Annotated in this window: 82 protein-coding genes and 3 pseudogenes (2 of these 85 only partly in view); 41 read left to right on the top strand and 44 right to left on the bottom strand. The window is 70.6% G+C overall.

Annotated features, from left to right (window positions below; all coding sequences use genetic code 11):
- From D892_RS0130430 to D892_RS0130405, 6 genes are all read right to left on the bottom strand, one after another.
- Nucleotides 1-6,091, bottom strand: the 5' end (the start) of a protein-coding gene (locus D892_RS0130430) for a non-ribosomal peptide synthetase (RefSeq protein WP_084161293.1). The gene continues 7,808 nt to the left of window position 1, outside the view; only the first 6,091 of its 13,899 coding nucleotides appear in the window; it begins with the start codon at nucleotides 6,089-6,091; its stop codon lies beyond the left edge, outside the window.
- Between the two features lie 445 nt (nucleotides 6,092-6,536).
- The gene (gene lnt, locus D892_RS0130425) at nucleotides 6,537-8,297 is read right to left on the bottom strand and encodes an apolipoprotein N-acyltransferase (protein ID WP_084161292.1); all 1,761 of its coding nucleotides are present in this window, start codon (nucleotides 8,295-8,297) and stop codon (nucleotides 6,537-6,539) included.
- Nucleotides 8,298-8,406: 109 nt separating this feature from the next.
- Complete coding sequence (locus tag D892_RS0130420; RefSeq protein WP_024804863.1) at nucleotides 8,407-10,002, bottom strand: amidohydrolase; 1,596 nt, start codon at nucleotides 10,000-10,002, stop codon at nucleotides 8,407-8,409.
- A gap of 184 nt (nucleotides 10,003-10,186) precedes the next feature.
- Nucleotides 10,187-10,669, bottom strand: coding sequence for an FxsA family protein (locus D892_RS0130415; protein WP_024804862.1), 483 nt, complete (start codon nucleotides 10,667-10,669; stop codon nucleotides 10,187-10,189).
- Nucleotides 10,670-10,849: 180 nt separating this feature from the next.
- Nucleotides 10,850-11,509: a response regulator transcription factor gene (locus D892_RS0130410; RefSeq protein WP_024804861.1), complete on the bottom strand. Its 660-nt coding sequence runs from the start codon at nucleotides 11,507-11,509 to the stop codon at nucleotides 10,850-10,852.
- A 68-nt stretch (nucleotides 11,510-11,577) separates the two neighbouring features.
- Complete coding sequence (locus D892_RS0130405; protein ID WP_024804860.1) at nucleotides 11,578-12,768, bottom strand: sensor histidine kinase; 1,191 nt, start codon at nucleotides 12,766-12,768, stop codon at nucleotides 11,578-11,580.
- A 116-nt stretch (nucleotides 12,769-12,884) separates the two neighbouring features.
- On the opposite strand from D892_RS0130405, the gene D892_RS0130400 reads away from it, so the two are divergent.
- Nucleotides 12,885-13,652: a TSUP family transporter gene (locus D892_RS0130400; RefSeq protein WP_024804859.1), complete on the top strand. Its 768-nt coding sequence runs from the start codon at nucleotides 12,885-12,887 to the stop codon at nucleotides 13,650-13,652.
- 8 nt (nucleotides 13,653-13,660) lie between these two features.
- Here D892_RS0130400 and D892_RS0130395 read toward each other — a convergent pair whose 3' ends face one another.
- Nucleotides 13,661-14,347 carry a TetR/AcrR family transcriptional regulator gene (locus D892_RS0130395; protein ID WP_084161787.1) on the bottom strand — a complete coding sequence of 229 codons (687 nt, stop codon included), beginning with the start codon at nucleotides 14,345-14,347 and terminating at the stop codon, nucleotides 13,661-13,663.
- A 224-nt stretch (nucleotides 14,348-14,571) separates the two neighbouring features.
- On the opposite strand from D892_RS0130395, the gene D892_RS0130390 reads away from it, so the two are divergent.
- The 6 genes from D892_RS0130390 (at nucleotide 14,572) to D892_RS0130355 (ending at nucleotide 23,353) form a co-directional block, all read left to right on the top strand.
- Nucleotides 14,572-16,098 carry a TldD/PmbA family protein gene (locus tag D892_RS0130390; protein ID WP_024804857.1) on the top strand — a complete coding sequence of 509 codons (1,527 nt, stop codon included), beginning with the start codon at nucleotides 14,572-14,574 and terminating at the stop codon, nucleotides 16,096-16,098.
- 5 nt (nucleotides 16,099-16,103) lie between these two features.
- On the top strand, nucleotides 16,104-17,501 hold the full coding sequence (locus tag D892_RS0130385) for a TldD/PmbA family protein (protein ID WP_024804856.1): 1,398 nt from the start codon (nucleotides 16,104-16,106) through the stop codon (nucleotides 17,499-17,501).
- A gap of 269 nt (nucleotides 17,502-17,770) precedes the next feature.
- The gene (locus D892_RS0130375; protein WP_024804855.1) at nucleotides 17,771-18,193 is read left to right on the top strand and encodes a hypothetical protein; all 423 of its coding nucleotides are present in this window, start codon (nucleotides 17,771-17,773) and stop codon (nucleotides 18,191-18,193) included.
- Entirely contained in the window at nucleotides 18,190-20,517 is a 2,328-nt protein-coding gene (locus D892_RS0130370; protein ID WP_024804854.1) for a hypothetical protein, read from the top strand. The genes D892_RS0130375 and D892_RS0130370 overlap by 4 nt, the downstream gene beginning before the upstream one ends.
- On the top strand, nucleotides 20,517-21,353 hold the full coding sequence (locus D892_RS0130365; protein WP_024804853.1) for an ESX secretion-associated protein EspG: 837 nt from the start codon (nucleotides 20,517-20,519) through the stop codon (nucleotides 21,351-21,353). Before D892_RS0130370 ends, D892_RS0130365 begins: the two co-directional genes overlap by 1 nt.
- Before the next feature lie 1,067 nt (nucleotides 21,354-22,420).
- Nucleotides 22,421-23,353 carry a S1C family serine protease gene (locus D892_RS0130355; protein ID WP_024804852.1) on the top strand — a complete coding sequence of 311 codons (933 nt, stop codon included), beginning with the start codon at nucleotides 22,421-22,423 and terminating at the stop codon, nucleotides 23,351-23,353.
- A gap of 30 nt (nucleotides 23,354-23,383) precedes the next feature.
- Here D892_RS0130355 and D892_RS0130350 read toward each other — a convergent pair whose 3' ends face one another.
- Complete coding sequence (locus D892_RS0130350; RefSeq protein WP_024804851.1) at nucleotides 23,384-23,659, bottom strand: helix-turn-helix transcriptional regulator; 276 nt, start codon at nucleotides 23,657-23,659, stop codon at nucleotides 23,384-23,386.
- Between the two features lie 74 nt (nucleotides 23,660-23,733).
- Here D892_RS0130350 and map point away from each other — a divergent pair, with 74 nt between their 5' ends.
- From map to D892_RS0130335, 3 genes are all read left to right on the top strand, one after another.
- Entirely contained in the window at nucleotides 23,734-24,501 is a 768-nt protein-coding gene (gene map / locus D892_RS0130345) for a type I methionyl aminopeptidase (RefSeq protein WP_024804850.1), read from the top strand.
- A gap of 135 nt (nucleotides 24,502-24,636) precedes the next feature.
- Nucleotides 24,637-24,825 (top strand): hypothetical protein, encoded by a 189-nt coding sequence (locus D892_RS0130340; RefSeq protein ID WP_198037014.1) that lies wholly within the window; start codon nucleotides 24,637-24,639, stop codon nucleotides 24,823-24,825.
- Nucleotides 24,826-24,885: 60 nt separating this feature from the next.
- Complete coding sequence (locus D892_RS0130335; protein ID WP_024804848.1) at nucleotides 24,886-25,269, top strand: PPOX class F420-dependent oxidoreductase; 384 nt, start codon at nucleotides 24,886-24,888, stop codon at nucleotides 25,267-25,269.
- A gap of 59 nt (nucleotides 25,270-25,328) precedes the next feature.
- On the opposite strand, the gene D892_RS0130330 is transcribed toward D892_RS0130335, so the two are convergent.
- From D892_RS0130330 to cobN, 3 genes are all read right to left on the bottom strand, one after another.
- The gene (locus D892_RS0130330) at nucleotides 25,329-25,718 is read right to left on the bottom strand and encodes a PPOX class F420-dependent oxidoreductase (protein WP_024804847.1); all 390 of its coding nucleotides are present in this window, start codon (nucleotides 25,716-25,718) and stop codon (nucleotides 25,329-25,331) included.
- A 142-nt stretch (nucleotides 25,719-25,860) separates the two neighbouring features.
- Nucleotides 25,861-26,406 (bottom strand): hypothetical protein, encoded by a 546-nt coding sequence (locus tag D892_RS0130325; protein ID WP_036570315.1) that lies wholly within the window; start codon nucleotides 26,404-26,406, stop codon nucleotides 25,861-25,863.
- 382 nt (nucleotides 26,407-26,788) lie between these two features.
- A complete protein-coding gene (cobN, locus tag D892_RS0130320; protein WP_024804845.1) occupies nucleotides 26,789-30,523 on the bottom strand; it encodes a cobaltochelatase subunit CobN in 3,735 nt (1,244 codons plus the stop codon).
- A 315-nt stretch (nucleotides 30,524-30,838) separates the two neighbouring features.
- On the opposite strand from cobN, the gene D892_RS0130310 reads away from it, so the two are divergent.
- From D892_RS0130310 to D892_RS0130285, 6 genes are all read left to right on the top strand, one after another.
- Complete coding sequence (locus D892_RS0130310; RefSeq protein WP_024804843.1) at nucleotides 30,839-31,084, top strand: hypothetical protein; 246 nt, start codon at nucleotides 30,839-30,841, stop codon at nucleotides 31,082-31,084.
- A gap of 5 nt (nucleotides 31,085-31,089) precedes the next feature.
- A complete protein-coding gene (locus tag D892_RS44085; RefSeq protein ID WP_051499209.1) occupies nucleotides 31,090-31,404 on the top strand; it encodes a hypothetical protein in 315 nt (104 codons plus the stop codon).
- A gap of 283 nt (nucleotides 31,405-31,687) precedes the next feature.
- Complete coding sequence (cobG, locus tag D892_RS0130300) at nucleotides 31,688-32,911, top strand: precorrin-3B synthase (protein WP_024804841.1); 1,224 nt, start codon at nucleotides 31,688-31,690, stop codon at nucleotides 32,909-32,911.
- A 195-nt stretch (nucleotides 32,912-33,106) separates the two neighbouring features.
- On the top strand, nucleotides 33,107-33,742 hold the full coding sequence (locus D892_RS0130295) for a precorrin-8X methylmutase (RefSeq protein WP_024804840.1): 636 nt from the start codon (nucleotides 33,107-33,109) through the stop codon (nucleotides 33,740-33,742).
- 219 nt (nucleotides 33,743-33,961) lie between these two features.
- On the top strand, nucleotides 33,962-35,701 hold the full coding sequence (gene cobJ, locus D892_RS0130290) for a precorrin-3B C(17)-methyltransferase (RefSeq protein ID WP_024804839.1): 1,740 nt from the start codon (nucleotides 33,962-33,964) through the stop codon (nucleotides 35,699-35,701).
- A 132-nt stretch (nucleotides 35,702-35,833) separates the two neighbouring features.
- Complete coding sequence (locus D892_RS0130285) at nucleotides 35,834-36,379, top strand: PadR family transcriptional regulator (RefSeq protein WP_024804838.1); 546 nt, start codon at nucleotides 35,834-35,836, stop codon at nucleotides 36,377-36,379.
- 8 nt (nucleotides 36,380-36,387) lie between these two features.
- Here the strand turns inward: D892_RS0130285 and D892_RS0130280 are convergent, their stop codons facing one another.
- The 4 genes from D892_RS0130280 to D892_RS0130265 form a co-directional block, all read right to left on the bottom strand.
- Nucleotides 36,388-37,125, bottom strand: a complete 738-nt coding sequence (locus D892_RS0130280; RefSeq protein ID WP_036570304.1) for a cobalt-precorrin-6A reductase — start codon at nucleotides 37,123-37,125, stop codon at nucleotides 36,388-36,390.
- Nucleotides 37,122-37,730, bottom strand: coding sequence for a hypothetical protein (locus tag D892_RS0130275; protein ID WP_024804836.1), 609 nt, complete (start codon nucleotides 37,728-37,730; stop codon nucleotides 37,122-37,124). The genes D892_RS0130280 and D892_RS0130275 overlap by 4 nt, the downstream gene beginning before the upstream one ends.
- 116 nt (nucleotides 37,731-37,846) lie before the next feature.
- Entirely contained in the window at nucleotides 37,847-39,106 is a 1,260-nt protein-coding gene (locus D892_RS0130270) for a bifunctional cobalt-precorrin-7 (C(5))-methyltransferase/cobalt-precorrin-6B (C(15))-methyltransferase (RefSeq protein WP_024804835.1), read from the bottom strand.
- Between the two features lie 86 nt (nucleotides 39,107-39,192).
- Nucleotides 39,193-39,954, bottom strand: coding sequence for an SDR family NAD(P)-dependent oxidoreductase (locus D892_RS0130265; RefSeq protein WP_024804834.1), 762 nt, complete (start codon nucleotides 39,952-39,954; stop codon nucleotides 39,193-39,195).
- Between the two features lie 61 nt (nucleotides 39,955-40,015).
- On the opposite strand from D892_RS0130265, the gene D892_RS0130260 reads away from it, so the two are divergent.
- Nucleotides 40,016-40,423 carry a PPOX class F420-dependent oxidoreductase gene (locus tag D892_RS0130260; RefSeq protein WP_024804833.1) on the top strand — a complete coding sequence of 136 codons (408 nt, stop codon included), beginning with the start codon at nucleotides 40,016-40,018 and terminating at the stop codon, nucleotides 40,421-40,423.
- A gap of 581 nt (nucleotides 40,424-41,004) precedes the next feature.
- On the opposite strand, the gene D892_RS0130255 is transcribed toward D892_RS0130260, so the two are convergent.
- Complete coding sequence (locus D892_RS0130255; protein ID WP_024804832.1) at nucleotides 41,005-42,132, bottom strand: Xaa-Pro peptidase family protein; 1,128 nt, start codon at nucleotides 42,130-42,132, stop codon at nucleotides 41,005-41,007.
- A 256-nt stretch (nucleotides 42,133-42,388) separates the two neighbouring features.
- On the opposite strand from D892_RS0130255, the gene D892_RS0130250 reads away from it, so the two are divergent.
- Nucleotides 42,389-43,381, top strand: a complete 993-nt coding sequence (locus tag D892_RS0130250) for a 5'-3' exonuclease (RefSeq protein ID WP_024804831.1) — start codon at nucleotides 42,389-42,391, stop codon at nucleotides 43,379-43,381.
- 489 nt (nucleotides 43,382-43,870) lie between these two features.
- On the opposite strand, the gene D892_RS0130240 is transcribed toward D892_RS0130250, so the two are convergent.
- From D892_RS0130240 to dop, 12 genes are all read right to left on the bottom strand, one after another.
- Nucleotides 43,871-44,434, bottom strand: coding sequence for a GNAT family N-acetyltransferase (locus D892_RS0130240; RefSeq protein WP_024804829.1), 564 nt, complete (start codon nucleotides 44,432-44,434; stop codon nucleotides 43,871-43,873).
- Nucleotides 44,435-44,448: 14 nt separating this feature from the next.
- Complete coding sequence (locus D892_RS45730; RefSeq protein WP_051499208.1) at nucleotides 44,449-45,255, bottom strand: DUF4333 domain-containing protein; 807 nt, start codon at nucleotides 45,253-45,255, stop codon at nucleotides 44,449-44,451.
- A gap of 181 nt (nucleotides 45,256-45,436) precedes the next feature.
- Nucleotides 45,437-48,133: an RNA helicase gene (locus tag D892_RS0130230; protein WP_024804827.1), complete on the bottom strand. Its 2,697-nt coding sequence runs from the start codon at nucleotides 48,131-48,133 to the stop codon at nucleotides 45,437-45,439.
- Nucleotides 48,134-48,136: 3 nt separating this feature from the next.
- Complete coding sequence (tatC, locus tag D892_RS0130225) at nucleotides 48,137-49,126, bottom strand: twin-arginine translocase subunit TatC (protein ID WP_024804826.1); 990 nt, start codon at nucleotides 49,124-49,126, stop codon at nucleotides 48,137-48,139.
- Nucleotides 49,127-49,264: 138 nt separating this feature from the next.
- Nucleotides 49,265-49,522: a Sec-independent protein translocase subunit TatA gene (gene tatA, locus D892_RS0130220; RefSeq protein ID WP_024804825.1), complete on the bottom strand. Its 258-nt coding sequence runs from the start codon at nucleotides 49,520-49,522 to the stop codon at nucleotides 49,265-49,267.
- 63 nt (nucleotides 49,523-49,585) lie between these two features.
- Nucleotides 49,586-50,626 (bottom strand): 2-dehydropantoate 2-reductase, encoded by a 1,041-nt coding sequence (locus tag D892_RS0130215; RefSeq protein WP_024804824.1) that lies wholly within the window; start codon nucleotides 50,624-50,626, stop codon nucleotides 49,586-49,588.
- The gene (locus D892_RS0130210; protein WP_024804823.1) at nucleotides 50,623-51,636 is read right to left on the bottom strand and encodes a YafY family protein; all 1,014 of its coding nucleotides are present in this window, start codon (nucleotides 51,634-51,636) and stop codon (nucleotides 50,623-50,625) included. Before D892_RS0130210 ends, D892_RS0130215 begins: the two co-directional genes overlap by 4 nt.
- A 37-nt stretch (nucleotides 51,637-51,673) precedes the next feature.
- Complete coding sequence (locus D892_RS0130205) at nucleotides 51,674-52,672, bottom strand: YafY family protein (RefSeq protein ID WP_024804822.1); 999 nt, start codon at nucleotides 52,670-52,672, stop codon at nucleotides 51,674-51,676.
- A 60-nt stretch (nucleotides 52,673-52,732) separates the two neighbouring features.
- The gene (gene pafA, locus D892_RS0130200; RefSeq protein WP_024804821.1) at nucleotides 52,733-54,091 is read right to left on the bottom strand and encodes a Pup--protein ligase; all 1,359 of its coding nucleotides are present in this window, start codon (nucleotides 54,089-54,091) and stop codon (nucleotides 52,733-52,735) included.
- Between the two features lie 195 nt (nucleotides 54,092-54,286).
- A complete protein-coding gene (prcA, locus tag D892_RS0130195) occupies nucleotides 54,287-55,090 on the bottom strand; it encodes a proteasome subunit alpha (RefSeq protein ID WP_024804820.1) in 804 nt (267 codons plus the stop codon).
- A 202-nt stretch (nucleotides 55,091-55,292) separates the two neighbouring features.
- On the bottom strand, nucleotides 55,293-55,487 hold the full coding sequence (locus tag D892_RS0130190; protein ID WP_024804819.1) for a ubiquitin-like protein Pup: 195 nt from the start codon (nucleotides 55,485-55,487) through the stop codon (nucleotides 55,293-55,295).
- 227 nt (nucleotides 55,488-55,714) lie between these two features.
- Complete coding sequence (gene dop, locus D892_RS0130185) at nucleotides 55,715-57,214, bottom strand: depupylase/deamidase Dop (protein ID WP_024804818.1); 1,500 nt, start codon at nucleotides 57,212-57,214, stop codon at nucleotides 55,715-55,717.
- Between the two features lie 799 nt (nucleotides 57,215-58,013).
- Between dop and D892_RS0130180 the strand changes: the two genes are divergently transcribed.
- Genes D892_RS0130180 through D892_RS0130160 form a run of 5 tightly spaced genes read left to right on the top strand, consistent with a single transcriptional unit; the run spans nucleotide 58,014 to nucleotide 82,470 of the window.
- Nucleotides 58,014-59,483: an FAD-binding oxidoreductase gene (locus D892_RS0130180; protein WP_024804817.1), complete on the top strand. Its 1,470-nt coding sequence runs from the start codon at nucleotides 58,014-58,016 to the stop codon at nucleotides 59,481-59,483.
- Between the two features lie 9 nt (nucleotides 59,484-59,492).
- Nucleotides 59,493-73,769 carry a non-ribosomal peptide synthetase gene (locus D892_RS0130175; protein WP_024804816.1) on the top strand — a complete coding sequence of 4,759 codons (14,277 nt, stop codon included), beginning with the start codon at nucleotides 59,493-59,495 and terminating at the stop codon, nucleotides 73,767-73,769.
- A 3-nt stretch (nucleotides 73,770-73,772) separates the two neighbouring features.
- On the top strand, nucleotides 73,773-79,538 hold the full coding sequence (locus tag D892_RS44075; RefSeq protein WP_024804815.1) for a type I polyketide synthase: 5,766 nt from the start codon (nucleotides 73,773-73,775) through the stop codon (nucleotides 79,536-79,538).
- A complete protein-coding gene (locus tag D892_RS0130165; protein ID WP_024804814.1) occupies nucleotides 79,535-81,262 on the top strand; it encodes an acyl-CoA dehydrogenase family protein in 1,728 nt (575 codons plus the stop codon). The genes D892_RS44075 and D892_RS0130165 overlap by 4 nt, the downstream gene beginning before the upstream one ends.
- Nucleotides 81,259-82,470, top strand: a complete 1,212-nt coding sequence (locus tag D892_RS0130160) for a cytochrome P450 (RefSeq protein WP_024804813.1) — start codon at nucleotides 81,259-81,261, stop codon at nucleotides 82,468-82,470. Before D892_RS0130165 ends, D892_RS0130160 begins: the two co-directional genes overlap by 4 nt.
- Here the strand turns inward: D892_RS0130160 and prcB are convergent.
- Nucleotides 82,460-83,305, bottom strand: coding sequence for a proteasome subunit beta (prcB, locus tag D892_RS0130155; RefSeq protein WP_084161290.1), 846 nt, complete (start codon nucleotides 83,303-83,305; stop codon nucleotides 82,460-82,462). The two genes, D892_RS0130160 and prcB, sit on opposite strands and share 11 nt — an antisense overlap.
- Nucleotides 83,306-83,537: 232 nt before the next feature.
- Here prcB and D892_RS0130150 point away from each other — a divergent pair, with 232 nt between their 5' ends.
- On the top strand, nucleotides 83,538-84,746 hold the full coding sequence (locus tag D892_RS0130150; protein WP_024804811.1) for a DUF418 domain-containing protein: 1,209 nt from the start codon (nucleotides 83,538-83,540) through the stop codon (nucleotides 84,744-84,746).
- A 79-nt stretch (nucleotides 84,747-84,825) separates the two neighbouring features.
- Here D892_RS0130150 and D892_RS0130145 read toward each other — a convergent pair whose 3' ends face one another.
- Nucleotides 84,826-85,194, bottom strand: coding sequence for an arsenate reductase family protein (locus D892_RS0130145; protein ID WP_024804810.1), 369 nt, complete (start codon nucleotides 85,192-85,194; stop codon nucleotides 84,826-84,828).
- Nucleotides 85,195-85,711: 517 nt separating this feature from the next.
- Here D892_RS0130145 and D892_RS0130140 point away from each other — a divergent pair.
- From D892_RS0130140 to D892_RS0130115, 6 genes are all read left to right on the top strand, one after another.
- A complete protein-coding gene (locus D892_RS0130140) occupies nucleotides 85,712-87,178 on the top strand; it encodes a condensation domain-containing protein (protein ID WP_024804809.1) in 1,467 nt (488 codons plus the stop codon).
- Nucleotides 87,169-88,620, top strand: a complete 1,452-nt coding sequence (locus D892_RS44070) for a condensation domain-containing protein (RefSeq protein ID WP_084161289.1) — start codon at nucleotides 87,169-87,171, stop codon at nucleotides 88,618-88,620. The genes D892_RS0130140 and D892_RS44070 overlap by 10 nt, the downstream gene beginning before the upstream one ends.
- 2 nt (nucleotides 88,621-88,622) lie before the next feature.
- A complete protein-coding gene (locus D892_RS0130130) occupies nucleotides 88,623-89,996 on the top strand; it encodes a condensation domain-containing protein (RefSeq protein ID WP_024804807.1) in 1,374 nt (457 codons plus the stop codon).
- A gap of 347 nt (nucleotides 89,997-90,343) precedes the next feature.
- Complete coding sequence (locus tag D892_RS0130125; protein ID WP_024804806.1) at nucleotides 90,344-90,958, top strand: TetR/AcrR family transcriptional regulator; 615 nt, start codon at nucleotides 90,344-90,346, stop codon at nucleotides 90,956-90,958.
- 49 nt (nucleotides 90,959-91,007) lie between these two features.
- Nucleotides 91,008-91,133 carry a hypothetical protein gene (locus D892_RS49260; protein WP_255360257.1) on the top strand — a complete coding sequence of 42 codons (126 nt, stop codon included), beginning with the start codon at nucleotides 91,008-91,010 and terminating at the stop codon, nucleotides 91,131-91,133.
- 443 nt (nucleotides 91,134-91,576) lie between these two features.
- Nucleotides 91,577-93,073 (top strand): alpha/beta fold hydrolase, encoded by a 1,497-nt coding sequence (locus D892_RS0130115; protein WP_232236204.1) that lies wholly within the window; start codon nucleotides 91,577-91,579, stop codon nucleotides 93,071-93,073.
- An 11-nt stretch (nucleotides 93,074-93,084) separates the two neighbouring features.
- Here the strand turns inward: D892_RS0130115 and D892_RS0130110 are convergent, their stop codons facing one another.
- From D892_RS0130110 to D892_RS0130100, 3 genes are all read right to left on the bottom strand, one after another.
- A complete protein-coding gene (locus D892_RS0130110) occupies nucleotides 93,085-93,462 on the bottom strand; it encodes a nitroreductase family deazaflavin-dependent oxidoreductase (protein ID WP_024804804.1) in 378 nt (125 codons plus the stop codon).
- A gap of 210 nt (nucleotides 93,463-93,672) precedes the next feature.
- Nucleotides 93,673-95,091: an amidase gene (locus tag D892_RS0130105; RefSeq protein ID WP_024804803.1), complete on the bottom strand. Its 1,419-nt coding sequence runs from the start codon at nucleotides 95,089-95,091 to the stop codon at nucleotides 93,673-93,675.
- Entirely contained in the window at nucleotides 95,088-96,428 is a 1,341-nt protein-coding gene (locus D892_RS0130100; RefSeq protein ID WP_024804802.1) for an MFS transporter, read from the bottom strand. Before D892_RS0130100 ends, D892_RS0130105 begins: the two co-directional genes overlap by 4 nt.
- Before the next feature lie 292 nt (nucleotides 96,429-96,720).
- On the opposite strand from D892_RS0130100, the gene D892_RS0130095 reads away from it, so the two are divergent.
- Nucleotides 96,721-97,728: a LysR family transcriptional regulator gene (locus D892_RS0130095; RefSeq protein WP_024804801.1), complete on the top strand. Its 1,008-nt coding sequence runs from the start codon at nucleotides 96,721-96,723 to the stop codon at nucleotides 97,726-97,728.
- Nucleotides 97,729-97,872: 144 nt separating this feature from the next.
- Nucleotides 97,873-99,231 (top strand): histidinol dehydrogenase, encoded by a 1,359-nt coding sequence (gene hisD, locus D892_RS0130090; protein ID WP_024804800.1) that lies wholly within the window; start codon nucleotides 97,873-97,875, stop codon nucleotides 99,229-99,231.
- A 104-nt stretch (nucleotides 99,232-99,335) separates the two neighbouring features.
- On the opposite strand, the gene D892_RS0130085 is transcribed toward hisD, so the two are convergent.
- The 3 genes from D892_RS0130085 to D892_RS0130075 form a co-directional block, all read right to left on the bottom strand.
- Complete coding sequence (locus D892_RS0130085) at nucleotides 99,336-100,196, bottom strand: biotin-dependent carboxyltransferase family protein (protein WP_024804799.1); 861 nt, start codon at nucleotides 100,194-100,196, stop codon at nucleotides 99,336-99,338.
- 26 nt (nucleotides 100,197-100,222) lie between these two features.
- Nucleotides 100,223-100,861 (bottom strand): allophanate hydrolase subunit 1, encoded by a 639-nt coding sequence (locus D892_RS0130080; RefSeq protein ID WP_024804798.1) that lies wholly within the window; start codon nucleotides 100,859-100,861, stop codon nucleotides 100,223-100,225.
- Nucleotides 100,862-101,088: 227 nt separating this feature from the next.
- A complete protein-coding gene (locus D892_RS0130075) occupies nucleotides 101,089-101,835 on the bottom strand; it encodes a LamB/YcsF family protein (protein ID WP_024804797.1) in 747 nt (248 codons plus the stop codon).
- Between the two features lie 370 nt (nucleotides 101,836-102,205).
- Here D892_RS0130075 and D892_RS0130070 point away from each other — a divergent pair, with 370 nt between their 5' ends.
- The 4 genes and pseudogenes from D892_RS0130070 to D892_RS48850 form a co-directional block, all read left to right on the top strand.
- Entirely contained in the window at nucleotides 102,206-102,949 is a 744-nt protein-coding gene (locus D892_RS0130070; RefSeq protein WP_024804796.1) for a GntR family transcriptional regulator, read from the top strand.
- Entirely contained in the window at nucleotides 102,942-103,460 is a 519-nt protein-coding gene (locus tag D892_RS0130065; protein ID WP_024804795.1) for an NUDIX domain-containing protein, read from the top strand. The genes D892_RS0130070 and D892_RS0130065 overlap by 8 nt, the downstream gene beginning before the upstream one ends.
- 256 nt (nucleotides 103,461-103,716) lie before the next feature.
- On the top strand, nucleotides 103,717-104,445 hold the full coding sequence (locus D892_RS0130060; protein ID WP_024804794.1) for a peptidylprolyl isomerase: 729 nt from the start codon (nucleotides 103,717-103,719) through the stop codon (nucleotides 104,443-104,445).
- 157 nt (nucleotides 104,446-104,602) lie between these two features.
- A pseudogene (locus tag D892_RS48850) lies at nucleotides 104,603-104,735 on the top strand (FAD-linked oxidoreductase); the annotation flags it as partial.
- Between the two features lie 14 nt (nucleotides 104,736-104,749).
- On the opposite strand, the gene D892_RS0130055 reads toward D892_RS48850, so the two are convergent.
- From D892_RS0130055 to arc, 3 genes are all read right to left on the bottom strand, one after another.
- The gene (locus D892_RS0130055; RefSeq protein ID WP_024804793.1) at nucleotides 104,750-106,276 is read right to left on the bottom strand and encodes a glycosyltransferase family 39 protein; all 1,527 of its coding nucleotides are present in this window, start codon (nucleotides 106,274-106,276) and stop codon (nucleotides 104,750-104,752) included.
- Nucleotides 106,273-106,899 (bottom strand): TetR/AcrR family transcriptional regulator, encoded by a 627-nt coding sequence (locus D892_RS0130050; RefSeq protein ID WP_024804792.1) that lies wholly within the window; start codon nucleotides 106,897-106,899, stop codon nucleotides 106,273-106,275. The genes D892_RS0130055 and D892_RS0130050 overlap by 4 nt, the downstream gene beginning before the upstream one ends.
- Nucleotides 106,900-107,038: 139 nt before the next feature.
- The gene (gene arc, locus D892_RS0130045) at nucleotides 107,039-108,799 is read right to left on the bottom strand and encodes a proteasome ATPase (protein WP_024804791.1); all 1,761 of its coding nucleotides are present in this window, start codon (nucleotides 108,797-108,799) and stop codon (nucleotides 107,039-107,041) included.
- A gap of 258 nt (nucleotides 108,800-109,057) precedes the next feature.
- Between arc and D892_RS0130040 the strand changes: the two genes are divergently transcribed.
- Nucleotides 109,058-109,534: a hypothetical protein gene (locus D892_RS0130040; protein WP_024804790.1), complete on the top strand. Its 477-nt coding sequence runs from the start codon at nucleotides 109,058-109,060 to the stop codon at nucleotides 109,532-109,534.
- A 119-nt stretch (nucleotides 109,535-109,653) separates the two neighbouring features.
- On the opposite strand, the gene D892_RS0130035 is transcribed toward D892_RS0130040, so the two are convergent.
- Entirely contained in the window at nucleotides 109,654-110,487 is an 834-nt protein-coding gene (locus tag D892_RS0130035; protein WP_024804789.1) for a tRNA (adenine-N1)-methyltransferase, read from the bottom strand.
- Between the two features lie 80 nt (nucleotides 110,488-110,567).
- Here D892_RS0130035 and D892_RS42465 point away from each other — a divergent pair.
- Nucleotides 110,568-111,410 (top strand): annotated as a pseudogene (locus tag D892_RS42465) (RecB family exonuclease).
- Between the two features lie 198 nt (nucleotides 111,411-111,608).
- Nucleotides 111,609-112,055: pseudogene (locus D892_RS0130025) on the top strand (Clp protease N-terminal domain-containing protein); the annotation flags it as partial.
- Nucleotides 112,056-112,236: 181 nt separating this feature from the next.
- Here D892_RS0130025 and hisG read toward each other — a convergent pair.
- The 3 genes from hisG to D892_RS0130010 all read right to left on the bottom strand — a co-directional run bounded on the left by hisG (nucleotide 112,237) and on the right by D892_RS0130010 (nucleotide 114,078).
- Nucleotides 112,237-113,085, bottom strand: coding sequence for an ATP phosphoribosyltransferase (gene hisG, locus D892_RS0130020; RefSeq protein WP_024804787.1), 849 nt, complete (start codon nucleotides 113,083-113,085; stop codon nucleotides 112,237-112,239).
- 67 nt (nucleotides 113,086-113,152) lie between these two features.
- Complete coding sequence (locus D892_RS0130015; protein ID WP_198037182.1) at nucleotides 113,153-113,434, bottom strand: phosphoribosyl-ATP diphosphatase; 282 nt, start codon at nucleotides 113,432-113,434, stop codon at nucleotides 113,153-113,155.
- A gap of 77 nt (nucleotides 113,435-113,511) precedes the next feature.
- The gene (locus tag D892_RS0130010) at nucleotides 113,512-114,078 is read right to left on the bottom strand and encodes a GNAT family N-acetyltransferase (RefSeq protein WP_024804785.1); all 567 of its coding nucleotides are present in this window, start codon (nucleotides 114,076-114,078) and stop codon (nucleotides 113,512-113,514) included.
- Nucleotides 114,079-114,292: 214 nt separating this feature from the next.
- On the opposite strand from D892_RS0130010, the gene D892_RS0130005 reads away from it, so the two are divergent.
- On the top strand, nucleotides 114,293-114,709 hold the full coding sequence (locus D892_RS0130005; RefSeq protein ID WP_024804784.1) for a hypothetical protein: 417 nt from the start codon (nucleotides 114,293-114,295) through the stop codon (nucleotides 114,707-114,709).
- Nucleotides 114,710-114,739: 30 nt separating this feature from the next.
- Entirely contained in the window at nucleotides 114,740-114,922 is a 183-nt protein-coding gene (locus D892_RS0130000; protein ID WP_024804783.1) for a hypothetical protein, read from the top strand.
- 80 nt (nucleotides 114,923-115,002) lie between these two features.
- Here D892_RS0130000 and D892_RS0129995 read toward each other — a convergent pair whose 3' ends face one another.
- Nucleotides 115,003-115,343, bottom strand: partial view of a choline/carnitine O-acyltransferase gene (locus tag D892_RS0129995; RefSeq protein WP_024804782.1) — the 3' portion only. 1,471 nt of this gene lie beyond the right edge of the window; only the last 341 of its 1,812 coding nucleotides appear in the window; the start codon falls outside the window, past its right edge; the stop codon is at nucleotides 115,003-115,005.

The following is a 115,343-nucleotide window of genomic DNA, read 5'->3' as shown; positions in this document are numbered from 1 at the left end:
TCTCGCGCAGCTCGATCCGGAAGCCGCGGATCTTCACCTGATCGTCGGCGCGGCCGAGGAAGCGCAGCCGCCCGCCCGCTTCCGCCACCACCAGATCGCCGGTGCGGTACATGCGCTCGCCGCGGCGGCCGTGCGGATTGGCGGGGAACCGCAGCGCGGTCAGTCCCCGGCGGCCCAGATAGCCGCGCGCCAGTCCGGGCCCGGACAGATACAGCTCGCCCGGAACGCCGGGCGGCACCGGGCGCAGCCGGCCATCGAGGACGAACAGCCGCATGCCGCGCACCGGCAGGCCGATCGGCACCGGCTCACCCGCGACCATCGGGCCGGTCGCCGTGGCGGCGACCGTCCCCTCCGACGGGCCGTACATGTTGTGCATGCGGCGCCCGGTCGCGGCGCGCGCGGCGGCCCCGGAGCCGGCGGCTCGCGCCGCCGCGGACGACCCGCGCGTGCCGTCATCGCCTCCGGCCCACGCCCGCACCAGTTCGTCGGGGCAGGCGTCGCCGCCGACGATGATCGCCTCCAGCTCGTCGAGCCCCTCCGGCGGCACGGTGGCCAGGGCGGCCGGCGTGACGAAGGCGTGTGTCACCCGTTCGGTGCGCAGCAGTTCCGCCAGTTCGGCGCCGCCGTAGAGGCCCGCGGGTGCGATCACGAGGGTGGCGCCGGCGGCGAATCCGAGTAGCAGCTCCAGCACCGAGGCGTCGAACGACGGCGACGAGAAATGCAGGGTGCGTGCCGCATCGGTGACGCCGAACAGATGCATCTGCTCGTGCGCGAGCGAGGCCAGCCCGGCGTGTGTGACCACTACCGCCTTCGGTGTGCCCGTCGATCCGGAGGTGTAGATCAGGTAGGCCGGGTGCGCGACGCGCAGCGGGTGGTGGCGGTCGGCGTCGGTGACGGCGGTGCCCGGGAAACGCGCGACCGCCGCTTCCAGCTCCGCCGAGCCGAGCAGCAGCCAGTCGACGTCCTGCTTGCGGTGCCGGCCGCGGCGGCCCGGCCAATCCGGCATGGCCGCACGGCATGTCGCGTCGGTCAATCCCAGCATCGCGCCGGAGTCGGCGAGCATGTGCGCGATCCGGTCGGCCGGATAGTCCGGGTCGACCGGCACGTAGGCCGCGCCCGTCTTGGCGACGGCCCAGATCGCGGTGATCGAGTCGAGCCCGCGCGGCAGCGCGATCGCCACCACCACCTCGGGTCCGGCGCCGTGCTCGATCAGCACGCGGGCCAGGCGATTCGACGCCTCGTCCAGTTCGCGATAGGTGGTGTCCCGGCCGAGGCTGCGGACCGCGACCGCGTCGGGCAGCCGCTCGGCGGTCTCGGTGAACAACCGGGCCAGGGTGATCGGCGGAACCCCCGGCGCGCCCTGGATCGGCACCAGCCTGCCGGTCTCGCGGGTGTCCAGCACGTTCAGATCGCCGATCGGCATGCCCGGGTCGGCTACCGCGGCGGTCAGCAGGCGGGTGAAGCGCCGTGCCATGGCGCTCACCGTCGCCTCGTCGAAAACATCGGTGGCGTAACCGAATTCGGCGGTCAGCGGGCCGTCCTCGCCGGTCGGCTCGTGCACCGTCAGCTGCAGGTCGAACTTGGCCACGCCGACGTCCATCGGCAGTACCCGGGCCGAGACGCCGGGCAGATCGATGCGCAGTTCGGGGGTGTTCTCGTAGGACAGCATCACCTGGAACAGCGGGTGCCGGCCGGCGTCGCGGGCCGGGTTGACCACCTCGACCAGCCGCTCGAACGGGACGTCGGAGTTGGCGAAAGCGTCCAGATCCGTCTCGCGCACCCGGTCCAGCACGCGGTCGAATCCCGCGCTCGGGTCGACCGCCGTGCGCAGCACCAGCGTGTTGACGAACATGCCGACCAGCTCGTCGAGTGCCGGGTCCGAGCGGCCGGCGATCGGGGTGCCGATCGGGATGTCGGTGGTGTTGCACAGCCGCGCCAGCAGCGTGGCCAGTGCCGCGTGCAGCACCATGAAGGTGCTCACGCCGCGGTCGGCGGCCAGTCCTGTGACCGCCCGCCGGGTGGCGGCGGGAATGGTGAACTCGACCCTCGCGCCCTCGGCGGTGCGCCGCTGCGGCCGTGGCCGGTCCATCGGCAGGTCCAGCTGGTCCGGCAGATCGGCCAGTGCGGCGCGCCAGTACGCCAGCTGGCGGGACAGCGGGCTGGCCGGATCGTTCTCGTCGCCCAGTACCTGGCGCTGCCACAGCGCGAAATCGGCGTACTGCACCGGCAACGGTGTCCACCGCGGCGCCGCCCCGGCGGCCCGGGCGGCGACCGCCGCCATCAGGTCGCGGGCCAGCGGCAGCACCGACCAGCCGTCGCCGCAGATGTGGTGCAGCACCACGAGGAACACATAGGTGTCCGGGCCGGTGGCGTACAGCGCCACCCGGATCGGGGCCTGGCTGCGCAGGTCGAAGCCGTACCGGGCGTACTCGGCGGCCAGGGCCATCGTGTCGGCGCCGTCGGCATCGATCGGGTCCAGGGCGAGCGGGATCTCCGCGGCGGGATGCACGACCTGGACCGGCCCCCGGACGAACTCGGGCCGAGGGACCGTGGGGGATGCGCCGGGCTCGGCTTCGGCGGAGGCCGGCGCGCTCGGCCGCGATGTCTCGCCCACCGCCGGCTCGCCGGGACCGGATACCGCCGGCCGGTGCGGGCCCCCCGCCGGCGCATCCGGGAATGTGGTGCGCAGGCTCTCGTGCCGTTCCAGCACGTCGACCAGCCCGGCGCGCAGGGCGGCGATATCCAGCGGGCCGGTGAGTTCGACGGCCAGCGGCATGTTGTACGCCGCGGCGTGTTCGCCGACCCGGTTCAGGATCCACAGCCGCTGCTGCGCCAGCGACAGCGGGATCCGCGCGGGGCGTTGCGCGGCAACGAGTTTCGGGGACGCGTCGTCCGGGTCGTGGCTGTCGAACCGGGCGGCCAGGGCGGCCACGGTCGCCGACTCGAACAGGTCCCGGATGGTCAGCGCGGCGCCGAGGGCGCCGTTCACCCGGGCCACCACCCGGGCCGCGGACAGGGAATTGCCGCCGAGGTCGAAGAAGCTGTCGCCGACGCCGATATCGGCGCGGCCGAGCACGTCGCCGAAGATGCCCGCCAGCCGCCGCTCCACCTCCGTGCGCGGCCCCGTGACGGACCGCGTGCCGCGGTCCGGCCCGGATTGCGGTGCGGGCAAGGCCTTTCGGTCCACCTTGCCGTTCGGGCTCAGCGGCAGCTCGTCCAGCGCGATCACGTGCGCGGGCGCCATATACCCGGGCAGCGTGCGGCGCAGGCCGTCGAGCAACTCGCCGGTGTCGATCGCGGCGCCGGGGGCCGCCACCGCGTACGCGGCCAACTCGTCACCGCCGGGTGCGGTGTGCGCCACGCAGACCGCACGCGCGACCCGCGCGTCGGCCAGCAGCGCCGCCTCGATCTCGCCGAGTTCGATGCGCAGGCCGCGGATCTTGACCTGGAAGTCGCTGCGGCCCAGATATTCCAGCACGCCGGTGTCGCCCTCGGCGCGCCAGCGCACCAGATCGCCGGTGCGGTACATCCGGCCCGGCGCGGCCGCATCGGCCGCGAACGGATCGGCCACGAATCGTTCGGCGCTCAGGCCCGGGCGATCCACGTACCCGCGCGCCAGCTGCACACCCGCCAGGTACAGCTCGCCGGCCACGCCGGGCGGTACGGGACGCAGCCGCTCGTCGAGCACATAGGTCCGGGTGTTCCACACCGGTGCGCCGATCGGCACGGTCGCCTCCGCCGGTGCGCACCGCCAGGCCGTCACGTCGACGGCCGCCTCGGTGGGCCCGTAGAGGTTGTGCAGCGCCGGCGCCCGATCGCCCAGCGCCGCATGGAAATCGCGCACCACGGCGGCGGGCAGCGCCTCACCGCTGCAGAACACCCGGCGCAGTCCGGTGCAGCCGCGCACCTCGGTCTCGGTGACGAACACCGACAGCATCGACGGCACGAAATGCGCCGTGGTGACGCCCTTCTCGGCGATCAGCGCGGCCAGGTAGGCCGGGTCGCGGTGGCCGTCGGGGGCGGCGATCAGCAGCCGCGCGCCGATCTGCAAGGGCCAGAAGAATTCCCAGACCGAGACGTCGAACGTCGCGGGCGTCTTCTGCAGGACGACGTCGGCGGGGTCGAGCGGGTACTCGTGCTGCATCCAGCGCAGCCGGTTGACGATCGCGGCATGCGAGATGCCGACGCCCTTGGGCCGGCCGGTGGAGCCGGAGGTGAACAGCACGTAGGCCAGGTGGCCGGGCCGCAGGGGCGCGCGCCGGTCGGCGTCGGTGAGCGGTTCGGCGGAGAATCCGGACAGGTCGGCCGCGTCGATGTCGAGCCGCTCCGCATCCGGCGGAAGATCCGATCCGTCGCGGGCGGTGGTGAGTACGCACAGCGGGCGCGCCTGTGCGAGAACATGCCCGATGCGATCGGCCGGATGTTCCGGATCGATCGGCAGGTACGCGGCGCCGGCCTGCACGATCGCGTACATGCCGATCAGCAGGTCGAGACTGCGCCGGATCGCCAGCCCGACCACCGTGTCCGGGCCGGCGCCGCGCGCGATCAGCAGGCGCGCCAGCCGCGCGGCGCGCTCGTGCAGTTCGGCGTAGGTCAGCGTCTCGCCGTCGAATTCCAGTGCGATCTCTCCCGGGCACCGCGCGGCCCGCGCCGCGAACATCCCGGCCAGCGTGCCACCCCCGTGCGGTACCGCCGTCGAATTCCACTGGCGCAGCACCAGATCGCGCTCGGCCTCGGTGATCACCGGCACCGCGGTGGCCGGGGTGTCCGGGCCGGCGGTCAGCAGCCGGGGCAGGAATTCGAGGAAGCGGGCGTGGTGGCGATCCAGCTCCGCCTCGGTGTACAGCTGGGGATTGGCCTCGAAGTCGATGTGGATGCGGTTGCCCGCGCCGTTGTAGAGGTTGATCGACAGATCTTCGACGGGGCCGGTGGACAGCACGTTCAGCGAGCCGGTGAGGCTGCCGAAGCGCAACTCGCTGTGGAACAGCATGATGTTGACCATCGGGCCGAAGAAGCCCCGGGAGTCGCGGGAGTAGCCGCAGTCGCGCCGGATGTCGTCGTGCCGGTACCGCTGGTGCCGCAGCGCGCCGGTGATCTGCAGCTCGGCCGCCTTCATCACGTCGCGCACCGTGGTCGCGGCGTCGAACCGGATCCGGATCGGCACCACGTTCGACACCACGCCCGCCGAGCGCCGCAGCGCCACGGTGGTGCGCGCGGACACCGGCAGGCTCAGCACCACATCGGAATTGCCCGTGGCCGCGCGCACGTAGCAGGCCAGCGCGGCGACGAACAGCGTGGAGTGCTGGGCGCCGAACGCCTCGGTGGCGCCGGCCAGCTCGGCCGTGGCCGCGGAGTCCAGTACCGCGGCCGCGGTGCGGCGCCCGCCGTCGGGCATCGCGGCGCCGATTCCGTTGCCGGCCAGGCTCACCGGCGCGCCGACGCCGGACAGCTGCTCTGCCCAGTACTCGCGGTCGGCACCGAAACGGCTGGTGTCACGGTAGGTCGATTCGCCCGCGTAGATCTCGGCCAGCGGGGTGGCGCGGGAGGTCACCGGCTCGGCGCGATTCTCCAGGGCCGTATAGATTTCCGCGGTGCGGGTCAGGGCGTTCATGGCGCCGTAGCCGTCGATCACGATGTGGTGGCCGCGCGAATACCAGATGTAGTCGTGATCACCCGTGCGCAGCACGGCATTGGTGGTCAGCGGGTCGTGTTCCAGGTCGAGCGGGGCGGCGGCGTGCTCGTCCATCCAGCGCTGCGCGGCCGCCCGCGGATCGGACTCATGGCGCAGATCTATGCGCGCCCAGCCGGGCCGTCCCGCCGGATCGACGATCTGCTGGGGCACGCCGTCGATCTCCGTCAGCCGGACCTGGCCGACCTCGGTCTCGGCACCGAACCGCTCGATCGCGTACAGCAGCCGTCCGACGTCCAGGTCGCCGCGGATCTCCACATACTGCGCGACGGTCAGCGGGATGTCCGGCCGGATGCGCTGGGCATACCAGATGGCGGTCTGCGCGGGTGACAGATCGAAGGGTTTCGCTGAGAATTCGCCGGAAGTGCATCGGTCGACCCTGTCGGTGGCCAATGACCTCATCAATCACTCCGTTCTGCCGCTGTTGACGCAACTCCCCGAGCTCTCGAGAACGAGTCAGCGGCGGGCGCGCGTACGCGTCCGCCGCAGGACGTGATCCACGCTCTATGATTCGGAGCATCGAGTCGGGCGGATCGGTAGCGATCTCGAGATGTTTCACTTCGAACGCTGTTGGCGGCGCGAGGTTTTAGCTGGCTACCGACTCGCAAATCGCACAGCAGTGCCCGATATCACACCGGAAATGCAGTTGAATGCCGCTACCGCAAGGAGGCTACAACAGGTTTCGCAGGGTTTCGGCGAACATCGCGCGGTGGCGTCGAACGGCCCTGTGCCGCGCGGACCGGCTACCCGCCCGCGATCGAGACGTCCGGTCCGCCGCCCGTGGCCGCACGCACGGGCACGGGACTCCTGCACACACGGACCGCCGCCGCGGCGGCGGATCGGACCCTCACCCGCCGGCGGCACCCGGATCGGCCGATGTCCCCGACCGACGGGTTCGCCGCCGGATAGCCACCGCGACGATGACGGCCGCGGCGAGAACACAGACGGCTCGCTCCGGCAGCGGGCCCAGCCGGGTCGCGAGCGTCGTCTCACCGCGCAGCGGCACCGTCGTCTCCAGCGCGGCCGGAACGAATTTCGGCGTCTGCTCGGCGACGGCGCCGTCGGCGGTGAGGATCGCGCTGACCCCGCTGGTCGCGGCCACCACCAGGGCGCGCCCGTGTTCCACGGCCCGCACCCGCGACATCGCCAGCTGCTGGTAGGTCATCTCGCTGTCGCCGAACGTGGCGTTGTTGGTCGGCACGGTCAGCAGCTGCGCACCGGCACGCAGCGAATCCTCGAAGGCACGATCGAACGCCACCTCCCAGCAGGTGGCGACGCCGATCCCGATCTCCGGGCCGCCGCCCGCCGGCCGCACGTGCACCACGCCGTCGCCCCGGCCGGGCACGAAGTAGCCTGCGCGGTCGGCGTATTGCGAGAAATGCCGGAAGAATCCGCGCATCGGCAGGTACTCGCCGAACGGCTGGATGATCTTCTTGTCGTGCCGCTCCCCCGGTCCGGCGGTGCCGTTCCAGACGATCACCGAGTTCGTGGTGGTGCGATCGGAGTTCACCAGCACCGCGCCGACCAGGATCGGCGCGTGCACCGCGGCCGACGCCGCGCCGATCTCCTCGGCGGCGTCGGCATTGCGCAGCGGATCGATATCGGACGAATTCTCCGGCCAGATCACGACATCCGGCTGGGCGGCCCGCCCGGCCGCGACCTCCCGGGCCAGTTCCTCGGTGCGGCGGACGTGATTGTCGAGGACGGCGCGGCGCTGGGCGTTGAAGTCCAGGCCCAGCCGCGGCACGCTGCCCTGGATCGCGGCAACCGTGATCGGCCGGTCACCGTCGTCCGGGGCGGGCAGCGTGGTCCGGAGGATCACTCCGGTACCCGGAATGATAGCCACAAGGCTTGCGACAGCGATAATCCCGGGTAGCCACCTGCGGGTTCGCCGGTCACCGAGGCGTAGCAGCAGGGCCGCCAGCGCGGTGCCGGTCAGCGCCACCGCGAAACTCACGCCGGGCGCGCCGGCGATCGCCGCGATCGGCAGATACCAGCCGTCGGCCTGCCCGAATGCCAGTCTCCCCCACGGGAACCCGCCGAACGGGAAGCTGGATCGGCCCCATTCGGTGAGCGTCCACATCGCCGCCACCCACAGCGGCCAGCCGGGCGCCCCGCCGACCAGCCGCGTCAGCAGCCCGAACAGGCCGACGTACACCGCGCACGCCGCCGAGAGCGCCAGCCACGGCACCGGGCCGACGTAGATTCCGGTCCACGGCAGCAGCGGCACGAACATCGCCAGCCCCGCGACGACTCCGTACCCGAAACCGCTGCGCAGCCTGCCGTTTCCGCGCGTTACCAGGGTCAGCACCGCGATTCCCAGCGGCGCGAGGTACCAGCAGGTGCGCGGCGGGAAACTCGCGTAGATCAGCAGGCCCGCGACGACGGCGCCGACGAACCGGCACCATCCGGGATATCGCTCCGCCAGACCGCGGATACGAGAGGCCACGCCACCCTCTGCGGCCGGACGGCCCGCACCGGTCGTGTCCCGTGGACCGGGTGCCGCGGCCGGATCCGCCGGCCGGATCCCGGCCGCATCATCGCGCCGGGCGTCCGCACCGGCCGCCGTGGCGTGGCCCGAACGCCGGGGCGAGGCTTCCTCATTCATCGTCGCCGGCCTCCCCCACGGGCATGCCGGACGACGATGGGCGGGCACACGGGGACCCCGGTCGAATCGAGGTCGCGGTACGGCGGCGGCGCGCACGGGTCATCGCGATTCACGCCTCGTAGAGGGTGGTGCCCCGGCGCACGGTGCGCAGGCAGCGGGGCGGAGCGGTGCCGGGGTCGAGCGGGGGCAGGCCGGGCACGCGCGAGCGCGGATCCGTGGACCAGCGCTGGACCGAATCCGAGGCCGCCGCGACCACCAGATCGGCGGCGTCCCATACCGCGTACGAGGCGGGCGCGCCGGGGACAAGGGTTCCGGCGATGCCGTCGCGGACGCCACCGGCACGCCAGGCGCCGCGGGTCGCCGCGGCGAACGCGGCCCGCGGCGAGATCCCGTGCCCGGGTGTCCGGTGGTGGGCGGCCGCGCGCACGGCCTCCCACGGGTTCAGGGCCGTGACCGGCGCGTCGGAGCCGATCGCCAGGGAGACGCCGGCCGCGGCCATCGCGGAGAACGGGTTCAGGGCGGCGGCACGGCCGGCGCCCAGGCGGGTCGCGTACATGCCGTCCGGCCCGCCCCATTCGGCGTCGAATCCCGGTTGCACGCTGGCGATCACGCCGCAGGCGGCCAGGACCGAGATCTGCTCGGCGTCGATCAGTTCGGCGTGCTCGACACGGTGCCCGCACGCCGCGACCGCCGGCCGGCCGAGGTCGGCGGCGACGCGGGAGAATCCGCCGGCCACGGCGTCGAGCGCGGCGTCGCCGATGGCGTGGAAACCCGCCTGGATCCCGGCCTCGGTGCAGGCGCGCACGTGGGCCGCGACGGTGTCGGCGTCGAGATAGCCGACGCCGGTGCCGGTGCCGTCGGTGTACGGGGCGCGCAGCGCGGCGGTGTGCGAACCGATCGACCCGTCCGCGAACAGGTCGCCCGCGAGGCCGTGCACGCCGAGTTCCTCGATCAGGCAGCGGGCTTCGTCCGCGCTGCGCACCGCCTCGCCCCAGTAGGCGCGCACCTCCACCCCGTGCGCGAATTCGAGCAGTTCGGTCACGTCGGCCCGGCCGGAGATCTGTGGCCCGGCGCATTCGTGCACGGCGACAACGCCTGTCGCCGCCGCATGGTCCAGCGCGGCGCGGCGGGCGCGGTCGCGCTGGGTGCGGTCCAATCCGTTCAGCGCGGCGGCGCGGACCAGATGGTGGGCTTCGGCGCGCAGCGGTTCGCCCGGGGTGAATCCGGCCGCCGCGCGCGCCTCCGGCACGGAGTCCAGCAGCGCCGAGGACGCCACCGCCGAATGCGCGTCCACCCGAACGAGATACACCGCACGTCCCGGGCCGGCCGCCGCATCGATCTCCTCGACGGTCGGCGGTCGGCCCTCCGGCCACCGGGTCTCGTCCCAGCCGTCGCCGAGGACCGCGCCGGGATGGGCCAGGGCGAAGTCGCGCACCAGCTCCAGGCAGTGCGCCAGCGAGGTGGACCGCGACAGGTCCAGTCCGGTCAGCTGCAGGCCCAGCGCGGTCACGTGCACATGCGGATCCACGAACGCCGGAGCCACGAACGCCCCGTCCAGCGCGATGATCTCGGCGTCGGGGTGCAGCGCCCGCCCCGGCCGATCGGCACCCAGCCACACCACGGTTCCGTCGGTCACCGCCATCGCCGTCGCGTCGGGGGAACTGGAACTGTAGATGCGACCGCCGACCAGCAACTGGGTACTCACGGCAGTCCAGTGTGCCGTATCCCCCGCCCGGCGCCCGACCGGGTTGCCCGCCGCTTCGCCGTCAGCGCCACGGCACCGCCCGCCGACGCCGCCCCGCGGTCGGCGCAGGCGCGTCCGTGATATCCGGCCGGGTTATCGGCCGGTGCGCCCGGTGCGGGCCCGGAGCCGACGGGCGGGCCCGGTGTCAGCGTCCGTCGAGCATCGGGCGGGAATTGCCCTGGCCGTCGTCGTAGTGCTCGTGCACCACGACTCCGTCGACGACGTCGCCGGTCGGCTCGACGACCACACCGTGGTAGCCGGTCGCCATCGACAACCGGTCGATGCGGCGGGTGGCGAAGGCCGACACCAGCGGCCGCAGCAGGGCGCGGGTGGGCAGCAGCAGGAGCAGGCCGGCCAGCGAGGTGACCAGGCCGGGAACGAACATCAGCACGGCGCCGAGCGCGACGAGCGCGCCGTCGGCCACCGCGGTGCCGGGCTCGATCTCGCCCCGGCCGGCGCGGCGGAACTGGTCGAACACCCGGCGCCCCTGCGACCGCACCAGGATCAGGCCCAGGCCGGATCCGGCGATGAGCAGCAGGATCGTCGGCACGGCACCGATCAGGTGACCGACCACGACCAGCGCGGCGATCTCGACGACCAGGTAGAGAGCGAACAACAGGGCGGGCATGGCGATCCTTTCGAAAACGATCTACCCGTCCAACGTCCGAGACGCCCGATTTTCTCCCGGAACCGCCGAGAAATCCGGAATCGGCCGCACGCCCGCCCTCCACCAGGGCTCCCGTTCTGCGTCGCCCCCGGGCTCACGCCCTGCACCGGACCCGGGGCCGATCCCGCACCACGCCGGGCCTCAGGCCCCCGGCCGCACCAGGCCCGTCTCGTAGGCCAGCACGACCGCCTGCACCCGGTCGCGCAGGTCCAGCTTGGTGAGCACCCGGCCGACGTGGGTCTTCACCGTCGCCTCCGACAGGTACAGCTCGCCGGCGATCTCCGCGTTCGAGCGCCCGGCGGCGATCTGCTCGAGCACCTCCCGCTCCCGCACCGTCAGCACGTCGAGCACCGACGGGTCGCGCATGTGGGCCGGATCGTCGGCGATCAGCCGGTCCAGCAGCCGCTTGGTCACCTTCGGCGAGACCACCGCGTCGCCCGCGGCGACGCTGCGGATGGCCGAGATCAGATCCTCGGGCGGGGTGTCCTTGAGCAGGAACCCGCTGGCCCCGGCCCGCAGCGCGCCCAGCGCGTGTTCGTCGAGGTCGAAGGTGGTCATCACCAGAACCCTGCTGCCGCAGTCCGATTCGAGGATCTGCCCGGTGGCGGTGACGCCGTCGACCACCGGCATCCGCACGTCCATCAGCACCACGTCGGGCCGCAGTTCGCGCGCCGCGGTCACGGCGGCGGCGCCGTTGCCGGCCTCCCCGACCACCTGCACGTCGGGGTGGGCGCCGAGCACCATCTTCAGCCCGGCACGCATGAGCTCCTGGTCGTCGACGACGAGAACGCTGATCGGCACGACCCCAATCTAACGGGGCGGTCGTCCGTGCCGAGGCGGCACACGGCGTGGCACCCGGACGTGCCCCGCTACTCCGCCGCCTCCCGATCCAGCGGAATGGTGGCCCGCACCCGCCAGCCGCCCTCGGGCCGGCGGCCGGCCGCGAGGGTGCCGCCGAGCACCGCGACGCGCTCGCGCATGCCGACCAGGCCCAGGCCGCTGCCGACGATGTCGTTCCGCGCACCCGGAGGAGCGGCCGGGGCGGCCTCGGCCGCGTGCCCGAGGTCGTCGACCTCCACCAGCACGTCGGCGTCGCGGCGGCGCACCCGCACCCAGGCCTTCGGATCGGGTCCGGCGTGCCGGAAGGTGTTGGTCAGCGCCTCCTGGACGATGCGGTGCATGCCGAGGCTCACCTCCGGGGTCACGTCGTCGAGCCGGCCGGTCAGTTCCAGTTCGACCGGCAGGCCCGCGCTGCGCATCATGTCCACCACCCTGGCCAGTCCCGCGGTGCCGTGCTGGGGCAGCTGCTCGGGCGCGTGCTCGGTGCGCAGCAGCGCGACGGTGCGGCGCAGTTCGCGCAGCGCCTCCCGGCCGGTGCCGGAGATCGTGTTCAGCGCCTGTTCGGCCGCGTCCGGGTCCCGGCGCAGCGCGTACCGTGCGCCGTCGGCCTGCACGATGATCACGCTCACCGCGTGCGCGACCACGTCGTGCAGTTCCCGGGCGATGCGGGTGCGTTCGAGCGAGACGGCCTCGTGCGCGCTGCGGTCGCGGTCGTAGTCGGCGACGGCCAGGCGGGCGGCGACCTCGCTGTCGTAGGCGTGCCGGGCGCCGAGGAATTCGGCCAGGGTCCAGCACAGCGCGTAGTACATGCCGAGAAAACCGACGGCCGCCCAGACCGGTTCGTCGAGCACCCTGATCGCCAGCACGTCGTCGACGACGAGCACGGCCAGATACAGCAGCCCTTCGCGGCGGCCGACATAGGCGACCAGGGTGTAGAGCATGATGCCCACGGCCAGTAGCGCCGGCGGCTGGAGGTCCTTGCCGGTGAGGTAGCTCAGCGTGGTGTCGATGATCACGATCGCCAGCAGCGCCGCCGCGCTCGCGCGCGGGTACACCCGCCGCCACACCACCGGGATCGGGACCGCCACCGCCAGGATCAGGTAGGTGGCCGACGGTTGCTTTCCCGGGATCGTCAGCAGGTCGACCAGCAGCAGTACCGCGGCCAGCATCGAATCCGCCACGATTGGCTTGCCACGCAGCCAGAGACTGAATCGACGCACGCGCTCAGCCTAGGTCGCTCGTGCCGCGGTGCGGTCCGGGCGCGGCGGGCGGTGTCGGCACGGAATGTACACGGAATGTATTTGCCCGATCATCCCATGTCTGCTTGGCTCTTCCGGTGGATCCGACGGACTGGGCGACGCTGCTCACGGCCGCGACCGCGGCGGGCTGGGTGGACGCCGTCGTGGGTGGCGGCGGGCTGATCATTCTGCCGACGCTGTTTCTGGTGGCGCCGGGTATCGCGCCGCAAACGGCCCTGGGCACCAACAAGATCGCCGCCTTCTCCGGCACCAGCGCCGCCGTGCTCACCTTCGCGCGCAAGGTGCCGATGCGCTGGCGGCTGCTGCTGCCGGGAGCCGTGATCGCCGCGGCGACCGCCGCGGCGGGGTCGGCGGCGGTGGCGCTGATCGACCGCGACTACTTCATCCCGATCGTGATGGCGGTGCTGATCGGCGTCGCGGTCTTCGTCACCGCGCGGCCGTCGATCGGTGTCACCATGGCCACCCATCCGCCCACCCGGCGCAAGACCATCCTGGTGGTCGGGCTGGCCGCGGGTCTGATCGGCTGCTACGACGGGCTGCTCGGGCCCGGTACCGGCACCTTCCTCATCATCACCTTCGCCACGCTGCTGGGCACCGAGTTCGTCCGCGCGGCGGCCATGGCCAAGGTGATCAACTGCGGCTCCAACCTCGGCTCGCTGCTGTTCCTCGGCGCGACCGGCCACGTCCTCTGGGGCCTGGGCCTGGCCATGGCGGCGGCCAACATCGTCGGCGCGGTGGTCGGTTCGCGCATGGCGCTCGCCCGCGGGGCCGGATTCGTCCGCGTCGTGCTGCTGGTCGTGGTGGTCGGCATGGTGATCCGGCTGGGCTGGCAGCAGTTCGGGTGAGCCGGATCTCAGCAGCGCGCCTCGGCCATCATGTGACGGATCGGGCGGGTGGGCTCGGGCGGTTCCGGCGGCGGTTCGGCCAGCCAGGGGGCCAGCACCTTCGAGGTGGTCTCGCGGATCTTGTGGTGCAGGCGCTCGCCGTCCTCGACGGCGTGGCGGCCGGAGAACAGCACGGTCAGCGCGCCCGACACCGCGCCCACGACGGCACCGACCAGGGCCGCGGCGCCCACCTCGTCCAGTTCCTCCGGGAACGCCCCGCGCAGCTGGCGCGCGATCTCCTGCTGGGCGGCCAGCTGAGCGTGCGCGGCCCGGCCGCTCACCGCCGGCACCGTGCGCGACACCTGCGCGCGCAGCACCGAGATCCGGGCCGCCAGGTCGTCGCCGAGGTGGTCGCCGGGGTTGTCGCCGGCCGCGCGTAACGCCCGTAACAGCACGTCGACGGGGCGCTCGCCCGGGCGCCGGGTGGCGATGGCGTGCACGGCGGCACGCACCCGCTCGTCCGGCTCCGGGAAGAGCAGCTCCTCCTTGCTCTCGAAATAGTTGAAGAACGTTCTCGTGCCCACCTCGGCCGCCGCGGCGATGTCGGCGACGGTGGTCGCCTCGTAGCCACGGCTTTCGAACATTTCGACGGCGGCCTCGAGGAGGGCACGGCGGGTGCGTTCACGCTTGCGGTCACGGAGAGCGGATGGCGGCACGCGGGCACACGGTACGGCATTGATCACGAAACACCCGGCAAGGCGTGTGTCGGCGCGTGCTTTTCACGGTGTACCGTTCGGCATCTCGTGCATGTTTGCGTCGCACGCGGGGACGCACGGCGTGTCACGGTGGGCGGCAATACCTTCCGGGGACACGGCCTTCCCCGGGGGCGCGGGCCGAATGCTGTTGAACGAGCGGTCCGCAACCGATTAGCGTGTCCGCCGTGACTATTCCGACCCGGGCGGTGGACGAGCAGTTCCGCGCCCTGCCGCTCGCCGCGCTGGCCGATGCCGCGCTCACCGCGGCCCGGGCCGCCGGCGCGAGCCACGCCGACCTGCGCGTGCACCGGCTGGTGACGCAGTCGATCCGGCTGCGCGACGGCCGGGTCGAATCCATCGGCAACGCCACCGATCTCGGCTTCGCGGTCCGGGTGATCGTCGACGGCACCTGGGGGTTCGCCTCGCACGCGGAGCTGTCTCCCGAGACCGCCGCCGAGGTGGCGCGGCGGGCGGTGACGGTCGCGACCACGCTGCGGGCGCTGAACCGCGAGCGCGTCGAACTGGCCGCCGAACCGATCTACCGCGACGCCGCCTGGGTCTCGGCCTACGACATCGATCCGTTCGCGGTCCCCACGCCGGACAAGGTGGCCCTGCTGCAGGACTATTCGGGGCGCCTGGCCGCCGCCGACGGTGTCGACCACGTGACCGCCTCGGTGCTGCAGGTCAAGGAGCAGACCTTCTACGCCGACAGCACCGGCTCGGCGATCACTCAGCAGCGCGTCCGCCTGCACCCGGAGCTCGAGGCCGTCACGGTCGACCCGGCCGCCGGCGCGTTCGAGACGATGCGCACGCTCGCCGCGCCGGTCGGCCGCGGCTGGGAATACGTCACCGGCGGCGACGGAATATGGGACTGGGACGGCGAACTCGCGCGGATGCCGGAGTTGCTGGCCGAGAAGGTCAAGGCGCCCGGCGTCACGCCGGGCCCGGCCGACCTCGTCATCGATCCGACGAACCTGTGGCTGACCATCCACGAGTCGATCGGTCACGCCACCGAGTACGACCGCGCCATCGGCTACGAATCCGCCTACGCCGGAACCTCCTTCGCCACTCCCGACCAGCTCGGCACGCTGCGCTACGGCACCCCGGTGATGCACGTGACCGGCGATCGCACCCAGGAACACGGCCTGGCGACGGTCGGCTACGACGACGAGGGCGTCGCGGGCCAGCGCTGGGATCTGGTCCGCGACGGCATCCTGACCGGCTACCAGCTCGACCGCGCCTTCGCGCCGCGGCTGGGCCTGGACCGCTCGAACGGCTGCTCCTACGCCGATTCGCCGCACCACGTGCCGATCCAGCGCATGGCGAACGTCTCCCTGCAGCCCGACCCCGAGCGCGACACCACGACCGAGGACCTGATCGCCGGGGTCGACGACGGCATCTACATCGTCGGCGACAAGTCCTGGTCGATCGATATGCAGCGCTACAACTTCCAGTTCACCGGGCAGCGCTTCTTCCGGATCCGCAACGGCCGCCTGGCCGGTCAGCTGCGCGATGTCGCCTACCAGGCCACCACCACGGAGTTCTGGGGTGCGATGGAGGCGGTCGGCGGACCGTCGACCTGGGTGCTCGGCGGCGCGTTCAACTGCGGCAAGGCCCAGCCCGGCCAGGTGGCGGCGGTCAGCCACGGCTGCCCGCCGGTCCTGGTGCGCGGGGTCAACATCCTCAACACCCGCACGGAGGCCGGACAGTGACCGAGGTGTTTCCCGCTCCCGAGGTCGTCGAGCGCGCGTTGCGGGCCGCCCGCGCGGACGAGACGATCGTCCTCGTCACCGACGCCCACGACGCCTCGCTGCGCTGGGCCGGCAACTCCATGACCACCAACGGGTCGTCGGTGTCGCGGGACTGGGCGGTGGTCTCGATCTTCCGCGACGGGCCGGCGACCGCCCGGGTCGGCAGTATCGCCTCCACCAGCGTCGACCCCGATGACATCGAGGCCGTGGTGCGGGCCGCCGAGGACGCCGCGCGCACCGCCGAACCTGCCGAAGATGCCGTGCCGCTGCCGGATCCGGGCGCCCTCGGCCCGGACCGCCCGGACCGCGACCTCCCCTGGGACGGCGGACCGGGCACCACCGACATCGGCGTATTCACCGGTCTCGCGCGCGATCTGGCCACCGGATTCGACGGTGCGGACCGGCTCTACGGCTTCGCCCACCACCAGTTGCACTCCACCTGGCTGGGCACCTCGACCGGCGTGCGCCGGCGCTGGGTGCAGCCCACCGGATCGGTGGAGATCAACGGCAAACGCGAGACCGGCACGCAGCAGGCCAGCGCCTGGGTCGGCACGGGCACCACCGATTTCGCCGATGTCGACGTGCCCGCGCTGCTGGCCGAGCTGTCGCGCCGCCTGGACTGGTCCGCGCACCGGGTCGACCTGCCCGCCGGACGCTACGAGACGCTGCTGCCGCCGTCGGCCGTCGCCGATCTGATGATCTACATGATGTGGACGATGGAGGGCCGCGGCGCGCACGAGGGTCACACCGCGTTCGCCCGCGCGGGCGGCACGCGAATCGGCGAGCGGCTCACCGACGTTCCGCTCACGCTGTATTCCGACCCGAGCGCCGCGGGGCTCGAGTACCGCCCGTTCGTCGCCACCCCCGCCTCCTCGGAGGCGCTGTCGGTGTTCGACAACGGGCTCACCGCGCACCGCGCCGACTGGGTGCGGGAGGGTGTCGTCGAATCGCTGATCTACCCGCGCGCCACCGCCGTCGAATACGATGCCCCGGTCACGCTTCCGGGCGAGAACCTCCTCATGACGGGCGGATCCGACGCCACGCTCGGCGAGATGATCGCGCGCACCGAACGCGGCCTGTTGCTCACCTGCCTGTGGTACATCCGCGAGGTGGATCCGGCGACGCTGCTGCTCACCGGCCTCACCCGGGACGGCGTGTACCTGGTGGAGGACGGCCGGGTGACCGCGGCGGTCAACAACTTCCGGTTCAACGAGAGCCCCTTGGACCTGCTGCGCCGGGTCGCCGAGGCGGGCGCCACCGAGCCGACCCTCCCCCGCGAGTGGAAGGACTGGTTCAGCCGGGCCGCCATGCCGCCGTTGCGAATTCCGGATTTTCACATGTCGTCGGTGAGCCGGGCGACATAGCGCGGCACCCTCGTGAGCCGGCGGCCGGGGAGGCCGCCGGTCCGCGGGCGTCTACTACTCCCCCGTTCTCGACGCCGGTGTGGCAGAATCGCTCCACCGGCACGGCCGATCCCCACGCCTTCGCCGCCGTCACGACCGGCCGCCGCACCGCCGGGCACCGGAGAAGTTCGTGATCGACCGCCGGAAACTTTTTCGGGCTCGAGGGAACCCGGACGAGAGTGGTTGCGTCGAATCGATAACGGATACGCACGAAGTCGTACGGGGGCAGCATGGTAGATGACAGCGGTCACGAGGTCTTCGGCCCGCTGATCGAGCAGGCCCGAACCGGTGGGGTGTCGCTGCAGGCGGACCCGCAGGCGTTCGTGGCGCTGGATCAGGCGATGGAGAGACGCAAGACCGAGATCCGCGCCATCCAGCAGGTCGTACAGCAGGTCAACCAGCACGAATCGTGGGGCCTGGGCGAGCAGTCCGCCGTTCTCACCTCCGCGCAGGCCATCGTGCAGCGCTTCCGCGGCAAGGGCGCCGGCACCGACGCCAGTGCCTTCGATGCGCTGGAGGGCCACTGGCAGGTCGCCGACGAGGTGCAGAACCTGTTCCGCACGATCCGCGAGCGCCTGGAGCAGACCGACAGCGAGTTCGCCGCCCGCTTCCAGGCGATCGCGTCCGGACCGGCCGCGGGAGGGGCCCAGTGAGGCGAAACGGATACGACCAGCCGGGAATCACCAACCCGGAGAACGTCGACGCGCTGACCCATCAGCAGATCTACGACGCCTTCCAGACCGTCGACGACCACACCTCCGAGGTCGTCACGGCATGGCAGCAGGCGGGCACCCAATGGCGGGAGTCGACGACGCAGATGGTGCAGGCCGTCCGCACCGCGGTCGACGGCCGCTGGAGCGGCGCATCCGCCGATGCGGCGGTGCAAGCGCTGTCCGACTACGGCACGCAGGCCGGACAGCTGTCCGATCTGTTCCAGCAGACCGGACAGGTGGTCGCCGATACGGCGCTGGCCGCCGTGACGACGAAAGCGTATGTGCCGAAACCGGTTCCGGTGACGGCCGACCAGACCAAGGACCCCACCGGCTACGACGGCCAGTCCCGCGCCGCCCAGCAGGCCCAGGACGACGCCCGCCTGGTCATGCAGCAGCGCTATCTGATCCCGCTGCTCGATCAGGACGCCCGGCTGCCGCACTTCCCGCCCGCCGCGTCCCCGGTCTCCGACGGCCTGATGTCCGGCTCGCCGGCCGCCGGACCGCTGAGCGGCCTGATGTCGGGCACCGACGGATTCCTGTCCGGCACCGGCGGCCTGCCGACCGACGAGCCCGCCGCGACCACCACCGCTTCGGCCAACGGCAACTCCCATCCGTTCGGGACGGGGTCGCCCGGCAGCACCCTGTTCGGCGGCCTGCCGGGCACGACCGGCACCGAGACGGATTCCAGCTCCTCGGTATTCGGCGGCTCGACGTCGAAGCCGACCCGGCCGGGGCACACCACGCCGTCCGGATACCGGCCCGCCGCGACCTCCCCCGGCGGGCACACGCCCGGCACGACGAGCAGCACCGGTGACAGCGCACACGACACTCCGGGGCACGGAGCCGAACAGTCGTCCACCGACACTCCGAGGCACCGGTCCGACCAGTCCGCCGCCGGCAATCCGTACCCGGCTCCGTCCGAACATTCGGCGCCGTCCCTCTCGGCTGGATCGAATTCGAGCCACGCCGTCCCCGATTCACCCCGCTACGACCCGGACATCTCGACGGTCGCCCCGCAGACGACCGCCCAGCCGGCCCTCACCAACCCGTCGGGGTGGTCGGATTCCCAGCTCTGGTCGGAGTCGCACGCCGGGAACGCCGGGACGGCGGGATCGGGTTCGCCCGCGACCACTCAGCCAGGGCCCGCCAATACGCCTGCGCCCGCGCCACATTCGACGGCGCCCGCACCGCAGCCGTCGGTACCCGCACCCAGTGCCCCGCCCGCGAGTCCGGCACCTGTCGCACCTCCGCCACCGGTGGCTCCGGGCCCCGCACCGGCGCCGGTCCCCCCGCCCGCCGCAACCCTGCCGGCACCCCCGGGTCCCAGCGTCCCGGCACCCTCGCCCAGCGCACCGGCGGTCCCGCTGCCGCCGAGTCCGGCACCGCTCGGACACACCCCGACGCCGTACACACCGGCCCCGCACGTGCCCGCTCCCGGCGCACCCGTACCGAAGCCGTTGCCGCCGGCGCCACCGCCACCGGCACCGAATCCGCCTGCACCGGCACCGAATCCGAGTGCACCGGCACCGAGGATGCCGGTATTCACGCCCTCGGCTCCGGATCTCACGCCCTACACCACGGCGGGCGGCGCGGCAGTCACCGGCGCCGCCGCCCACGCCCTCTCCGACACTCCCGACGGCCCGGCCCGCACGCCCCGCATCCGGGTCGGATACCAGGGCGATGTGGACCGCAGGGGCATGCGGTTCGACCGGCACAAGCACACTCTCGACGACGACGCCGACACACCGACCGACACCACTACCACCGACGACAGCACCACCGACGACAGCACCGCCGACGAGAGCACCGCCGACTCCACCACCATCGATGAGGGCCGCGCCGACGCCGCGCTCCCCGACAGCGCGGTCCTCGGCAGCGCGGTCCTCGGCAGCGCGGTCCTCGGCAGCGCGGTCCTCGGCAGCGCGGTCCTCGGCAGCGCGGTCCTCGGCAGCGCGGTCCTCGGCAGCGCAGCCCCCAATACCGGCGACGATCCCCGCGCACCCGAGATCATCGGCGGCGACACCGATTCGGCGGCAACTCCGCAGGCCGAGTCGGCCGATCCGGACGGGCGCGACGATCCGGGGGGCGCCGGGTCGGCGCACGACGACACCGCCCCGGAGGGCGAGACCGAAACCGCCGACGCCACCCCCGGCGGCGACCCATCGAACGACGACAGGGCCGAAACGCGTGCCGGCAGTGCCGGATCGGGCCTCGACGACAGTCCGGACAAATACCGCAACGTTCCGCCCGTGATTGGTGAATAATGGCGTCCTGGTCGCTCGATACGGAGGAATTCGCGGCCCTGTGGTACGGGCCGGCCAACGACCGCATGCTGTATCCCCTCGACTACCTCTCCCGATTCAGCCATGTCAACGAGCGCGACCGGTTCTGGACGCAGGCACGCCACGAGTACTCCGAGCGCGGCCGGCTGAGCTGGAACGAGGCCGATCTGCTCCGCCGCGCCTTCACCGTGCTCACCGAACCCGAGGTCTGGGCGGAGGTTCACGGGGTGTCCGATCAGGCCGGGCCGATCCGGGTGGCGGCCGCCCGGCACGACCGGCACGCCGCGCTCGCCATGCAGTTCACCCGCCGGGAGGAACGTATCGAACTGTCCGTCACCGCCGCCGACCGGCTCCCCGACCGGCTCGCCATGTTGCTCCCGGAACTCTCCCCCGGCAGCGAACGGGCCCAGGCATTCGTCGCCGCCGACCTGTATCCCGAACGGCAGCCGATACTCCGGTACACCGGTGAGACGACGCCGCTGGAGCGCTACCGCCGATTGGTACGCCGGCCCGCCACCGGCGCCGGGGTGATCACCGTCTTCCGGGGCCCGCGGCGTCAGGGCCTGCACCCGCCCCGCAAGGTCGGCACCGTACGCTGGTACGACATCGAGGAGGACGGCCGCTATATGGAGACCGGTAGCCGCACCATCACCGTCCGCCCCGCCGACAGCGCCGCCGTCCGGGACGCCACCACCCGCCTGCTCGACCACGCCCTCCTCGAATTCCGCGACTACGCAGAGGATCTCGGCCGCCTCACCCATCAGCCCGTCCCCGACGGCCACGCCGCCCCCAGCCTGCGCCCCCTGGGCCCGCCCTGACCCACCGGATACCGGACCCGTCACGCGCCGGGCGATTCGACTCGACGACCATGTTGATGATCGCGAAGAAGTCCGGCGACTCGACGCCGGGGCCGCAGTGCCCCGCGGAGTGGGCGCGCTCGACCAGTCGCCCGATCGACGGCCGGATCCGGTCGACGTAGCGAACAGACTCTGTGGCCCGGCGCGGACGGCAGCTGGACCGCTCCGGCACCTCAGGTCCGACGCCGGAACCCACCGAGCCGCCGGCCGGTAGTTCTCGACTGGTTCGCCGGCACCCTTCAACGCCCGCAACGCATCCGGTTCGTCGGATTCCGTTCCGGGTTCTCCGGCGGGCCCCAGCGCAGCGGCTGGTGCGAACGCTCGATATCGCCGCGCACGGAGGGCCCGCCCTTCCGGCGACCACTACACGTCCGGTCGGCTCGAACAACGCTGAGCCTGCTTTCCGGAAGGGCGACGCGGCGGGCCCGGCGGCCGATCCTGGTATCGAACGCGACATCGGTGAACATCGGAGCCGTTCCCGCCTGGTGCCGGCCGGTCGCTGTATTCCGGCGATCCGATCCCTCCGGTCAGTAGCCCTGTCCTGCTGCGGTGGCGCAGAGACCGGAGACGTTGCGGTGCCGGCGGATCCGTGAACGCGAGAAGCCTGTTCAGGCGATGTGAGACCGTCAGAACCCGCTGCCGGTTCGACTCCGCACAACCGGCGGCGCGAACCGGTACGCCCGCCCAGCAGAAACTCGGCAGATAACCGATCCGGAGCCGTTCCGGCAACTCTCCGCTGACCGGACCGAGCCGAACGTCCGCAGACTCGAAGCGCTTCGGTTCGACGGCGGCCCGGCCGTCCCGCGACCACTCCCGAGTTGCGCCGACGGCGAAACATGCCGGCGGTCCGGCAGATCCGGCGGATGCTGGAAATACGGCAGATCCGGCGGATGCTGGAAATACGGCACTGTAATCAGATAAGCGCGGAGGTGTTCGCCGTGGACGACGACGTGAGTGCCCGGATCCTGGGCGACGACTCCGATCCTGCCGAAGGACACGGGCCGGACGCCGATCCACAGCGGCCCGGCATCGGGGAACCGGCGGCGGACGGGGCGGCGCTGGATGCCTATTCGCGGACGGTGATCACGGTGGCGCGCGAACTCACACCACATGTCGCCAGCGTGCAGACCCGGCGCGGCGGCGGGTCGGCGGTGGTCTTCACCGACGACGGGTTCCTGCTCACCAACGCCCATGTGGTCGGCTCGGCGCGCACCGGGACCGTCGTGTTCGCCGACGGTGCCGAGGCGCGGTTCGACGCGATCGGGGTGGATCCGCTGTCGGATCTGGCGGTCCTGCGGGCACACGGGACCACACCGACGGCGGCGGCGCTCGGCGATGCCGACGAGCTGGCCGTGGGACAGCTGGTGGTTGCGGTGGGCAGTCCGCTCGGGCTGGCCGGATCGGTCACCGCGGGCGTGGTGAGCGCACTGGGCCGTTCCGTGCCGGTCGGCGATCGCCGCACGGCGCGGGTGATCGAGGACGTCATTCAGACCGATGCGGCGCTGAACCCCGGCAATTCCGGTGGGGCGCTGGCGGATTCGTCCGGACGGGTGGTCGGGGTGAACACCGCGGTCGCCGGGATCGGGCTCGGCCTGGCGATCCCGATCAATGCCACCACCCGCCGCATCGTCGGCGCCCTGCTCGCCGAGGGGCGCGTGCGCCGCGCCTATCTCGGGGTCGTCGGCACCCCGGCTCCGCTTCCGGCCGACGTCGCCGCCCGGATCGGCCACCGGGCCGCCCTGCGCATCGTCGAGGTGGTGCGCGGCGGACCGGCCGAGCGTGCGGGGCTGCGCCGCGGCGACCTGATTCTCACCGTCGACCGCGCGGAGATCCGCGACGCCCAGGGCATTCAGCGCCACCTGTTCGCCGACGCCATCGGCCGCTCGCTGCCGGTGACGGTGCTGCGCAACGGTGCGATGGTCGACGTGATCGCGGCACCCACGGAACTCACCGCCGGGTAACGGACCGAACTACCCGGGTAACGGACCGAACTACGCTGTCGCCCGGGCGGATTCGGCCACCGGCACCGACTGCCAGATATCGGCCAGATCCTCCAGCGGGACATCCAGAGCCCGGCTCAGACCGACGACCGTACCGAACGCCGGGCTGGGCAACCTCCCCGACTCGATCTTGCGCAGCGTCTCCGGCGATATGCCGGCATCGCGAGCCACCACGGCGAGATCGCGCTCGGCCCGTACGGCACGCAGATGCGCACCGAGGCGGCGACCGGCCTCGACCTGAGCGGGCGTGAGGGGCAGGCGAACCATGCGGCCAGACTACGGTTGGTATTCAAATACCGCAAACGCTATGTTGGTATTTAAATACCAACAGGAGGAAGCTCGTGGTCGAACTGAAAACGCCGGACGAGATCGATCGGATGGCCGTGACCGGGCGGTTCGTGGCCGAGGTGCTGGCCGAACTGCGCGAACGCGCCCGGGTGGGAGTCAATCTGCTGGATCTGGAACACCATGTCCGCCAGCGCATCCGCGAACGCGGCGCCACCTCGTGCTACTGGGACTACGCCCCCTCGTTCGGCCGCGGCCCGTTCCGCAACACCGTCTGCCTGTCGGTGAACGACGCCGTCCTGCACGGCCTTCCGTTCGATTACTCGCTGCGCGACGGCGACGTCCTCACCATGGACCTCGCGGTGGACATCGACGGCTGGGTGGCCGATTCGGCGACCACCGTCATCGTCGGGACGGCCGACGAGCAGGACCGGCGGCTGGTCCGCGCGACCGAGGAGGCGCTGGCCGCCGCCATCGAGGTGGCGGTGCCCGGCAACCGGATCGGCGACATCTCCGCCACCATCGCCGAGGTCGCGCACGGTTACGGCTACCCGATCAACACCGAGTTCGGCGGCCACGGCCTGGGCCGCACCATGCACGAGGATCCGCACGTGGCCAACGACGGCCGTCCAGGTCGCGGCCTGCGCCTGCGCCCGGGCCTGACCATCGCGCTGGAGCCGTGGTTCGCCCGCGGCACCGACCGCATCGTCGTCGACCCCGACGGCTGGACCCTGCGCTCGGCCGACGGCTCCAACACGGCCCACTCCGAACACACCATCGCCGTCACCGACGACGGCCCCCGCGTACTCACCCTGGCGGCCTGAGACCCTCGGTTCCCCCGTGCGTCGAGCGCGCCCGGATACTCGCCGCGGAGTGTGCCGAGATCGCCGGACGACAACTCCAGCGCGGCGAGTTCCCGCCGCCGTCCGGGCCACTCGCTCGACATCGCCTGCGCCCGAATGCCTATCGGCCGGCAACGCCGGGCCGTCGCCGAGGTCCGCGACGACCTGTTCGCGCGGGATGCCCGTGTTTCCCAGTCGCTACGACGCGCCGTACTCCCCGATCTGCTGGAGCTGCGGTGCGGCGTCTTCGACAACTCCACCGTCCGGCCCGACCGGCTGCGGTGGCAGCTCGAGGCAGGCGAGTAGCGCTCGGCCGACAACACGCCGCACGACGCGGCGCCGGACGCGGCCGGTTAGGCTGCCCGAGTGGACAATCCCTTCGGCCCCGCAGGCACCGCCGACTACGTTCTGCTGACCACGTTCCGCAAGGACGGCACTCCGGTCGGGACACCGCTGTGGGCGGTGCTCGACGACGGCAGACTCTATGTCTGGACGGTCGCCGACAGCTGGAAGGTGAAGCGGATCAGGCGCAACCCCGCCGTGACACTGCAACCGTGCAGTGCCACCGGCACCCCCCACGGCGCCGCGATCGAGGGCAGCGCAAGCATTCTGGACGACGAGGGCAGCGAGCGGGTGCGCCGGCTGATCAAGCGCAAGTACCCGGTGCAGGGCCGGCTGGTCGTCACCGGCAGCGTGCTGCGGCGCGGGCGGCGCGGCACCGTCGGCATCGAAATCACCGCCGGGAGTTGAGCATTCGCCACATGCCCGGCCCTCGCGACGGGTAGTCCGCCGAAGCCGGGCCGGGCGCGCTACTCCCCCGGGACCTGCCGGGTGATCGACAGGCCGACCGAGCGGTCCTTGCCCAGGATCAGCTTGTGCCCCTGCACCGCGAGCGTCCCGATCACGCCGTACTTGCGGCCGATCACGCCCCGCACCCGATCCGTACCCGCCTCGTCGAGCACCTCGGCGGTGCCCGCGACGGTCTCCCCGCCCCGGGTGCGACCGCGGTTGTCGCACACCTCCAGCGTGACCGACGGATTGCGGCGGATCCGCTTCACCTTCCAGGTCTTGGGGTTGGTCCACACCACGATGCGGTCGCCGTCCGGCGCCACCCAGACGGGTGCGCCGACCGCGGTGCCGTCCTTCTTGTAGGTCGTCAGCAGCGCGTATTTGGATTGCGCGAGATCATTCCAGGTCATGTGGAGACAGTACGGCGGTGCGGCCCCGGCCACATCCGTCCCGGGGCGCAGAAACCGCTACGTTTGCGGGCGTAGCCGGGAAGGTCGACCGCCGGCCTGCGCGGCGCCGGCGGTCGACTCGTGTGCGGGAAAGGTCAGCCCGTCACGGCTGGTTCGCCCCGATCGCGGCGCCGATGAGGCCACCGACGACGCAGCCGATGATCGCGCCGACCCCGAAGAACCAGATGCCGATGACGATACCGATCACGCAGCCGAGTGCCGCGCCGCCCAGGATCTGCTCCTGGCTGCCGATGTCCTGCAGCGCCTGCGTCTGCGGCGTCGGGGCGCTGATATCGGCAGGGCTGTCCGGACGCACCGTCAATGTCTTTGCCGCGGCATCGATTTCCGGCGTCACATGCATCGTCCGGCCCGCTGCCTCGTACACCAGCGGCACCGTCCCGACCTGGGCGCCGTTCGGCGCGAACACGGCAACGGCCGCGGCGTCGGGAGTCAGCTCGAACCGGCCGTCGGCCAGCGTGGTGCTGACCGCCGAGCGGTCCTCGGCCAGCGTCGTCGTGTAGGCGACGCCCTGATCCGCCCCGTTGATCGACGGACCGGCGATACCGGCCTCACCGTGCGCGGTGGCCCCCGTGATGCCCAGCGCGGCGGCGGACAGCGCGGCAGTGGCGGCGAATTTTGCAATTCTCATGATCAATTCCTGTGCCTGGAGAACCGATTTCCGGACGGCCGCACGATATTCCGAGCATGATCGTAGAACTCGCCCGTCCGGCGAATCCGATTCGTGGTCGAATTGTTCTGCGGATAACGCTATCCACCGTCCGGCGGTAACCCCCGGGCGGACGTCGCAACATTTCTTATGGTCCCCTCAGGACGGGCACGGACCAAGCCCCCGGTTTCATGGGGCACTCCGGGGCCATCGGAAAGCCAAGCGCCACAGGATCATCTGCGCAAGATCACCGGACCGGAGGAGCGCCGGACGACCGGATATACACCGCTCGGCACCGACGCGGGAAGCCCCGGCAAACCGATTGTCCGGCAATGTCCGCCGCTCTCTCGGCACGTGTCGATCCCTACTCGAGTTCGCCCTCGGTCTCCAGGTATACCTGGCGCAGACGCTCGAGCGTATCCGGCCCCGGATGCTCCCACAGCTTGCGCTCGGCGGCCTCGAGCAGGCGTTCGGCAATGCCGTGCAACGCCCACGGATTCGACTGCTCCATGAACTTGCGATTCACGTCGTCGAAAACGTAGCTTTCCGAGAGCTTCTCGTACATCCAATCCGCGACCACATTCGTGGTGGCGTCGTAGCCGAACAGATAGTCGACGGTGGCGGCCATCTCGAAGGCGCCCTTGTACCCGTGCCGGCGCATCGCCTCGAGCCACCGCGGATTCACCACCCGCGCCCGGAACACCCGCGTGGTCTCCTCCGACAGCGTGCGGGTGCGCACGGCGTCCGGACGGGTGCTGTCGCCGATGTAGGCCGCCGGACTGCTGCCGGTGAACGCGCGCACCGCGGCCACCATGCCGCCGTGGTACTGGAAGTAGTCGTCGGAATCGGCGATGTCGTGTTCCCGGGTGTCGGTGTTCTTCGCGGCCACCGCGATCCGGCGGTATGCCGTGCGCATATCGTCGGCCGCCGGGGCACCGTCCAGACCCCGGCCGTAGGCGAAACCTCCCCAGGCGGTGTACACCTGCGCCAGATCGTCGTCGGTGCGCCAGCTCTTGGAGTCGATCAGCTGCAACAGCCCCGCGCCGTAGGTTCCGGGCTTGGAGCCGAAGATGCGGGTGGTGGCGCGGCGTTCGTCGCCGTGCGTGGCAAGATCCGATTCCGCGTGCGCGCGAACGTAATTCGATTCTGCCGGCTCGTCCAGTGCCGCGACCATCCGCACCGCGTCGTCCAGCTGCGCCAGCACGTGCGGGAACGCGTCGCGGAAGAAGCCGGAGATGCGCACGGTGACGTCGATGCGCGGGCGGCCCAGTTCGGCGAGCGCGATCGGCTCCAGCCCGGTGACGCGGCGGCTGGCCTCGTCCCAGACCGGCCGCACGCCCAGCAGCGCCAGTACCTCGGCGATATCGTCCCCGGACGTCCGCATGGCCGACGTTCCCCACACCGACAACCCCACCGACCGCGGATAGTCGCCGTGATCGGCGCGGTAGCGTTGCAGCAGCGACTCGGCCATGGCCTGACCGGTCTCCCAGGCCAGCCGCGACGGGACCGCCTTCGGATCGACCGAATAGAAATTGCGGCCGGTGGGCAGCACGTTGATCAGCCCGCGCAGCGGCGACCCGCTCGGCCCGGCCGGAATGAATCCGCCGTCGAGGGCGTGCAGGATCCGATCGATCTCCACGCCGGTCTGCCGCAGCCGGGGCACCACTTCGGTTGCGGCGAAGGACAATACCGCGCGCAGAGTGTCGATCCGATCGGCGGGCACGGTGATCGGATCGACATCGCCGGCCGACGGCGAATCCACGTCGTGCACAGCGCCTTCCGTACCGGGCGCGGCCGCGGCACTGCTCCCGGACCCCGGCGAGACTGCCGCCGACGAGAATTCACCGATCGTCACGGAGCGGTCCAGCACGTCGTCCACGGCGCCGGGCGACCAGTCGGCCGACTGCAGCGCGGCCAGCAACGCCCGGGCGCGGCCCTCCACCGCATCCACCCGATCCTTCGCCTCGTCACCGGATTCGCTGAGCCCCAGCGCCTCTCGCAGTCCGGGCACGGCGACCTCGCCGCCCCACAGCTGCCGCGCCCGCAGCATCGCGAGCACCAGATCCAGCTCGCCCTCCCCCACCGGCGCCCGTCCCAGCACGTGCAGGCCGTCCCGGATCTGCACATCCTTGATCTCGCACAGCCAGCCGTCGACGTGCAGCAGCATATCGTCGAAGGACTCCTCGTCCGGCCGTTCGGTCAGGCCCAGGTCGTGGTCCATCTTCGCCGCCCGCATCAGCGTCCAGATCTGCTGGCGGACGGCGGGCAGCTTGGCGGGATCCAGCGCCGAGATGTTCGCGTGCTCGTCGAGCAGCTGCTCCAATCGCGCGATGTCGCCGTAGCTCTCGGCCCGCGCCATCGGCGGGATCAGATGGTCGACCAGCGTCGCGTGCGCCCGGCGCTTGGCCTGCGTCCCCTCGCCCGGATCGTTGACCAGGAAGGGGTAGATCAGCGGCAGATCGCCGAGCGCCGCGTCGGTGGCGCAGGCCGCGGACATGCCCAGCGTCTTGCCGGGCAGCCACTCCAGGTTGCCGTGCTTGCCCAGATGCACCATGGCATCGGCGCCGAACCCACCGGCATCGGCCGGTGCGGCCAGCCACCGGTAGGCCGCCAGATAGTGGTGGCTGGGCGGGAGATCGGGGTCGTGGTAGATGGCGACCGGATTCTCCCCGAAGCCGCGGGGCGGCTGCACCATCAGCACGATATTGCCGAAACGCAGTGCGGCGATGACGATCTCGCCGGCGGGGTCCGCGGAACGGTCGACATACAGCTCACCCGGCGGCGGCCCCCACGCCTCGACGACGGCCGCGCGCAACGGCTCCGGCAACGTCTCGAACCACTGCGTGTACCGGTCCGCGCCGATGCGAATCGGGTTGCCCTCCAGCTGTTCGGCGCTCAGCCAGTCCGGATCCTGGCCGCCGGCGGCGATGACGGCGTGGATCAGCGCGTCGCCGTCCTGCTCGGCCAGTCCGGGAATCTCCCCGGGAGCACCGAGATCATAACCGGCCGAACGCATCTCGGTCAGCAATCGGATCGCGGAGGCGGGCGTGTCCAACCCGACGGCGTTGCCGATGCGGGCGTGTTTGGTGGGGTAGGCCGACAGCATCAGCGCGATTCGCCGCCGCCCGGCCGGAAGGTGCCGCAGCCGCGCGTGGCGCACCGCGATCCCGGCCACCCGCGCCGCGCGCTCCGGATCGGGCACGTAGGCCGCCAGGCCGTCGGCGTCGAACTCCTTGAACGAGAACGGCACCGTGATGATCCGCCCGTCGAACTCCGGCACCGCCACCTGGGTGGCCACGTCCAACGGGGACAGGCCGTCGTCGTTGGCCTCCCACTGCGCGCGGCCGCCGGTCAGGCACAGGCCCTGCAGGATCGGCACGTCGAGGTCGGCGAGCGCCCCGATATCCCAGGCCTCGTCGTCGCCGCCCGCCGACACCGCCGCGGGCTTGCTCCCACCGGCCGCCAGCACGGTCACCACCAGCGCGTCGGCGCCGCGCAGCACCTCGATCAGCTCCGGCTCGGCGGTCCGCAGCGAGGCACAGTACAGCGGCAGCGGCCGGCCGCCCGCGTTCTCGATCGCCGCGCACAGCGCGTCCACGTAGGCCGTGTTGCCGGCCAGGTGCTGGGCGCGGTAGTACAGCACGGCGACGGTCGGGCCGTCCACGGCGCGTGCGGTCCGCTCCAGCTCACCCCAATGGGGCAGGTGCACAGGCGGTTCGAAGCCGTGCCCGGTGAGCAGCACCGTATCGGACAGGAAGCGGTGCAGTTGCCGCAGGTTCTCGGCGCCACCGGCGGCCAGGTAGTTGTGCGCGTCGGCGGCGACTCCGCCGGGCACCGTCGAACACTCCATCAGCTCCGCGTCGGGGGCCATCTCACCGCCGAGCGCCACCACCGGGACGCCGGCGCCGCGCACCGTCTCCAGGCCCTCCTCCCAGGCCCGCCGTCCGCCGAGGATGCGCACCACCACCAGGTCGGCGCCGTCGAGCAGCGCCGGCAGATCGTCGAGCAGCAGCCGCGCGGGGTTGCCGAGCCGATAGTCGGCCCCGCTCGCACGCGCGGACAGCAGATCGGTATCGGACGTGGACAGCAACAGAATCACGGTTCGGCCTTCCTCGGGTGACGCGCCCATCGGTCAGTTGGCGCCCGCCAGGAGGGTCTGACTGTCACAGTGGCGCGACCGCACCGGATTTGCACCGGTTTCCTCGTACTGGGCGAGCATCAGGATGCTATCGCGTCGGGCCCGCCGCCCCGACGGGCCCGGTCGGCATCCGGGTCACCCGAATGCATCGAACCCGCAACGACCTGCCCTTCGACCGTGTCGGCCCCGGTCACCCCGGCGTACGCTCGGAATATGCCGAACTCACCAGGGTGGGCCAGGCGGAACCGCTTCGCCGCCTGGTCGGGAATTGTTTGCATGATGATTGCCGTTGCCTTGCTGGCGATGGCGCTGGCCGCGGCCGCGGGAGATCGGAGCGATCTGCTGCTGATCTCCGCCGGTGTGTGCGCCGCGGTCGCGATCTTCGGCCTGCTGGTCTTCGAGTCGACCAATCGGCGCGATCGCACCGATCACCACGAACGGCCGCATCTGCTGGACGACAGCTACGTTCCGACACCGGTATGGAAGCGCCGGGCGCGCGACGCCGACGAGAAGGGGCGCTGAGCCCGATGCCCGAGCCGGGCTGGGTGCGACGCAACCGCTTCGTCGCCTGGTCGAGCTACTGCTGCGCGCTGGTCGTCTTCGCCACGCTGCCCATGGCACTCACAGCCGCCGGATCCGGACACCGCGGCTGGGCCATGCTGTCGGGCGGTGTCTGTGCCGCCGCCGCGGTCGTCGGTCTCACGCTCTTCGTCACCACCGTGCACCGCGACCACATCGATCACCACGCCATCCCCAGCCTGGTCCGCGACCGCTGGTTCGCCGAGCCCTCCCGGGGGCGGCGGCCTGCGCCTATCCGGGCAAACCCCCGCCACCGCCGCTGATCCGTCGTCGCGAACACTCACGGCGGCGCGTTCGGAGCCGCTCGCCGGTGGCGAGGCCAGCGCGGCAGATCCGCCGCGATGAGCCCGCTCCCCGGCTCCCCGCTCTGCGCCCGGGGCGCCACCGACCCCACACCATCCGGTGCCCCGGCCCCTTGTCGCGGACTCGCAGGAGAACTGGGGACACCCGGCGTCCGAGCGTTCCCGCACCACCGCACCACCGCGCGACTGCTGGACGAGTGGCCGCTCCGGCCGACTCCGGCGCGACTCGTAGGCTGGACGGACCATGACTCGTTCGGTGCCCGATTCCTGTCCCGGCGTGCTGCGGCTGCACGACGCCGCGGACGGCCCGCTGGCCCGCGTCCGGCTGCCCGGCGGGGCACTGCGGCCCGGTCAGCTCCGAGCGCTCGCCGCGGCGGCCCGCGACCTGGGCGACGGCCACATCGAACTCACCTCGCGCGGGAACGTGCAGCTGCGGCGGGTGCGCGACGCACCGGCGCTCGCCGCGCGGCTCGACGCCGCCGGGCTGCTGCCCGCGCCGTCCCACGAGCGGGTGCGCAATATCGTCGCCTCGCCGCTGTCCGGCCGGGTCGGCGGCCGGTCCGACGTACACGCCCTGGTTCCGGCCCTGGACGAGGGGCTGCGGGCGCGCCCCGAGCTGGCCGAACTCCCGGGACGGGTGCTGTTCACCCTCGACGACGGGCGCGGCGACGTCAGCGGCCTCGGCGGCGATATCGGCGTCCACGCGGTGGCCCGCAACGAGTACGCGCTGCTGCTCGGCGGCGAGGACACCGGCATCCGGATCCCGGGCCGAGACGCTGCCGGCGTACTGCTCGCGGCCGCCCGCGCCTTCCAGGACCTGCGCGGCGACCGGTGGCGGTTACACGAGATCGACGACGGACCCGCCCGGGTGGCCGCGCGGCTCGGCCTGCCCGCCACCGCCGAACCTCTCGAACTCGATGCGCGCCACGACATTCCGATCGGCTGGTTCCCCCAGGCCGACGACCGGGTGGCGCTCGGCGCGGGCGTGCCGCTGGGCGGTCTGCCGGCCCGGACCGCGGAATTCGTTGCCGCCGTGGACCGTCCGGTGTTCCTGACACCGTGGCGGAGCCTCGTGATCGCCGACCTCGACGAATCCGTCGCCGACCAGGCGGTCCGAGTGCTGGCCCCGCAGAACCTGATCTTCGACGCGCACTCCCCGTGGCTGCTGGTGACCGCCTGCGCGGGAAAGCCCGGATGTGCCAAGTCGCACACCGACATTCGCGCCGATGTCGCCGCCGCGGTCGCCGACGGCAGGATCCTGCCCGGCGCCTCGTCCCGGCCCGGCGCCGGCCTCGCGGCCGAGGATGCCGGAGCCCGGGGCCGTCAGCACTGGTCCGGCTGTGACCGTCGCTGCGGCCGTCCGCGCGGTGCCGTGACGGACATCGTGGCCGAGCCCGGCGGCTACCGCGTCACCCCGCCGGACGGCGCCGCTCGATCCTCGACGACCACGCCGGCGGACTCTCGGTAAAACCCCGGCGCTGCCCGTGTCACCACGGAAGGTCGCCTGCCGTGCGAGGGACCGCAGGCACAGATGTCGACCTGGCGGCGCCGCGCCGAACAGTGAACGCGCCGTCGCCCGCGCCGCGGCCGCCCGCACGGGGCATCCGCACTCGGGGTCGGCACCCCGGGATCGCCGCGACCGGGCCCGGCTAGGGTGGACGCCATGTCCGACGCACGCACCGGCTACCTCACCGACGGGGCCGAGATCTACCGGCGCTCGTTCGCGACCATCCGGGCCGAGGCGGACCTGACCCGGTTTCCCGCCGATGTCGCGCAGGTCGTGGTGCGGATGATCCACGCCTGCGGGCAGGTCGACCTCGCCGCCGACTTCGCCCACAGCCCCGACGTCGTCGCGAAGGCCCGCGCCGCGCTGCGCGCCGGTGCCCCGATTCTGTGCGACGCCACCATGGTCGCCTCGGGAGTGACCCGCAAGCGCCTGCCCGCCGACAACGAGGTGCTCTGCCTGCTCGCCGATCCCCGCGTGCCCGGCCTCGCGCAGCGGATGAACACCACGCGCTCGGCTGCCGCCCTGGAACTGTGGCGCGACCGGCTCGACGGCGCGGTGGTAGCGGTCGGCAACGCGCCCACGGCGCTGTTCCACCTGCTCGACATGCTCGACGCCGACGCGCCCCGGCCCGCCGCGGTCCTCGGCGTCCCGGTCGGATTCGTCGGCGCCGCCGAATCCAAGCAGGCGCTCGCCGAGTACGGCGGCGTCGAATACCTGACCGTGCACGGCCGCCGCGGCGGCAGCGCCATCACCGCCGCGGCGCTCAACGCGATTGCGAGCGAACGGGAATGAGTGTTCACACGCTGGTCGAATCCGCGTCGGCGCAGTGGTCGGATACGGTCCGACTCACCGCGCCGGCACCGGCACCACTGATCGCGGGCGGGCAGGACCCGGTGGCCCCGGGGCGGCGCTGGTGCCGCTGTAGGTGGCGCACCGCTGACCACGCTCGCGCAGTAGTGAAATGAGCGCTCACGCAGTAGTGAGCGGTATCGATCGCGGAAGGGATACGGAGTGACGGGCAAGCTGTGGGGCATCGGGTTGGGGCCCGGCGACCCGGAACTGGTGACGGTCAAGGCCGCGCGCCTGATCGGCGAGGCCGACGTGATCGCCTTCCACAGCGCCCGGCACGGGCGCAGCATCTCGCGCGGTATCGCGGCGCCCTACATGCGGCCGGGACAGCTCGAGGAGCACCTGATCTATCCGGTCACCACCGAGACCACCGACCATCCGGGCGGCTACCAGGGCGCCATCGACGAGTTCTACGAGCGGTCGGCCGCCACGCTCGCCGCCCACCTCGCCGCCGGCCGCACGGTGGCCCTGCTCGCCGCCGGTGATCCGCTGTTCTACAGCTCCTACATGCATATGCACCGCCGCCTGGCCGACCGGTTCGAGGCCGAGATCGTCCCGGGCATCACCTCGGTCAGCGCCGCCTCGGCCGCGCTGGGCACCCCGCTGGTCGAGGGCGAGCAGGTGCTCACGGTGCTGCCCGGCACCCTGCCGCCCGACGAGCTGTCCCGCCGGCTCACCGCGGCCGACGCCGCCGTCGTGATGAAGCTGGGCCGCACGTATCCCGGTGTGCGGCAGGCCCTGTCGGACTCCGGCCGGCTCGGCGAGGCGTACTACGTGGAACGCGCCAGCACCGGCCGCCAGCGCGTCCTGCGCGCCGCCGACGTCGACGACGCGAGCGTGCCGTACTTCGCGATCGCCGTGGTGCCGGGGCCCGCGCCGACCACCGACATCCCGCTCACCCCGAACGCACCCGCCCGCACCGGGCACAAGTCGGCCGCGCCCGCAACAGCGGCGCCCGCACTCGCCCACACCGCGACCGCGCTCCCACCGGACGCGTCCACGACCGCGCCGGTGCCGGACGCGGCGACAGCCGGTGCCGCCGATCCGGCATCAGCACACGGTATTTCGGACGGTGCCGGAACAGATCGACACACCCGCACCGGCGACGCTCCCGCACCGGCCGCCGAACCTGTTGCGGCCCGGGATGTTCCCGGGATCGGCGAGGTCGTCGTCGTCGGCCTGGGCCCCGGTGCGGCGGACTGGACCACGCCCGAGGTCGGCCGCGCGCTGGCGGAGGCGACCGATCTCGTCGGCTACGCGACATATATCGACCGGGTGCCGCATCGGCCCGGACAGCGGCGGCATGCCAGCGACAACCGCGTCGAGTCCGAACGCGCCGCGATGGCGCTGGATCTCGCCCGGCGCGGCGGCCGGGTGGTGGTCGTCTCCTCGGGCGATCCCGGCGTCTTCGCCATGGCGGCGGCGGTGATCGAGGAATCCGCCGATCCGCGGTGGCGCGAGGTTCCGGTCCGGGTGCTGCCCGGTGTCACGGCGGCGAGCGCGGTCGCGGCCCGCCTGGGTGCACCGCTCGGCCACGACTTCGCGATGATCTCGCTGTCGGACCGGCTCAAGCCGTGGGAGGTGGTGGCGCGGCGGCTGTCGGCGGTGGCCGCGGCCGATATGGCCGTCGCCGTGTACAACCCGGCCTCCTCGCAGCGCACCTGGCAGGTGACGGCCATGCGCGACCTGCTGCTCGAGCACCGCAAGCCCGACACCCCCGTGATCCTCGGCCGCGACGTGGGCGGGCCCAGCGAATCGGTGCGCGTCGGCACCCTCGCCGACCTCGATCCCGCCGAGGTCGACATGCGCACCCTGCTCATCGTCGGCGCCTCCACCACCGAAACCTTCGACACCCCGGCCGGCCCCCGGGTCTACACCGCCCGCCGCTACGCCGTCCCCTGAGCCGCCGCGGATACCGCGACTATCAAGGGAGCGCAGTGGGTACCCGCACACGCAGTGCGCGGCACGTACTGCGATCCGGCCCGCGCACCACTAATATTCCACTGTAGAGGGTTGTCGTGGGAAGGGGCCGGTGTGGCCGAGGACTCGTCGAAACGCGAACTCAACTCGACGGCGGCGTCGCTGCTGGGGTTTCTGCACGAGGGTCCGATGTCCGGATGGGATCTGGTGAACGTCGCCGACGACCGGATCGGGGATTTCTGGACGGTCACGCAGAGCCAGGTCTATCGGGAACTGTCGGCGATGAACCGGGCCGGCCTGCTCGACCGGGGCGAACCAGGGGCGCGGGACCGCACGCCGTATCATCTCACCGACGCCGGGCGAGAGGCGTTCGCGGAGTGGATCGCCCGCGATCCCGGGCCCGAGACCATCCGGGTACCGCTGCTGCTCACGCTGTCGTTCGGGCAGTTCGTCGAGCCGGCGCGCCTGCGCCGGATCATCGCGGCCAACCGGGAGATCCACGAGCAGCGGCTGGCCGGCTACCTGGACGAATGCGGCGGGGAGAAGTCACGCTACGACGGGGCCACCCTGGATTTCGGAATCCGGTACGAGCGTGCCGTCCTGGAATGGTTCGATCGGCTGCCCGAACTGCTCGGCCTGCCGGTCCCCGATCGCGCCTGAACACCGGGTCATATCCGGCGGCGCAACCACTCCCGGGCCGCCCCGGCGGTGTCCACGGTCGTCGCCCCCGGCGGCAGTGGCGGGCGATCGATCACCACCACCGGTAGCGCGCGCGCCCGCGCGGCGGCGAGTTTGGCCGCGGTGGACTCGCCCCCGCTGTCCTTGGTCACCAGCGTCTCGATGCGCCGATCGATCAGCAGTCGCGTCTCGTCCGCGATCGTGAACGGCCCCCGGGCCAGCACGATCTCGTGCGCCGGCGGCAGACCGCCGGTCGGCGGGTCGATGGCGCGAATCAGAAACCACTGCCGATCCAGGTGCGCGAAGGCGCTCACGCCCTGTCGCCCGATGCTGAGGAACACCCGATCGCCCAGTCCGGCAACGGTTCGCGCGGCAGCCGCCGTATCCGGCACGCGAATCCAGCGGTCGCCCGGGCCTTCTCGCCAGCCCGGCCGCCGCAGATGCAGCACCGGAATTCCGAGGCTCGTCCCGGCCGCCGCCGCGTGGGCGGACATGACGCCCGCGAACGGATGGGTCGCGTCCACCACGGCGTCGATATCGTTGTCCGACAACCAGTCCCGCAGACCCTCGACTCCCCCGAAGCCCCCCACACGCACCGCACCGGCCGGCAGCACGGGTGCGCGTACGCGTCCGGCGAGCGAGGAGACGATCTCGACTCCCCGCTCGCCGGCGACGATCTCGGCCAGTTCCCGGGCTTCCCCGGTGCCGCCGAGAATCAGAATTTTCAGGGTTGCCCGCTGAAGTAGGCCTGGCCCGCGGCCAGCAGCGACGGGCCACCCGCCACCAGCAGGCCGATGACCGCACCGATCAGCGCACCCGGGATCAGGCCGACTCCCAGGAAGAAGAAGCCGACCAGGGCGCCGATCGCGGCGCCGACGCCCGCGCCCAGCGAGGACCGCTGCAGTTCGGCGAAGAACCACTCCTGCGCGGAGATGTTCTGCACCTGGGCCACGACACCGCCCTGCGGCGTCATCGTCAGGGTGCGGCCGTCGGCGGCGACCGACGCGGCCACCTCACCGCGCTGGCCGCCCGACACGACCGCCAGCGGATACTGCATGACGACGTCGCCGGCGTCGTTGCGCAGACTGACCGACTGCGCGGCCGTGTCGAGGCTGAACGCGCCGCCGGTCACCGTGGTCACCACCGACTTGCCCGCGGCGTCGATCTGCGTGGTGTAGGCGATGCCCCGGTCCTCGCCGTGCACCGACGGCGCGGCCTGCTGCACCTGGCCCGGCTCCGCCGGAGCGGCGGGCTGCGCGTAGCTGGTTCCGGCCGCGACCCCGGTGGCCGCGATGGCGAGCAGCGAGGTGGCGGCGAACTTCTTGTATTTCATCTATCTCCCCGGTCAGGACAATGTCACGCCGATAACAATTCGGCATACCGGACAGACCATACCCGGAGATCGGTTGACCGTTCATCCGCAGGACCGGAATTGCGCCGGGCACCCGCCTACTTCGTGACCGACCACTGCGCCACCGGCAGATGCGGACGCCAGGTAGTGAAGCCGCCCAGCGGCTCCGCGCGGTGGATCTGGATCCTGCGCAACGCGCCGCCGTGTGCCGCTGCCCAGCCCAGCAGCATCGCCTCGGATTCCGCGGTGACCGCGTCCGCGACCAGCCGCCCGCCGGATCGCAGCCGCGCCCAACAGGTTTCGAACACCCCGGGCTGGGTCAGCCCGCCGCCGAGAAAGATCGCGTCGGGAGCCGAGGATTCGCCGGCCCGGGATTCGGCGGCGCGCAGCGCGGTGAGGACCTCGCCACGCACGTCGATGCCGGGTACTCCCAAAGCCGCCGCGTTCTCGGCGATCTGGCGGCGCCGGGCCTCGGACCGCTCGAAAACGACCGCGCGACACGACGGATGCGTGCGGCACCACTCGATGGCGATCGTCCCCGAACCGCCGCCGACGTCCCACAGCAGTTCACCGGGCGCGGGGGCCAGGGCCGACAGCGCCAGCGCGCGCACCTCCGCCTTCGTCAGCTGACCGTCGCCGCCGTATGCCGTGTCGGGCAGGCCCGGGATCCGGGTCAGCCGCACGGACTCCGGATCGGCGGCACCGTCGACGGCGACGATGTTGAGCGGGTCGCCGGGCGGTGCCGACCAGGTCCCGGCGACCCCGCCATACATTCGCTCACCGGGGCCGCCGAGCTGTTCCAGAACGGTCAGGCCGGATCCGCCGAACCCGTTGCGCGCCAAGAGCTCCGCCAGCCGCGCCGGGGTGCCCTCGTCGGCCGACAGCACCAGGATCCGCCGCCGGTCCGCCAGTTCCGGAAGAACCGTCTCCGGCGGCCGGCCCACCAGGCTGACCACCGGGGTATCGGCCAGCCCCCAGCCCAGCCGCGCGCACGCCAGCGAGACCGAGGAGGGCTGCGGCAGCACCCGAAGCGCCTGCGGCCCCAGCAGTTTCGCCAGGGTCACACCGATCCCGTAGTACATCGGATCGCCGCTGGCCAGCACGCACAGCCGCGAATCACGGTGTGCCCCCAGCAGTTCCGGCAGGGCCGGCAGCAGCGGCGTGGGCCAGCCCACCCGCCGCGGACCGGTCACCTCCGCCGGCACCAGCCCCAGCTGCCGCGCCGAGCCGAAGACGACCTCCGCGTCCGCGATCGCGTTCCTGCTCGTCTCGCCCAGACCACCCCACCCGTCGGCCCCGATCCCGACCACCGCGATCGGCCGGTCGGCCGGCCGACCCGGCTGCGGGCCCGCGCTCATCGACCCACTCCGCCGGACCGCACCGGTACCCTCGTCCTCGGTCCGCTCCTCGGCCATCGGAAGGCCGTCCGGCCGTGCCGCGGAACTCATCGGGGCAACCGGCGCCAGATCGCCTGCGGCACGAAGCGGGCGACGAAGTACAGGGCGCGCAGCACACCCGGTACCCAGAGGCGATCCGAGCGGCGGCGCAGGCCGGCCACGACGGCCTCGGCCACCCGCGGCGGCGTGGCGGGGAACGGTGCCGGCTTCATGCCCGCCGTCATCGCGCCGACGACGAACCCCGAACGGACCAGCAGCAGGTGAACGCCGCTGCCGTGCAACGCATCCGACAGTCCGCTCGCGAAACCGTCCAGGCCGGCCTTCGCCGACCCGTACACGTAGTTGGCCCGTCGCACCCGGATCCCGGCCACCGAACTGAACACCACCAGCTGCCCGCTGCCCTGCGCCCGCAGCAGATTCGCCAGCGTGGTGAGCACACTGACCTGCGCCACGTAGTCGGTCTGCACCACCGCGATCGCGGCGGCCGGGTCGCGCTCCGCCGCGGCCTGGTCACCGAGGATGCCGAAGGCCACCACGGCGACACCGATGCGGCCGTGCTCGGCGGCGATCTTCTCCAGCAGCGGGCCGTGGCTCGGCAGGTCGTCGGCGTCGAACTCGGCGGAGTGCACCGCGGCCGCGCCCGCCCGTTCCAGCCGGGCCCGGGACGCGGACAGATCGCCGCCGCGCCGCGCGGCCAGGATCACCGTGCGCCCGGCGGCCAGCCGCTCGGCGATCTCCACCCCCATCTCGCTGCGCCCGCCCAGCAGGAGAATCGCACCCTCGTCGACGTCGCGTCCGCGCACACCCATGGCGCACAGTCTGCCAAACCGCCCGCCGCGACCGGCGACGCCGCTTGCTACCGTCGCGGTCATGACGAGCGCCGACACTCGGATCGAACTGTCCCCCGCCGCGCTGGAGTTCGTGGCCGAGCGGCACCTGGCCACACTCACCACGTTGCGCGCGAACGGCACGCCCCACGTGGTCGCGGTCGGTTTCACCTGGGATCCCGACGCCGGGATCGCCCGCATCATCACCTCCGGCGACACCGTCAAGGCCCGCAACGCGGGCCGCCGCGGCTACGCGGCCGTCAGCCAGGTGGACGGTGCGCGCTGGCTCACCCTGGAGGGCCCCGCCGAGGTCCGCACCGATCCGGCCGACGTCGCCGACGCCGAGGCCCGCTACGCCGCCCGCTACCGCACCCCGCGCGAGAACCCCCGCCGCGTCGTCATCGCGATCCACGTAGCCCGCGCCCTCACCAGCAGCAGGCTGCGCGACTGACCGGCGCATCGCGTCGTTGCCGCGCTATCCGGCAGGCCGGCCGACCCGACAGCCGTGCGTGTGGCCATCCTCCCGTCGGAAGGCCCCAGCTGGATCCAACCAGACACCCGGTCGGTCGGCGCCGACACTCCTCGGAGGCCCCGTCCGGCGTCGCACACAAATCGTCACCACACCACGCTCGCACGGGCGCACTCCAGTGCGACTCCACAGTCGCCCATCGGCGCATTCGACCCGTGCCGACGGGACCCGCAGCACGGCGGGATCGGCCTTGACGCAAATCACGAGTCCGACGCCGGTCCGCCCGAGATCGAGAGCATGGGGCACCGCCGTCGAATCACGAAGCGAAACCGGTTCGTGAATCGCGGTCATCGCTACGGCCGCTGCACGCCGCCGAAGCATATCGCCCGGCCGCTCATCACACCGGTGTCCCGCCCGTTCCGGCAGCCCGGCCGGCGGACACCTGGCAGCTCCGGGCGGGCGCACGGACTCGCCGCGGTTACCCGGCAGTCGCCTGTCGAGGCGGATACCTCTTTCCGCCGACCACTGCTCCCCCGGTGGCGAGGGCACCGGCCGGTCCGCGATCACACCACCGCGAGGCCGTGCGGGCGGTGGTTCATGGATTCGCAGCCGTCCTCGGTGACGACGACGATGTCTTCGATCCTGGCTCCCCACTCGCCGCCGAAGTAGAGGCCGGGTTCGATGCTGAACGCCATGCCCGGCTCCAGCACCAGATCGCTGCCCGTCATGATGTACGGCTCCTCGTGCACCGACAGGCCGATCCCGTGACCCGTGCGGTGGATGAAGTTGTCGCCGAAACCGGCCCGGCTCAATGGCTCTCGCGCGGCGGCATCGACGGATTCCGCCGTCGCGCCCGGACGCACGGCGGCCACGGCGGCCGCCTGGGCCCGCTCGAGTTCGGCGTAGCGGGAGGCGATCTCCGGATCCGGCTCGCCCAGCACATAGGTGCGGGTCGAGTCGGAGTAGTACCCCGGCTCCACCGGGCCGCCGATGTCGACGACCACCACGTCACCGGTCTCGAGGCGGCGCTCCGATTTCTCGTGGTGCGGAGAGGCGCCGTTCGGGCCGCTGCCCACGATGACGAACGCGGCGTCCGTGTGCCCCTCCTCGACGATCGCCGCTTCGATATCGGCGGCGACATCGGCCTCCGTCCGGCCCGGACGCAGCCACTCGCCCACCCGCGCGTGCACGCGGTCGATCGCGGCGCCGGCGCGGCGCAGCGCCTCGATCTCGCTGGCGTCCTTGATCATTCGCAGTTGCCGTAGCACCGGGGTGGCCGAGACCGGCAGCGCGTTGAGCGTGTCGGCGATCGGCAGCAGGTGCAGCGCGGGCATGGCGTCGTCCACCGCCACCCGGGCTCCGGCGTTCAGCGCCGACTTCACGACCCGGTACGGGTTCACGCCGTCGGTCCAGTCGAGCACCTGCAGGCCCAGTTCGCCCGCCGCCGAACCGGACAGCGAGGCCAGCTCCAGTTTCGGGATCACCACCGACGCGGTCTCGCCGCTGGCCGGGATCACCAGGCAGGTCAATCGCTCGAACGATTGCGCCCCGGAGCCGATCAGATACCGCAGATCGGGCCCCGGCGTGATCAGCAGGGCGTCCAGCTTGGCCGCCCGGGTCAGTTCCGCCGCACGCTCCAGCCGCTTGCCGTAGACCTCCGCCGTGAACCGTTCCTCCGAGTGCGCGTTCATGGTTCCGACGTTACCCGGGGCCATGATGCCGTGCGCCACTGTTCCGGCGGCCGTGCCGTGCGGCACCGTTCCAGAGGCAGTCACCGTGCGGCACCGGTCGGGGGCCGTACCGTGCGGCACCGGTCGGGGGCCGTACCGTACGGCACCGGTCGGGGGCCGTACCGTACGGCAGCGCCCCGACGGCGTCCCGCCGCCGGGGCGGCACTCCGGCGGCATCGCGGCGGATCTGTCGGGCGGATCGGCTAGCGTCTCGGTCATGAGCTCACCTGCCGCCGGTCCCCTGCTGCTGCTCGACGGGGCCAGCCTGTGGTTCCGGGCCTTCCATGCCATCCCCGAGAAGATCACCGCGCCCGACGGGCAACCGGTCAACGCGCTGCGCGGGTTCACCGACATGGTCTCGTCGCTGATCACCCGGCACGCCCCGGAGCGGCTGGTGGTCTGCCTCGATCTGGATTGGCGGCCGCGGTTCCGTGTGCAGCTGGTGCCGTCCTACAAGGCCCATCGCCTGGCCGATGCGGGCGCGGCGGGATCGGGCCCCGCCGGTGCGGCCGGCGAACCGGACACCGAGGAGGTCCCCGACACGCTGACTCCCCAGGTGGACATGATCTTGTCGCTGCTGGCGGCGGCGGGCATCGCGACCGCGGGCGCCGAGGGCCTGGAGGCCGACGACGTCCTCGGCACCCTCGCCACGCGGGAGAGCACGCACGAAACGATCGTCGTGAGCGGCGATCGCGATCTGCTGCAACTGGTCCGCGACGAGCCGGCACCGCCGGTGCGGGTCTTCTACGTGGGCCGCGGCCTCGCCAAGGCCGAGTTGTTCGGCCCGGCCGAGGTGTCGGCCAAATACGGTGTGCCGCAACAAAACGCGGGCGCCGCCTATGCCGACATGGCCACGCTGCGCGGCGACGCCTCCGACGGCCTGCCCGGTGTCGCGGGCATCGGCGACAAGTCCGCCGCGACCCTGATCTCCCGCTTCGGCAGCCTGGAAGCCCTCGTCGCCGCCGTGCACGACCCGAATTCCGATCTGGCCCAGGGCGTTCGGGCCAAGCTCCGCGCCGCCGACGACTACCTGAAGGCCGCCGCCCCGGTCGTCCGGGTCGTCCGCGACGCCGACGTCCACCTGTCCCGCCCCGACCTGCTCCCCGCGGTCCCGGCCGACCCGGACGGCCTGCACGCTCTCGCCGCCGCCTACAACGCCGAAAGCCCCGTCAAGCGCCTGATTTCCGCCCTGGGATCCGCCCGCACCTGACCACCGAACATCGCACGAGCCCTGTCGGCCCGTGTGACCACCGGTGATCCCAAGGCCGGTGAGCCCCGTCGGCCCCTCCTCAGGCAGGTTACGAACGTGGTGCCCACCATCACGCGCGCCGCTTCCCGCGACACGGCAGCCCCGCCGACTGCCCTGGGGTATCAGACCGACATGACGGCGCCGACCTCAGAGGAGCACCCGCTCGCCACGTCCCGCAACACCGAACCCGCCGAGCGCCCCCAGGGGGCGTGAGACCCATATGAGGGCGCCGGTTCGCAGAGGAGCACCCGCTCGCAGCACCGACGGCGCCCCGCCATCGGCCGCCCACCATCCCGCCGGCAGCCGGACCGTCGCGTGCGCACCGGCAGCGCGCCGCGCCGGAAATCGAGAGGGCAAGCGCGAGCACAGGATTCGCTCTGTCACCACGTCGACATGTCTCGCCGAGCCCCTTCGCGCACCCCCGTCGAAACAACACGCGGGCAGCCCGCGTCAGACTGGATCGCCCGGTAGCAGGCTGTACAGCACCGAATCTCGGCGCCTACCCCGGAAGGGCAGGTGCGCGCGCAGTACACCTTCCCGGACGAATCCGCACCGCTCGGCGACGCGCTGGGACGCCGTATTGTCCGGCGCACAGGTCAGCTCCAGCCGCTGCACCGACAACCGAGCGAACGACCATCCCGCCAGCAGCCGGACCGTGCGGCTTGCCACACCACGGCCACGCGCCGCCGCCGTCAGCCAGTAACCGATCCCCGCGCGGCCCTCGTCGAAACCCGTGTCGTACACCGAGGTTCCGCCCCACACCCGGTCGGGGTCCCCGGCGTCCGCCACCGCCAGCGACAGTTCGTGGCCGCCTTCGCGCGCGAATTCCTCCGCGGCGAACCGGGCAACCACATCCGCCTCCGTCAGCGGCCTGACGAGGGGCCAGGAGAATCGCAGGCACAGCGGATCCGAGAAACCCGCGAACCGCTGTCCCAGATCCGACTCGCGCCAGGGACGCAGCAGCACCACGCCATCGGACAGCGGCGGATCCGGATACGGCAGCGCACCCCGCACCCGCGGGCCGGCGCTCAGTTCGGGCGGCCTACCTCGTAGGTGCCGTCGTCCTTCGTGACCTTGACCGTCACCTTCTTCTTCTCGCCGCCGACGTTCAGATCGCAATCGAAGGCGTTGCCGACCTCCACCTTGTGGTCGCCCGCGCAGCTCACGTTCTGCACGTCATCGATGCCGTAGGAATCCTTCAGCACCTTCTGCACGCCATCCTGCACGGCCTTGTTGTCGAGCTTGTCGCTGGACAGGAACACGAAACCCAGCACGGCGCCCACCACGATCACGACCACCAGCACGGCACCGCCGATGAACAGGCCCTTCTTGGATTTCCCGCCGCCGGTGGTCTGCAGCGGCTGCTGGCCCCACTGCTGCTGACCGGGCTGCTGCGGCTGCCCCCACTGCTGCCCCGGCTGCGGCTGCCCCCACTGCTGACCGGGCTGCGGCTGGCCCGGCTGCGGCGGCTGGTTCCACTGCTGCTGAGTAGGCTCCCAGGCCTGCTGCGGCGGCTGCTGCGGCCACGACGGCTGGCTCTGCTGGCCCCATTGCGGCTGCTGCGGCTGCCCCCACTGCTGACCGCCCTGCGGCGGCTGGCCCCACTGCTGGCCGCCGCCCTGCTGGCCACCCCACTGCTGCGTGGGCTGTGCGGCACCACCGGGCTGCTGGCCGCCCCACTGCTGAGTGGGCCCCGCCGATTCGGGCGGCTGACCGCCCCACTGCTGAGTGGGACCGGCCGGCTCCGGTGGCTGACCGCCCCACTGCTGGGTCGGATCGTTCGGGCGTCCCTCCCCTGGACCAGGGGTGTCGCTCGGTCCATACGGGCCGCTCATCTGCCTGCCTCCACTCGCACTCGTCGTACACACACTTGCCCCCCGCGTGAGAAGAAGGGCACTCACCACGGTCGGTACTGCAAGCATCCAATCACAGTCGCTCGCGCCCCGTCCGGATTGCCGTCGTTCACGCAGGTGTCCGCCGATCCTCCCTCATCACCGGCGGATCGCATACTCCGGCCTACGCGGCATCCACGGCGACCACGCCCCGGCGGATCGCCTTCACCGCCTTCGCCGCCGTGCCGGCGACCTCCGCGTCGTCGGCGGTCTGATGGATCTGGTCGAGCAGGTCGATCACCTGCCGGCACCAGCGCACGAAATCGCCCGCCGACAGTGGATCCCCCTGCTCACCACTGGCGAGGAGGGATTCCGCCAGCCCGTCGCCGCGGGCCCACTTGTACACCCCGGTAACGAATCCGAGGTCGGGTTCGCGGGTCGGCACCAGCTTGTGCCGTGCCTCGTCGGTGCGCAGCTCGCTCCACACACCGACCGTCGCCCCGATGGCCCGCCGGATCGGCGCCGTGGGCCCGGCCGCGCCGAGATAGCCGCCCGTGTCCTGCCGGGACTCGTACACCAGGGTCGACACGACCGCCGCCAGCTCGGCGGCGCCGAGCCCCCGCCACAGACCCAGCCGAAGGCTCTCGGCGACAACGAGATCGGCCTCGGTGTAGATGCGCGCGAGACGCCGGCCCTCGGCGGTCACCTCGCCGCCGTCGACGTATCCGCGCTCCTCCAGCAGCCCGACGATCCGGTCGAAGGTGCGGGCCAGCGAATTCGTGGTGGCCGCGACCTTGTGCCGCATGGATTCCGTCTCGCGCTCCAGCCGGTTGTAGCGTTCGCCGGTGCGCGCCAGCTGTTCCCGGTCGGGCCGGGTGTGGGCCGGATGCGAGCGCAGCGCCCGCCGCAGATTCTGCAGTTCCCGGTCGTCGGCCGCCTTGGAACGGGAACCGCGGCGCTGCCGGCCCGGCGCGCTGATACCGGTGCTGCGCAACGCCGAGGCCAGATCGCGGCGGGTGCGCGCGGTGCGATGGTCGACGTGGCGCGGCAGCCGCATCCGCCCCAGCGGCTGCGCCGGGGTCGGGAAGTCGGCCGCCGAGACCCGGCCCGCCCACTTGTCCTCGGTCAGCACCAGCGGACGCGGATCGCCGGGCGAGGCATCGGGTTCCAGGATGACGGCCAGGCCCTGGCGGCGGCCGGACGGAATGGCCACCACATCACCCCGGCGCAGCGCGGTCAGCGACGCGACCGCGGCGCCCCTCCGATCGGCCCGCCCCTGCCGTTCCAGATCGCGCTCGCGCTGCTTCACCCGCTCCCGCAGCGACAGATATTCGAGGAAGCCCTCGTCCCCGATCTGCGAGCGCAGCTTGCGTAGTTGCCCCTCGTTGCGCTCGATGCCGCGGACCAGACCCACCACCGACCGATCGGCCTGGAACTGCGCGAACGAGCGCTCCAGCAGCGCCCGCGACGCCTGTGCGCCCGTCCGGTCGATCAGGTTGATCGACATGTTGTAGCCCGGCCGGAACGAGCTGCGCAGCGGATAGGTCCGGGTGGAGGCGAGCCCCGCGACCGCGCTGGTGTCGACGTCGGGATGCCAGACCACCACCGCATGCCCCTCGACGTCGATTCCGCGCCGCCCCGCCCGGCCGGTCAGCTGGGTGTACTCGCCGGGGGTCAGTTCGGCGTGGGTCTCGCCGTTGAACTTCACCAGCCGCTCCAGCACCACCGTGCGCGCGGGCATGTTGATGCCCAGGGCCAGCGTCTCGGTGGCGAAGACCGACCGCACCATTCCGCGCACGAACAGGTCCTCGACGGTGTGCCGGAAGGCGGGCAGCATGCCCGCATGGTGCGCGGCCAGCCCGCGGTGCAGCGCCTCGCGCCACTCCCAGAAGCCCAGCACCTCCAGATCCGTGCGCGGCAGATCGCCGGTGTGCTTGTCGATGATCTCGTCGATCACCTCGTGGTCGCCGTCGCGGCTCAGATCCAGGCGCGACCGCACGCACTGCGCCAGCGCCCCGTCGCACCCGGCGCGGCTGAAGATGAACGTGATCGCCGGAAGCAGCCCCTCCCGGTCGAGCACGGCCAGCATCTCCGGGCGCGGCAGCGGGCGGTAGTAGCGCCGCGGACCGCCCCGGCCGCGCGGGCCACCGTTCGAGCCGTTCATCCGGTCGGCTTCCTCGCGGTGCTTGATGTAGCGGACCAGATCCTCGTCCACCACCACCTTCCGCTCGCTGGACTTCTGATCGAACAGATCGAACATCCGCCGGCCCACCAGCACGTGCTGCCACAGCGGAACCGGCCTGGTCTCGTCGACGATCACCGCGGTGTCGCCGCGCACCGTCTCCATCCAGGCGCCGAACTCCTCGGCGTTGCTCACCGTCGCCGACAGGCTGACCAGCCGCACGTCGGGCGGCAGGTGCAGGATGACCTCCTCCCACACCGCGCCGCGGAAGCGGTCGGCCAGGTAGTGCACCTCGTCCATCACGACGTACGAAAGTCCCTGGAGGGCATCCGAACTCGCGTACAGCATGTTGCGCAGCACCTCGGTGGTCATCACCACGACCGAGGCGCCCGGATTCACCGACTGGTCGCCGGTCAGCAAACCCACCGACGCGCGGCCGTAGCGTTCGACCAGATCCGCGTACTTCTGATTCGACAGCGCCTTGATCGGCGTGGTGTAGAAGCACTTGCCGCCCGCCGCCAGGGCCAGATGCACCGCGAACTCGCCGACCACGGTCTTGCCGGCGCCGGTGGGTGCGCACACCAGGACACTGTGCCCGCCCTCGAGGGCCTCGCACGCCTGCCGCTGGAACGGATCGAGAGTGAAGGTGAGTTCGCCGGCGAATGCCGTGAGTTCGCCAGTCAGCGACCTAGGTGCCACCTGTCAGAGGGTATCGGAGTAGTCCGACACCGGGCGCGGCGTTTTCTCCGGCCGGGCGCCGACCGGCCCGGCGGCGGGCACCGGTTCGGGCGCGTCGACCGGCGTGCTGCCGCCGACATCGACCGGCCGGTCGTCCAGCGGCGAGGCCTCGTCGTCGGACAGCGAACTCCAGTCCTCGTGCTTGCGGGCGCGCCGCCTGTCGTTGAGCCGGGCGATCTGCACCGCCACCTCGAACAGCACCGTCAGCGCCCCCGCCAGCGCCAGCATCGAGAACGGGTCCTGCGGGGTGACGATCGCGGCGAACACGAACAGGCCGAAGATCAGCCCGCGGCGCCACTTCTTGAGCTTCTCGTAGCTCAGCACGCCGATCATGTTCAGCCCCACGATCAGCAGCGGCGTCTCGAAACTGACGCCGAAGATGATCAGAAGCTGGATGATGAAACCGAAGTACTGCGAACCGCTCAGCGCCGTGATCTGCACGTTGCTGCCGATGCCCATCAGGAAGCTCAGCGCGTGCGCGACGACCCAGTACGCCAGCACCGCCCCCGCGACGAACAGCACCGCGCCCACACCGACGAAGCCGATCGCATGCTTGCGTTCCTTCGCGTACAGCCCCGGCGTGACGAACGCCCACAGCTGATACAGCCACACCGGGCAGGCCATCACGATGCCCGCGGTCAGGCCCACCTTGAGACGCAACATGAACTGCTCGAACGGCGCGGTCGCCAGCAACCGGCAGGCGCCGTCCGGGCTCAGCGCGGCCCGCGACGACGCCGGCAGCGAACAGTACGGGCCGCGCAGGAGGTCACCCAGGCTCTCGACACCCAGAAATCCGTACCCGTACCAGAGGAAGCCGAGAATCGTGGTGAGGGCGACCGCCAGCAGCGACTTGAGCAGCCTCGCACGCAGCTCACGCAGGTGCTCGACCAACGGCATGGTGCCGTCGGGATTCGTCCTGCGCCGGCTGCGCCGGGGGTCGAACGGTATGCGCATGGATGTGACTGCCTCGCTGATCGCCTGGCCCGATACGTGGACACGCCCGCCCGCCGCGCGCCGGCGCCGGTCTCCGGCCACTGCGCGCGACAGCATTCATCCCGGGATGATCGCCTCATCCCGGGATCGATGACTCCGCTATGCCTTGTGCGTTTCCGGATTCGCCTTCGGCGCCGGGTCGGCCGACTGCGCCGGCGGCAGCTCCTGAGTCGAGGCCTTGGCCTGCGACGACTCCTGCTTCTGGGTGCCGTCGGACTGCATCTCGCTCATCTCGCTCTTGAAGATGCGCAGCGACCGACCCAGGCCCCGGGCCGCGTCCGGCAGCCGCTTGGCACCGAAGAGCACCAGCACCACCAGGGCGATGATCAACCAGTGCGTCGCGCTGAGTGAACCCATCGATTACCTCCAAAGACTGTGGTAGGTCCGATATTACCGGACCCGGCGACGCGAACCCGCTAGTCAGCTCCCGTTCGCGGGGGCGCGAGCGGTACTCGCCGCCTGCAACTGTGCCAGCAGCTCCGGACCCGACCACCTGCGGGGGTCGCCGTTCTCGGCGGCCTCGACCAGCTCCAGCAGGCGGGCGTTCACCGGGGTCGGCGCCGCGACCATCTCGCCCAGCCGCACGATCTCCCCCGACAGCCATCGGATCTCGGTGCGGCGGCCCCGCGCCAGATCGTCGGCCATCGACGAGCGGGCCATCGGATCCACCGCCAGCACGCTGCCCGCCACCCGGCCGAATACGGCGTCCGGCACGGTCAGCAGCCGCGCCATCAGGCCCGGCGGTACCGGGGTCAGGCGGGCCGGGCGGATCCGGGCGCGGCGCATCACGGCCAGCGCCTCGGTCTGGGTCAGCGCCAGGCAGCGGCGGTAGGCGCGATCGGCCAGCTCCTCGCGCAGCGGCCGCCCCGACAGCGCGTTGATCGGATTGTTCAAATTCAGCAGCAGCTTCGCCCATTGCACCGGACGCAGGTCGGCATGCCGTGCCGGCTCGAGCCCGGCGCGGCGGAAGAGGGGGACGAATCGCTCCAGCGCCGGGTCGGCGGCGACGGCCAGGCCGCCCTCGGTGCCGCGATGGAAGTGGCCGCCGCCCTGGTGCACGACATTGAACATGACCATGCCGGCCGGCACCACGGCCGACGGCAGGATCTCCCGGATCACGGTGTCGTTGCCGATCCCGTTCTGCAGGCTCAGCACCACGGTGCCGGGCCGGATCCGGTCGGCGAGTTGTTCGGCGGCGGACGCGGTCTGCGCGGATTTCACCGTCATCAGCACCAGATCCGCGGCGCCCGCGTCGTCCGGCGCGGTCGCCACGCGGAACGCCGGCGCGGCCACCCGGTCGTCACCGCCGTCCAGATCGGTCAGCCGCAGCCCCGAGGCGGTGATCTCGTCGAGCAGCCGCGGCCGGCCGACGAAGGTCACCTCCGCACCCGCGGCCGCCAGCTTCCCACCCACGAAGAGGCCGATGCTGCCGGCGCCGAGCACCGTCACGCGAAACGTCAAGCGGGCCCGACCTCCTCGATCACCGTCTCCTCGTAGCCCGCGCCACCGGACTCCGCCAGCTCGGCGTAGGCGGCCAGCGCGGCATCCGACCGGTCCCGCACGGCGGCCACCAGTTCCGCCGGCGCCAGGACCGTCACCCCCGAACCGAAGCCCAGCAGCAGCCGCGCCATCCAGTCCAGCGTGGCGAAGCGCATCGTCGCCTCCGCGCTCCCGTCGGGATGCACCACCACCCGGTGCATCGGGTACTGGTCCAGCACCCAGCCGTAGTCGGCGTGAATCCGCAAGCGCGCCAGCGGTATCGCGGGGTCGTCGGAGAACAGGTCCAGCGCCGCCGACTCGTCGGTGGCGTGGCTGGGCGGCCGGGCGGGCTCGTCGAGTTCGGCCGCCTCCTCGATGCGGTCGAACCGGAACAACCGCACCCCCTCCGCCTGGCGGCACCAGGCCTGGAGATAGGAGTTGTTGTCCACCAGCACTATCCGGATCGGGTCGACCACCCGCTCGGACACCACGTCGCGGCTCGCCGAGTAGTACACCAGCCGCAACGCGCGGTTGGCGGCCAGCGCCGAGCGCACGGTGGTGACCGCCGGGGCCTCCGCCGGAGCGGGCGGTTCCGGGCCGGTCACCCGCTCGGCGTCCTCGGCGATCGCCGACTCGATCTTGGCCATCGCCGAGCGCGCGGCCGTGGGATCCACCATGCCCGGCAGATCGGCCAGCGAGCGCAGGCCCACCAGGATCGCGGTCGCCTCGGTGGAGGTCAGCCGCAGCGGGCGGTCGATACCGGCGGAGAAGGTGACCTCGATGCTCTCCTCGGAGAACGACAGATCGATCAGATCGCCCGGCCCGTATCCCGGCAGGCCGCACATCCACAGCTGGTTCAGGTCGTTCATCAGCTGTTTGGTGGTCACCCCGAGTTCCGCGGCGGCCTCGGCGGCGCTGATTCCGGGATTGGCCAGGAAGTACGGCACCATATTCAGCAGCCGGGACAACCGCGTGGACAGCCGGCTGCTCACGCCCTCACCTCACGGCTCCCGGCACCCGCCGACACGCTCACGACGCGCCCACCTCCGTCCGCTCCCGCACCGACCGCAGCCGGGCGATCACATCCTCGCGCAGCTCGGCGGGGGCGAGTACCAGCGCATCCGGGCCCAGCCCGGTGATCAGGCGCGCCAGCCAGTCGCGCGAGCGCACCGGAACCTCGACGATCGACCCGGACCGCCCGCCCAGCTCGCGGTCCTCCACGACCGCGCCGAGCCGGCGGATGTCCTGGCCGCGCCCCTCGGCGACCCACACCGTCGCCGTACCGCTCACCGGCAGGCTCCCGCTCACCCGGTCGACGATTCTGCGCAGATCCGCGTCGCCGGGTTTGTGCACGACGTTCTCGGGGCCGTAGGCGGTCACGTCGTCGCCGATGCGGGAGATCCGGAAGGTGCGCACCGCGTCGCGGTCGCGATCGTGCCCCACCAGATACCAGCGCCCGTGCCGGGTCACCACGCCCCACGGTTCGACGTCGCGCATCAGATACGGCGCGTTGTGCGAGCCCCGGTGCTCGAACCGCACCGCCCGCCCGGCATCGATCGCGGCCAGCAGCCTGCCAAGCGCCGCATCCGAACCGCGGGTGCGCGCCGGCACCGCGGGCACCGAGGCCAGGGCCGCCCCCGGCTCGACGTGGATGCCCGCCGCGCGCAGTTTCAGCAGCGCGCCCTCGGCCGCCGTCGCCAGCTCGGGAGACTCCCACAGCTGCACGGCCACCGCCACCGCGGCGGACTCCTCGCTGGTCAGATCGATATCGGGGAGTTCGTAATCGGCCCGGTCGATGCGGTAGCCCTCCTGGCCGGAGTACCGGCCGACCGGACCGACCTCCAGCGGGATGCCCAGATCGCGCAGTTCGTTCTTGTCCCGCTCGAACATCCGGCTGAACGCCTCGTCGCTGGCGGAGTCCTCGTATCCGGCCACGCTGTCGCGGATCCGCTCCGCGGTCAGGAACTGCCGGGTCGACAACAGCGCGATGACCAGATTCATCAGCCGCTCGACCTTGGATATCGCCACGCGACACAGAGTAATCGGCCCGCCCCGACGCATGCGCGTCGGCGCACTATTCGTGTCGCGTCACATCGACGCGATCAGCCGGTCCACTCGTTCGTCGACGGAGCGGAACGGGTCTTTACACAGGACCGTGCGCTGGGCCTGGTCGTTCAGTTTCAGGTGGACCCAGTCGACGGTGAAGTCGCGGCCGGCCTCCTGGGCGGCGGTGATGAAATCGCCGCGCAGCTTGGCGCGAGTGGTCTGCGGGGGCTGGGTGACCGCGGCATCGACGGCCTCGTCCTCGGTGACGCGTTTGGCCAGGCCCTTGCTCTGCAGCACGTCGAATACGCCGCGGCCGCGCTTGATGTCGTGGTAGGCGAGATCGAGCTGGGCGATCTTCGGGTCCGACAGGTCCATGCCGTAGCGGTCCTGATAGCGCTGGAACAGCTTGCGCTTGATCACCCAGTCGATCTCGGTGTCGACCTTGGCGAAATCCTGCGCCTCCACCGCGTCCAGGGTGCGGCCCCACAGGTCCACCACCGCGTCCACCTGCGGATCGCGCTCGCGGTTGCGCAGGTGCTCGACGGCGCGGGCGTAGTACTCCCGCTGGATGTCCAGCGCGCTCGCCTGCCGGCCGCCGGCCAGCCGCACCGGGCGGCGGCCGGTCAGATCGTGGCTCACCTCGCGGATCGCGCGGATCGGGTTGTCCAGGGCGAAGTCGCGGAACGACACCCCGGCCTCGACCATCTCCAGCACCAGCGCCGCGGTGCCGACCTTCAGCATCGTGGTGGTCTCGGACATGTTCGAGTCGCCGACGATCACGTGCAGGCGGCGGTACTTCTCGGCGTCGGCGTGCGGCTCGTCGCGGGTGTTGATGATCGGGCGCGAGCGGGTGGTCGCCGAGGAGACGCCCTCCCAGATGTGCTCGGCACGCTGCGACAGGCAGAACGTCGCCGCCTTCGGGGTCTGCAGCACCTTGCCCGCGCCGCAGATGAGCTGGCGGGTGACCAGGAACGGCAGCAGCACGTCGGAGATCCGGGAGAACTCGCCGGCCCGCACCACCAGGAAGTTCTCGTGGCAGCCGTAGGAGTTGCCGGCCGAGTCGGTGTTGTTCTTGAACAGGTAGATGTCCCCGCCGATACCCTCCTCCGCCAGGCGCTGCTCGGCGTCGATGAGTAGCTCCTCGAGCACTCGCTCACCGGCACGGTCGTGGGTGACCAGCTGCACCAGGCTGTCGCATTCGGCCGTGGCGTACTCCGGGTGGGATCCGACATCGAGGTAGAGCCGGGCACCGTTGCGGAGGAACACGTTCGAGCTGCGGCCCCAGGAAACCACCCGGCGGAACAGATACCGGGCCACCTCGTCAGGGCTCAACCGACGGTGGCCGTGGAACGTGCACGTCACCCCGAACTCGGTCTCGATCCCCATAATTCGTCGCTGCACCCCATCGACATTACAGCCATGCCCTGTCCGAAATGGGCTGTGCGCGCAAGCCGATGCATACGGGTTCGCAACGATTTCGCACTCGATGCACAGGCGCACAGCCTGCGAACTCGGCAAATGACAAGACCCCCTTGCACTCGGTGCTGCCGAGTGCAAGGGGTCGCTGTCTGATCGGTCACCGCGCGGACGCGGATCTCAGGAATCGGAAGAATCACCCGCCGAAGGCGATTCGGGCGCGTCGCCCTCGGCCGGCGGTTCCGCGGCCTTTCCGTCCTTCGTCGCCTCGTCGTCGGCCAGCAGGCCCTGCAACGCGGCACTGGAGATGCGGCGGAACGCCCGCCGCGGCCGAGCCTGCTCCAGGGTGGCCACCTCGAGCGTGCCGACGCCGAGCACCCGCTTGTCCTTGTCCTTGTCGTTCTCCGGGGCGCCCTTCTGCAGTGCCTGCAACGCGACCTTGATCGCCGCGCGCAGGTCCAGGCCGGGCTGGTACGTGTCCTTCAGCGCGGTGACGATCGGCTCGGTGTTGCCGCCCATCACCACGTAATCGCGTTCGTCCACGATCGAGCCGTCGAAGTTGATCCGGTACAGCACCGCGTCCGGGTCCCGCTCCGGATAGCCGACCTCCGCGATGCAGATCTCCACCTCGTAGGGTTTGAGCTGATCGGTGAAGATCCCGCCGAGCGCCTGCGCGTACAGGTTGGCCATCGCCCGCCCTGTCACGTCCCGCCGATCGTACTGGTAGCCCCGTATATCCGCCTGCACGATCCCGCCGCGCCGCAGGCTTTCGAACTCGTTGTACTTGCCGACGGCTGCGAAGCCGACGCGGTCGTACAGCTCACTCACCTTGTGCAGAGTCGCCGAGGGGTTTTCGGCGACGAAGAGCACACCCTTCTCGTACACCAACGCCACGACGCTGCGGCCCCGTGCGATGCCCTTGCGCGCAAGTTCGGTCTTGTCGCGCATGATCTGTTCGGCCGACGCGTAGTACGGCAGCGTCATACGTTCACACTCCCTTTCTCCACACCGACTCCTCGACGATCATCGAGAAGGCCCATTCCGTACGACACCGCCTCGGGTGAGGCGATGTCGAGAGCATGACCGAAATCGCTGCGAGGCAACGGATCCGGGGCATACCTCCGGGGGCGTTCGGAACGAGAGGGCAGGGCGAACCCCATGAGGAGCCGCAAGGGGTTGCCTGGTGTCACTGGCCGCCTTTCTGAACGTATGCGCGCACGAAGTCCTCCGCGTTTTCCTCGAGCACATCATCGATCTCGTCGAGCAGGTCGTCGGTCTCGTCCGCCAGCTTCTCGCGACGCTCCTGTCCCGCGGCGTCAGTACCGACCGCGTCATCGTCCTCGTCGCCACCACCGGCGCGCTTGGTCTGCTCTTGTGCCATAGCAGCCGACCTCCTCCGTACTGATATCGGCGAGCATCGGAGCGAATCCGATGCTCGTGTGCTTCAACACTACCGGTACCGGGTGCCCATTTTGGTCTCACTCGCTGGCAGTCGCACGATTACTCACCGGACACTCGGGTCCGACACACCGCTCCCCGTGCGATAGCAACAGCAAATAACGTCGGCCGCACAGGCTTCCGGTCGAGTTCGCTCGCTGCCGCGGAGCGTCAGGTGGTGAGCTTTTCGACCAGTTCGGCGGCGGTGTCCACACCCTCCAGCAGCTTGCCGACATGCGACTTCGTGCCACGGCGCGGCTCCAGCGTCGGGATCCGGACCAGCGAGTCCCCGCCCAGGTCGAAGATCACCGAGTCCCAGCTGGCGGCGGCGATATCGGCGCCGAACCGGCGCAGGCACTCGCCGCGGAAGTAGGCCCGGGTGTCGGTCGGCGGGGTGGTCATCGCGTCGACCACCTGCTGCTCGGTGACCAGCCGCTGCATCGAACCGCGCGACACCAGGCGGTTGTACAGGCCCTTGTCCAGCCGCACGTCGGAGTACTGCAAGTCCATCAGATGCAGCTTCGGGGCGGCCCAGCCGAGGCCCTCGCGGCTGCGCATGCCCTCCAGCAGGCGCAGCTTCGCCGGCCAGTCCAACAGATCGGCGCACTCCATCGGATCGCGCTCGAGCAGGTCCAGCACGTGCGCCCACTTCTCCAGGACATCGGTGACCCGCGCGTCGTCGGTGCCCTCCCGGCCGTGGAACTTCTCCACCCGGTCGAGGTAAACCCGTTGCAGCGCAAGGCCGGTCAGCTCGCGGCCGTCGGCCAGCGCCACCGTGGCACGCAGCGACGGATCGTGGCTGATCGTGTGCACGGCGGTGACCGGGCGGGCCAGCTGCAGATCCGACAGATCCTCGCCCGCCTCGATCAGGTCCAGCACCAGCGCGGAGGTGCCGGCCTTCAGGTAGGTGGCCCATTCCGCCAGGTTGGCGTCGCCGACGATGACGTGCAGCCGGCGGTACTTGTCGGCGTCGGCGTGCGGCTCGTCGCGGGTGTTGATGATGCCGCGCTTCAGGGTGGTCTCCAGGCCGACCTCGACCTCGATGTAGTCCGACCGCTGGGACAGCTGGAAACCGGCCTGATCGCCGGACTGGCCGAGGCCGACCCGCCCGGACCCGCAGACCACCTGGCGGGATACGAAGAACGGCGTGAGGCCGACGATGATCTGGTTGAACGGCGTCTCCCGGCTCATCAGGTAGTTCTCGTGGGTGCCGTAGGAGGCGCCCTTGCCGTCGACGTTGTTCTTGTACAGCTGCATGCGCGGCGCGTTCGGCACGCTCGAGGCGTAGCGGGCCGCCGCCTCCATCACCCGCTCCCCCGCCTTGTCCCAGATCACCGCGTCCAGCGGGTCGGTGACCTCGGGCGCCGAGTACTCCGGGTGGGCGTGGTCGACGTACAGGCGGGCCCCGTTGGTGAGGATCATGTTCGCCGCACCCACCTCATCGGCGTCGATCACCGGGGCGGGCCCGTTGAGCCGCCCCAGATCGAAGCCCCGGGCGTCACGCAACGGCGACTCCACCTCGTAGTCCCACCGGGTGCGCTTGGCACGCGGCACACCCTCCGCTGCCGCGTATGCCAGCACCGCCTGGGTGGACGTGAGAATCGGGTTGGCCGACGGCTCGGAGGGCGTGGAGATGCCGTACTCGACCTCGATTCCGATGATGCGCTGCATGCCAGAATCCTATCTGCGCCGCGGAACATCTCCGTTGCGGGTTGCGGCAGGAGGTGGACCGGTGCGACACGGCCCCCAGGTACGCCCTCGGGCGCGGGCGGCGCAGTGGTACGTATCGGCCATTTGTTCACCGACATGGCGTCAAGCCCCGTTTCTATGGGCGTCCGAATACTCTCGGACGCACGAAGGCCCCTTGAAGAGGCCAACAGATCACGATAGGATCGAGCCAGGGTCTTGGTTCGAATGTCAACTTTCCGGGGGGTTCCCGTATGAGATCTGGATCCGGTTCTAAACTGCTCGAACTACACCGGTGCGCCGTGGTAAATCCACGGTCGCCGACATCGTCGTACTATTACGAATAGCCATAACATGCGATGAGCACTGTGGTCGCATTCGTCGCCATTCATGTTGTGACAGAGTGGAACTCCCTACTCGAGATGCCGCACATCGCCTGTGCGCACGGCCGACCAGGGTAGTCGACTTCTGAAATACAGCAAGAGGCAAAGCAGATATTGCGTTGTTTCGCCTGAATTCTTGACACCCGGTTTCCGGATGTTCGAGTTCCGTCCCGTATCGTCGGTGAGCCCGCTACGTCACGGGGCTCGAGTCATGGCCAGAACTGTAGTCGCGGAATATCCGATATCCACGCCGGTCCGACCGGTGGCAAATACAGCGCTCGGATATCATTTTGCGGCAATAACGGCCAGGGGGATCCACATTGCAGGACAATTCCACCGAGCAGAATGCATCAGCGGGGGTCGAAACATCCTCCGCAGCCGGCCGTTTCCGGTTCGGACCCGTGACCGTCGCCCCTTCCGACCCGCGATATCAGGACCTCGTCCACCGCGGACACCCACGATTCGTCGCCAGCCCCGACTACGTGCGCATCGTCGGATCGACCGAGCAGGTGATCGATGCGGTGAACGAGGCCGTGCAGGCGGGCAAGCGGATCGCGGTGCGGGGCGGCGGCCACTGCCTCGACGACTTCGTCGATACGCCCGACATCCAGGTGATCATCGACCTGTCCGGCATGAGTTCGGTGGACTTCGACCCCGAGCACAACGCGTTCGTGGCAGAGGGCGGGGCGTTACTGGAGGAGGTCTACCGCCGACTCTTCCTGGGCTGGAACGTGACGATCCCGGGAGGCTGGTGCCCCAAGGTCGGGGTCGGTGGGCACATCCCCGGCGGTGGGTACGGCACGCTCTCGCGGCTGCACGGGCTGGCCGCGGACCACCTGTATGCCGTCGAGGTGGTCGTCGTCGGCCTGAACGGCCGCGCCCGCGCCGTAGTCGCCACCCGCGATCCTGCCGACCCGAACCGCGACCTGTGGTGGGCACACACCGGTGCCGGTGGCGGGAATTTCGGGATCGTTACCCGCTATTGGTTTCGTTCACCCGGTGTCACCGCGAGCGATCCGAGCCGTCTGCTACCCACACCACCGGCATCGGTGCTCGACTTCAGCTGCGAGTGGTCCTGGGACGGCATGGACGAGCAGCGATTCATCACCTTCGTGCGCAATCACGGCGAATGGTGCGAGCGCAACAACGCGGCCGACGCACCCGCCTCCCGCTACTACGCCGAACTCATCCTGGTTCGCAAGCCCTTCGGCAAGCATGTGCTGATCGGCCAGACCAGCGGGCCGGACGCAGAGCGGCTGCTCGACGAGCATCTCGCCGCGCTCGGTGCGCAGGTCGCGCCCCCGTCGAGCGTGACCAAGACGCCGCGCCCCTGGCTGGCCTCGGTGTATGCCGGTCCCGACAACACCAAGAACTACCGGCTGAAAATCAAATCCGGCTTCCTCACCCGGCCTTTCACGGACGAGCAGAGTGCAACGATCTTTCACCAACTCGTCCGCGACGACTACCCCGGGATCGGCGGCTCTCTGGGCATTGCCACCTTCGGCGGGGCGATCAACACACCCGCACCCGGTGCGACGGCCACCGTACACCGCGGCGCCATAGCCCGGCTGCTGTACTCGGCACCGTGGCTCGATCCCGCCGAAGACGCCCTGCACCTCGCCTGGATCCGAGACTTCTACCGCGAGGTGTACGCGGCCACCGGCGGCGTGCCGGATCCGGCCGACGGCGCCTACATCAACTATCCCGACAGCGATCTCGCCGATCCGAACGAGAACGCCTCCGGCGTGCCCTGGCATCGGCTCTACTTCGGCGACAACTATGCCCGGCTGCAACGGGTCAAGCATCGCTTCGATCCCCTGAACATCTTCCGCCACGCGCTGTCCGTTCGGGCCGACGCTGCCCACGGGTGAGGAATCTTCGTGTCCAGCACAGTGTTTCACCTGCCTCCGCCGGATCTGCTCCGGCCCCTGTCCGCCGCCCAGCGCGGGATATGGTTCGCACACCGCGCCCGCCCCGACAACCCGGCGTACCACATCGCGACCTGCGTGGAGTTCTCCGGTCCGATCGACGCGCGGACCCTGCGGCGGGCGATACGGCACGCCACCGCCGAGGCCGAGGGACTGCGGGTCCGTTTCATCGAGGACGGCAATCGAATCCGACAGGTGCTCGAGCCGTCCGACGCCTGGGAGATTCCGGCACACGACTTCGGTGCCGCCGCCGATCCGCGGGCCGCGGCACAGGAGTGGATGCATGCCCGGCTGCGGGAGCCGTTCGATACCAGCCGGGCACCGCTGTTCGAATTCGCGCTGCTGGCTGTGTCACCAACCGAGACCCTGTGGTTCTCGAAGTTCCATCATCTGCTGGTCGATGGTTTCGGCATCACCCTGTTCACCAGACGGGTCGCCGACATGTACACGGCGCTGCTGGCCGACCGGGCACCGAGCGAATCCCCGTTCGGATCGTTCGGCGACTACCTGGCCGAAGACACCGCGTACCCGGACAGCCCGGAATTCGCTGCCGCCGCGCAGCATTGGGCCGAACTGCTCGCAGACCGCCCCGCGCCCACCTATCTGTCCGGCGGTGCCGAGTTGGCCCGCGACGTGGTGCGGCGCACCGGCATCCTGTCCACGGCCGACACGGATCGTCTGGCGGCGGCGACCGGCCGAGTCGGAGCCCGGTGGCAGATCGCGCCCATCGCAGCCCTCGCCGCATACCTCGGCCGGATGCGCGGCGACACCGACGTCATGCTCAGCCTCGCGGTCAGCGGGCGCACCAGCCGACTCGCCCGGCGGGTGCCCACAATGGCCTCGAATGTGCTGCCGCTGCGCCTGACGGTCCGGCCGGAGCAGACCTGGCTCGAGCTCATCGACCACGTCGCGACCCGGGTGCGCGAGGTGACCGCTGTCCAGCAGTATCGGGGCGAGGACGTGCGCCGAGACTTCGTCGCGGCGCATCCGGGCCAGTACTTCGGCCCGATCGTCAACATCATCCCGGATTCCGACTACCTCTTCGCCGGTCACCCGGCCGCGCTGATCAACCTGTCCACGATGCCGGTCGACGACCTGTCCCTGGTTTGTTACCGGCTCCTCGACGGCGGGCTGCGCATCGACACCGACGCACATGCCGACCTCTACACCGACTCCGAGACCGAGGCGCACAATCGCCGACTGTGCCGACTGCTCACCGTCATAGGCCACAATCCGGACCAACCGATCGGCGCCGCGGATCTGCTGGATACGGCCGAGCGCCGGTCGTTGCTGGTCGGCCGCAACGCCACCGCCCATCCGGCCCCGGTCGGCATCCCGGCGCTACTGTTCGAGGCGCAGGCCGCCCGCACACCGGACGCGGTGGCGGTCGAATTCGGTGATGCGACACTGAGTTTCACCGACCTCGACGCCCGTGCCGACAAGCTGGCCGGGCGCCTCGCCAGGCACGGTGTGGGCCGGGGAACACCGGTCGCGCTGCTGCTGGATCGCTCGCCCGATCTGATTGTGGCGATCCTCGCGATCGCCAAGGCAGGCGGCATCTACGTACCGCTGGACACGCGCTATCCGTTGACCCGTATGCGCGCGGTACTCGCCGACATGGGCTCGCCGCTGCTGCTCGTCGACGAGGTCACTCACGATCACAAGGGCGCCGGGGCCATCCGGACTCTTCGAGTGGACATCGACGATGCGCCGCGGAGCGCGGAACGGCCGCCCCTCCCCACCGGGCCGGAGGACCTGGCGTACGTCATGTTCACCTCGGGTTCCACCGGAACTCCCAAGGGTGTCCAGGTCACCAACCGCAACGTGGTCGAGTTCGCCTTCGACCGAGCCTGGGCAGACGGCCGCCATCACCGAGTGCTCATGCATTCGCCACACGCGTTCGACGCGTCGACCTATGAGCTGTGGGTGCCCCTGTTGCACGGCGGCACCGTGGTGATCGCCACCGGCGAGGTGGATGCGGCACTGCTGCGCCGCTATTCGCATCGCGTAGACGCCGTCTTTTTGACCACGGCGCTGTTCGGCGCGCTCGCCGAGGATGATCCGGGCTGCCTGGCCGCCGTCGGTGAGGTGTGGACCGGCGGCGAGGCCGGATCGGGTCGACTGATCCGGCGTGTGCTGGACGCGTGCCCGGATACCACCGTCGTGAGCGTCTACGGGCCCACGGAGACAACGACTTTCGCCACCAGTGTGCCGCTGCCGCGCGACTTCGGCCCGCAGCAGGCCGTCCCGATCGGGCGGCCGATGTCCAACCGGCGCGTGTATGTGCTCGACGAGAAGCTCGAGCCGATTCCGGAGGGTGCGGTCGGTCAGCTCTACCTGGCGGGCGCCGGTGTCTCACGCGGCTACCAGGCCCGGCCGGGGCACACCGCGACACGTTTCGTTCCGGATCCGTTCGGGCCTGCGGGACAACGCATGTACGCGACAGGCGATCTCGTTCGCTGGCGTGCCGACCTGGAGTTCGTCGGGCGGATCGACACGCAGGTCAAGCTGCGTGGTTTTCGGATCGAACTCGGCGAGATCGAGGCCGTCTTGACCCGGCATCCCGAAGTGTCCCAGGCCGTCACGGTGGTCCATGACAACCCATCGGCCGGCAAACAGCTCGCCGCCTATGTCGTACCCGCCGAAAACGGTCCGGCGGTAGCCGATCCGGATCAGCAATTGGCCGAATGGCGGGAGATCTACGCCTCGCTCTACCGCAGCGCCGGGGAGGTCCCGTTCGCGGAGAACTTCGTCGGCTGGAACTCGAGCTACGACGGCCGCCCGATTCCGCTACCCGATATGCGTGAGTGGCGCGACGCGACCGTGGCCGCCATCGCGCGCCTGCGTCCCCGGCGGGTGCTGGAGATCGGGGTGGGTTCGGGCCTGTTGCTGGCCGGGCTGGCGCCGGATTGCGAAACATATTGGGCCACGGACTTTTCCGCCGAGGCGATCGACGGATTGCAGACCCAGCTCGACACCCTGCCCGAGCTGGCCGATCGAGTGCACCTGCTCTGCCGGCCCGCCCATTCCGCCAATGGGCTACCGGCAGGATTCTTCGACACCGTCATCCTCAACTCGGTCGTACAGTACTTCCCCAACGCCGACTATCTCGTGGATGTGCTACGCGCCGTGACCGGGCTGCTCGCCCCCGGTGGTGCGGTATTCGTGGGCGATGTCCGCAATGCGCGCCTGCACCGCTGCTTCCGCACCGCGATAGAGCTGCGCCGGTCCACGGCCGGTGCGAGCGCGAGCGCCCTACTGCACGCGGCCCGCCGCGGCGTACTGCTGGACACCGAGCTGCTCGTCGACCCCGACTTCTTCACCACGATCGCGGCCCGTCTCCCGGGCATCGACGCTGTCGCCGTCGAAGTCAAGCGGGGCCGGGCACACAACGAGCTGACCCGGTACCGGTATCAGGCCGTGCTCTTCAAAGGGCCGCGGCGGCGTGGGGACGAGCGCGAGCCACTCACCCTGCGGTGGGGAACGGACGTAGCTGATCCGGCCCGGTTGTCCACGCACCTGGCCGAGGCATCCGAGCGCCCGATCGGCGAGATCACAGTGCGCCTGCTGAAAGTGCCCAACCGCCGGGTGTGGTGGGAAACTGCCGCGACACGAGCGCTGGAACAGGGCGACGATGTGGCCACCGCTCTTGCGATCGGCGACGGAGGCATCGACCCCGAGGAAATATACGAACTCGGCGAACGACTCGGCTTCCGGGTGCGGGCGCAGTGGTCGGCCGACGCCGAGCATTGCCTGGACTATACGTTCGGAGCTGGTGACCATATGGCCGATCCGGTCACCGAGCGAGGGGCGACGGACGCCCCGCCGGCCACCTACACGAACAATCCGGCGAGTTCGCACCGGCTCGGCGCGCTAGCCCGATCGCTGGGCCCCTATCTGGCGGATCTGTTGCCCAACTACATGATTCCGTCGGCGATCGTGATTGTGGACCGGCTTCCGCTCAATGCCAACGGAAAGATCGACCGCGCCGCGCTACCCGCGCCACGCACCGTGTCCGGTGACAGCGGACGCGAACCCGGAACCCCGATGGAGCGGTTCGTCGCCGACCTCTTCGCGGACCTGCTCGGCCTGCCCGTGATACGCGCCGACGATAATTTCTTCACCCTCGGAGGCCATTCGCTCCTGGCCACCCGGCTGGTCAACCGGCTCCGGTCGGAGCTCGGCACCGAGGTCACGATCAGTGAGTTGTTCGAATCCCCGACCGTCGCCGGGTTCGCCGCGCGAGTCGCCACGGCACGCGAAGCCAGGCCGCCGCTGGTGGCGCGACCGCGGCCGGAGGTTGTCCCGCTGTCGTATGCCCAGCAGCGCCTGTGGTTCCTGTACCGGCTGGAGGGGCCGAGCCGGACCTACAATATTCCGCTCACCCTCCGGATTCGGGGGCCTCTGGACCCTTCGGCATTGCGCGCCGCGATCTCGGATATCGTTGCCCGGCACGAGACGCTGCGAACGCTCGTCCCGGATGCGGCGGGCGTCCCGTACCAGCGCATTCTCGATCCGGGCGCGGTAGAGCCGGAGGTCGCGGACATCGCGCTCGACGAGCGGGCCCTGCCCGCCGCGCTCGCCGCCGCCACAGGATACGGCTTCGAGCTGGCCTCGGAGCCACCGCTGCGGGCAACGCTGTTCGCGCTCGGCCCCGACGAGCACGTGCTGCTGATCGTGTTGCACCACATCGCCTCCGACGGCTGGTCGCTGCGACCGCTGGGTGCGGATCTGTCCGCCGCCTATCGGGCACGGCGGAACGGGCGAGCATGGGATCCGGCGCCGCTGCCCGTGCAATACGCCGACTACGCCCGCTGGGAGCGCGAGGTGCTCGGCGAACCCGATGATGCCGGCAGCGTGCTGAATACCCAGCTGAAGTACTGGACCGAGACGCTGGCCGAGTTGCCGCAGGAACTACGGCTCCCGACCGACCATCCGCGCCCCGCCACGGCCAGCTATAGGGGGGAGGCGGTGCAGTTCGGCATCGACGCCGAACTGCACGGCGTGCTGGCAGAGGTGGCACAGCGCACCGGGACGACCGTCTACATGGTGTTGCAGGCCGGGGTCGCGGCCCTCTTGACCGGCCTCGGCAGTGGTGACGATATTCCGATCGGCGCCCCCGTAGCGGGGCGGCTCGATCACGCGCTCGACGATTTGATCGGATGTTTCGTCAATACGCTTGTGCTGCGCAACGATACGTCGGGCGACCCGAGTTTCACCGAGCTGTTGGCCCGGGTACGCACCACGGCTCTGGCCGCATTTCAGAATCAGGACCTGCCATTCGAATACCTTGTGGAACGGCTCAATCCGCCGCGGGTAAGCGGACGCCATCCGCTGTTCCAGGTAGCGTTGTCGTTCTTCACCGCCCCGGACAACCTGGTCGACATACCCGGGCTGAATATCCGGCTGGAGACCGCGGGCGCGGGCGCATCCCGGTTCGATCTCGCCTTCATCTGCTATGAGCGGCGCGACGGCGAGCAACGGCCGGGCGGTATAGATGCCTTCCTGGAATTCAGTACGGATCTGTTCACCCGGGAGACCGCCACGGCGATAACGGTGGCGTTCGTTCGGCTGTTGCGGGCGGCGGGTGCCGAACCGCATCGGACGATCGAGGAACTCACCGCAGCTGTCCCCGCTGCGGCTGCCCTGGCCGAGGCTCCGGCCGAGACAGCGGAGGTCTCGGACGGGACCGTCTCCGCCCGCTCGGCTGCTGCCGTCTCGCGATCGGTTCGAGTCGCGTTCCCGTCGAGCCTGGATCTCGCTGGATTCGCGACACGCGAGGCTGTCGGCGTGGAGACGGTCGTTCTTGCCGGTGTGTGTGCGGTGCTGTCCTGGTATTGCGGACGAGATGATGTCGCGGTGACCGTGGACGACAGCGAGCTGCGGCTGAATGTCGTTGCCGCGGAGGGTTTTCGCACCCTGGTCGACACCGTCGCCGAAGCGGTGCCCGCCGAGCGATCACGTAGCAATGTCTACCGGGTGGGTTTCGAATACCGCGAGGGCAGCCCGCCGGAGGCGAAGGGCGACCGGGCGACCGGGCACGACCTGTCGTTGCAGCTGACCGAGGAGGACGGTCGGTTGATCTTCGACGAGACCCGGGTGGACGAACGTAGCGCTCGGCTGTTCGTCGCACATCTGGTGCGGGCACTGGAAATCGTGGTCGCGGATCCCGACTTGGCGATGGGCGAGTTGGAACCGTTGACGGAGCGGGAGCGGCGGGTGCGTTCCGGTGCCGAGGCGGAGTCTGCTGCGGAGCTGTCGTTGGTGGAGTCGATCCGGCAGGCCGCGACGCAGCGACCGGATGCGATCGCAGTCGGCGACGCCATAACGCGATGGTCGTACCGAGAACTACTACAACGAGCCGAAACACTCGCCGGCCGCCTGACCGCCCGCGGGATCCAACCCGGCGAATGGGTCGCACTCGTCATGAGCCGCGGCTTGGCCCAGGTCGAAGCGATCCTCGGAGTACTGTTCGCCGGCGCCGGGTACGTACCGATCGACCCCGGAGCACCCGCCCAACGGATGGCATTCATCCTGTCCGACTGCGAGGCCCGGTGGACACTCACCGACGACCCCGCCACACCAGGACTGGCCGGATACCACGGCACCGTCCTCCACCCCGCCGAACTCGACGACGAACAGACAGCCGAACTACCTCCGGTAAAAGCAGATTCGGTCGCCTACTGCATCTACACCTCCGGCACCACCGGCCGGCCCAAAGGCGTGATCATCAGCCATCGCAACGTCACACGGCTGATCACAGGCGACCGCTTCCCCTTCGACTTCGGACCCGACGACGTCTGGACCCTGTTCCACTCCTACGCCTTCGACTTCTCGGTCTGGGAACTATTCTGCTGCCTCACCCACGGCGGCCGACTCGTCATCGTCGACGACGACACCGCCCGCGACCCCGCCCTGTTCCACCCGATACTCGAACGCGAACACGTCACCGTCCTCAACCAGACACCGAGCGCATTCACCCAACTCCTGCAGACCTGGAAAAACCAGCCCGACACCCTCAACCACCTCCGCTACGTCATCTTCGGCGGGGAGCCGGTGCGGCCCGGGCTGATCGCCGACTGGCTGCGTGCCAGGCCCGAAGTCCACACAATCAACGGCTACGGCATCACCGAGGCCGGTATTTTCACCACGTGGAAGCGTCTGACCACCGATGACCTCGACCGCGGAATCGGCGGAATCGGGCGGCCGTTCCCGGCCGACACCGTCCATGTTCTCGATGTCCGCGGGCATCGGCGATCAGTGCCGTCGGGCGCTGTCGGGGAAATCTATATCGGCGGAGCCGGCGTGGCATCGGGATACCTCGAACGGCCCGACCTGGACGCGCAACGGTTCGTGGACAACCCATTCGGCCAAGGCCGACTGTTCCGCAGCGGCGACCTGGCCCGCTACCTGCCGGACGGATCACTCGAATACGTCGGACGAGCCGACACCCAGATCAAGATCCGCGGCTACCGCATCGAACCGGGCGAGATCGAGTCCACAATCGCAGAGCACCCGGACGTGACCGAAGCCGCCGTCCTCGCCCGCGACGACCGGCTGGTCGCATTCGTCGTGGGCACCACGGCCGCCCCGGATCCACTACGCACATTCCTGACGGATCGGCTACCGCAATACATGATTCCGGCCGAATTCCGCCGGATCGACCGGATCCCGCTCACCGCCAACGGCAAACGCGACGACACCACCCTCTGGAAAACGGGCACTTCACTGCCGCAAGGGATCACCGCCGGCATCGACTCACCCGTCGCCCGGCAGGTCGCCGAGGTGTGGGCACGGATGCTCGACCGCGAGGTCGTCTCCGGTGCGGCATCGTTCTTCGAACTGGGCGGGCATTCGCTGGTGGCCACGAAGGTCGTGGCCGCTATCCGTGACGAACTCGGTGTCGACCTGCCGGTGCGCGCCCTGTTCGACACGCCTCGGTTGCTGGATTTCGCCGCGCTCGTCGAGGCGAATACCGGTCCCGCCGAGGCGGATCCGATCCGGACCACCGCGACCGAGACAGGGGATCGGTCCTGGCCCGCGTCGAGCTTCCAGGAACGGGTCTGGCTGGCCGAACAGGTCGAACCCGACACCGGCCTCTACAACATCCCCCTCGCCTGGCACATCACCGGACACCTCGACACCACCACACTCACCACCGCACTCACCCACGTCATCCACCGACACGAAGCACTCCGCAGCACCTTCACCGAACACAACGGACAACTCCGCCAACACATCCAACCCCCCTACACACCCACCATCACCCACCACACCCTCACCGAAACCGAACTCACCGACTGGCTCCACACCGAAGCCACCCACCCCTTCAACCTCGACACCGGACCACTACTCCGCACCCACCTCCTGAACCTCCCCGACCACCAAATCCTCGCCATCACCGTGCACCATCTGGTCTGGGATATGGAGTCGGCGCGGGTCTTCCTCCACGACCTGGCCGAGGCATATCCGTTGAACCACACGCCGCTTCGCGCTACACAACACATGACGCGGGCGGATGCCGGAGCCGATTCCGCGGAGCTGTCGTTGGTGGAGTCGATCCGGCAGGCCGCGACGCAGCGACCGGATGCGATCGCAGTCGGCGACGCCATAACGCGATGGTCGTACCGAGAACTACTACAACGAGCCGAAACACTCGCCGGCCGCCTGACCGCCCGCGGGATCCAACCCGGCGAATGGGTCGCACTCGTCATGAGCCGCGGCTTGGCCCAGGTCGAAGCGATCCTCGGAGTACTGTTCGCCGGCGCCGGGTACGTACCGATCGACCCCGGAGCACCCGCCCAACGGATGGCATTCATCCTGTCCGACTGCGAGGCCCGGTGGACACTCACCGACGACCCCGCCACACCAGGACTGGCCGGATACCACGGCACCGTCCTCCACCCCGCCGAACTCGACGACGAACAGACAGCCGAACTACCTCCGGTAAAAGCAGATTCGGTCGCCTACTGCATCTACACCTCCGGCACCACCGGCCGGCCCAAAGGCGTGATCATCAGCCATCGCAACGTCACACGGCTGATCACAGGCGACCGCTTCCCCTTCGACTTCGGACCCGACGACGTCTGGACCCTGTTCCACTCCTACGCCTTCGACTTCTCGGTCTGGGAACTATTCTGCTGCCTCACCCACGGCGGCCGACTCGTCATCGTCGACGACGACACCGCCCGCGACCCCGCCCTGTTCCACCCGATACTCGAACGCGAACACGTCACCGTCCTCAACCAGACACCGAGCGCATTCACCCAACTCCTGCAGACCTGGAAAAACCAGCCCGACACCCTCAACCACCTCCGCTACGTCATCTTCGGCGGGGAGAAACTCCAGCCCAGGCGGCTCGGCGGCTGGATGCGTACCAAACCGTCGGTGCGCATGGTGAACATGTACGGCATCACCGAGACGACCGTGCATTCGACGATCCGCGTTCTGACGGTCGCCGATACCGACACCGACGTCAGCGTCATCGGCACGCCGCTGCCCCACACCGAGATCCATCTGCTCGACGAGAGGCGGCGGCCGCTGCCGTCGGGCGCTGTCGGGGAAATCTATATCGGCGGAGCCGGCGTGGCATCGGGATACCTCGAACGGCCCGACCTGGACGCGCAACGGTTCGTGGACAACCCATTCGGCCAAGGCCGACTGTTCCGCAGCGGCGACCTGGCCCGCTACCTGCCGGACGGATCACTCGAATACGTCGGACGAGCCGACACCCAGATCAAGATCCGCGGCTACCGCATCGAACCGGGCGAGATCGAGTCCACAATCGCAGAGCACCCGGACGTGACCGAAGCCGCCGTCCTCGCCCGCGACGACCGGCTGGTCGCATTCGTCGTGGGCACCACGGCCGCCCCGGATCCACTACGCACATTCCTGACGGATCGGCTACCGCAATACATGATTCCGGCCGAATTCCGCCGGATCGACCGGATCCCGCTCACCGCCAACGGCAAACGCGACGACACCACCCTCTGGAAAACGGGTCGACGGTGGGACACCCTTCAGGTGGACAACCTCGACTCTCCCACCATGGTCCGGCTTGCCGCCATCTGGTCGCGACTTCTGGGCGTCGACGTGGTCTCCGGGGACGCGTCGTTCTTCGAACTGGGCGGGCACTCCCTGCTCGGCGGGACGCTGCTGGCCGAGGTGCACACCGCGTTCGGCGTCGAGCTGCGGCTGAGGACGTTGTTCGACAGTCCCGTCCTGCGCGACTTCGCCGAGCGGATCGATCGAGCGGTCGCCGACCACGAGCCGGCGCGGAATGTTTCCGACGAGGCCGGATTCCATCCGGTCTCCGGCGTGCAGGAGCGGATCTGGCTGGCCGAACAGGTCGAACCCGACACCGGCCTCTACAACATCCCCCTCGCCTGGCACATCACCGGACACCTCGACACCACCACACTCACCACCGCACTCACCCACGTCATCCACCGACACGAAGCACTCCGCAGCACCTTCACCGAACACAACGGACAACTCCGCCAACACATCCAACCCCCCTACACACCCACCATCACCCACCACACCCTCACCGAAACCGAACTCACCGACTGGCTCCACACCGAAGCCACCCACCCCTTCAACCTCGACACCGGACCACTACTCCGCACCCACCTCCTGAACCTCCCCGACCACCAAATCCTCGCCATCACAATCCATCACCTCGTTTTCGACGGGGCGTCGCTGCCCACGTTCCTGGCCGATCTGGAACGCGCGTACCGCGGCGCCGAGCCACTTCCACCGGGCAGTCAATACCTGGATTTCACGGCCGCGCAACGCCGGGCGGACGAGGCCGGGCTCGACCGCTGGATACGCCGGCTGCGTGGCGCACCGGCCTACCTGCCGTTCACGCCGCCCGAGCGGCCTGAACCGCACGGCGTCGTGCCCCTGGACCTGCCCGCCGACCTCCCGGACCGGATCGAACGCCTCCGGAATGAGCGCGGCTTGTCCTGGTTCATGGTGATGGCCGCGGCGTGGTCGGCTGTGCTGCACCGCTGGACCGGACGTGACGACGTCACCTTCGGCTTCCCGATCTCCAACCGCGACAACGAATTCGACGATGTCATCGGCCCCTGCATGAACACGGTCGTCATGCGGTCACGATGCACCCCCGACAGCACCGTCGCCGACCTGCTGACCACAACCCGTGACACCGTGCTCGCCGCGCTGGAGGACCAGTCTGTCCCGTTCGAGGCGGTGATCGAGGCCCTGGCCCCACCCCGGCGCCTCGGCTGCACCCCCTACGCCGATGCCGCACTGACGCTCAATGTGCTACCCGCCCGGCCCGCCTCCCTGGGTGATGCCGAACTGCGTCCACTGATCCTGGAATCGTTGTGGGAGACCGAGATCAAGTTCGGCCTGACCCTCACGGTGCTCGAGAACAACGGGCGGTTACGTGCCACGCTGTCCTATCGCGGCGACCGGTTCTCCCGCACGGACGCCGAGCGTCTGGCCGAGGACGTCGTACGCCTGCTGGATCGGATTCCCGCCGACGAAGACGCGCCGCTGCGCGAGATCCTCCCCGCCACCGGGGCACGGATCGATAATCGTGCCACCGGGGCGCAGTACCGCGACTTCGTCGCCGCGCGCGGCCGAGTGGACCGGGCGGCACTGGCCAGGTCTGTGCAGCGGCTCCGGAACGCACCCAGCTACCTGCCGTTCCCCGTCCCGGCCACGCCCGGCCCGCACGGGGTGGTACCGGTTCCGCTGCCGCGGCATCTGCCGGAGCGGATCACGCGGATACAGGCCGAGCGGGGCATGTCCTGGTTCATGGTGGTGGCGGCGGCGTTGGCGGGCGTGCTGCACCGCTGGACCGCACGCGACGATGTCACCCTCGGTTTCCCCGTCCTCAACCGCGACGGTGAGTTCACCGACGTCATCGGCCCGTGCATGAACACGGTCGTGGTGCGATCAACATGCACCGCCGACACCACGGTCGGTGACCTGCTGGACGCGGTCCGCGGCGGCATCCTCGACGCACTGGACGACCAGGCCGTCCCCTTCGAAGAGGTGGTCCGGGTGCTCAACCCGCCGCGGCGGCCTGGATCCACGCCGTACGTCGACGTCAGCCTCGTCATGAACACCGCACCGGCCGCGCTCCCACGCATCGGCGGGCTCGGCCTGCGCCCGGTGACCGATCCCGGTATCGAGTTCGCGGGCATCGGCAAGTTCGCGCTGGGCGTTGCGATCTCGGCCACCGGACGCGAGCCGAGCATCGCGCTCACCTATCGAGGCGATCGCTTCGACCTCGACGGCGCGACGCGGCTGGCAGGGCTGCTGGCTCGACTGCTCGACGCCGTGACCGGCGACCGGGACGCGCGGATCGCCACCCTCGACCTGCTCGACGAGGGCGAGCGAGATCTCGTGCGCGGCTTCGAATCCGGTGCGCCCGCGCTGCCGCCGGCCACCGTGCCGGACCTGCTGGCCGCGCGGATCGCCGAGCGTCCGGACGCCATCGCGATCCACTCGTCGCGGGGCGAGCTGGATTACCGCACGCTCGACCGGAAGGCCCGCATCCTGGCCACCCGACTGCGACCGGACGACGACCATGGCGATGGCACACCGATCGTCGCACTCGCGGTGGGCCGGGGCGAGCACTTCGTGGTCGGCATGCTCGCCGCCTGGTACGCCGGCTGCGGATTCTGCCCCCTCGATCCCGATCATCCCGGCTCGCGGGCGGAGCAGATTCTCCGCGATGTCGGCGCGCACGTGCTCGTGACCGAACACCCCCGGACGCCACCGGACGGTGTTCGTGTCGTCGCCCTGTCCGAGATCGACCATGCGACAACAATGCGCGGCGCTGTGGCACCGCCGGCGCGGGTGAGTCCCGACACCGTTGCGTACGTGCTCTACACGTCGGGAACCACCGGCACCCCCAAAGGGGTCGCGGTCGGCCACGCCAATCTGGCCCAGCTCGTGCGCGGCCACATCGACACCTTCGGGATGAGCCGCAACGATCGAGTCAGCCAGGTGGTGAACGTATCGTTCGATGTGGCGCAGGCGGAAATCTGGTCGGCGTTGTGCGCGGGCGCCCGGCTGTTGCCGTACGAACGGCCGATCCTCGTTCCCGAGCTGTCGCGCTGGCTCGACGACAACGCGATCACCGTGCTGAGTGCGGCGACACCGCTGGCCGAGGCGCTCTGGACGCAGGAGGGGGTGCCGGATTCGGTGCGGTGGCTCATCTTCGGCGGCGCGGCGCTGGCCGGATGGCCGCCGGCGGCGCTGGCCGGCCGGCTCGCCAACGGATACGGGCCGACCGAGACGACCATCTTCGCCACCTTCCACCTGATCGATCCCGCCGGCTCGGCGCCACTCGACTGCGTCGGACGGCCGACCTCCGGAACCCGGATCCACGTGCTCGACGAGGCAGGACAGCGCTGCCCGGTCGGCGTCGCCGGTGAGATATACATCTCCGGATCCGGTGTGGCGCAAGGATATTGGCGTCGTCCCGAGTTGACCTCGGAGCGATTCCTGGACCACGGCCCCGACGACGACAGCGGTCCCGTATATCGCACCGGCGATCTCGGCCGCTGGCTGCCCGACGGCACCCTGGAGTATCTCGGCCGCCGCGACCGTCAGATCAAGATCCGCGGATTCCGGGTCGAACCCGGCGAGGTCGAGAGCGCGCTACGGGACGACCCGCTGGTCGCGACGGCGGTTGTTATCGGCCGACCGGCCGAGGTGCCCGCCCTGGTCGCCTACGTGGTGCCCGAGGCCGACCGCGATACCGCGGCCGTCCTGGCCCGGCTGAAGATCCGGTTGCCGTCCTATCTCGTCCCGGACGCCGTCGTGTGGCTGGATCGAATCCCGCTGTCGGTCAACGGCAAGATCGATGTCGCCGCGTTGCCCCGACCGCATCGCGCGGATCTGGTCGGGTCGCTGCCGTACGCCGCCCCCGACAGCGATCTGGAGACACGCATCGCCCGGGTGTGGTCGTCGGTGCTCGGCGTCGACACGGTCGGCGTGCACGACAACTTCTTCGATCTCGGAGGCCACTCGCTCCTACTGTCGACGCTGCACACCCGATTGTGTGCCGAGTTGGCCACGGACCTGCCCATCCGGCGGCTGTTCGAATTCCCCACCGTCCGTCTGCTGGCCCAGTGGCTGGCCGACGACCCGGATCGGCCCGGCATCGATATCGCCGACGTAGCCGAACGGGCCCAGCATGCCAGGCGCGCCAGGGCGGCGCGCCCTCGGCCGAGAACGAGGTGATTCATGTCGACCGAAGGCTCCATCGCAATCGTAGGGATGGCTGCACGATTCCCGGGTGCACCGAACGTCGGCCGATTCTGGGCCAACCTGCGCGCCGGAGCGGACACCGTACACCGGTTCCGGCCCGACGAACTCGCCGACCCGGCGGCCGCCCGACACCCGGATTACGTGCCCGCCCGGGGTGTCCTGCCCGGCGGCGACCAGTTCGACTGGCAGTTCTTCGGCTACAGCCCGGCCGAGGCCGCACTCATCGATCCGCAGCAGCGGGTACTGCTGGAATGCGCGTCGGAGGCGGTCGACGACGCGGGCGTCGATCCCCGCCGGTTTCCCGGCTGGATCGGCGTCTTCGCCGGCAGCGACCCAGTACTGCTCGACCTCGACGGCGACACGGACGTGATGGCGCAGGTACTCGGCCGCGACAAGGACTACCTGGCCACTCGGATCGCCTACAAGCTCGGGCTGCGGGGGCCTGCGGTGACGGTCCAGTCCGCATGTTCGACGGCACTCACCGCAGTGCACAGTGCCTGTCAGAGCCTGCTCGGCTACGAATGCGACGTCGCACTGGCAGGTGGTGTCGCGGTCTCGCTCCCGCAGCAGCGCGGCTACTTCCATCAGGAGGGCGGCATCCTGTCCCGGGACGGGCGATGTCGACCGTTCGACGCCGAGGCCGACGGCACCGTCGCCAGCGAAGGCGCCGGCATCGTCGTGCTCAAGCGGCTGTCCGACGCGCTGACCGACGGCGACCGGATCGTGGCCGTGGTGCGCGGCTCGGCGATCAACAACGACGGCTCGGACAAGATCGGTTACACGGCGCCGTCGGTGACCGGCCAACGCGATGTGATTCGGCTGGCCCTGGCACAGGCCGAGATCGACCCCGCCGACCTGGGATACGTGGAGGCGCACGGCACCGCCACCAGGATCGGGGATCCCGTGGAGGTGCAGGCGCTGACCGAGGCGTTCCGCGAGTCCACTCCGGCCCGGCGCTACTGCCTGCTCGGATCGGTGAAGAGCAATATCGGGCACGCAGGCGCGGCGGCCGGCATCGCCGGGCTGATCAAGGCCGCACTACAGCTGGAGCACGGTGAGATCGCCCCGACCGTGCACTTCCGACAGCCGAATCCGCTTCTGGCCCTGGACGACACACCATTCCGGATCGCTGCCGAGCACCAGCCGTGGCCCGAGCGGGCCGCGCGCCTGGCCGGGATCAGCTCGTTCGGCATCGGCGGTACCAACGTGCACGCCGTCTTGGCGGCTCCGCCGGACCGGGATCGCGCCGCCGAACAGTCGCGACCGCGACTGTTCGTGCTGTCCACCAAGACATCCGAGGCGCTGGCCGGTTTGCGCGACGCGGTCGCCGACAGGCTGGAATCCGCGCCTTGCCCGCGGCTGGACGACGTGTCGGCGACGCTCGCGGGACGCCGCCGACTCACTCACCGGATCGCCGTCGTCGCCCACGACCGTGCGCGTCTCACCGACCGGTTGCGCGCCGACCGCGTGCCCACGCAGATCGTCGAAACACCGCGGGTGGCATTCCTCTTCCCGGGCCAGAGCACGCTTGCGGCCGGGGCTGCCGTGGCCGCCTACCGCAGACTGCCGAGTTTCCGCCACTACTTCGACGAGACCGCCGCCACGGCCCGGCGCGATCACGCTGTCGATCTGTCACCGCTGGTGACCGAGGGCGCCGATCCCGGCTGGTTCCGCGACACCGTGAACCAGCAGCTCGGGTTGTTCGCTCTCGGGTATGGCCTGGGCTGTCAGTTTCGCGAGTGGGCTGTCACACCGGCGGCCATGCTGGGCAACAGCATCGGTGAATATATCGCCGCAACCCTGGCCGGGCTGTGGTCGCTGCCGGACGCGATCACCGTGATTCACCGCCGAGCCGCCGCTATGCGGGCCACCCCGGCCGGCCGGATGCTGGCGGTTGCCGCGCCCGCCGCGGATCTCGAGGCGCGGCTCGGATCGCGGGCGGACGTGGTGGTGGCCGTCCGCGGACCTGGGACAACCGTGCTGTCCGGCGCCCGCGACGCCATCGATGCCGTGCTGACCTCCGGCGCGCTGGACGACCTGCAGGTGCGGACGGTGGATACCGAGCAAGCATTTCACTCGCCGCTGATGGCGACGGCCGCCGACCAGGTCCGTACCGCCGTCGCCGCCGTTCCCACCGAGACGCCCACGCTGCCCCTGGTGTCCGGCCTGACCGGTACGTGGGCCCGACCCGACCGGCTCCGTGACCCCGGCTACTGGGCTGAGCACCTGCTGCGCCCGATGCGGCTGGACGACGGCGTCGGTGTTCTGCTGGCCGACCGGTGCGACACGTTCGTCGAACTGGGGCCGGGCAGCTCCATGATCGGGACGCTGCGTCGGCATCCGGACTGGAGCGCCGACAGGCTGGCAATGCCGCTGCTCGGCAAGCCGGCCGACGCGACCGAGCAGACCCTGCTGCACGCGCTGGGCGTTCTGTGGGAACGCGGGCTGGACATCCCGCTGGAGCAGACCACCGGCGACGATCGGCCACAGCGGTGCGCCCTGCCGCCGGTGCCCTTCGCGCCCCTGGTCCCGCCGCGTCGAACGACCGTGCCCGGCCCGGACCGGTCGGTGGCCGCCACCGGCGTGACCACCGACGCCTGGGCCCAGGTCCGGACCGGTGCCGTCGAGCGGCACTCCGGGATCGTCGTCACCGGCGAATCGGACGGCCTCGTCACGGCATTGGCCGCCCCGAACGCCGCAATTCGCTGTGTCCCGGCGATTTCGGCGATCGGCGAATATCTCGATGAGACGACCACCGCGGTTCTGGTCATGCTGCCGACCGACGCCACCGACGCAACGGTGGACCAGCTCGACGCCTCGGCCGACGCGCTCGCCGCCCTCGGGATTCGGCTCATGGTGGCCGGACGCGGTCTGACGGCCATATCCCCCGCCGATACCGCCGCCGCGGTCGCGACATCGATCGAGTCCTGGATACGGTGCCGCCGAGACAAACCCGGCGATGTCACCGTTCTCGATCTCGGCACCGAGGCCCCGCCCGATCGCGTCCCCGCGCCCGCGGGCCGGACCGCGCTGCTGGCCCGGCGGGACGGGCGGTGGTGGCAGTGGACGGCACTGCCTGTGGCGACCGAGCGCGCCGCACGGCCCGGCACCGGTCGGGTCGCGATCGTCAGCGCCGGCCGCGCCGACGGGGTGCGGATCGCCGAAACCGTTGCCGCGGCCGGTGTCCCGGTGTCGGCGTACGCCGACACCGACGCACCGGCATCGATGCTGCCGCTGGCCGAGCACCTGCCCACGGCCATGGCGGGGGCCGCACGCGCCGAGATCGCGGCCGACCGGCTGTCTGCGCGTGCCGACCTGCGCAACCACCTCGACCTGTTCTCCGCGGGCCTGGTCGGCCGCTTCGTGTTGCGGTTCGGCAAGGTCGAACCGGGCAGCGTGATCGACGCAGCTGTCCTGCGCTCTCGGCTGGATCCGCAGGACATGCTGCCGAAGTTCATCGACTTCATGCTCCGAGTCCTCACCGAGCAGGGTTGGCTGGCTTGGGGATCGAATGGTGTGCGGATGTGCGCGGACATGGCCGAGCAGGTCGATCGCGCCCTGCGCGCGGGAAACGATCTCGATGAACTGTCCGGGCTACGGCGCCTTCTCGACCACTGCGCGGCCTCCTACCCAGCGGTCTTCTCCGGAACGATGGAGCGCGTCTCGGTGCTCTACCCGGAGGGCGACCCGACCTTGTTTCGGGACAGCCTGACCGACAACCGGATCAATCCGTCCGGCGACGTCGTGGTGTGCATGGACACGGTGCGCCGGGCCATCCACGCGGCGGCACACGGCGCCACGGGGACGCTGCGTATCCTCGAAATAGGCGCGGGCAACGCCGAATTGACCTGGCCACTGCTGGACGGCTGGGACACCGACACCGCCCTGGAGTACTACTTCACCGATATCAGCCCGCTGCTGCTGCGGCGTGCGGCCCAGCGCGCCGACGAGCTCGGCCTCGCCGATCGGATGCGGTTCGCCCGATACGACCTGACTCGGGACCCGACGGAGCAGGGGTTGCCCGGAGGCACCTTCGATATCGTCCTGGCCTACAACGCCGTTCATGTCGCGCCGGATGTCCGCACAGTTCTGGGCCACCTCGCCGGGCTGTTACGCCCCGGGGGTTCGCTGTGCTTCATCGAGATGACCGCGGTGTCGCGGTGGGCTCATGTGCTGTGGGGGCTCACCCCGGGATGGTGGGACTTCGGCCCGGATCGGACGGACGCGATCATGCTGGCCCGTCCTGCCTGGACAGCCGCACTGACCGAGACCGGGTTCACCGGCGTCTCGGTGCACGCGTCCGGCGAGGACGCCGACCATGCGGTATTGATCGGGTCGATCCCCGCGACCGACCACCTCCCGCCCGTCGAGCGGGCGGTCGAACAGCTCCGGGGACGCGACTTCGACAACGTGCTCTACCTACCACTCGGCCCCGACGCGGCCCGAACGTGGACGCAACTGCTCCGGTCGCCCGCCGTGTCCGGCCGCGGATACGTAGTGACTCAGGACGATCCGGCCGGCGGCTGGCGCGCCGAGAGGTGGCGGCGCGAACTCGATCCGGTCGACGAGCTCGACCCCGGGTGGCACCACGTCCGCGTGGCACGACTGGCCACGGACGAGAGTGCGGCGCTGCCCGCGCTGCTGTCCGACGACCGGCTGCCGGGCACAGTCCGGCTCGCACCACCACCGGCCCGGGCGCAGGCGCCCGCCGCACCGGAGCCGAATCCGGTCACCACGACCGCGCCCGCCGCACCGCACGACCCGCTGCGTGATCGGCTCACCGCGCTGTGGTGCGACGTGCTCGGTGTGCCCGCGGTCACCGACGACGACGATTTCTTCGCCCTCGGTGGGGAATCGCTGATGGCCGTGCACTTCATGGGCCGGATCCGCGCCCGCACCGGAATCAACGTGCCCACGGCCACCTTCACCCGGGCGCCCACGTTCGGCCGGTTGCTCGACCTGGCCCGGCAGTCCGCCGGAGATTCGGCCGAAACCACCGGCAGCGACCCGCATCTGGTAGTACTCCGCGACGGCGGCCCCCGAACCCCGCTGTTTCTCGCCGCCCCGGCAGCCGGGACCACGCTCAGTTACCGGGCCCTGGCCGGGCTGCTCGACGACCGCCCGGTATACGGCATCGAACCAGAACTCACGGCTCGCGGCGAGACCACCGTGGAGGACATCGCTGCCCACCACCTCGAGGCCATTCGCCGCGTTCGGCCGCACGGGCCCTACCTGCTCGGCGGCTGGTCCTTCGGGGCCGTCGTCGCGCACGAGATCGCCCGCCGTCTGCGGGAACTCGGCGAGCGGGTGGAGATGCTGGTGTGCATCGACGGGTATGTGCCCGACACCCACGGGCAGCCGATCCGCAGCCTGCGGGGTTTCCACGGCATCGGGCTGTGGTATCAGGCGACCGCCGCCCTGCGGGTCGGGGCGGCGGGAGCGCTGGTTCGCGACGCACCCGACGTGCGCCGGGTCTTCAGCGACAACATCCGCGCGATGTGGCGGTACCGGCCGCGACCGGTCGACTGCGCGGTGCTCGTGCTCAAGACCCGGCTCGATCCGGTGCGGGCGCGCTGGCTGCGCCGGGAGCTGGCGTCGCTGTATGCCGGGGACGTGATAGTCCGCCCGGTCGGCGGCCGGCACTGGACTGTGCTGGAGGAACCGCACGTCAGGCAGGTCGCCGAGGAACTGCGCACAGCATTGGCACGCCGGCACCCGATATCGACAGGAGCACATGCATGAGCCAGCCGCGCAACCCGATGAGCATCCCGGAGACGGTCAGCTTTCTGGAGCAGCTGTACCTCGGTCGCTTCCGCTGGGACCTGCTCCGCCCGTTCCCACGCCAGGACGAGGCGGACCGCAAGATCGGCGACGACCTTGCCCGCTCGCTGAGGGAACTGCTCACCGGGCGGGTCGACTCCGATGCGGTCGACCGGACCGGCCGGCTGCCCGACGGCCTGCTCGATGCGCTACAGGAGCACGGCTTCCTCAAGGCCCGGGTGCCGACCGAACTCGGCGGCCTGGCGGTCTCTCAGTTCACGATGTTCCGGCTGATCGAACAGGCCGCGCAGGTGTCGATACCGGCGGCGCTCACGCTGGGCATCGAGAATTCGGTGGGAGTCGGCCCGATGCTGCCGTACCTACCCGAAGGCGACCTACGTGACCTCATCGCCGCGCGGCTGCGACAAGGAACGATATCCGGCATAGCCGACACCGAACCGGAAGGCGCGGCCAACCTGGCACGGTTCACGACCGCGACGCAGGTGGGTGACGAATACCGGATCAATGGCGAGAAGATCCATGTCGGCAACGCCCCTATCGCCGAGCTGCTGATTGTGTCCGCCACCGTGCGCGAAGACGACGGCGAGCATCGGCGGCTCTTCGTCGTGGACACCGACAGCGCCGGCGTGACCCACACCGCGCGACACGAGTTCATGGGAGTCAAGGGCTTTCCCAACGGCGGTGTGCGGTTCGACGACGTCGCGGTTCCGGTAACGCGGATGGTCCGGACACCGCCGCGCGACGATATCCGCCTCACTCTCGAAGCGTCCACCATGATCGTCGCCGGTCGGCTGTTCATGATCGTGGCGCCGTCACTGGCGATCGCCCGCCAGTGCGTCGACTGGTCGTGCCGATTCGTCTCCGAACGCAAGATCGATAGCCGCCCGCTGTCGGAGTACGAGGAGATCCAGCGGCGGATCGCGGAGTCGGCGGCCGACGTCTTCGCTATCGAGGCGGTCGCCGAGTGGAGCCTGCTCTCCCCCACCTTCGCCGACGGCGGCAATCCGGTGTTCGAGCAGAACGCCGCCAAGAACATCGGCTCGGTCATCGCCGGGCGGGTCGTGGATCGGACCATGTCGATCCTCGCCGGCGAGGGCTACGAGACAGCATCGAGCAAGGCCGAGCGGGGCTCCGCCCGCCGGTTCCCGCTGGAGCGCGCACTGCGCGACGTACGCAACTTCCGCATCTCCGGCGGCGTCGAATTCCAGCTCGACTACTGGACGGCCGAGAAGGCGATCTTCACCTACTACCATCCCGATCCGGACAATCTCGCCGAGATCGAGGCGAATCGAGTGGAGTTCGACGGCCTCACCGGCACCGACCTGTCCGACCGCAACGAACAACACCTGCGCGCCGCCGCCCGGGCGGTCCGGGAGCTGTCGCGGATCTGCCTGTCGGTGGCGCGGCGGCATCCGGACCCGGCCACCCTCGCGGCACACGAGCGCCCACTGATTCTGGTGAGCGAGCTGGCCAACGAGTTGCTCACCGTGGCCTTGGTGCTCGCCAAGGCCGCCACGCTGGTCGCCGACGGGCATCCGAGCGCCGACGATCTGGCCGACGTGTACTGCACCAGCGCCTTCCATCGGGTCGCATACCTGCGCGATCAACTGGCCGAGCAGGACGGTCCCCATTTCGGGCGGCTGGCCGCCACCGTGCTTCGCCCCGCGGAGGAGAACCGATCATGAGCGATGTCACCGAGCCCGCCACGTCGGTACCCCGGCCGCGCGCCCACCCGTTCGATCCACCGCCGGAGTACCGAGCGCTGCGCGAGCAGGAGCCCGTGGCCCGGGTGGTCCTGCCTACCCGAGCGCCGGCCTGGGCGCTGACCCGGCACGCCGACATTCGCCAGATGCTCAGCGATCCCCGATTCAGCTCCGACCGCCGCAATCCCGGCTATCCCGCGCTGTCGGTGGAGCTTGCGCAGGCCGCCCACGAGTTCACACCGTCACTGATCGGAATGGACCAGCCGGAGCATCTGCGCGCCCGCCGCGCGCTGACCGGGGAGTTCACTGTCCGGCGGGTCAACCTGCTGCGATCGCGCATCCAGCAGATCGTCGACGATCAACTCGATTTCATATTCGGCCTGCCACAACCGGTGGACCTGGTCGAAACCCTTGCGCTGCCCGTGCCTTCGCTGGTCACCTGCGAACTGCTCGGTGTGCCCTACACCGATCACGCGTTCTTCCAGGACCACACGGCCCGGCTGGTTCGCCGCACTACGCCGGTGCCGGAACGGTTCACCGCCTTCACCGAATTGCGTACCTACTTCGACGATCTGGTGGCCGGCAAGGAACGTACCGGCAGCGACGACCTGCTCGGCAGGCAGATCACGCGGCAGCGAGAGGAAGCGGGGGCGGTCGACCGGGAAGCGTTGGCCGCCTTGGCATTTCTGATCCTCGTCGGCGGCTACGAGACGACGGCCAATACGATCGCGACCGGTATCGTGGCGCTGCTCACGCACCCCGACCAGCTGGCCAAGATTCGACAGGACCCGGCCAAGACGCCGGCCGCGGTCGACGAGCTGCTGCGCTACCTGAGCGTCGCCGAATTCGCCACCGCCCGGGTGGCGACGGCGGACGTGGAGATCGGCGGCGTGCTCATCCGGGCCGGTGAGGGCGTGGTTCCGCTGGACTGCATGGCCAACCGCGACCCGGACGCGTTCAGCGATCCCGACAAGCTCGACATCGAACGGCCCGTCCGCCACCACATCGCGTTCGGATACGGCCCGCACCAATGCATCGGCCAGCACCTGGCCCGCCTGGAGCTTCGCATTGTGTTCGACACGTTGTTCCGGCGTATGCCCGGATTGCGGCTCGCCGTCCCGATCGGCGAACTGTCGTTCAAGGACGACGCCAACATCTACGGCTTGGACGCGCTACCGGTCACGTGGTGATGGAGGCGCGCGGCCCGTCCGGCTGCCGGCGACGACGGTCGAGGATGCCCTGGACCACGGTGGCGATCTCATCGTCGGTCAGGCCGCGTTCACCGTCGGAGGTCACGACGTGCAGCGTGGGGAAGATCCCGCGGCCCAGGTCGGGCAACATGGTGGCGGTGTCGGATTCGGCGGCGTCGTAGAGTGCCTCGAGGGCGACGGCGATCGCGCCGTCCTCGCCGAGATCCTCCGCGTAGAGCTTCTTCAGGCTGCCCATCGCGAACAGCGACCCGGAGCCGATCGAGTGATATCCCTCGTATTCCTCGGTCATGGCCCCGGCCGGGTCGTAGCTGAAGATTCGCGCGGAATCGGATTCGTCGTCGTACCCGACATACACGGGGACAACCGCCAAACCCTGCATTGCCATGGGAAGGTTCTGCCGGACCATACCCGCCAGCTTGTTGGCCCGACCCACCAGGGACAGCGAGCTGCCTTCGATCTTTTCGTAATGTTCGACCTCGAGCTGAAACAGCCGCACCATATCGAAGGCGAGCGCAGACGTGCCGGCCACACCGATGCACGAGGTCGCGTCGACGGGATACACCTTCCTCGCGTATCGATATCCGACCGACGTTCCGCTGGTGGCCTGCCGGTCGCCGGCGATGACCGCGCCGCCGGCGAATTTCAGCGCGACGATCGTGGTGCCGTGGGTGATACCGTCAGGTACCGAGTTGTTCGCAGCTCGCGTCCACGCCAGCGCCTCGGGCTTGTGCTCGGCCAAGAATTCGGTAATCGACGATGACGGCGAGTACATATACCTCAACAGGTGAGGCCGGTCGTCTGAGAACTTGGCCATGATTGAAAAACCTCTCGCGGTCGACAAGGTCATCTGCGACGCCGATGCTACCACCGCCAACAAGGCCGGTTGCTGCCGCAACACCGGGCACCGACCCGGCCTCTCGTTTCAATCACAGGACCCGACATGAGGTTTCGGTCACGGCGCGGTTGCGCGGTCGTACTTCCGGACGACACCGGGTCCCCCGCTCGACCGATACGGTCGTCCATACGATTGTATTAGATTACCGACCATGTCCGAATCCATCGCCCGAATGTCGGCACATATCGCGAATCCGGCTGTAATACAGGAGGATTCGCGTCCGGCACGGTTGCCGGCCCTGGACGTGCTGCGCGGCGTCGCCATTCTCGGCACGCTCGGCACCAATGTCTGGATCATCACCGACCCGGGAGGGCTGCTCGGCTACCTCCGGAACAGCGGCGGCCCGACCGACGCCTGGGGCTGGACCGAGCGGGTGCTGCAGCAGCTCGCGCAGGGGAAGTTCCTGGGCCTGCTCACCCTCATGTTCGGGATCGGGCTGGCCATTCAGCAGCGTTCGGCGGTGCGGAGCGGGCGGCCCTGGCCGGGGCGCTACCCGTGGCGGGCCGCGCTGCTGTTCCTCGACGGTCTGCTGAACTTCCTGCTCGTCGCCGAATTCGACGTGCTGATGGGCTATGCGGTGACCGGTGCGGTGGTGGCCTACCTGCTCGCGACCAGCGAGCGGGCGCGGCGGCGCTGGCTCCTCGGCGCCGCGGCGGTGCACGTGGCGATGCTGACACTGATCGGGCTGGCGATGACCCTTGCCGCGCAATCGGATTCGGGCGGACCGCGGCCGCTGAACCCCAATCCGTATGCCGGCGGGTCGTTCTGGGATCTGGTGCTGTTCCGGCTGGAGCACATGGCGCTCTTCCGGCTGGAGCCGGTGTTCGTGTTCCCGATGTCGATCGCGCTGTTCCTGCTCGGCGCCCGGCTGTTCCGGGCGGGGGTCTTCGAACCGGCCGGGCGGCGGCTCCGGCGACGGCTGCTGGTGCTCGGCCTCGGAATCGCCGCGCCGCTCGATCTGCTGCTCGGCCTGTCGAACGGCAACCTGGTGCTGCTCACCCGGTACGGCACCGCCCCGCTGGTGGCGCTCGGAATCCTGGCCCTGGCCGCCGAGTTCTATGCCGGCCGGGGCCGCGCCGGTGTCGTCGGCCGCCGCTTCGCCGATATCGGACGGATGGCGCTGAGCTGCTACATCCTGCAGAACCTGGTGGCGTCGGCGCTGTGTTACGGCTGGGGTCTGGGCTTGGCCGCGCGGGTCTCGTCCGACGCGCGGGTGCCGTTCACGGTGGGGATCTACCTGCTCGTCACCGCGATCCTGGCGGTGTTCGCGCCGCTGTGGTTGCGGCGCTTCGACCGGGGACCGGTGGAATGGTTGTGGCACACCGGTTATCGGGTGCTCGCCCGGGAGCGGACCGCTTAGAGTCCCCGCGGGCCGATCACCGTCACGACGGGTTCGCGGCCCCCCGATATGCCCGTCCCCCGCACGACGAAACGCACGCTCAGAGTATGGATTTCAGCGATTGTTCGTCGCGGGCCAGCACCGCGCGCCCCGGTCCGGTCAGGACGATCGGGCGCTGGATCAGCTTGGGATGCCGCGCCAATGCCTCGATCCAGCGGTCGCGATCGGCCGGTGTGCGCGACCATTCCGCCATGCCGAGCTCCTTCGCCTCGTTCTCGCCGGTCCGGGTGATGTCCCACGGTTCCAGGCCGAGCCCGCCCAGCACGTCCCGGAGTTCGTCGGCGCCGGGCGGATCGTCGAGGTAGCGGCGCTCGGTGTAGGCGATGCCCGCCTCGTCCAGGGCGGCCTTCGCGGCGCGGCTCTTCGAGCACCGCGGGTTGTGCCAGATCTCCCTCTGCTCTGCTGCCATGTGGCGAACGATACCGGCCGGCGCGCCGGACCGGATCCATGCGTGACCGAGGACGTTCGACCGGTCGGCCCTTCCGGTCCCGCCGCCGCACCGCTCCCGCGTGTCCACCGAACCGATCCTGCCGCCGCGCACGGGCAGCAGCGCACGGACCCGCGCGGACCGTAAAAGTCGCGAGAAGCGCAAGTGAATTCTCGTTGTACGAATACGCACCGGCAATTCGAACACTCTGTGAACCAGATGCATGACATGTCATAACGACTGGTCGGCATAGTACCGTCCGGAATTAACTGACTCGTAACCACATCCATGCTCCGGACGTTTCCTTTACGGTGATCGAGTTCACCGACGCACCCCTCGGGCGAATGTCTTAGAGTCATCCCATTCCGGTGAACAACGAGGTCACATCCGGATTCCCGACAATCGGGCGCGCCCGCCGACCGCGCCCGGAATTCCCGCGCCGGACCGGGAAAACCGTTCCCGCCCGGAGTTTTCTCGCTACATCGGATGAGGGATACCCATGGAATTCATCGAACTCGCCGACTATCCATTGCCCACCGGCCGGGTGACCGAGTGGCTGCCCACCGCCGAACGGCACTGGGCGGACTGGCCGCGCGACCACCGCGCGATATCCCACAATCACGAGTCCCACCTCCGGGATGCCTTGGAGCACAACCGTGTTCGCGACCGCCGGCACTGCTGGCTGGGTCATGTGCTGCGCGTCGACGGCCCGCTGGACGCGCGTGCCTGGCGCAGCGCGCTGGAAAGCTGGGTCGACCGGCACGAGGTGCTGCGCAGCCATGTCGCGGTCGAGGGTGGCCGCGCGGCCCGCTACACGCTCGGCGCGGGGGCGGTGCGGGTGCGCCCGATCGACGCGGGACGTCCCGCCTCGGCGATGTCGTCCTACCGCCTCGTGCAACAGCTGCTCGACCAGCGGACGTCGCCGCTGGACTGGCCCGCGCACCTGTGCGTGACGATCGAGGAACGGGACTCGTTCACCGCGATCATCGCCGCGGACCATTCGATGATGGACGGGTATTCGACCACCTGGATCGGCGGCGAGCTGCGCCTGCTCTACGACGCGGCCCGCGCCGGCCGGCCCGCCGATCTGCCGGAGGCGGCCAGCTACCTCGACTTCTGCCACGCCGAACGGGCTCGCGCCGAGGCAGCGGGACCGGCGCACACCGCGGTGACGATCTGGCGCGACTTCCTCGCCGCCGCGGCCGGGCCCACGACGCCGGCCGCCACGCTGTCGGCCGTGAGCGCCGACCCGGCTTCCACCGCCCCGCCGCGGCTCGCCGCCGCGCGACCGGTGCCGCAACGCGCCCTGGCCGTCGAGCTGCTCGACGCGCGGGCGACCGAGCGCGCCGCCGCAGCCGCTCGCGAGCACGGCCAGGGAACGACCGCCGCGCTGCTGGCCGCGTTCGCGGCGGTCGCCACCGAACCGGCGGCCGCGCCCGAATTCCGCACCGTGGTGCCGGTGCACACCCGCGACGAGCCGCGCTGGGCCGGCAGCCTCGGCTGGTACGTCGGCCTGGCGCCGTACCGGATCGCCTGCGACACGAACAGTCTCGCCGAGCTCATCACGCCGTCCGGAGCGGAGCTGCGCCGCGTGCGCGCCGCGGCGTCGGTGCCCTTCGCCAGGGTCTGCGAACTGCTCGGCACCCGGCCGCGCATCTCGTTCATGGTGTCCTACATGGATATTCGCGGCGTCCTGCACGCCGACCGCTGGATCGAATCGGAGACCCGCTGGCTGCGCAGCCGCGCCTATGCCGGCGACGAGTTCTTCTTCTGGTTCCTGCGCACCCCGGCCGGGCTCACGCTCAACACGCGCTATCCCGCCGGCACCCGCGCCACCCGCGACGTGCACCGGCACGTGCTGCGGCTGCGCGAACTGCTCGGCGAATTCGCCGAACACGGCGACGCGCCCCTGCGCCGGGCGCCCCTGGACCTCGGCATCGGACAAGGAGCACCGGCATGGAAATGATCCACTTCGCCGAATGGCTGCCCAAGCCCGGCGAGCTGCTCGAATTCGTTCCCGAACCCGGCACGGTGGAGGCGGCGGCGGCCGCACCCGCCTCCCCCGTCCCGCCGTCGTTCATTCAGGACTTCCACATCCGCTACTGGCGCGACCGCCGCCGCGAGTGCGCACCGGACGAGGTCGCCGCCACGGTGCGCACCGAGCTCTCGATGTGCTTCAGCATCGCCGCTGCCCTGGACCGCGAGGCGCTGCGACAGGCGTTCACCGATTTCCTGCGCCGCCACGACAGCCTGCGCTGCCGTTTCGACGTCCACGAGACCACCATGACACGGCACGTTCTCGACGCCGGCGCGGTGGCGCTGCGGACCGTTCCGGCCGGCGCCTTCCCCTCCGGGGAACAACTGCGCGACCGGCTCGCCGCCCGGTTCCAGGCACCGGATCCGGAGGTGTGGCCGGCGTTCGCGTGCGGCGCGATCGACCACGGACCCGACGGGTTCACCGTGTATTTCAGCATCGACCACGCCTTTTCCGACGGCATGTCGCTGGTGGCGGCCATCGCCGAACTCCATCGGCTCTACACCGCCCGCACCGACCGCCGGCCCCGGCCGTTGCCGCCGGTCGCCGGGTACACCGACCACGCCCGCGCCGAGCGCGAACTCGTCGACAGCGGCCCGCCCGAATTGGACAGGCTGGCAACCATTCTCGCCGAGAACGCCGATCACGTCCGGCCGCTGCCCTGGGATCTGGGCCTGGCTCCCGGCGCCGTCGGCGACAGCACCGGCCGCCGGACCGACCTGCTCACCGGTGCGCAGTACGAGGCATTCGCCGCGGCCTGCGCCGACGGTGGTGGCACCTTCACCGCCGGGCTCTATGCCGCCGTCGCCCTGGCCGAACTCGAATCCGACGGGCGCACACGATATCTCGGGCTCAATGTGATCGGAACACGCACCGATCCGCGGTTCCGGTTCACCCACGGCTGGTTCATCAACCTGCTGCCGGTCGCCTTCGACGTCGGCACGCACGCGCGCTTCACCGAGGTGGTCGGCCGGGCCCGCGGCGCGCTCGACGCGATCAAACCCCTCGCCGACATCCCGCTCCCGGCGGCACTCGACCGCGCGGCCGAGCTGACCGGGCGACCGCTGCCGCCCGTGCGGGACTGGCCGTGGGTGTCGTACATGGATATGCGGCAGATCTCCGGCGCCGAGCTGGAGCGGTCGCTGCCCGGGCTGCACGGCATCCGCGGCCTCGGTTCGCGGTCGCGGATCGGTCAGCCCTCGCCGTTGTGGTTCAATCGCGAGGCCGACCGCGTCCACGTCGCGGTGATGTTCCCGGACACCGAGCGGGCGCACGCCTCGGTCGGCGCCTATCTGGACCGGCTGCGCACCGTCCTGGTCGAGATCGCGGAGACGGGCGACTTCGCCTCTGCCGCAACTCGTTCCGGGGCGTAGCCATGCACCTGCTGTTTCTCGACCAGCTCGCGTTGCCGCCGGGCATCCTGCTGGAGTGGTCGGTCGGCGCCGAGCCGGGCCCGGCGCCCGGCCCGATTCCACCGACCGCGAACCAGTGCATCCACCTGGCCGGCGGCCGCCCCACCACCTGGCTCGCCGCCGCCTTCGACGTACCCGGCCCGATCGACGAGGCGGCGTTGCAGGCCGCCTTCGGCGCGTGGCTGCCCCGCCACGACGCGCTGCACTGCTCGTTCTCCGCACCGGGCCCGGGCGGGTCGCCGATCCTGAACCTGGTGTCCGACAGCGACCTCCGAATCACCGCCCGGCCCCCGGTGCTTGCCGCGACCGATCACGCGCTGCGCGAGTTGCTCGGCGCCCGGCTCGATGCGGCCTGCGAGCCGTTCAGCTTTCCGCCCTATTTCCTCGGGGCCGTCAGCCGCGCCGAGAACTCCACCGTGATCTGCGGATTCGATCACGCGGTATGCGACGCCTGGTCGATCGCGCTCGCGGTCACCGAACTCGATCGGCTGTACCGCACGGCCCGCGAGGACGGCTCCGGCACGGTCGCCGAGGCGGCCGGGGAACTCCCCGAGGCGGGCAGCTTCCTGTCCTACTGCACCCGCGAGGCGGCCGTGCCCGCGGCGATCACCGATCCACTCGTACCCGCCTGGCGGGACTTCCTGCGCACGACCGGAAACGACCTGCCGCACTTCCCGATCGATCTCGGCGTACCCGACGGCACCCTGGCCCCGCCGGCCGCCGACGTGCGCACCCTGCTGGGAGCGGGCGGGATCGCGGTGCTGCATCGTGCCGCGCGGGCGGCGGGACATTCCACCTTCCCCGTGCTGCTCGCGGCCGTCGCGCAGGCCGTCGCCAAGCTCGGCGGGCGCGATCACACGGACCTGGTGTTCCCGGTGCACATCCGCCGAGAACCACGCAACCACAACACCTTCGGCTGGCTGGTGGCCAACGCGCCGGCCCGCATTCCGGTCGAGGGCGATCTCGCCGCCGCGGTGCCCGGGGCGGCCGCGGCGGTGCGGGCCGGGCGGCGGCTGGCCCGCGTGCCCGCCACCCGGGTTCTCGACGCCGCGCAGGGGCAGCTGCGCGGCGCGCGGCACGGCCTGTTCAGCGTGTCCTACGCCGACTACCGGCAACTACCCGGCGGGAGCCGTGGCGATACCGTACTGCCGTTGCCGCGCAACGCGATTCAGATCAGCCGCGCGACACCCGTCGACGATGTGCAGCTGTGGTTCACCCGCACCGACGACGGGCTCGCGCTGCGCACCCGATTCCCCGGCACCGCGGTCGCCCGGAACGTTGTCGGCGAATTCCTCGACGTCCTGGGTGATCTGGTGCACGCCGCCGCCCGGCCCTGAGGCAGGTCCCCGCCGGCGCCACCCGTCGAAGTACCGAATTCCCAGGCAGTGTTCTTCACGGTGTACTTGTACGGCCGCAGATCGTGCGCAACGGCCGGCAGCCTCTTGAACCGGCAATAAATATGCCGGCGTCGGCGAGGCCGGTGCTGCGCGGATATTCCTCCGTCTTGCGGGTGAAGTGGCGTGAATAGCGTTGTGCACCACAAACGTTCGTCCTCAGCGGGCAGACGCGCGGGATCGGCCGACGCCACGCGCACCGACATACGCCGGTAGCTACAATGCCCTTCAGGCAATTTTTCCTTGTTGGCAATCTTGCCTAGTAGGCATTTTTCTGCCAGGATGGGTACATGCCCGACGACGCCGACCTCGGCCTCCGCGAACGCAAGAAGCTCGACACCCGCCGCGCCCTCAGCGACGCCGCGCTCGAGCTCACCTTCGAGCGCGGGCTCGACGAGGTCGTCCGCGAGGACATCGCCGCCCGGGCCGGCGTCTCGGTGCGGACCTTCGCCAACTACTTCGCCAACAAGTACGAGGCCCTGGCCTGGCGGCAGATCGAGCGGATCCACCGCACCACCGCACTGCTGGCCGCCCGCCCCGCCGGGGAGCCGATGTGGGACGCGGTGACGGCGGCCGCGCTGGAGCCGTTCGAGGCCGAGGGCGCCACCGGCTTCCGGCCCAGCCGGGAACAACTGGTCGAGGTCCGCAAGCTGGTCGAGGCCCCGGAGACCCGGGGCGCGATCACCCGCGCCACCTACGACGGCCTCGCCGCGGCGGTCGCCGCGCGCAGCCACACCGACCCGGACCGCGATCTGTATCCCCGCCTGATGGCGGGCACCATCGTCTCCGCCTACTACGTGGCGACCGAGATCTACGTCCGATCCGACCCACCGGAATCCATCACAACGGTGCTGCGCCAGACATTTTCGGCTCTCGCCGCAGGGCTGCCGGAGCCCGGTCGCTGACCGTTCCGACAGCCACACAGTTCCATACCGATTGGGGGCTTCCCGCGCCATGTCCGAAACATCCACCACCGTATATATCGCCTGGGCCACCGGCGAATCCGGCGACGACGGGTTGCGCGAGGCACTCACCCGCTGGTTCGGTTCCGCACGGATCACCACGACGGCCCTCGGCTGACGGCGAGCCGCCGGGGCCGCGGGCAAGCTCCCGGCCCCGCACGGCGTATCGACCTTGCCCGGCCCCGCCCACGACGGCGGCGGGCCGGGCGCCGCCCTCGTCGGGCGGCGCGGGCCGACGGTGGTCGTGGCGCTGCCGAATCCGATGACGGCATGCATCCCGCGCCTACTCGACGGACCGGACGCGCTCGGATCGATCGCAGGTGCATCCACTCCGGCCACACCCGTGACCAGGGGCACGCTGCCCCGAGGAGACCCGGATCGTGACGTCCTGCGTGTTTCCGGGAAGCCCAGCCGGGTGTCCACCGCTCCCACCGGCTGCACGTGGTCGAACCGGGTGCGCATCTCCCCGGCCGCCCGGCGCGCACCGGTCCCGCATCCGCGTTACGGTCGGCCACCGACTAGCGTGGCGGCGAGAGGACGGGTGAGAGGCGAGGACGGTTGTTGGCGAACCTGATTCGGTGGGTGGTGGGTGTGGCGGTACTGGCGGGCCTGGTGTCGCTCCCCGGCGCCGGGTTCGGACCGGATCTCGACCGCCCGGACTGGTTCTACCATCAGCGTCCGGCGTGGCGGGCCTGTGACGAGACGGTCACCGCAGGCACCGAATGCGCGTCCGTCCGGGTTCCGCTCGACTATTCGGATCCGTTGGGGCGCACCCTCACCGTGGCCATCTCGCGGGTCCCGGCCACCGATCCGGCGCAGCGGCGGGGTGTGCTGCTGTCCAATCCCGGCGGCCCGGGCGCGGCCGGACGCGACAGCCTCGGGCTGCTCGGCGACGTGCTCGGCCCGGCGGTGCGGGCGCAGTACGACCTGATCGGGATGGACCCGCGCGGCGTCGGCCGGTCGGAGGGCGCGCGGCCGTGCGGCTGGCCCGCCGGCGAGATGGTGCACGGTGCGGGCCTCGCGCTGTCCGGCTTCCTCCACGACGTCGGGCAGGCGGCGACCATGGCCACCGACTGCGTCGGCCGGGATCCGGCCGCCGCGCGGCAGGTCACCACCCGCAACACCGCCCGGGACATGGACGTCGTCCGGGCCGCGCTCGGCGAGCCGTCCATCAGCTATTTCGGTGTCTCCTACGGCACCTATCTCGGTGCCGTCTACACGCAGATGTTCCCGGACCACAGCGACCGCATGGTGTTCGACAGCGCCATCGACCCCGGACGGTATTGGGAAGGCCTGGTCCAGGATTGGGGCCCGGCGGACGAGGCCGCGCTGGACGACTGGGCGGGCTGGGCGGCCGCCCGGGACGCGACCTACCACCTCGGCGCCACGCCGCAGGACGTTCGCGCGGCGATCGAGGAACTGCTCCGGACCGCGGCCCGGGAGCCGATCGTCATCGACGGCTTCCGCATCGACGACCACTGGCTGCCGTTCGTCCTGCACAACCTGCTCAACAACGTCCGGTCGAACGAGGGGCTCGCCGATACGGTGCGCGAAATCGCCGACGCCGCCGGCGGTCCGCCGACGACCGCGCACGGCCCGCGGCTGCAGGCCGTGCTGGAATCCCTGCGCGACGAGGAGAATTCGGAACTGGCCTACATCGCGTGCGGCGACGCACCCGCGCCGGCCGACCCGGCCTGGTATTGGGGCAACATCGAGGCGGCGCGGCCGGCCCAGCCGGTGTTCGGGGCGATGGCGAACAATATTCAGCCGTGCGCGTTCTGGCCGCGTCCGGCGGAACCCGCCACGGCCGTGCACAATTCGGTGCCCGCGCTGATCGTGCAGTCGACCGGCGATCCCCGCACGCCCTACTCGCACGGTCTGGCCCTGCACCGGGCCATGCCCGCCTCCCGGCTCGCGACGCTGCAGGACGTCCGCATCCACATGACCTTCCGGCCCGACCTGAGCAGCTGCGTCAACGACACCATCAACGGCTACTACGCCACCGGGACCCTGCCGGCCACGGACATCGCCTGCCGCGCCGATCGGGCGAGCGAATAGCGGCGCGCGGTTCAGGCGGGGTGGCCCTCGAGGTAGAACTCGACACCGAACGCGCCGAACGCCTGCCGGAATCCGGGCGGGGCCCAGCTCGCCCCTGCGTCGTGCCGGACGACCGGATCCCGCACGGTCACCGTGTGGCCGCCGGTTTCCACCTGGAACTCACCGGCGGCGAGGATGTTCTTCAGCCAGTCCACGTCGCGGCCGTAGGTGAGCGCCACCCGATAGACGCCGTCCTGCGAGAACAACGTGATCGGCGTCCGGTAGACGCGGCCCGAACTGCGGCCCGTGTGCACGATGATCCCCATCCCGGGAACCCGGCCGGCGACCGGATTCGCGACGCGGTTGGTGACCCGCCGGTTGAACTTCGCCAGCGCCCGCGGAAACGGCATGAACGCCCCCTTCTCGAGTACGCCTTCGGTGCACAGGGTACGCCCGCCCCGCCCGGTTCGCGCCACAGCGCGGGCCGTCGCGGTGATCTCTGGCCGCTGTCGAACCGGCGTATCCCTTGTCCCCCAACCGAAACGCTACGGAGTGCCAGCCGCGGCGACATGCCCCACGGCTCGCCCGCTACGGGCGGATCGCCGCACCCCTTCTGCCGCTCACTCCACCCGAACGACCTCCGCCAACGCCGATGCGGCAGCGAGCAGGTCATGATCGCGGTGGTGGTGCCCGACGAGCTGGATGCCGATGGGAAGGCCCGAGCCGGTGGTGGCACACGGCAGCGAGATCGCCGGGTGTTCGGTCAGGTTGAAAGCGTAAGTGGGCCATGCCCAATCGAGATAGTTCGCCGCCACGCCCGCGACGGTGCGCGGATGGTCGGCGTCGGCGCCGAACGCCGCAACCGCGGTCGTCGCGGTGACGGCCAGGTCGTACGGGGCGAGGAACTCGCTCATGGCGGCCTTGTAGTGCTGGCGGGCGAGGTGCGCGGCGGCCAGGTCGGCTCCGGTGAACCGGTCGGCGTCGCGGATCACCGCGGCCAGGCCCGGGTCGAGATCGTCCCCGCCGCCAGGGAACAGGGAGGCGAATCCGGTCGTCCAGATCACGTGGAGCAGGTCGAAACGGTCCGCGGGGGTGTCGTCGAGGGTCTCGACACGGTGCCCGGCGTGCCGCATCCGGCGCACGGCGGCGGCGACCGCGTCGCCGATGTCGCGTTCGGGCATGCGACCGCCGGGCGACGGCAGGTAGGCGATCCGCAGCGGCCGCGGTGCACGGTCGCAGGCGGCGCGGTATCCGCCCGCGACGACCGGCAGCGAGGTGGGGTCGCGGTAGTCGGGGCCACTGAGGGTGTCGAGGAGCAGGGCGGCGTCGGCGACGGTCCGTGCGAGTGTGCCGTTGGCGACCATGGAACCCAGCGGCGTCGGTGGGAAGTACGGGATCACCCCCGTGCTGGGTTTCATCCCGACGACACCGCAGAACGCGGCCGGGATGCGGACCGAGCCGGCCCCGTCGCCGCCCTGCGTGACAGTGGCGAACCCGGCGGCGACCGCCGCCGCGGCGCCACCGCTCGAGCCCCCGGCGGTGTGCTCGGGAGAGCACGGATTGCGGACCGGTCCGTTGACGCGATTGCCGGAGGCCGCCTTCCACCCCACTTCGGAGGTCGTGGTCTTGCCGAGCATGATGCCGCCGGAGTCCAGCAGCCGTTGCGCCAGCGGCGAATTGTGCTCCGGTATCCAGTCGCGGAACCGGTCGGAACCCTTCGTCGTCCGGATACCGGCGGTGGGGACGAGGTCCTTGAGCGCGAAGGGAATTCCCGTCATCGGCGGGACGGCGGCGGCCTCCGACGACAGCCATACCCGTTCGGCCGCGCGGGCGTCGGCGAGAGCCCGTTCCGCGGTGACGGTCACGAAGGCATTGACCTGTGGGTCCAACCGTTCGATCCGGGACAGGTGGGCTTCGGCCACCTCGACCGGCGACACTTCCCGGCGCGCGTACAGCCGCCGGAGTTCGTCGGAGGTCTGCCAGGTCAACTCCGAGTCCCGGCCGGCCGGAGGCGTCGGGGTCGGTTCGGTGGCGGTCATGCGTAGGCTCCCGGCCGGAGTTCGGATTCGGCGCCGGTAGCGGGTGCGGCGAAGGCATCGGTCGCCGTTTTGCGGGGCGCGGTCTCGGGGACGGTGAACAAGGTGGCCAGCGAGACCGCGACGGCGGCGAAGATGTACCAGGCGGGCATCAGGTCGCTGCCGGCGACGTCGATCAGCCAGGTCAGGATGAACGGTGAGGAGACCGACGCGATCACCGAGAGGTTGAATCCCAGTGAGACTCCGGAATACCGCACCCGCGTCGGGAACAGTTCGACCCAGGTGCACACCAGCGGCCCGGTGTAGCAGCCCAGGGCCAGGCCGCCGAGTGCCGCCTGGAGCACACCGATGACCGCCAGCGTGCCGGACGGCAGGAGCAGGAAGGCCGGGAAGACCAGTACCAGCATGGCAATGGCGCCCACGTACATCAGGGGCTTGCGGCCGATGCGGTCGGAGATACCGCCCGCGATCGGGATCGCGACGGCGTAGGTGACGATCGCGATCGAGGTGGTGATCAGCGAATCGTCGGGGCTGTAGCCGAGTTCGGTGCGCAGGAAGGTCGGGGTGTAGACCAGAACGACGTAGTAGCAGACGGTCTGGCCGAGCGCGATACCCGCGACGCGCAGCACGTTCGCACCCTGGGTGCGGAGGGTTTCGCGCAGCGGCGAGGAGGCCACCTCGTCGTCGGCGACGAGCTGCCGGAACGCCTGGGTCTCCTCGAGCCGCAGCCGGATGTAGAGCCCGATCAGTCCGAGCGGCAGGGCGAGCAGGAATCCGATCCGCCAGCCCCACTGCGTGAGCTGATCGGGGGTCACCGCATGCGCGACCGCGAAGGAGAACAGTGACCCGGCCAGCAGGCCGAACCCGGTGCTCGACGGCATCCAGCTCACCAGGAATGCGCGGCGCGGCGGCGGCGCGGACTCGGCGATCAGCGCGGCGCCGCCCGCGTATTCACCACCGGCGGAGAAGCCCTGCACGATCCGGGCCACGACGAGCAGGATCGGCGCCAGCACCCCGATCGAGGCGTAGCTGGGGATCATGCCGATCGAGGCGGTCGACAGCGACATCAGGATAAGCACCAGTGCCAGCGTCTTCTTTCGCCCGATCCGATCGCCGTATCGGGCGAAGACGATGCCGCCCAGCGGGCGGGTGATCACCGGCAGCGCGAAGACACCGAACGTGGCCAGCAGCGCCGCCGTCGGATTGCTGTCGTCGAAGAACACCTCGGCGATCGTCACGGCCATGAAGCCGTAGATGCCGTAGTCGAACCATTCGATGAAGTTGCCGATGGCTCCGGCGATGCTGGACTTCCTGCTCGCGGGTGGCGCTGAGGCGGTCATGTGCGGTACTTCCTGATCGTGAAGGGCCCGAGGTGCCGTCCGGGTGTGTGAGCCGGGCTGGAGGCTGTGACTGCGGCGCGAAGGCGCAGGATGAGCTACCCGGTGGTGGTCAACATAGGCTGCCGCACACCACAGGCCAACCCGGCACTTCCCTTGATAATCCGCAGGATCGACCTATAGTGCCTCGTACCGGACGTGGTATCGGTCTCCGACCGGCCCCGAATCGTAACCGGGCATTAACCGCCGGCGCCGGCACGACAGGAGAGCGGCGCACGACAGGAGAGCGGAGACCGTGACACTGAACCAACTGCGCGCGTTCGTCGAGGCCGAACGGCTCGGCTCGTTCACCGCCGCTGCCGAGGAGCTGGTTGTCGCGCAGGCCTCGATCTCGGAACTTGTGCGCCGGCTCGAGGACGAGCTGGGTGCGCCACTGTTCATCCGCAGTGCGCGCCGGCTGTCGCTCACCGCCGCGGGCCGGGAGCTGTTGCCGTATGCGCAACAGGCGATCCACGCCGCCGACAGCGGCACCCAGGCGGTGCAGTCACTGGGTTCCCTCGGCGGCGGAACCGCGACATTCGGGGTGCCCCGCAATGCTGACTACTACCTGCTGTCGAACCTGGTTCAGACCTTTCATTCCCGCTACCCCGCCGTGCGGGTGCGCCTCGTCGGCCAGAACTCCGCCGAGACGGCGGCCGCGATCCAGCACGGCGAGATCGAGGCGGGACTGGTGATCCTGCCGATCGAAGACGAGAACCTGACCGTGCGGCCGCTGATGCGCGATGAGGTCTTCTACATCAGCGCCGACCCCGAACGCACCCGCACACCGATGACGATCGCCCGGCTCGCCAAGGCGAAACTCGTTCTGTACGACGCCCATTACGGATGGCAGGACCCCACGCGGCGGCAGCTGGCCGAACGGGCTCAGCTCGCCGGCGTGCGCATCGAGCCGCAGATCGAGATCGAGCATGTCGAGGCGGCGCTCAAGCTCGTCGCGAACAAGGTCGGAGACACCATCGCGAGCAGCGCGGTCGTCGACAGCGCATCGTTTCCCTCGGGCCTGCACACCGCCCCGTTCGCCGACCCGCTCTACGACACCATCGCGCTCGCCCAGCACCGCGGCCGGCCGCTGTCGAACGCGACGCGCGAGTTCGCCCGCCTGGCCGAGGACACCATCCGGGAGCTGCGCGCCGCCGAGCCCGGGCGCACCCGGCCCGGCCGGGACGCCATGGTGCCGCCGATCGGGCGGCGCGCACGCGGTGAATCCGGCCGAGGCGACCGGAGCGGGGTTAACAACGGATAACGGCGGTTGCGCGGCCCGCGCATTCGACGGTCGCCGATCCCTCCCCTGAACTGCCCGATCCGATCAAACATCGGATAACCCTGTGCAAAGCGCAGGAGTTGGCCACCTAGCCCTGTGCTCCGAATCGGCCTACCGTGCGACAGCATGCAGATCACTACGGCGGAAGCCCAGGCCCTAGGTCCCTTCACCTGGCTCAAGAAGCCGGCGGTCGACGGGCCGCCGGCCCAGCGCGACCCGATGGTCGTCGAGCGGGTGTCGGAGATGCTGTCGTCCATCGAGCGCGACGGCCTGGACGCGGTGCGCTCGTACGCGCGAGAACTCGACGGTTGGACCGGCGAACTGGAGATCGGCGCCGCGGAGCTGCGCAAGAGCGGGGACTCCCTGCCCGCCGACGTGCGCACTGCGCTCGAGCTCGGCTACGAGCGCACGCACCGGTTCGCCGTCGCCCAGCGCGAGCATCTCACCGATTTCGAGATCGAACTCGCACCCGGCGTCGTCGGGGGCCAGCGGTACATACCGGTCACCCGGGTGGGCGCGTATCTGCCGGCCGGCCGGTTCCCGCTGCTGGCGAGCGCCTTCATGACCGTCGGCGTGGCGAAGGCCGCCGGGGTTCCGACCGTGGTCGCCTGCACACCGCCGTCCGGGGAGTACGGCGCCCATCCGGCGGTCCTCTACGGCGCGCACCTGTCGCAGGCCGACCGCGTCTTCGCCATCGGCGGGGTCCAGGCCCTGGGCGCGATGGCGTTCGGCCTGCTCGGTGAGGCGCCGGTCGACATGCTCGTCGGCGCCGGCAACGCCTTCGTCACCGAGGCGAAACGGCAGCTGTTCGGCCGGGTGGGCATCGACCTGCTCGCCGGGCCGTCCGAGGTCGCGGTGCTCGCCGACGACACCGCGGACCCGGAATGGGTGGCCGCCGACCTGCTCGGGCAGGCCGAGCACGGCCCGAACTCACCGGCCGCGCTGATCACCACCTCGGAAACGGTGGGGCGGCGGGTGATCGAGGCGATCGACCGGCAGCTGGAGACCCTCGCCACGCGGGAGATCGCCGGTGCGGCGTGGCGCGACTTCGGCTCGGTGATCCTCGCCGCAGACAGCGGCCAGGCCGCGGAGATCGCCGATGTCCTCGGCCCCGAACATCTGGAGGTCCACACCGGCGACGACGACTTCTATCTGAAGGAGCTGCGCAACTACGGTTCGCTGTTCCTGGGACCGTGGAGCACGGTCGCCTACTCCGACAAGGGCATCGCGGGCACCAACCACGTTCTGCCGACGGGGAAGACGGCGAGGTACAACGCCGGCCTCTCGGTCTCGCGGTTCCTCAAGCCACTCACCTACCAGCGAGCGCGCCGGGAGGCCACGGCCGCCCTCGCCCCCGCGGTCGAGCGGATCTCGGCGTTCGAGGGCCTGGCCGCGCACGAGGCGACCGCCACCGTCCGCATCGACGAGGTCGGCCGATTCTCCGGCGCCTTCGACGACACTCCCGCCGTCACCCGCGGCCGGTAGGTTCCGTTCGCCGGATGTGGCAACTCGTCCTCGGCTCGCGCGGCTCCCCCGCGGGCCCGAGGCCGCCCGCTCCGGTCGGCCTCCGTCGGCGCCGGGGCCACGCCCTACGGCATCCAGGCGCGGAATCTCAACCGCTGGCCCGGACGGACCTGGGCCAGGCGGTCCACGTCGGCGTCGATCACGGTGCCCACCACCGGATAACCGCCGGTGATCGGGTGGTCGGCGAGGAAGACCACGGGCTGGCCGGAGGGCGGGACCTGAATCGCGCCCAGCGGCATGCCCTCCGTCGGCAGTTCACCGTGGGTTCTGCGCGTCAGCGGCGGGCCGTCGATCCGGTCCAGCCGCAGGCCGACGCGGTCGGAATCGGTGCCGGCCTGCCACGATCCGATGAACAGATCCGCCGGGCGGCGGAACCAGTCGTCCCGGGGGCCGAGCCGGACCCGGACCGTCACGAGATCGGCCGTCGGGGCGGCAACCGGCGCGACCTCGACCGACGGCCACTCGCGCGGCGGCCGTCCGATCCCCAGCGCGTCCCCGGCGGCCAGCGGCTCGGGTCCCAGCCCCGCCAGCGTGTCGCGGCTGCGCGATCCGAGCACCGCAGGCACGTCGATACCGCCGCGCACGGCGACGTAACAGCGCAATCCGGACGCGGCGATACCGAGTTCCAGGTAGCTCGGGCCGGTGAGGTAGAGCACCGACGCCGGCGCTTCCGGGCGGCCGTCGACGCTGATCGGCGCCGACGCGCCGGTGACCGCGGCGATCGCCCCGGCCGGAAACTCCAGGCGCAGCCCGCCCAGCGCGCATTCGATCGCCGCGGCCGATTCCGGGTTGCCGACCAGCCGGTTCGCCAAGGTGAACGACCGCCGGTCCGCCGCCCCGGACACCCCGACCCCGGCGTGGAACCAGCCGGGGCGGCCGAGATCCTGGATCGTGCTCAGCAGGCCGGGCGCCACGACGCGCAGCATCGATGCACGCACTGCCGCACCGCCTTTCATCCGTCTTCCGCCCGGACGAACCGCACCCGCGTGCCGGGCCGCACCACCGCGGGCTCGCGGCGATCGGGATCCCACATCCGCATCCGGGTGGTGCCGATGATCCGCCAGCCGCCCGGTGTGCTGCGCGGATACACCGCGCTGTAGCCGCCGGCCAGGGCGACCGATCCGGCGGGCACCGCCGTGCGCGACCGGTCCCGGCGCGCGACCGAAAGCCCGGCCCGCGGCGATTCCAGATAACCGAAACCCGGCGCGAAACCGACGAATGCGCATCTCCAGACCGCCCCGGTGTGCCGCGCGATCAGCTCGTCCTCCGACATATCCAGCAGCGAGGCGGTTTCCGTCAGATCCGCGCCGTCGTACCGCACCGGGATCTCCCACGGATCGGCCTCGTCGGCGAGCTCGCCGCGCCGAGCCGCCGCCGCTTCCACCGCTTCCCGCAGTCGCGCCTCGACCAGCTCCGGGCGGGCTCCCGGTTCCAGCGTCACCAGCACGGTGCGCGCGGCGGGCAGGGTGTCGCGCACCCCGGCGACCGGTCGGCGACGCAGTTCGGCCACGACCGCCGCCACCGTCCCGGCCTCGGCCGGGACCAGCAGCAGCGCCCGGTCCCCGGCGGGCCGGATATCCAGGTCGCTCACGGCATCGCCTCGCTGACGCTCGCCGCCGCCGTGCGCGAAGCGCGCTGTGTCGCCGGTTCACTCGCAAGCTCACTCACAGCATCACCTCGCCGACGCCCGCCGCCGCCGTGCGCGAGGCGCGCTGTGTTGCCGGTTCACTCGCAAGCTCACTCACAGCATCACCTCGCCGACGCTCGCCGCCGCCGTGCGCGAGGCGCGCTGTGTTGCCGGTTCACTCGCAAGCTCGCTCACGAGAACGCCGTCACCTCGATACCCTTGTCCGCCAAGGTGTCCCGGATCGCCCGGGCCATCGCCACCGCGCCGGGCGAATCGCCGTGCACGCACAGGCTGCGCGCCGGCACCGCCACCGGCGCGCCGTCCACGTCCCGGGTCGCACCGTCGACGGCGATCGAGACCGCCTGCGCCAGTGCCGATTCCTCGTCCAGCACGCTGCCGGGCGCCTCGCGCGAGACCAGGGTGCCCGCCGGCGCGTAGGCGCGGTCGGCGAATCCCTCCGCGTGGAAGGCGATTCCGGCGGCGGCCGCGGCGTGCGACAGCTCCGTTCCGGGCAGTCCCAGCAGGTCGAGCCCGCCGTAGCGGGCCGTCGCGGCCGCCACCGCCTCGGCCACCGCCGGATCGGCGGCCGCCGCGTGATACAGCGCCCCGTGCGGCTTCACGTATCGGACCCGCTCCCCCGCCGCGCGCGCGAACGCGTCCAGCGCCCCGATCTGGTACAGGCATTCGTCCAGCAGTTCCCGCGGCGGCACCGACATCGCACGGCGGCCGAATCCGGCCAGATCCCGGTAGGAGATGTGGGCGCCGATCCGCACCCCGCGCGCGACCGCCAGCTCGCAGGTCCGGCGCATCACCACGGGATCGCCCGCATGGAATCCGCAGGCGATATTGGCGCTGGTGACGATCTCGAGCAGGGCCGCGTCGTCACCCATCGACCAGGCGCCGAAGGCCTCGCCGAGATCACTGTTCAGATCGATCATGACAGTCACCAGCCTCTCGAAATCTCGAACCGCACAACCGTTCACGGCCGCATCGGTCACCGCGGCACCGATCGCGCCGCGATGGCGGGCCGGACGTGTCCGCCCGGCCACGTGCCGTCGGGGCCGGAAGCCGGACCACGCCGCGGTGGGACAGCGACCCCGCCGGGGACGACGACGTTCGCCGGGGCACACGCCAAGTATGGACGCGGAGCAAGCGGCCGGGGCACGGACGCCGGAAGTGCGGCACGAGCTCCATCGTAAAAATCGTTGAACGATCCTGCAATATTGCGAGTGGATCGTTCCGTGCCCTTCCGGACGGGCAGGTAATCTCGGTCCGGCACATCCGGCCCGGAGGAACAGGGAGGCTTCGATGACGTCCGCGTCTGCCGGAGCGCCCTTCGGCGCCACCCCCGGGTCCTATGCGTCGCTCGTCGCGCATCGCGGCCGGCTCGAGCGCGCCGGCCGCAGCGCGCAGGTGGCCGATATCGTGCGCGCCGGCATCCTGGACGGCACGTTCCGCCCCGGCGCCCGGCTGTCGGAGCCCGACATCTGTGCCGCGCTGACCGTCTCGCGCAACACCCTGCGCGAGGCGTTCCGCACACTGATCGAGGAGCGCCTCGCGGTACACCGGCTCAATCGCGGTGTGTTCGTGCGGGTCCCGAGCGCGGAGGAGGTCGCCGAGGTCTACCGGTGCCGCCGCATCGTCGAATGCGCCGCCCTGCGCGACCCGCCGAGCGCCCCCGCCGACCTCGGACCCGTGCGCGAGGCCCTAGCGCACGCGGACCGCCGTGCGGCACAGGGTGATTGGACCGGCGTCGGCACCGCCGATGTCGCGTTCCACCGCGCCGTCACCGCGCTCAACGGCAGCCGCCTGCTCGACGCGCTGATGGCCGGCGTCTGGAACGAGCTGCGGCTGATCTTCCACGTGGTGGCCGACCCGAGCGACTTCCACGGGCCGTATCTGCGCCGCAACCACGAGGTTTTCGACACCCTCGCCGGTGGCGACGCCGCCACCGCCGCACAGCTGCTCGCCGATTATCTGGACGACGCGCAGGCCCGGATTCTCGCGGCCTACGCCGATATCGATCAGGAGGACCGAGGCACCCGTGGGTGAAACGATCGCCGTCTACGACCGCGCGGGCCGCGAGATCGGCAGTGCCGAGCGGTCCGTCGTCTATGCCGAGGGCCGGTGGCACGCCAGCGCCGGGGTGCTGGTGCGCTCGCTCGACGGCGAACGGCTCTACGTGCACCGCCGCACCGAGACCAAGGCGGTGTTCGCCGGCATGCACGACTGTCTGGCCGGCGGCGTCCTGGGACCGGGCGAGGATCCGGCGGGCGCGGCGATCCGCGAACTGGCCGAGGAACTCGGCATCGTCCTCGAGCCCGGCGACGAGCCGCCCCTGCCGCTGGCCAAAGCGTCCTGGGACGGCGAATGGCTCGGCGCGCCGATGCGCTGCCACCTGTTCGCCTACGAACTGCGCTACGACGGGCCGATCCGCCATCAGCCCGAGGAGATCGCCGACGGCTGGTGGTGGACCGACGCCGAACTCCGGGCCCACCTGGACGATCCGGCCTGGCCGTTCGTCCCGGACACCCGCGTACTGATCGAGGACATGCTCGGCTGATCGAGGACATGCCCGGCCGAGCGCCGACCCGCCGGGCCGGTCAGGCCACCCGCCGCAGGCATCCCGGCCGGGCATCCGGCGCACCGCCGCTCGTCGGCGCGATGCCCGGGAGTCGAACCGGCCGCACCGAATCGGCCCTCGCGCATCGGCGCCCGGGGGCATACCGATTCGCCGCTTACCGCCCGGCCGGCGCCGGGTCGTGGAATGATGCCGGGCGATATCGCCTCTGTCCTCGACACCAAGGAGAACCGCCCCGGTGAACAGCTTTCCGCAACTCCCACGGCCCGAAGCAGACCGATCGAAGCACCGGATCAGCAAGCAGCGCAAGGTCCTGCGCGGGCTCGGGTTCGCCGCCGCGGGAGTGGCGATCGCGCTCCTCGGCACCGGGCCGTCCGTCGCGGCGCCCGCCCGGCCGCATACGGCGGCACCGGGCTGCATGGCTCCCTCGGGCCCGCAGCCCAACGGGAAGCAGTGGCCGGCCGAGCCCGGAATGTCCATCGATCCGGGGTACCCCTACGCGGCGACGCTGCAGACCAACTGCGGCGCCATCACCGTCGATCTCGATGCCGCGCACGCCCCGCGCACGGTCAACTCGTTCGCGTTCCTGGCCGGTGAGCAGTACTTCGACCACACCCGCTGCCACCGCCTCACCACCGAGGGCCTGTTCGTCCTGCAGTGCGGCGACCCGACCGCCACCGGCAGCGGCGGCCCCGGCTATCGCTTCCCCGACGAAAACCTCACCGGCGCAACATATCCCGCGGGCACCGTCGCGATGGCGAATGCCGGGCCCGACACCAACGGCAGCCAGTTCTTCCTGGTGTACTCCGACAGTCCGCTGCCCCCGCACTACACGCCGTTCGGCCGGGTGACCGCCGGAATGGACGTGCTGCAGAACATCGCCGCCGGCGGCACCAAGGACGGTTCCGCCGACGGCGCCCCGGCCACCGATATCGTCTTCGAATCGGTGACGGCCCAACACAGCTGAGCCGCAACCGGTTCCGGCACCGACAGCCCGAACTCCCGCGGACCCACGCCCCGGATCGTCCGTGCCGCCGCGTCGACCACGACGCGGCAGCACCCGGTCGGCGCCGCTTTCCCGAAGCCACCGAAACTCGAAGCCGCCGAACTCCGGGCATCCCGGCTACGGCGTCGCCGCCCCCGCCTACATCCGATCCGCCCGCAGCGACGACGAGTGGATCACCTCACATCTGGAGCTGCGCGACGCCGACGACACCCTGGTGCCCGGCTACGGCTGGGTGTTCCCGCTCGGCAGTGCGCAGGCTCCGCGATCAATCCAAGCGCAGCATCCCCGGCCAGGCTCGCGACCAGGGCTCGCGCGGCTCGGCGCAGCGCCACAGGGTGACGTCGCGGGTCAGCCCCGGAAATCCGAGGCGGGCGTCGGCCCGGCCGAGCGCCGAGACGGCACCGCATCGCTCGCGCGGCTCGGTACCGTCGCCACCGACCCAGATCACCGTCGTCGCCGTATCGGGCGGCGTGCCGAAATACCCGAAACCGCGGTTGGGGCTGTACACGGCGGGCAACCCCAGCCGGTCTCGTTCGACGTCCAGAGCGCTTGCCTGCCAATAGGAGTCGGCGATCACGACCGCGCGATCACGTTCCGGCTCGGGCAGCGCGCCGTATGCGGCGGCCGTCGACTCGGCCAGTTCCGGCCAGCCGAACTTGCCCAGCGTACCGAGTTCCATGCCTGCCGCCTCCGGGTCGTCGACCGGCGTCATCTCGCTCTCGGGCCGCCACGGCATCGTCAGCAGCGCGACCGCCGCCGACACCGCGACCAGCGGAACCACCACGACCTTGCGCCACCGCGCCACCGGCGCCCGCGTGCACCACACCGCCCCGGCCGCGAAGACCGCCGCATAACACCCGGCCACGTAGTAGGGACGCCCGTCGGTGATCACGAACACGATCACCAGCAGCGGCAAGGTGAGTCCCAGAAAGCGGTACGGCCGCAACCGATCCCAGCGCAACAGCACCCACGTCCCGGCCACCAGCAGCGCCCCGCCGAGCAGCCCCGCGGCGGCGACGGCCAGCGGCACGAAGGTGAACCGCCCGCCGACCGTCTCCTGCTCGGCGGCGACCACGGCGCCCAATTCCAGTTGCGGCCACCCGCGCCCGGCCTGCCAGACCAGACCGGGCAGCATCGCCACGACGGTCAGCACCGCGCCCGCCCACAGCGCCGGGCGGCGCAGCAGATCCCGGGGCCCGCAGAGCAGCGCGCCGACGGCGATCGCTATCCAGAAGAACGGGATCAGCCACTTGACCTGCATATCCAGTGCGGTGACCAGGCCCGCCCCCACCAACAGCACATCGCGGCGAGTCCGGACCCACCGCACGAGCAGCCAGGTGATCAGCACCCACAGCGCGGTATCGATCGTGTTGGTGGCCAGCTGGGTCCCCTGCACCAGCAGGAACGGCGACGTGGCGTAGGCCAGCGCGGTCAGCACCTGCGCGCCCCGGCCGCCGCCGAATTCCCGCGCGATCTGCGCACTCACGAACACCGTCGCGACCGTCACGACGGCCGCCGGAATGCGCAGCACCGCCAGCGATCCCGGGGCCAGCTCGTCCATCGCCCGCGCGATCAGCGGAACCAGCGGCCCTTGGTCGGCGTAGCTCACCGCGAGGCGGCGGCCGGCGGAGACGAAATACAGCTCGTCGCCGAAGAATCCGTACCGCCCGAGGGAGACCACCAGCGCCGCCGCGCTCAGCGCCGCGACGAACGTGACCGCGCCGAGCGCGAACGGCGGCGGCCGGCCATCGGAAACGCCCTGCGGCACCGCCGCATCCCTCGTCGTCGTCACTGCTGGTCCTTTCGCGTGGCCATGTCGTACAGCCGGCACATGTGCGCCGCGTACGCGCCCATGTCGAAGTCCGGTTCCCGGGACGCCCGGCCGGCGGCGCCGTCGATGGAGTCCCGGATCAGCCGGGCCGTCACCGCCGGATCGAACTCACCGAACTCGCCGGACCGCTGCCCGTCGCGCAGCAGATCGATCAGCGGCCCGACGATCTCCGCCTCGTCGTCCGCGCCGGCGAAGCGCGGCCGGCCCTCGGCGTCGCGGAGGTTGAACACCACATCGGTCAGCGCCGCCACGTAACGCCGATTGGCGTCGATGAACTCCAGATTCGATCCGATGTAGGCCAGCAGCTGCTCGCGCGCGCCGGTGGCCGCGGCGACGGCCGGACCGACCCGCTCCGCCCCCGCCACATACAGCTGGATCACCAGCTGCGTCATCAGATCGTCCTTGCCGTCGAAGTGGTAGGAGATGACGCCCTTGGAGATCCCCGCGTGCTGGGCGATCCGCGCCAGCGACGCGCTCGCATATCCGGCCTCGGAGATCACCTCGACCGCGGCGGCGATGATCTGCCGCCGCCGCGCCTCCTCGATGAACGAGCGTTGACCGCCCGGACCGTTTTCTGGCCGCATGGCCAAATACTAGCGCAGCCGGTCAACAATCCCCCAACGTGTGCACGATGACCACTCCAGGACGGCGACCACCCGGCACGACAGGAACACGCGAAAGGGCCGCGCCCCCAACGGAAGCGCGGCCCTCGGTGTCGCGGTTCTACAGGTACTGACCCGTATTCGACTCCGTATCGATCGCCCGGCTGGCACTGGCGTTCTTGCCGGTGACCAAGGTGCGGATGTACACGATCCGCTCGCCCTTCTTGCCCGAGATGCGGGCCCAGTCATCGGGATTCGTGGTGTTGGGCAGGTCCTCGTTCTCGGAGAACTCGTCCACTATCGAATCGAACAGATGCTGGATGCGCAGGCCCGGATTACCGGTCTCGAGCACCGACTTGATGGCGTACTTCTTGGACCGGTCCACGATGTTCTGGATCATGGCGCCGGAGTTGAAGTCCTTGAAGTACAGGACCTCCTTGTCCCCGTTGGCGTAGGTGACCTCCAGGAACCGGTTGTCCTCGCTCTCGGCGTACATCCTGTCGACGACCCGCTCGATCATCGCCAGCACGCACTTGGCGTGATCGCCGCCGAACTCGGCGACATCGTCGGCGTGCAGCGGCAGCCCCTCGGTCAGGTACTTCGAGAAGATGTCCTGGGCCGCCTCCGCGTCCGGACGCTCGATCTTGATCTTCACGTCGAGACGGCCGGGCCGCAGGATGGCCGGATCGATCATGTCCTCACGGTTGGAGGCGCCGATGACGATGACGTTCTCCAGCCCCTCGACGCCGTCGATCTCCGACAGCAGCTGCGGGACGACGGTGGTCTCCACGTCGGACGAGACGCCCGAACCGCGGGTGCGGAAGATCGAGTCCATCTCGTCGAAGAACACGATCACCGGGGTGCCCTCGGAGGCCTTCTCCCGGGCCCGCTGGAAGATGATGCGGATGTGGCGCTCCGTCTCGCCCACGAACTTGTTGAGCAGCTCGGGGCCCTTGATGTTGAGGAAGTAGGACTTGGCCTCCTTGGCATCCTCGCCGCGGGCCTCGGCGATCTTCTTCGCCAGCGAGTTGGCCACCGCCTTGGCGATCAGCGTCTTACCGCAACCGGGCGGGCCGTAGAGCAGCACACCCTTGGGCGGGCGCAGCGCGTACTCGCGGAACAGATCCTTGTGCAGGAACGGCAGTTCCACCGCATCGCGAATCTGCTCGATCTGGCGCGACAGGCCACCGATGTCCTCGTAGTCGACATCGGGAACCTCTTCCAGCACGAGGTCCTCGACCTCTGCCTTGGGGATGCGCTCGAAGGCGAAGCCGGCCTTGGTGTCGACCAGCAGCGAATCACCCGCCCGCAGCCTGCGCAGCATATGGTCGGGATCGTCGACTTCCTCGATATCCACCAGCTTGCTCAGCGGACCGGACAGCCAGACCACGCGCTCCTCGTCGGCGTGCCCGACCACGAGCGCCCGGCGGCCGTCGTCCAGGATCTCGCGCAGCGTACCGATCTCACCGGTCTGATCGAACTGGGCGGCCTCCACGACCGTGAGCGCCTCGTTCAACCGGACGGTCTGTCCGTAGTGCAGCGTGGATGTTTCGATATTGGGCGAACACGTCAACCGCATCTTGCGGCCCGAGGTGAACACGTCGACAGTCTGATCGTCGTAGACACCGATCAGAACGCCGTAGCCGCTCGGCGGCTGACCCAGCCGATCGACCTCCTCGCGCAGGGCCACCAGCTGCTGACGCGCCTCCTTGAGGGTGTCCATCAGCTTGGTGTTGCGAATCGTCAGCGAATCGATACGCGCTTCCAATTCCCTTGTGCGATCCGGCGAGTCGGCGAGTTGCCTTCGGAGTGCAGCCGCCTCGGCGCGTACTACCTCGAGTTCCCTCCAGGCCGCCGAATCCGAATTCTCGTTGGGGCTCATGATGCTGCTCCTCCCAGTCCCGGTCTATCAACGCTACCGGGCGCGAACCGTTCTCGCTTTCCGACATGGTTTCGTCGTGATCACATCTCAGCTGCGGTCGGCGGCCGGAGAACCATGTTAGCCTGCCCTAACCCGTTTCCGACGAGACATGTCGCCGGACCGAGCCGAAAGGTGTATTACTCGATGCTCCTTCCCACCGGTGGTACCCGTTGTAGTGGCAACGTCGCACACTCCGCTCGTGTTTCCCGAGTTCGTCTTGTGACGGCTACCGTCTTCGCGGCCCTCGCCGTTACCGGTATCACAGCATGTGGCTCCGACACATCGGAGGACTCGGCCGCGCCGGGCAGCACCGCGGCCGCCACCAGCGGTTCCGCGCACGACCACTCCACCGTGGCCGCACCGGCGCCCCAGGAGCTACAGGCCACCCTGGACGGCTTCGTCGATCCCGCGAAACCCACCGCCGACAAGGCGAAACTGGTGGTCGACGGGCAGCGGCGGGCCGCCAACATCGACACCATGACCCAGGGCCTGGCCAACTACGGCGCCATCACCTTCGCGGTCTCGGACATCAAGACGGAGGGCGAGACGGCCACCGCCCAGGTCGTCGTCACCTCACCGCACGGTGCGGCCCCCGCCACGCCCATGACCTGGCAGCACTCCGACACCGGCTGGCAGATCTCCGACCAGTCGGCGTGCACGATCCTCGCGATGGGCCGGGCGCCCTGCCAGGGCTGACGTCCCTGCTCGGTGACGGCGCTCTGTGACGGCCGAGGGCCCCGCGGGGCGGAGAGTCCCGCGGGCGCCCGGCGCCACCGGCCGAGCCCCGGATACCGGCCGAGTCCGGATGCGGCCGCTCAGCCCTTCGAGGGGCGGCGCTGCGGCTTGGGTGCGGTCACACCGTCGGCGAGACGCCGGGCGCTCACCAGGAAGGCGGTGTGGCCCTGCATGCGATGCTCCGGACGGACCGCCAGGCCGACCACGTGCCACGGACGCACCAGCGACTCCCAGGACTGCGGTTCGGTCCAGCATTCCTGCCGGCGCAGCGCCTCGACGACCTCCGACAGCTGGGTGACCGTGGCCACGTAGACCACGAGCACGCCGCCCGGGACGAGCGCCTTCGACACCGCGGGCAACGCGTCCCAGGGCCGGAGCATGTCCAGCACCACGCGATCGACCTGCGCATCCTCGTACTCGGCGACATCGCCGACGGTCAGGTCCCAGTTAGCGGGTCGTTCGCCGAAGAATGTCTCGACATTGCGGACGGCGTGGTCGGCGTGGTCGTCGCGGATCTCGTAGGAGATCACCCGGCCCTGCGGCCCGACCGCGCGCAGCAGCGAGCAGGTCAGCGCGCCCGATCCGGCCCCCGCCTCCAGCACCCGGGCGCCGGGGAACATATCGCCCTCGTGCACGATCTGCGCGGCGTCCTTCGGATAGATCACCGCCGCACCGCGCGGCATCGACAGCACATAGTCCACCAGCAGCGGCCGCAACGCCAGATACGGTGTGCCGTTGGCGGATCGGACGACGGTGCCCTCGTCGGCGCCGAGCAGGTCGTCGTGCCGGATCGGGCCCTTGTGGGTGTGGAACTCCCGGCCCGGTTCCAGCACCACGGTGTGCCTGCGGCCCTTGGCGTCGGTCAGCTGCACGCGGTCGCCGGTGGTGAATGGGCCGGTCCGTCTGGCCGTCATTGATCTCCGTTCCGATACCTGGATTTCGTGGTCGAGCGGGCGTGCCGGATTTGTCGGTGCCCCCGGATAGCCTGCCAGGTATGACAGCACCACCGACGCCCACCCCGGCAACCCCGGCATCGCCGGCGCCGGCGCTGTCGCCGTCGCGGGCAATGGATTTCAAACAATGCCCGTTGAAATACCGATTACGTGCCATCGATCGCATTCCGGAACGGCCGTCGCGGTATGCGGTGCGCGGCACCGTCGTGCACGCGGTGCTGGAATCGCTGTACCGGCTACCGAGCGGTGACCGTGTTCCGGAGCGCGCGGTGGCCCTGGTGGCACCCGCCTGGGAACGTTTGCTGGCGGAACGCCCGGAGGTCGGCACGGTGCTCGCCGACACCGATCCGGCCGCATTCCTCGACGAGGCGCGCCGGCTCGTGCGCGCCTACTACCGGCTGGAGGATCCGACCGCGCTCGACCCGGAATCCTGCGAGTCACTGATCGAGGCGTCGCTGGACGACGGCGCGCCGCTGCGCGGCTACATCGACCGGATCGATGTAGCCGCCACCGGGCAGCTGCGCGTGGTCGACTACAAGACCGCCCGCTCTCCCGCGCCGGCGGGCGAGCAGCGCGCGCTGTTCCAGCTGAAGTTCTATGCCCTGCTGGTACTGCGCACCCGCGGCATCGTGGCAGCCCAGCTGCGGTTGATCTATCTGTCCGACGGGCAGATCCTCACCTACGTCCCGTCCGAGGCGGAACTGGTGCGCTTCGAGCGCATCCTGTCGGCCCTGTAGGCCGCGATCGGCGCCGCCATGCGCACCGGAGAGTTCCCGCCCAGCCGCAGCCGGTTGTGTGCGTTCTGCGACTACCAACCCCTGTGCCCCGCCTTCGGCGGCACACCGCCGCCGTATCCGGGCCGGTCCGCTCCCCTTGCCGGCTGAAATCCACGCCGCACGCGGCGAGCCCCTTCGCGGCGCCGTACGCACCGGGTACCCGTTCGCCGGCTCGGTGGACGCGGGGCGTCCGGGCGGCCCGCCGGTGGACGACCATCGGCCCCCGGGGCCTCAACCGCTCGCCCTCGAGCCGTGGCACCCCGTTCAGGGGCGGCTCGGCCGCCGGAAGACGCGCACAATGGCGTCATGTTCGAGCGATTCACGGACCGGGCGCGCCGGGTTGTCGTTCTCGCGCAAGAAGAGGCGCGCCTGCTCAACCACAACTACATCGGGACGGAGCACATCCTGCTCGGTCTCGCCGCCGAGCGGGAAGGGACGGCCGCCCGCGTGCTGTCCACGCTCGACATCGAGCCGGATGCCCTGCGCGCCGAGATCGAACAGCTGCTCGGGCGGGGCGACGCCATGCCGAGCGGCCACCTCCCGTTCACGCCGCGCGCCAAGAAGGTGCTGGAACTCTCGCTGCGGGAGGCACTCCAGTTGGGGCACAACTACATCGGCACCGAACACATCCTGCTCGGACTGATCCGGGAGGAGGACGGCGTCGGGGCACAGGCGCTGGTACGCAAGGGCGCCGATCTGGTCCGGGTGCGCCGCCTGGTGACCGCCACGCCGGCCCGGTCGGGCCCGGAACCGATCGTCCCCACCTCCCCGCCCGAGGTGGCGCTGCACTCGCTGCGCGAGGAGAACCGATGGCTCCGCCACGAACTCGACCGGCTGCGAGAGTTCCTGCGCGCGCAGGGATTGTGGGAGATCATCCCGCAACCACCCGCCGAACGGCCGCCCGGCGCCGGCCCGGCCGAGGCGCCGTAGCCGATCAGAACCGGCAGGACCGGATATCGGTCGCCAGGATCGCCTTGGCGCCCAGCTCGGCGAGCCGGTCCATCATCTCGTTGCCCTGGCCGCGCGGCACCAGCGCGCGCACGGCGACCCAGCCCTCGTCGGCCAGCGGTGAGATCGTCGGCGACTCCAGTCCCGGCGTGATCTCGACCGCGGCGTCGAGCAGGCGCCTCGGGCAGTCGTAGTCGAGCATCAGGTACTGCTGGGCGAACACGACGCCCTGCACGCGGGCGACCAGCTGGTTGCGGGCCTTGTCGGTGCGGTCCGAGCCGGCCCCCTCGATCAGCACCGCCTCCGAATCGCACAGCGAGTCGCCGAACGCCACCAGGTTGTGCTGGCGCAGCGTGCGGCCCGAGCCGACCACGTCGGCGATGGCGTCGGCCACGCCGAGCTGGATGGAGATCTCCACGGCGCCGTCGAGGCGGATCACCTCGGCCTCGACGCCGTGCCGCTGCAGATCCCGCAGCACCAGGTTCGGGTACGAGGTGGCGATGCGCTTGTCGTAGAGATCCTGCACCTTCCACTCGCGCCCGGCGGGGGCGGCGTAGCGGAAGGTCGAGCGGCCGAAGCCGAGGCTCAGCCGCTCCTGCACCGGCGCGCCCGAATCGAGCGCCAGATCCCGTCCGGTCAGGCCCAGGTCCAGCTCGCCCGAACCCACGTAGATCGCGATGTCCTTGGGGCGCAAGAAGAAGAACTCGACCTGGTTGGCGTTGTCGAGCACGGACAGGTCGCGGGAATCGGTGCGCCTGCGGTAGCCGGCCTCGGTGAGGATCTCGACGGCGGATTCGGAGAGTGCTCCTTTGTTGGGGACTGCGACGCGAAGCATGGGGGTGTCCTTCCGGGACTCGTGACGGAGGGTTGCGTATCCCGCCGGGCATCCGGCGGGCAATCCGTCACAGATGTCGGTACACGTCGTCGAGCCGCAGCCCGCGGCCCACCATCAGCACCTGAACCCAGTACAACAGCTGCGAGATCTCCTCGGCCAGCGCCTCGTCGCTCTCGTGTTCGGCGGCCAGCCACACCTCGCCGGCCTCCTCCAGCACCTTCTTGCCCTGCGCATGCACGCCCGCGTCCAATGCCGCCACGGTCCCGGACCCCTCGGGGCGGTCGACCGCACGATTCTGCAGCTCGGCGAACAGGGTTTCGAAGGTTTTCACGGGGAGCCATTCTTTCAGATGCCCGCGCACGTCCCGCAACCGAGTATCGGGCGTTCCCGTCCCGGCAGGGTGCGGCGGCCGTGCGACCGGCCCGGTCAGGTGCCGGCTCCCGGGCGGCCGATGCGGTAGACGTAGTGGTTGCCGTCGTCGGCCGGATTGTCCGGCGTGAGGTGGCCCTCGGCGATCCGGCGCATTCCGGCCTTCTCCAGCGCCCGCCACGACGCCACATTCGCGGCGGCGACCGGGACGAGGAGACAGCCGGTGCCGGGATATTCGACCCACGTTCCCGCCACCACCGCGCGCAGCATCGCCGAACCCAGCCCGCGGCCGACCCGGTCCGGATCACCCACCAGGTAATCGAGCGAGGCCGCGCCCGCCGGCACCTCGACCAGCGGCGACAGCTCGTCGAGATATTCCGGATAGTCCGCCAGGCGGCACCGCTGCACCAGACCGAACGGTTCGCCGTCGGCGTATACGAGCAGGTCCTCGCCCGGTTCCGCACCGCGTGCCGCCGGACCGAAGTCGCGCTCGACCGCCTCGGGCGTGAACTCGTGGTTCCACCAGCGCCGCACGTGAGGTTGCGCGAGCCAGGTGGCGAGCAGCGGAAAGTCGGCCGGGGCGACCGGCCGCCACGCGAACACCGTCGTGTGCGTGTCGTTCACGAGTGCTCACGGTAGCCGTCCCGCGCCGCATCGGATATCCATTTTCACCGGTCACAGCGCTGTGGCGGACTCCGCCGTGCCCGGCGAAGACTCCGGCACGCCGGAAGGGGTGCGGGAACTTCGCCGTACTTGGCGAGTCTCCTATCGCCCCGCTACCGTCGGCCGCACCCGGGCGGGATATCCCTTTGTCCGGCATCCAGAAGGGGGAACGCAGATGAACGACGCCATGGTCGAGAACCGCCTGCGAGGACTCGAGTCCTTCGCTGGAAACGTCACCGTCGATCTCGCGGATATCAGGTCGACACAGGACCACCACACGGCAGTACTCACCCAGCACACCACCGAACTCACGGAAATCAAGTCGACACAGGACCACCACACGGCAGTACTCACCCAGCACACCACCGAACTCACGGAAATCACAGGGACACAACGCGAACACACCGCGACCCTGACCGAGCACACGGCGGTCTTGGCCAAACACACCATGTCTCTGGAGAACCTGGAACGGTCGGTAGAGAACCTGGAACGGTCGGTAGCCGAGATCAGGCGCGAAGGCGATGCGCGACATACCGCGACGACCACTATGCTCCAGGCGCTCCTCGACAGAGCACCCGGGTCCACTCCGTAGCCGACCGCTTTCGCCGACACGAAAGGCACCATGACGAACCACGTCACGCCCGCAGACCCGGTCGCCAAGGCCCGTGCCGCTGGAGAGCAGGCGTTCATGGCCGTCGAAAGCCTACGACGCAGCGAGGCGCGGCATCACCGGGAGATCATGGCCATGCTGCAGGAGCTTTTCGACAGGGCTCCCCAGGCGGCGCAGCGGCCCGGGCAGCGCTGATCGGTCCGAGGGCCCGGCGGCGGTAGCGCCGCCGGGCTCGCCGCCTCGCGGCGTCGGCGCGGGATGAACGGGCATCCGGCCTAACTGCTCAACAACTCCGCCAGCTCGCGCACCGCGATCCGCAGCTGCTCGGCGAAGTCGTGCATCTGCGCCGCCACGGATGTCGGGGTGGCCAGGTAGATGTTCCAGCGGTCGGGCAACAGCACGTACGCCACGCCGATGCACTTGGGGCTCGTGCACCCGAAACCGAAGTACTCGATATTCGCCGAGGGCGCCGAGCTGGTGCTCAGGTAGTCGTCGCGGGTGATGAGCCAGCCCGGGCTGTCGTAGAACGGCATCGGCTCGGTGGCGCCCAGCCGCTCGCCGCGCCGGCGCTGGATCAGCTGGAGTTCCCACAGGTGCTGTTCCGGGGCGTCGCCGC

Source organism: Nocardia sp. BMG51109, assembly GCF_000526215.1.
GTDB lineage: Bacteria > Actinomycetota > Actinomycetes > Mycobacteriales > Mycobacteriaceae > Nocardia.
This window is presented reverse-complemented; position numbering and strand designations above follow the sequence as displayed.

Bases quoted from the DNA above. Each gene is read 5' to 3' on its own strand.
- lnt (WP_084161292.1), bottom strand. From the start codon at position 8,297: ATGAATGAGGAAGCCTCGCCCCGGCGTTCGGGCCACGCCACGGCGGCC.
- D892_RS0130415 (WP_024804862.1), bottom strand. From the start codon at position 10,669: ATGCCCGCCCTGTTGTTCGCTCTCTACCTGGTCGTCGAGATCGCCGCG.
- D892_RS0130375 (WP_024804855.1), top strand. From the start codon at position 17,771: ATGGTAGATGACAGCGGTCACGAGGTCTTCGGCCCGCTGATCGAGCAG.
- D892_RS0130365 (WP_024804853.1), top strand. From the start codon at position 20,517: ATGGCGTCCTGGTCGCTCGATACGGAGGAATTCGCGGCCCTGTGGTAC.
- D892_RS0130350 (WP_024804851.1), bottom strand. From the start codon at position 23,659: ATGGTTCGCCTGCCCCTCACGCCCGCTCAGGTCGAGGCCGGTCGCCGC.
- D892_RS0130340 (WP_198037014.1), top strand. From the start codon at position 24,637: ATGCCTATCGGCCGGCAACGCCGGGCCGTCGCCGAGGTCCGCGACGAC.
- D892_RS0130330 (WP_024804847.1), bottom strand. From the start codon at position 25,718: ATGACCTGGAATGATCTCGCGCAATCCAAATACGCGCTGCTGACGACC.
- D892_RS0130325 (WP_036570315.1), bottom strand. From the start codon at position 26,406: ATGAGAATTGCAAAATTCGCCGCCACTGCCGCGCTGTCCGCCGCCGCG.
- D892_RS0130310 (WP_024804843.1), top strand. From the start codon at position 30,839: ATGATGATTGCCGTTGCCTTGCTGGCGATGGCGCTGGCCGCGGCCGCG.
- D892_RS44085 (WP_051499209.1), top strand. From the start codon at position 31,090: ATGCCCGAGCCGGGCTGGGTGCGACGCAACCGCTTCGTCGCCTGGTCG.
- cobG (WP_024804841.1), top strand. From the start codon at position 31,688: ATGACTCGTTCGGTGCCCGATTCCTGTCCCGGCGTGCTGCGGCTGCAC.
- D892_RS0130295 (WP_024804840.1), top strand. From the start codon at position 33,107: ATGTCCGACGCACGCACCGGCTACCTCACCGACGGGGCCGAGATCTAC.
- D892_RS0130275 (WP_024804836.1), bottom strand. From the start codon at position 37,730: ATGAAATACAAGAAGTTCGCCGCCACCTCGCTGCTCGCCATCGCGGCC.
- D892_RS0130270 (WP_024804835.1), bottom strand. From the start codon at position 39,106: ATGAGCGCGGGCCCGCAGCCGGGTCGGCCGGCCGACCGGCCGATCGCG.
- D892_RS0130265 (WP_024804834.1), bottom strand. From the start codon at position 39,954: ATGGGTGTGCGCGGACGCGACGTCGACGAGGGTGCGATTCTCCTGCTG.
- D892_RS0130260 (WP_024804833.1), top strand. From the start codon at position 40,016: ATGACGAGCGCCGACACTCGGATCGAACTGTCCCCCGCCGCGCTGGAG.
- D892_RS0130255 (WP_024804832.1), bottom strand. From the start codon at position 42,132: ATGAACGCGCACTCGGAGGAACGGTTCACGGCGGAGGTCTACGGCAAG.
- D892_RS0130250 (WP_024804831.1), top strand. From the start codon at position 42,389: ATGAGCTCACCTGCCGCCGGTCCCCTGCTGCTGCTCGACGGGGCCAGC.
- D892_RS45730 (WP_051499208.1), bottom strand. From the start codon at position 45,255: ATGAGCGGCCCGTATGGACCGAGCGACACCCCTGGTCCAGGGGAGGGA.
- tatC (WP_024804826.1), bottom strand. From the start codon at position 49,126: ATGCGCATACCGTTCGACCCCCGGCGCAGCCGGCGCAGGACGAATCCC.
- tatA (WP_024804825.1), bottom strand. From the start codon at position 49,522: ATGGGTTCACTCAGCGCGACGCACTGGTTGATCATCGCCCTGGTGGTG.
- prcA (WP_024804820.1), bottom strand. From the start codon at position 55,090: ATGACGCTGCCGTACTACGCGTCGGCCGAACAGATCATGCGCGACAAG.
- D892_RS0130190 (WP_024804819.1), bottom strand. From the start codon at position 55,487: ATGGCACAAGAGCAGACCAAGCGCGCCGGTGGTGGCGACGAGGACGAT.
- dop (WP_024804818.1), bottom strand. From the start codon at position 57,214: ATGCAGCGCATCATCGGAATCGAGGTCGAGTACGGCATCTCCACGCCC.
- D892_RS44075 (WP_024804815.1), top strand. From the start codon at position 73,773: ATGTCGACCGAAGGCTCCATCGCAATCGTAGGGATGGCTGCACGATTC.
- D892_RS0130165 (WP_024804814.1), top strand. From the start codon at position 79,535: ATGAGCCAGCCGCGCAACCCGATGAGCATCCCGGAGACGGTCAGCTTT.
- D892_RS0130160 (WP_024804813.1), top strand. From the start codon at position 81,259: ATGAGCGATGTCACCGAGCCCGCCACGTCGGTACCCCGGCCGCGCGCC.
- prcB (WP_084161290.1), bottom strand. From the start codon at position 83,305: ATGGCCAAGTTCTCAGACGACCGGCCTCACCTGTTGAGGTATATGTAC.
- D892_RS0130150 (WP_024804811.1), top strand. From the start codon at position 83,538: ATGTCCGAATCCATCGCCCGAATGTCGGCACATATCGCGAATCCGGCT.
- D892_RS0130145 (WP_024804810.1), bottom strand. From the start codon at position 85,194: ATGGCAGCAGAGCAGAGGGAGATCTGGCACAACCCGCGGTGCTCGAAG.
- D892_RS0130140 (WP_024804809.1), top strand. From the start codon at position 85,712: ATGGAATTCATCGAACTCGCCGACTATCCATTGCCCACCGGCCGGGTG.
- D892_RS44070 (WP_084161289.1), top strand. From the start codon at position 87,169: ATGGAAATGATCCACTTCGCCGAATGGCTGCCCAAGCCCGGCGAGCTG.
- D892_RS0130130 (WP_024804807.1), top strand. From the start codon at position 88,623: ATGCACCTGCTGTTTCTCGACCAGCTCGCGTTGCCGCCGGGCATCCTG.
- D892_RS0130125 (WP_024804806.1), top strand. From the start codon at position 90,344: ATGCCCGACGACGCCGACCTCGGCCTCCGCGAACGCAAGAAGCTCGAC.
- D892_RS49260 (WP_255360257.1), top strand. From the start codon at position 91,008: ATGTCCGAAACATCCACCACCGTATATATCGCCTGGGCCACCGGCGAA.
- D892_RS0130110 (WP_024804804.1), bottom strand. From the start codon at position 93,462: ATGCCGTTTCCGCGGGCGCTGGCGAAGTTCAACCGGCGGGTCACCAAC.
- D892_RS0130105 (WP_024804803.1), bottom strand. From the start codon at position 95,091: ATGACCGCCACCGAACCGACCCCGACGCCTCCGGCCGGCCGGGACTCG.
- D892_RS0130100 (WP_024804802.1), bottom strand. From the start codon at position 96,428: ATGACCGCCTCAGCGCCACCCGCGAGCAGGAAGTCCAGCATCGCCGGA.
- hisD (WP_024804800.1), top strand. From the start codon at position 97,873: ATGCAGATCACTACGGCGGAAGCCCAGGCCCTAGGTCCCTTCACCTGG.
- D892_RS0130085 (WP_024804799.1), bottom strand. From the start codon at position 100,196: ATGCTGCGCGTCGTGGCGCCCGGCCTGCTGAGCACGATCCAGGATCTC.
- D892_RS0130075 (WP_024804797.1), bottom strand. From the start codon at position 101,835: ATGATCGATCTGAACAGTGATCTCGGCGAGGCCTTCGGCGCCTGGTCG.
- D892_RS0130070 (WP_024804796.1), top strand. From the start codon at position 102,206: ATGACGTCCGCGTCTGCCGGAGCGCCCTTCGGCGCCACCCCCGGGTCC.
- D892_RS0130050 (WP_024804792.1), bottom strand. From the start codon at position 106,899: ATGCGGCCAGAAAACGGTCCGGGCGGTCAACGCTCGTTCATCGAGGAG.
- arc (WP_024804791.1), bottom strand. From the start codon at position 108,799: ATGAGCCCCAACGAGAATTCGGATTCGGCGGCCTGGAGGGAACTCGAG.
- D892_RS0130035 (WP_024804789.1), bottom strand. From the start codon at position 110,487: ATGACGGCCAGACGGACCGGCCCATTCACCACCGGCGACCGCGTGCAG.
- hisG (WP_024804787.1), bottom strand. From the start codon at position 113,085: ATGCTTCGCGTCGCAGTCCCCAACAAAGGAGCACTCTCCGAATCCGCC.
- D892_RS0130005 (WP_024804784.1), top strand. From the start codon at position 114,293: ATGAACGACGCCATGGTCGAGAACCGCCTGCGAGGACTCGAGTCCTTC.
- D892_RS0130000 (WP_024804783.1), top strand. From the start codon at position 114,740: ATGACGAACCACGTCACGCCCGCAGACCCGGTCGCCAAGGCCCGTGCC.